Here is a 111,141-nt window from a genome sequence, read left to right as displayed (position 1 = left end):
TACGTGCCCGCTACATCGCCCACTGCTGCGCCAGCGTCTTCTGTGAAGTCGTTCGCTGTCACGGTGATTTCCGGCGCGTCATTCACGTCCGTCACCACAACATCAACAGTAATAGTATCCGTCCCACCCTGCCCGTCGCTAACAATCACAGTAAAGCTATCGCTGCCGTTGTAGTTTTCATCTGGCGTGTATGTCCAGTTACCATTTTCATCGACGACTACAGAGCCATTAGATGGTTCTGTACCTTTACTGAACGTTAACTGATCATTATCTGTGTCTGTTGCATTGAGGGAACCGCTCACAGGAGTGTCTTCGTCGGTGGTTACTGAAACGTCACTGCCGATGGGAACATCATTTACTGGGGTTACGTCAACGTTAACCGTAATTGTGTCAGATCCACCTTGGCCGTCTGATACAACAACTGTAAAGCTGTCATTACCGTTGTAGTTTTCGTTGGGGGTATAAGTCCAATCACCATTTTCATCGATAACGACAGTACCATTTGAAGGTTCTGTCGATATACTGAATGACAGAGAATCACCATCTTCATCTGAAGCCGACAAAGTGCCACTTACTGGCGTATCTTCATCTGTCGTAAATGATACTGTGTCACCAATAGCGTCATTATTTGAATCAACAAACAGCGGGTTAGTGTTTGTTTGAGCTACGGTAGGTTCAATGAGCGAACGGTAAGCATCAAGTAAGCTTAAACTTTGGGTTTGAGATAAGCCTAATGATTCAAAACCTGTAGTAACGAACTCTGTAGCAGGAATGGTTTCTTCACCATCACGTTCAATAGTCCCGCTAGCAGCCAAACTTGAACCGTTTTGACCAGCTGCCGTTGCAAACTCCTCACCTAGCTCAGTCGGATCTTGACCTTCTTCCAATGCAGCAAAGATATTCGCAATATCTTGATCGAGTTCAATTTCGCCTTCCTCGGATGAGAAGCGTTTTGTAGATACCTGAGGTTCATTGGTTCCATTCTGGGATTCAAGAATAACATCCCCTGCTTGTAGTGGTTGTCCTTCTTCTAAGACTTTAATCGTACCATCTACCGAGATAACAATGCGCTGGCCAAGTGCTAATGCACCACCCAAATTCAATGTTGTCATGTCCATATAAACCCCTAAAAAAGCTTTTTTGTCATTAACGTCAAAATAGTGACATTATATTTATAATATTAGTTAAAATATAACACCTAAAGTCATATAATTCCTAGTTATGAATCGAGTATTTAACAACTAGAGTGACAAGCTAATGACAGTGATCACATCACACAACAATCTTAGTGCTCACAATGGCAATATAAGTTATTGTGTTTACGGAAAATAATCAGCAATAAAACTTGAGATTAACGTGTACAAGAACACCATAAAACGCACGCCAATCGGTTAACATTTTTACAACCATTTACGAACGCCAGCTTAGCGATCGTGGTTTTTTTGGCGCTTCATCTAAATTTTGTATATAACGGCATGAATTCAAGACTTAGGTGTACGCCAATTTTAGGGAGATTTACATTGAACAGGCTTCAAATAACAACATTAGGGTTAGCAATAAGTATTAGCTTACCGGCGACAGCACAAACCCTAGAGCAAGCCGTTGCGTTTACTTTAGAAAGTAACCCTGAAATCAAAAGTGCTTATAATGAATATGTCAGTAAGCGATATATTAATGATGCTTCTGGTGGTGCTTACCGTCCGAGTATAGACCTGGATGGAGGGATCGGTTATGAACACACCGACCTAGCGACTAACTCAAGCACAACAGATCTAACTCGAAAAGAAGCGACTATTACCCTTACTCAACTTATCTGGGATGGTTCCAATACCTCAAATGATATCGATCGTACCGCAGCTGATGCAGAATCTGTACGTTATCAACTGCTATCAAATGCACAGGACATCGCTTTAGAAGTCACTAAGGTCTATCTTGATGCAGTGAAAGCCTATGAAGTACTGTCACTCTCTGAAAACAACCTCGCGACACACAAAAAAATATACAGTGATATCCGCAAACGTGTTGAATCAGGCATTGGATCAACGGCAGATATGTCACAGGTAGAGGCACGTATCGCTAAAGCACACGGTAATTTGCTTGCAGCGCAAAACAACCTTTTTGACACTCACACTCAGTTCAAAAGGCTTGTCGGTCAATCTCCGCTAGGGCTAACCTTCCCTCGAGCAGATGCAGGGGCTATCCCTTATACCGTTGATGGCGCATTGGCAAAAGCCTTTAACCAACACCCAGTAATCAAGATTGCACAAGCCGATGTAGACTCAGCCAAGTTTCAATACAAGCAATCCAAGAGTACTAACTACCCGACGGTTTCTTTTGAAGCAGCACAAACCTGGCGTGATGATGCCGGCGGTACCGAAGGAAGTAGTGATGAGTTTTCTGCCATGGTTCGTTTAAGGTATAACCTTTACAACGGCGGAGCGGATCAAGATCGTGCTGAAAGTGCCGCTTATCAACTCAATAAAGCAAAAGACCTACGTGAGAGCACCTATCGTAATGTAGAGGAAAGTCTGCGTCTTTCGTGGAGCGCTCTCGATCTGACCGTCCAACAAAAAGAATTCTTATCAGACCATGTAGATTCAGCATCAGACACCGTGATCTCGTATGAGAAACAGTACCGTATCGGCAAACGTACCCTTCTCGATTTACTTAATACCGAGAATGAACTATTTGAAGCCCGTAAAGGGTATTTGGATGCCAAGTACGACGAACAATACGCAAAATACAGAGTGATGAACGCAACAGGAAACCTGTTGACCGGACTACGCGTTGAAACCCCTCAAGAATGGAATGAAAAGGTAGAATACTAATGAAGCTGATAAAGACTGTATTTCCGCTTTGTATCATGGTTGTCTCTGCCAATGTTTTAGCTGAAACAAGCGATGAAGAATTTGAATATCGAGCTCTTCCTGAGATCACACAAATTTATGATCTCGAAGATGATGATAATGATGGAGTAATCAATGCTAGAGATCTGTGTCCTGATACGCAAATTGGTGCTGAGATAGATAACGACGGTTGTGGTTCATATTTCGAATCTTCAGAAAAGAAAGAGCTCCACATACTCTTTGCTAACAACTCTACGGAGATTAACCCTGTTTTCCTTAGCCAAATACGCCAGATGGCTGCGTTTTTGAAGCGCTACGAGAGTACAAGCATTGAATTGCAAGGTTATGCCAGCAAAGTAGGCAATTCCGAACACAATTTAAAGCTCTCAAAAGAGCGCGCGTTACATGTAAGGCGTGCACTGATAAGCAATGGTATTCAGCCATCTAGAGTTAATATAGTAGGTCATGGCGACTCTGAATTCAGCAGTGATGACACAGAAATCAATCACGCACTACATCGAAAAGTTGTCGCTTCGGTTGTTGGGTTTAAGGGCAATATCAAAGAAGAGTGGCATATCTTCACCAAAATAAAGAAGTAGGATCTACCCTTCTTCCACCATACTGAAACCTTATCTTAAGTTAGCGTTTCAGTATGGTGATAATTCCTTGAATAGCATATACCTAAACCGTCTATAATGTTAATCTTGCCCCGTTATCAACATAGAGAATTAATCCATGAGCAAACTAACAGCTGATACTCAAGCAAATCTAGAACTTTTCGTTTCTGAAACACAGGAAACTAAACTGGTATGGGGCCTTCGCAACGAAGAAGGTTGGCTAGCATGTGACTCAAGTGAATTCGAAAATAGCGAAGTGATGCCTTTCTGGTCTTCAAAAGAAGATGCTCAGACTCACAATGTTGAAGAGTGGGCTGACTTCGAAGTATTAGAAATTCCACTAGATATCTTTGTAGAAGATTGGTTACTGACTCTTGCTGAAGACGGCGTTCTTGTTGGTACTAACTGGAATGCAACATTAGAAGGCAAAGAACTTGAGCCTTCTGACCTAGCGAAATTATACATCTAATTTCCGATATCGGTCGCGCGAATCGTGCGACCGATATACCTCTGATTAGTATCAATAAATTAGAGACCTACCTCGCATAACCTCGTAGCCGCACCATTCAAAATTTGAAGCAACATCAAACTAATAATAGAATATCGTTCTTTATCTGATTGATCGTCTCTTGTGAATCACTTCGTTTTTGTTACCTTTCTACTATTCATTAGCTTTTGTTCTTATAGCCAAGTATCAACATCAGATCGTGACCACCATTCACCAGTCTATACCTCCAATTTAAGCCCTACTCCAAATGCTGATTGGAACGCACTTTATCTCTCTACTTTAAATCACTCTCCTGAACGCGCATTAAACATGCTGCAAACACGCTACATCGGGTCAACGGTTTACGGAGATAAGCTTTACCTTGCGTCTCTTCTGTATCAATACATGAGCCACCGAGATCAGCCGTTCTACGGAATCGCTTCAAACGACAGCTACTACCAAACGATAGAAACAGCATTTATTTCTGCTCTAATTAAAGATGGCCAAGGCCAATATGAGGAAGCACAACAAGGCTTTCTTACACTATTGGCAAAAATGCAATCACACAGTGATTTAACTGGAAAAGCTCTATTAAAATACCAGATGTGCCGTTCGCTTAATGAGCAAGCTAAATACCATCAAGCGAACTATTATTGCTCTGCACTTAAGTCGGACTTACACAACATCGCTGACCCTGTATTACCAAAGTTTGCGACTTATCGAGTCATCGCGAACAATCACCATTTCCGCAGTGACTATCAATCTGCTCTAGATACCTACCTATCGCTGATAAACGTATTCCCACAAGGACACGATATTTCGGGGATCTATAACGATGTAGGAAACTTGCTCAAGGAATTAAAGCAATATGAGAAGTCGACAGAGTACCTAAAAGAAGCACTCATACTCAGAGCTGATGCTTCTGATTTAATGAAAGCACAAGTACATCACAGCCTTGCGGATCTCTACCTCAACCAAAAGCAAAGTGACCTAGCAATTAACCACTTTCAGCAAGCAAAAACACTGTTAACTACATCATCTCATAGCTACGGTATCGCACTAACAAGTCTTGGCTTAGGAAAAGCCTACACTCAAATTAAAGACTATGATTTGGCGAGAGGTTACTTAGTCAACGCTCTGTCGGCTTCGAATGAATTAAGTAACAACGTCATTCGTATTAACGCTTACTTGGCGATCAGCGATATGTTCGAAGATCAAAAGCTGACAACAGAGGCGCTCAATTATGCTCAGCAAGCTTTAGAAGTATCCGAGCAAGTCACAAGACACAAGTACATCGCTCAATCACTTCTGCAGCTTTCGGATATACATCAAGCGCTCAATGATTACCAACAAGCGTTCTATTTCTACCAGCGATACTCATCAATACAGATGGAATCACGAGACGTTGACAACAGATTAGCCTTTGAAGCTCTTGACCTGACTCACGCCAAATATGAACAAGAACTAGAAAGCTCTTTCCTGACACATCAGGCGAAACTCGACCGCGTTCAAATTGAAAAAATGGAACATCAAAGATGGATGTACAACATCGTTGTTATTCTATTGCTTTGCGCTGCAAGCTTTACGGTATTGGTCAACAAAACGGTTCGCACAAAAGCAGCAATTGATGGCTTGACGAAAGCATACGGTCGAACCGAGATAATTCGAAGAATCAAAAGAGTAAAACGCTGTAAAGAGACGGACAAACAGCATGTGCTCGTGCTGCTCGATCTAGATAAGTTTAAGAAGATTAATGATGAGCATGGGCACCCTACTGGTGATCGAGCCCTGATCCATATTAGTGAGAAAATTAGAAAACACTTAGTGAATGGTGAATTGTTTGGTCGCTTAGGGGGCGAAGAGTTCGTCATCATGCTAACCGATACCAAACCTGCAGAGGTGCGAGAACGCGTTGAAGAGTTGCACTACGCTATATCCAGCACCGTCTTCTTATCAGAAAGCAAAAAGCCACTTAATGTAACCGCAAGCTTTGCTTATCTAGCAACCTCAAACGCATTAAGTGACTTTGATGACTTGTATTCTGTGCTTGACCAAGCGCTCTATCAAGCCAAAAGCAACGGTCGAAACTGTATTATTGATGCATATAACGAACCGATTGATTTGCCTGAGATTATTTATTCTCCGTCTGTTTGCGAACCAATTCAGCCATAATGCTTTCGCGATCACCTAGATAATCGTTAAGGCCAACTTTACGCAGTTCACATGCCGGGCAATCGCCACAGCCATCACCAACAATGCCGTTGTAACAAGTCAGTGTTTTGTTTCTAACAAGCTCAAGTGCTGAGTACTGGTCTGCTAGCGCCCATGTCTCAGCCTTGTTTAGCCACATTAGCGGTGTTTTGATATCAAGCTGCTTATCCATACCTTGCACAAGCGCAGAGTTCATCGCCTTCACAAAATCATTGCGGCAGTCAGGGTAACCAGAAAAGTCTGTTTCACACACACCTGTAATCACTGTTTCAGCACCGATTTGGTAAGCGTAAATACCCGCCAAAGTTAAAAACAGAATATTACGACCAGGAACAAAAGAGTTTGGTAGTCCATTCTCTTGCAGCTCATGAGACACAGGAATATCGTCGCGAGTCAGAGAGCTAATAGCCAGTTCATTCAATAAAGTCACATCCATTACTTTGTGTGCTTTCACACCAAGCTCTTTCGACAATGACTCAGCGACTTCAATCTCGAGTCTATGACGCTGACCATAATCAAATGTAATCGCATGAACTTCATCATACTCTTTTAATGCTTGAACAAGACACGTTGTTGAGTCTTGACCCCCACTGAATACTACCACTGCTTTTTTCATCTTAAATCCTTACGAGAACCTTCTACTAGCGACTTATCTTACCCAGTAAAAATACAACCTATGCGATGCTCAAATATTTGTGAGTTTGTATTGATAAGCGCCAATTGCGCTCAATGCAGATATCAATACAAAGCTGAGTTGCGCGGTCTTTTTGGCTGATTGGCTGCAGAGCGATAACAGTGTCGCTAGGAACCGCAGCTCGCTCCAATAAACCGTCAAGTTGTTCGATGTCTTTGTTTGTACCTACTGGATGCTTAATTTCATTAGCACGTTGTAAGGCGCTATCTAAGATTTCCAGTTTCGCTTTCATTGCCACTTTAGGTGACACCGTAACCCAAGTGTCATGTGTGGCTTTTACTTCTGATGTTCCGCTAGTCTCAATCTGACAGCGACAACCGTGCTGCTCAAATGCTTCAGTAAGAGGAACAAGATCATAAATGCACGGCTCACCACCTGTAATCACAATGTGCTTCGCAGTGTAACCTTGCTTGATATATTCATTCACGATTCCTTGAGCATCGATTGCTGACCAAGTTGGTGAATCCTCTGTCTTAACCATGATATCGCCAAGGCTAGTCTCGTCTTCTGGTAAAGCGTCCCAGGTCTGTTTGGTATCACACCAAGAACAGCCTACTGGACAAACTTGTAGACGAACAAAAACAGCGGGAACGCCAGTAAACACGCCCTCACCCTGAATGGTTTCAAACATTTCATTAATCTTGTACAACTTTCCCTCAGCTCAATCATTGGATGAAATTAATCAACCGCAGACCTTAAAGCACTTCCCCCTTTTGGTCAAACAAATGAGTACTGATAAATGAGTTGATCAAAGCCCTAGCCTGAAGTTTCAAGTTCCCTTATCCTTTCGCCCATTAGATTTCGTTAGCTTTTAATTTTTTAGTAAGGAACAACATGTACAAACTGATTGCTCTTGATATGGATGGCACATTACTCAATAGTGAAAAAGTGATTTCTCAAGAGAACAAAGACGCGATCGCCAAAGCACGAGCTGCGGGTGTGAAAGTGGTTCTAGCTTCTGGTCGCCCTTTAGAAGGCATGCAAAGCAAATTAGATGAGCTATCAATTAACGGCGAAGATGACTTCGTACTCTTCTACAACGGCTCGATGGTTCAGAACGTTTCTACAAAAGAGATCATTCACAGTGAGATCAGCAATGGTAAAGCCGCAAAAGATATCGCTACCCTCGCTGCACAGCTTGGTGGTTATGTTCATGCTTTCAGTAAGGTTTACGGCTTAATCACACCTGAGAACAATGAATACACTGGTATTGAAGCGCGTATTAACGGCTTAGATATAACTGAGTTCGATTTTTCACAGCTAGAAGATAACCACGAAATCATCAAAACTATGATTGTCGCTGAACCAAGCAAGCTGACTGAAATCATCGGCAAGTTGCCACAAGAGCTTAAGTCTCAGTTTACTATCGTGCAAAGTGCACCATTTTTCTTAGAGTTCCTAAATCCAAATTCAAATAAGGGTGTCGGTATTGAAGCAATAGCGAAACACTTAGGCATTAAAGCGGAAGAAGTAATCTGCATGGGTGACGCTGAAAACGATCACCATATGCTTGAATACGCAGGCCTTGGCATTGCAATGGACAACGCAATGGAAGAAACCAAGAAATTGTCGGATCACATCACTGCGAGCAACGACGACCATGGTGTAGCGGTCGCGATTGAGAAGTTTATCTTCAACTCATAAACGCTCACCAGGCTCTAGTGAGAATGACTTCTTGCTTGTTGCAAAAATAACAAAGGCTGCGCACTGCACAGCCTTCTTTTATTTAACAAGTATCGTTCGACTATTTTCTTGCCCAAGGCAGACGAAATGCCACCACACCAAACAGAATCAAGATTGGGAAACGTAACGTTTCAATAATAAATGAAGCAATACCACTGAAAGAGACAAAGCTTCCTGCCCAGCTAATCAGCAGATTTCCCGCTAACAGCATCGCCATCACTCCAACCACGATCTTGAATGAAAACTGACCGACCAAAGGTTTCGAGTCTGTTAACGTCACTAGACATGCAATCGTCATCAAAATGGCCACCCAGAATGAAAATGTAGGCAGTGGCCATATCACCGTGAGAACAATCGACAGTAAGCATAATGCCCACCAGACACCTTTAGAGCTCAATAAGGCACTAATATCCACATCAGGTTTTGCATCTAATCTGACTATGTGCCACGTCGTTAATGCACCTAATACGCCCCCCATTAAGACATCACTAATGAACGCACTGCCTGAATAAGACTTAAACAGCATGATCCAAAGTAAGCCAGCAAGCACAATCAATATAGATTTTTGTTCCAAGAGACACTTTAGTTTCCAAAAAACTAACAAGGTTAAGCTCACCCATAAGGCAGCCAACAGACTCGGAAAACTATAGCCACTACTCATTACCAGCTTCAGTGTTGGCAGGTAAGCATGCGGGCGTGGAAAACCAAAACCTTGATGCGCAATCAAAGTTAGCAGTGTCACCGAAATCAAAGTGAAACCAAACTTCAACGCGAAATTACGGCCAAAGTACCAAGCAATTAGTGGCAATATAACGATAAAAACCCATGGCTTCGCTAACAAGTCAGTCAAAAGAACAGTATTCCCAAACACGCTTGGCATCTTATTGAACGCGTTTTGAAGCGACACAATCCAACTTAATTCAACTTGATGAACTTTCGGTGCCGCGCCCACCAGCTCAGTCACATACGTTACCGGTTGATCTGTTGCGGAGAAAAACAGCTCGTTAATCTCTGGCCACTGTTCTGGATAGCGGTATTGGTGATCTTGCAATTCAGTAGGAGGAAGTAACATCGCTCTGCTGACTTCCACGCCGTAATGAGGCGCAAACCAAATCGGCAGCTCAAAGCCACCTAACTCATTTCGAGCCTTGTAGCTGATCACTTCAGAGTCAGAGATACAATCAAACACAACGGCGCTGTCGGTATACCCCAGCACATCACCGACTGTTACCGACAAGCCCGCCTCTTCCCACGTTTCACGCTGCGCCGCGACTGCTGGCGGCTCACCCGAAACAACAGTTCCTCCCGGTAGAGACAATTGACCTGTGATCAACTCATCAACCAACACGATTTGGTTATCAGCACGTACTACACACAAAGCGCCCGCGATATGATCGGGCAAAGTGTTGTTAGCCCAAGCGGAAGTAGTACTCAAAAGAGACAGTATGAAAACTAATAAATATCGAATAACCAACGAGTTTACCTAAAAAATAATAGAAGAAATTTAAGACTGCTCTAGTGTAATCAAACACGTACAAAATCGCTGTCTACGTTTTGTGCAAAGCCTTCCTCATCCATTGAATGTGAGGTGTGAACCCCATTTTTTGATAGAAGTCCTTGGCAGGTGAATTAAAGTCCCAAACCTCTACAAAGACTTGTTCAACCCCATAATCATCAAAAGTACTTTCAACTTTGTTAAACAGCTTTTCAGCAATTGATTCTTTTCGATAATCAGGCAAGACAAACAGCTCATCAACACTCCCCATCGGCACTGGTTTACTCACCGTTGAGATAAGCTCACAAAAATGCCCAGAGATAAAGCCAACAATGAGCTCACCCTTTAATGCCACATAAACCAAACATTCAGGATCATCCAAGTATCGTGCAATGCTTTTTTCCTGCTCAATCTCTTCTGCCGTTTTAAAGTGTTCTGGGCTAGCAAGGTGGTGGTGATGATGGAGATCGAACATTAACTCGTTAAGTTGTTCCAAATCCGCGTGCTTTGCGGCCCTTAAGGTGACATTCATGACTATTGCGCTTCTCAAACCAAATTAATATCTAAACTGAGTCTAGTTTACTTGGCGTGAGTATCTATACAAGTTATTGAATTAATTCATTGTTTAATGTGTGTGTTTTAGATACAAAAACGGCCACATTACGTGGCCATTCTGTTTGAATAATTTTGAATTAAACGAATATCGAAGCTGTAGCTTTAACTTTATGCACCGTTATCTTCTTTCTCTTCTTTGAGATCTGCAAGCTGTTGTTCTAGTTCAATAAGCTTAATTTCCGCCTCTACTTCAGCAACTCGTTTTTCTGCATCGGTGCGATTGTCTTGCGCTAGACCATCAGCCGTAACTTGGGTTCGTTGTGCGTTTCTTGCATCGTCCGTATCTTTCATTGAACCCGCAACGCCACCGGTCACACCACCTAATGCAGCGCCCTTCACCGCTAAACTCGCATCTCCAGTTAAAGCTCCTGCTGTTGCTCCTAATAAAGCACCACCTACAGCACCACGATTACGTGCAGCATTCTCATTTTCGTTATCCATTGCTGGTGATGCGCAACCAGAAAGAGTCACAATCAGTGTCGTTAAAAGAAAAGGTTTAGTGAATTTCATAGGAATCTCGCTTAGTTCTTCATTTGGAGTAAAGCTATCTTAAGCAGAACCGTTAATGGGATAAATAAAGCCACGTTTAGACGATACATCATGTTCAACTATGTATTATTCAGCTACTGCTTAATGATATATATCTTTAAGATCACTTTATCCCCACCAACAGAAAAGGCGACCAATAAGGTCGCCTCAATCGCTCTTTTCTCTATAATTCTTGCCTTTCAGATATCGATCTTAGTCCTTGGACCAAAAGTTCTGCATATCCGCCGCACTAGGTGGCGGTCTTACACCGCAGTCTCGGTAGTGGTGTTTATCACCGATCCCCAGTATCTTGCCAGTTTCGTTATCAATCATAGCAGCCACTTTAATCCCATCTCCCACATGGCGAGTCAACACCACAATTTCACCGGCCCTTTCAGACCTTACCGCACCTAAGATTTGATATTCGTAGCGGCCTTTCCTTGAATTGACGATCATCTTCGAGTTAATAGGGTCGGCTTCATATCCCACACCGATATCAAAAACCGCTTGATAGAGAGCTACGCCAGTCTTGGATACACATTTAAATACCTTAGGATGACTCAAAGGCTCTAACAACGCTCTACTCGCTTGATCCTTTGAAGTACTAGCACTAGCAGCGCCACTAACCAGTAAAGCAATCAACAAAAAGTAAGCTCGCATAAAAAGACCTCAATATGTGGGAATCATAATGAGGTCATAGTAAACGCAATGGATAAGCGGATGAATAAAGTAGAGTTTAGGTAAACCATCACGCTGGCTTATGTATTAATATACGAGCCGACGATCAAATTACCAAAACAACTAAGCCTATTTACCGAGCTTTTCAGCAATTTCTGTTAAACTGGTAGGGTCATCAATCGTCGAAGGCACCACATATTGTTCACCTTCTGCGATCTGTCGGATGGTTCTACGTAAAATCTTACCTGAGCGTGTCTTAGGCAACCTCTCGACCACCAAGGCTTGCTTAAAACAGGCTACCGCACCAATCTCATTTCGAACCTTACCCACTAGCTCAGCTTGCAGTTCAGTGCCATCGACTTTCACGCCATCTTTTAGCACGACTAAACCGAGTGGGAGCTGCCCCTTCAAGTCATCGTGAATACCGACAACCGCACATTCAGCAATGGCTGGATGACCACCCACGATCTCTTCCATTTCACCGGTAGAAAGACGATGGCCCGCTACGTTTATCACATCATCAATACGACCCATGATAAATAGATACCCATCTTCATCGAGATAACCGCCATCACCCGAAACGTAATAACCCGGGAATTGGCTCAGATAGCCAGATTCAAATCGATCATGATTACGCCAAACCGTTGGCAGACAACCGGGTGGCAACGGGCGTTTAAGAGCCACAAATCCTTGTTGATTAGGCTGAGCAACTTCACCAAGTTCATTGAGAATCTCCACTTGGTAACCCGGAACAGGTTTAGTGGAAGAACCCGCTTTCACTGGCAAAGATTCCAGCCCTGTCGGATTGGCAGAAATAGCCCAACCCGTTTCGGTTTGCCACCAGTGGTCGATAACTGGTTTATTGGTATGAGACTCGACCCAATCCAATGTTGGCGGGTCTAAACGCTCGCCAGCCATGAAAATCGACTTGAGTGATGATAGGTCATACTTGGTCAGTAACTCGCCTTCGGGATCTTCTTTCTTAATGGCTCTAAATGCCGTTGGAGCAGAAAATAACACATCGACGTTGTACTCTTCACATACACGCCAGAATGCGCCGGGATCTGGCGTTCGTACTGGCTTACCTTCAAACAAAATGGTCGTACAACCATGAATCAATGGTGCATAAACAATATAGGAATGCCCGACCACCCAACCGACATCAGAAGCTGCCCAAAACACGCCATCTTGTGGCATATCGTAGATAGTACTCATCGAGTATTTCATGGCGACCGCATGACCACCATTGTCACGCACCACACCTTTTGGCTTACCCGTAGTGCCTGACGTGTAAAGAATATACAAAGGATCGGTTGCCAAAACAGGAACGCAGCTGTGTGGCAATGCATCGTTAACCGCTTGCTGCCAAAGTACGTCGCGTTCATTGCTCAATTCAGCTAAAGACTGCTCTCTTTGGAATACCACCACTTTTTCAGGCTTCCAACGACTGTCCATGATCGCTCTATCGACCATGGGCTTATATGGCAAGACTTTATTTATCTCGACACCGCAGGAGGCAGTAATCAACACCTTCGGCTCGGCATCTTCGATACGTACGGCAAGCTCATGAGGAGCAAAACCTCCAAACACCACCGAATGCACCGCACCTAGTCGTGCACAGGCCAGCATTGCCATCGCCGCTTCAGGAATCATTGGCATGTAGATAACAACACGATCGCCTTTAGTAACGCCTTGCATAGCTAACATACCAGCGACTTTTGCCACTTGGTCACGCAATTGATGATAAGTGTACGAGGATTGATTTCCTGTAACTGGAGAATCGTAAATCAGTGCGGTATTGTCACCTCGCCCATTTTCACAATGATAATCAAGCGCCAACCAACAAGTGTTCATCACCCCATCAGGAAACCAACGTTCAATACCGTTTTCGTCAGTTTGTAATATCGTTCTGGGTGACTCAAACCAATCAATGGCTTGTGATTGTGTTTCCCAGAACGAATTGGGGTCTTCCCTCGCCCATTGATACTCGGTGATATAGTCTGTTTTTCTATTCATTCGATTTGTAGCAGACATAGTGCCTCCTCCATGATTTATCCATTGTTCCAAGCGCTTAGCTTTTTGGCAGTGTCACTTGGGTGCACTCTTTTCTCAGCGTTGTGTTCATGAAAATTTGACCGTTCACGACAATCGCTTCACTTGGGAAAAGGCACACGAATGGCACCTTCCATGATCACTCGGGCACTACGACTCATTATCGCCCTCTCAATGTTCCACCCACTTTCTGTTTGTACCGCTTTAGCCCCCACCTTTAACGTTCCTGACGGATGACCAAAAGTCACAAAATCTCGAGAACCCTCACCGGCTGCCAAGTTCACTAACGTACCCGGAACACTCGCCGCTGAAGCAATGGCGACTGCAGCTGTTCCCATCATGGCATGGTGCAATTGCCCCATAGACAAAGCACGCACCAGAAGGTCGGTGTCTTTGGCTGCGACCGATTTACCACTGGAGGCTTGATACGCTTGAGGCTTAGCAACAAAGGCAACCTTAGGTGTGTGTTGGCGTGATTCAGCTTGTTCTAAAGAATCAATAAGCCCCATCGCTACTGCACCATGTGCTCGGATGGATTCAAACAGAGCCAAGGCTTTGGCATCGCTATTGATGTCCGATTGAAGCTCTGTGCCTTGATAACCAACCGATTCAGCATCAACAAAAATGGTGGGTATCCCTGCATTGATGTATGTCGCTTTGATGCAGCCCAATTCGGGAACATCTAAGAAATCGACAACATTCCCTGTAGAAAACATTGAACCACTCGCATCAGCTGGGTCTAGGAAATCAACTTGAATCTCAGCAGCGGGGAAAGTGACACCATCGAGTTCAAAGTCACCTAACTCTTGAACTTCACCATCAGCGATAGGCACATAAACAATGATGGTTTTCTCTATGTTCACTTGCCATACTCGCACCTCGACCACACCGTTTTCTGGAATACGATTCGAATCGACCAATCTACTATGAATAGCGAATGGGCCTACTGCAGCGGACAGATTGCCGCAGTTACCGCTCCAATCAACGAACGGCTTGTCTATTGCCACTTGACCAAAGAGGTAATCAACATCGTGATCGGCTTTACTGCTTTTCGATACAATAACGGTTTTGCTGGTGCTTGATGTCGCACCCCCCATACCATCAGTTTGTTTGCCGTAAGGATCCGGGCTGCCAATCACTCGCAGAAGTAATGCGTCTCGTGCTTCTCCGGCAACTTGCGCAGCTTCAGGTAAGTCCTCGAGATTGAAGAAAACCCCTTTACTGGTGCCTCCACGCATATAGGTAGCCGGTACTTTGATCTGTTTAGAGTTCATAACCAGCTCCTACTGTGCGAGAAAGTCTTTGGCGAAACGTTGCAATACGCCACCAGCACTGTACACATTCACTTCGTCTGCCGTGTCTAGTCGACAGGTTACTGGCACATCCAGCTTTTCACCGTTTTTACGAGTAATGACTAGAGCCAAATCAGAACCTGCTTCAATGTCGCCGTACACGTCGTAAAGCTCGGTGCCATCCAATTCTAAGGTGTTGCGATCCGTCCCAACTTTGAATTGCAGAGGCAGCACACCCATGCCAACCAAGTTGGTTCTGTGAATTCTTTCAAATCCTTCAGCCACAATCACTTCAACACCCGCTAAGCGCACCCCTTTGGCTGCCCAGTCACGTGATGAACCTTGTCCATAATCGGCACCGGCAACAACAATCAAGGGTTGTTTACGGTTCATGTAGGTTTCAATCGCTTCCCACATTCGCGTAACTTGCCCCTCGGGTTCAACTCTTGCCAATGAGCCTTGCACGACTTCTCCAGCGTCTTTCACCATTTCATTAAACAGCTTCGGGTTAGCGAACGTCGCTCGTTGCGCGGTTAAGTGATCACCTCGATGAGTCGCATAAGAGTTAAAGTCCTCTTCTGGAACTTCCATTTTCGCCAAGTACTCACCTGCCGCACTCGAAGCGAGAATCGCGTTTGAAGGCGATAGATGATCCGTGGTGATATTGTCACCTAAGATCGCCAAAGGTCTCATATCAGAAAGGCTTCGCTCACCAGCCAGTGCCCCTTCCCAATATGGAGGTCTGCGAATATAGGTACTTTGAGGCCGCCAATCATAAAGCGGCTCAGTAGTTACCTGATCCTCGTCTGGCTGGAACATTTTCACGTAGATTTGTTGGAACTGTTGTGGTTTAACATGCTCACCGACAACTGAATCGATCTCAGCATCACTTGGCCACAAATCACTTAAATAGATTGGCTTACCGCTATTGTCTGTACCTAGGCTGTCTTTTTCGATATCAAAGCGAATCGTACCCGCCAAGGCATAAGCAACCACCAATGGCGGTGAGGCTAAAAACGCTTGTTTAGCATAGGGATGGATTCGACCATCAAAGTTTCGATTCCCCGACAACACAGCGGTTGAGTACAGGTCACGCTCGATGATCTCTTGTTGGATTCTAGGATCCAACGCCCCACTCATCCCGTTACAGGTAGTACACGCATAGCCGACGATACCGAAGCCCAATTGTTCAAGTTCAGGAAGCAAACCTGCCGACTCGAGATAGAGTTTGGCAACTTTAGAACCCGGCGCAAATGATGTTTTCACCCACGGCTTACGAACTAATCCAAGCTGATTGGCTTTCTTAGCAACCAATGCCGCGGCGACCACGTTTCTTGGGTTACTGGTGTTAGTACAAGAAGTAATTGCCGCAATAATTACGGCACCATCGGGCATCTGATCATCGCTGTACTGCTTAGCATGCTGCTCTTTCCAAGATGCTTGACTGATGCCTTGTTCAGCCAGCTCTCTGGTTGGCAAACGGCGATGAGGATTTGAAGGCCCCGCAAGGTTACGCTCAACTTTAGACAAATCAAACTCAAGCACACGTTCGTATTGAGCGGAATCTAAGTCATCAGCCCAAAGTCCGGTTTGCTTGGCGTAACGCTCTACCAATTCAACCTGTTCAGGCTCTCGCCCTGTAAGATTGAGGTATTGAATTGTCTGTTCATCGATATAGAACATACCCGCAGTCGCGCCATATTCTGGAGTCATGTTTGAGATGGTTGCACGGTCACCAATGGTCAGTGCGCGAGCCCCTTCACCGAAGAATTCCAAGTAGCTTGAGACCACTCTCTCATTGCGAAGGAACTCAGTAATCGCAAGCACAATATCCGTTGCGGTTATCCCTTCTTGTCTCTGACCAGTCAGTTTGACGCCGACAATATCAGGCAAACGCATCATTGACGGGCGACCGAGCATCACTGTCTCAGCTTCCAATCCACCGACACCAATGGCGATGACGCCCAGAGCATCAACATGAGGAGTATGACTGTCGGTACCGACACAGGTATCTGGGAACGCGATGCCCTCTTTGGATTGAATCACCGGAGACATTTTCTCCAAGTTAATCTGGTGCATGATCCCGTTACCAGCAGGAATCACACTCACGTTCTTAAACGCGGTTTTACACCATTCAATAAAATGAAAACGGTCTTCGTTTCTGCGCTCTTCAATGGCGCGGTTTTTATCAAAGGCTTCGCTATCAAAGCCTGCGTGTTCCACTGCCAGAGAGTGATCAACAATCAGTTGGGTTTCAACAACGGGGTTCACCTTGGCAGGGTCTCCGCCTTGGTCGGCAATCGCGTCTCTTAATCCAGCCAAATCAACCAAGGCTGTTTGACCAAGAATGTCATGACACACCACGCGCGCAGGATACCAAGGAAAATCTAAGTCGCTCTTACGTTCAATGATCTGTTTTAAGCTGTCTTCAAGGGTTTCAGGATCACAACGCCTTACCAATTGTTCCGCCAACACTCGCGACGTATAAGGCAAAGTTTTGTAAGCTCCCGGGGATATCGATTCTATCGCTTCACAAGCGTCGAAATACTCTAAATGAGTACCGGGTAAAGGCTTACGGTACTGATTTCGTTCAAGGTTCTGGGTCCGTTCAAGTTTCACATCAGACATACATCCACCATTATCTGTTAAATTCTGTTCGTTGATTCTCGAGGCCTTATCATATGAAGATAAAAGTCACCTCGAGATATAAGTCGGCTCGATATAGAGGACTAACGTAAATGGATTGGCAGCCAGTCTTGATGCTCTGGCCCGGTGTAGTCAGCACTTGGACGAATGATGCGATTATTTTCTCTTTGCTCAAATACGTGTGCAGTCCAACCTGTAAGACGGCTCATTACGAAGATCGGAGTAAATAGTTTGGTTGGGATGTCCATGAAGTGATAGGCAGAGGCGTGGAAAAAGTCCGCATTACAAAACAGTCCTTTCTCGCGCTTCATTACCGCTTCAACACGCTCAGAAACGGCGTAAAGCTGTTCATCTCCCACCTCTTGAGCTAGCTCTTTTGACCAGCGCTTGATTAGAGCATTTCGTGGGTCGCTTTCGCGATAAATCGCATGACCGAAGCCCATAATTTTGTCTTTGTTAGCAAGCATCTGCATGATGTTAGTTTCTGCTTCATCAGCGGTTTTCCAATCTTGGATCATTTCCATTGCCGCTTCATTCGCGCCACCATGCAGCGGGCCTCTTAGTGTGCCAATTGCTGCTGTAACGCACGAATGAATATCCGACAGCGTTGATGCACAGACGCGGGCAGCAAAAGTAGAGGCGTTGAACTCATGCTCTGCGTAAAGCGTTAGCGAACAGTGCATTACCTTTTTATGCAGTTCACTCGGTGCTTTGTCCGTTAGCATCTTCAAGAAGTAACCACCCAGACATGCTTCGCTTTGATCTTCAGTATTAATGCGCACGCCATCATGGCTAAAGCGGTACCAATAACAAATAATCGCAGGGAAAAGCGCTAGCATTCGTTCGGTCGCAGGCAATTGCTCTGAAAAATCAGACTCTTGCTCTAGATTACCTAGCATCGAACAACCCGTTCTCATCACATCCATTGGATGAGCGTCTGCAGGGATAAGCTCCAACGCTGCTTTCAAAGGTTGAGGCAAGCCGCGCAAACCAACCAACAATGTTTTATAATCGTCTAGCTCTTTTTCATTGGGTAAATGGCCTCTTAGTAGCAGATGCGCAACTTCTTCAAACTGAGCGTGGTTAGCAAGGTCGGTAATGTCATAGCCACGGTAAGTTAAACCCGTTCCTGATTTTCCTACCGTACACAGCGCAGTAGACCCAGCGCTTTGCCCTCGTAGACCTGCACCACCGATTGCCGGTGCGCTGGCTGGTTTGTTTGCTGTTTTTTCACTTTGTTGTTCTACTTTTGAAGCATTTTCGACAGCTGCTTTATCACTCAAAGATACAGACATGGTGAACTCCTTTTCTGTGTTAGCCGCCTGCACTCTTTGGTGCTGCCTATTTATATGTCCGATGATCTTTATCATCGGTACTGGATTTGGCGACTAACCATTTCACGTTATTGGATTAAGTTGATTTTTGACTAATTGAAACTGGTTTTACCCTTCGCTTGAAAACAACTGATCAAGCTTGTTCTCGTAGTCGTGGTAATTCAGGTGTTCGTAAAGCTCTTTACGGGTTTGCATTGAATCCAACAGAGCTTCTTGATTGCCTTCAACTAACAAGTGTTTGTAAACATTCTCCGCGGCTTTGTTCATCGCACGGAACGCACTCAATGGGTAAAGCACCATGTCGACACTTGATTGGGCTAACTCGCTACAGTTGTAGAGTGGTGTTTGGCCAAACTCAGTGATGTTGGCCAAGATAGGCACGTGCTTACCTGTTGCTGATTTAAGCGCCGCCGAGAACTTCACATATTGATCGAGTTGATTCATCGCTTCAGGGAAAATCATGTCTGCGCCCGCTTCAACACAAGCTATCGCTCGCTCAATCGCGCTATCAATGCCTTCAACCGCCAATGCATCGGTACGCGCCATAATTACGAAACTGTCATCGCTTCTCGCATCGGTTGCCGCTTTGACTCTATCGACCATCTCTTGTTGGCTCACAATCGCTTTATTTGGTCGATGACCACAGCGTTTCTGAGCCACTTGGTCTTCCATGTGAATTGCAGCTGCGCCTGCCTTCTCCATGGCGCGAATCGTGCGTGCAATATTGAATGCGCCACCAAATCCTGTATCAATATCCACCAGCAAAGGCAGATCACACGCGTTGGTAATACGTTCAACATCCACTAGCACATCGTTCAATGTGGTGATACCTAAATCAGGCAAACCATAAGACGCATTGGCGATGCCTCCACCCGACAAATAGATCGCCTGATGCCCCAAGTTCTTTGCCATCATCGCGCAATACGGATTCACCGTACCAACGATCTGCAATGGGTCGTTGTCTTGCACAGCTTGTCGGAACTTTGCTCCTGCTGATAACTTCATAATGACGCTCCCTGTTAATTGCTTATTTCTAGCTAATCTTTAAGACTTACGGCTTTTGGTTATCGCCAGCACTGATCTGCTGACAGGTTCCAATGGTCGCTTAATCAAGATCTTTGGATTGAATTTGTTGTTCTATAAGCAATCGACTACCCGAGATGTGTCGTCGCATTAGCATTTCTGCTAGCTCTTCATCACGGTTGCGAATTGCTTGTAGGATGTATTTGTGTTCATCGAGCGCCTCTTTTGGTCGAGACTGAGCCCTAGGAGATTGATAACGATACATGCGTAATAAGTGGTAAAGCTCGTCACACAACAACGAAATGAGTTTGCTGTTACGACTGGCTTTAATAATGCGGTAATGGAAATCGAAATCCCCATGTTGATGAAAATAAGAAGAACCTTCGACTTCATCGATGTGCTTTGAGTGTGTCGACAGTAATCCTTCAAGCCCGACAAGCTCTTCTTGTGTGATATGTCGCGCTGCTAAGCGAGCAGCCATGCCTTCCAATGCCTCTCGCACCGCGTACAGCTCGAGTAGTTTGTCTGCCGAAAAGGTAATCACTCGCGCGCCAACATGAGGAATGCGTTCGATCAGGCCAAGCCCTTCAACTCGCATTATCGCTTCACGTAATGGCCCTCGACTTACCTCAAAGCGTTTAGCTAGTTCAGGCTCGGAGATCTTACTGCCCGGTGGTAATTCACCGTTAACAATAGCCTCAACGAGATACTCAGTGAGGTTTTCTGATTTAGTGTTCTCTTTATCGCTCACACGCGTTTTCGTGTTTGCACTTAAGCTGAGCTCTTTTATTGCAGTATTCATATTCACGCTGCTCACTTCTGATTGCTGAACCTTAATTGTCAACAATTTCATAACATGAACATAAAATACACGATCGAATTGTCGACAATCAAGTGAATTGTCGACAATTTAGACTAAGGTAGTATTTTTAATAGACGATGAAACTTACTCAAAAGAACACTATAAATAATTTAACTTTCTGTTATTTATCGATTTAACTATATCTAGGCCCACTAACCCCTTACCTACTCTAAAATTATTTAAAATCTATGTGTCGACAACTTATAGCCGAACTTGTCAAACGTAGCTCCCTCTGTGTCTATCCACCAGCTCACCGATAAACAGATATAAAAAAGGCGCACTGATGTGCGCCTTTCATTCATCGAACTCGTTCTAACAAGCCAACCTTGGTCAAGCAATCTGACGAGTAACTTCGAGGTATTTGTTTATATCAACAAAATCAATCTGTTCCGGTTTGAGATACTCTTCAGCATAACGAACATGCGTACCACTGGTTAAGAACAATCTAAACAGTTCGATATCGAGATGCTCGTCCAATGCCATTTTATACATGATGTCGACAGCAACACTGATTGGCTTCGCCTTCTTATAAGGCCTATCCGCAGCGGTTAACGCCTCAAAAATATCAGAGATCACCAGAATACGTTCTGGGATTGAAAGGTCATCACCAGTCAGCTTCCTTGGATATCCCGTACCTTTGAGTGTTTCATGGTGCGTCGAAGCATAGCGAGGAACACGGCTTAGCTCTTTCGGAAATGGCAGATTCTCAAGCATCTTAATTGTTCCAAGCATGTGCTCGTTTATCTTGAATCGGTCTTCAGCAGTTAACGTACCACGTGCAATGCTCAGATTGTAGACTTCGCCTAAGTTGTATAGGTGCTCCGGCACATCCATTTTGATTTGATATTTCGGATCGAAGTCTAACGGCCTATCTCTTTTCACTATATGTTCAGGCTTATCACTTAACAGCGGCTCTGTCGCTGGCAAGCTTGAACTCGATTCTCGATTCAAGGCTTCTATCGGCGATAGACCAAGTTGATCATCAAAGTTACGTATCCAAGTCGTCCCAGCTATCGAACGAATACGAGCAACTTTGTCGTCACTCATGAACTCACCACCAACGTTCGATGTCGCGATAAAGGCAAAGTCATCTTGTAGCTGCTGTTTGGTTGACGCAAGTTCATCAGCTACCAGCTCAGCCGGTAGAGATCCTTCGAGTTTTTTTGTCAAAGCTGTAATTTCCGCATCACGCCAAAGTACTTCAAATCGTGTTCTCACCTCGTGAATTCGGTTGTAGTTAGCTTCTAGCTTCGTACCTTTATCGACGATGTGTTCAGGTGTAGTGATCTTGCCACAATCATGAAGCCAAGCCGCAATTCTAAATTCACGACGTTCATCGTCGTTCTCAAATTTAAAGTCTTTGAAATGCTCAGACTGCGATTTTTCAGCCGCATCAGCCAACATCAAGCCCAGTTCTGGTACACGGTTACAGTGCCCAGCCGTATAAGCGGACTTATCATCGATAGCTTGAGCGATAAGTTTAATGAACGACTCAACAAAGGCTTCTTGGGTTAGCTCATGTTGCTTGAGTTCCATCGCCATGTCTTTTACCGCCACAGATAGCTCCCATACTTCTTTAATTCGAGTCTCAACAAGCTCGACACTGTCATAATCACGCATCTTGATCTTATGAGTCTCCTCCTCTAATTGACGAATAGGACGCACTATCGGTGCACCAAAAACCCAAGCAATAGGCAACGTCAAACTCATCAGTAACATCGTTACGCCAACAGAGGTTGCTAGACGTTTATTGACTGTACTAAAGATCTCAGTTTCGGGAATCAATACCGCAAAATACTCAGAGTAGTGTTCGCCCGTGTCGATTTTCTTTAAATAGAGATGTTTGATCTCGCCATTCATCTCTACCCTTACCATACTGCCTTCAACCGTTGCTTCCTTAGTCAAATCATAAAGTTCAGTATAAGGGACCGTCGTATTTGTATTAAAGCCGGTATCATGGAGCCACTTTTTCGCTAAGGCATCAAGCTGTTCACCACTTAACTTGCTGATAGCTTGATCAATGATTGGAAGCAATTGTTGATGCTTGCTCTGCAGCACCAAGTGGAATTGGTTTGAGTAGTTCTGGTCTAGATCTTCTAGAGTCCCATTGACACTAAGGCCAGGCTGAAAAAACCTATCTAATGCAAACGAGAGTACGGGTTCAGCGTCTAAAAAAGCAAAGTTCTCTCCGCTTTCAATTGAATTAAATGCAGACTCTAGGTTTTCAAACTCAACTAAATCAATATTCGGAAAGTCTTCCCTTAACTTAGGAATAATTGACCACCCAGATAAAATGGCCACTTTTTTATCCTCAAGCTCGGCATAATTAGTAATAATCTTCGCGTCTTCTCTGGTCACGATAGCAAACGGTAAATCATAGATTGGAGTGGTGTAGAGGCCGTTTATGCCATTATTTTTATAATTTTGCACCGATTGCAGGCCATCAATACTTCCTTCTTGAAACTTATTGACAAGCTCCCCCCAAGAAAAACCATTCACAAATTCAAACCTGATCCCAGTCATATCACCAATCATTTTGAGAAGGTCTATCGCATAGCCGTTTGGTTTTCCCGCCACTGAAAAGTCCATCGGCCCCCAATCATTTTGATTAGACACTAACAGCGGAGGAGTATCATTAACCAAGGCTTTATGCTCAGATGATAGCATCAGTTTTGATACATCAAACTCCGATTCCTGATTATTAACTTTGAGGTTAGATGCAATAATGTTACCCGATTTCGAATATAAGAAAGACTCAACCTTACTATCTTCTGCTAATCCAAGCGCCGTACCCGATAATTTGTTAGCCAAAGAAGACAGCACAATATCAATACCAATCACATGTTGAATGTCAGATTCGATTTTCGACTCAAACGCTAAAGAATAAGTTTGCCCGGTAATTTGTAAATGCTGAAAAAGATATGGCTGAGTTTTTTCGACCGACTGAATATTGGCAGAAACATACCAAGGCCTGGTTGTTGGAAAGTAGTTGCTCTGCTCCGTAGTTGAGCTTCTGAGGGAAAACTCTTGGTCAAAGTATTTCGTTGTCCGGACTCGCTCCTGCCCTATATTTTGAATCTCAACCACAACCCAACGATCCGTTTGTTGTGCACCTATTTTTTCTCTAACGACAGGAGCAGATTCTAGGTTAATAATTTGGAAGAAATTTTCATCGGATGAGCCAATGTAAATACTATAAAAGAGAGGGTTATCTTTAATGGCTTCAGAAAGAATACTACGCGACTCTTCTTTCGATATTTTGTTATTGATAGATCGTTTCACTGAAGCAAGTAAACGCGCGGTGTTGGCTGCATCAGAGTCAATCGCGCCAATATAATCACTCAGGTCATGGGATACCATCGTCAACTTTGATAGGGTATTCTCAGTCGCCATTTTTTTACTGAAGTAATATTGCAGTGAAACCGCAACAACAGCGGTAAGAAATGTCGCGAGTAAAAACATTCCTCCAACAGTAAATCGTAACGAAATTTTTTTGTCTGTCATTATTCGATCCTTGAATAACCACTAGCTCAGAAATGTAACGTGCCAGCTATAATCATATTATTACAGTAGCACTGCACAGCTAGCAACATATTATTCTATATATTAAAGAACGCCTCTCCATATCACTCTTTGTGTCGCAATAAGTACCCTCTTTAATGATACACAGCAGTATAAAGCGACCAGCAGTCAAAAAAATTGTTCACATAAACTCAAGAAAAACCTAGTTATTATTGCTGGAAGAGTCCTATAGCCACGCCTCCGTGAACTTTATGAACAATATTAATCCAATGTTCTTTATTCTCAATATCGCCGCATTACAGACATTTCATTAACACACCGTTAACTTTAGCTTCATCTGCTAAGCAATATCCTACTCATCTGTTTAGTAGCTGGAAATAAAACATAAGTTTCTCTCCATTGAAGAGATCCCCTACATAAGGAACGTGAACCATGTTCAAGGCACTGAAACCTACTCTTGCGGCTTCTATTATCGCAGCAACCTTTTCTTTCAACACTTTTGCTGCTGACGTAGAAAAAATCCACTTCCTAATCCCTGGCGGCGCTGGTGGCGGTTGGGATATGACAGCTCGTGGTACGGGTGATGTATTAGTGAAATCAGACATCGTAGAAAATGTCTCTTTCCAAAACCTCTCTGGTGGCGGTGGTGGTAAAGCAATTGCTCACCTAATCGAAACGGCTCAACGCCAAGAAGACACGCTAATGGTGAACTCAACGCCTATCGTTGTTCGTTCACTAACAGGTATCTTCCCACAATCTTTCCGTGACCTAACTCCGGTAGCAGCAACCATTGCCGATTACGGTGCAATCGTCGCGTCTGCGGATTCTAAGTACAACACTTGGGAAGATGTAGTTAAAGAATTCGAAACCAACCCACGTAAAGTGAAAATTGCTGGCGGTTCAGCTCGTGGCAGCATGGACCACCTTGTGGTTGCTGCAGCATTCAAAGGCGAAGGTTTTGATGCAAAGAAAGTTCGTTACATTGCCTACGATGCTGGTGGTAAAGCAATGGCGGCATTGCTTTCTGGCGAAACACAGCTGCTTTCAACGGGCCTTGGTGAAGTACTAGAGATGTCTAAATCTGGCCAAGTAAAAGTGCTTGCTGTGACGGCTCCAAAGCGTCTTGACGCTGCGCCTAACATCCCAACACTGACTGAATACGGCAACGAGACAGTATTTGCTAACTGGCGTGGTTTCTTCGCGGCACCGGGTACAAGTCAAGCGAAAATCGACGAGTGGAACGAAGCGCTTGGCAAAATGTACAAAACCGATGAGTGGCAAGTGGTTCGTGACCGTAACGGTTGGATCGACAACTACAAAGCTGACAAAGATTTTTACGCCTTCCTAGAAGACCAAGAAAAACAGATGGGCGACCTAATGCGTGAGCTTGGTTTCTTGAAATAACCAACAATCATAGAGGGTCTTTGTGCCCTCTTACTCTTTCCTGTTTCGCCGTACATGGGTTAACTAAAACTCCTTTGTTTATTCGTAGCGTATTGCTAAGGCTTGCTGATTCGTTGTAGATGCAAGTGGCTTACTTTATCCAAGCCATGTCATTCGCTCACCTTTAGTTAGTGATCCCAGACATTCTTCATTAACTCGCTCATGTACGGCTTTTTTACTTTTTACACCACCCCAAATGGAGTTGGACATGTCGGACTTACCAACCAAATTTCTGAGTAAGGAATCTTTGCTTTCGAAGGATCGCATCGGAGCCATGATCTTTATGCTGGCGTGCTTGTGCTATGGCTACCAAACCACGCTGATCCCTTTGTTTCCCGGCGACGAGTACGAACCCTTCACAGCAAGAACCTTACCTACCCTGTTGACGTTTATCGGCATTGGCCTTTCGTTGATCCTGCTGATAACAGGACAACCGGATAAGAAAGTCATATGCGACACAACGCCGCTGAACTGGAAACTGCTGATTGGCTTCTTGGTGTTAATGGCGCTGTACGGTATTGGGCTGACTTATCTTGGCTTTGTTCTAGCAACCAGCTTCTTCTTACTTGCAGGCTTTTACCTACTGGGTGAGCGTCGTAAAGCTGTTTTATTTGGCGCGTCGTTTCCTTTCGTTATCGCGTTCTTTCTTCTTTTAACTCAAGGCTTAGATATCTACCTAGAGCCTGGTTTAATCTTCACTCTTTGGTAGGGACAACATTATGTTAGACGGAATTTTACAAGGACTTTCGACCGCCGTGATGCCAATGAACATCATGATGGTCATCGTGGGCTGTTTCGTTGGTACCTTCATCGGTATGCTTCCAGGATTAGGTCCAATTTCAGCCATTGCTCTGATGATCCCTATCACTTATGGCCTAGACCCTTCTTCAGGCTTAATCTTGATGGCTGGTGTGTACTACGGCGCTGTATTTGGTGGCTCAACGTCATCAATCTTAATCAATGCTCCGGGTTGTTCTTCAACGGTAGTAACCGCGTTTGACGGCTACCCGATGGCTCAAAAAGGTCAAGCAGGTAAAGCACTTGCACTCGCGGCTTACTCTTCTTTTACTGGCGGCACACTTTCAGCAATTATGCTTTTGATTGCAGCGCCGGCTCTAGCGAGCGTATCACTGAGCTTCCAGTCTTCTGACTACTTTGCACTGATGCTACTAGGTTTATCCGCTGTAGCGGCGTTTGCAGGCCCAGGACAGGTTATCAAGGCGTGGATGATGACTATCTTAGGCTTAATGCTTTCAACCGTAGGTATCGACAAAGGCGTTGGTGTTGAACGTTTCACATTCGGCCTAACAGATCTAATGGATGGCTTCAGCTTCCTATTGCTGGCTATGGCGACGTTCGCACTGGGTGAAACCTTAATGGGCATTCTTAAGCCTGAGCAAGACAACAGCGCTGAAGAAAGCCAAAAGATGTCTGATATCGGCAGCATGAAGGTCACCAAAGAAGAGTTCAAAGAAGTCGCGCCGGTGTCGATTCGCTCCTCTATTCTCGGTTTTTTTACTGGTGTTCTACCGGGCGCAGGTGCCACTATTGCGGCATTCCTAAGTTACGGTATGGAGCGTAGCCTAGCGCCAAAAGACAAACAGAAAGAGTTCGGCAAAGGCAGCATTCGTGGTCTTGTTGCTCCAGAATCGGCAAACAACGCAGCATCAAGTGGTTCATTCGTTCCGTTACTAACGCTGGGTATTCCGGGCTCTGGTACAACGGCTATCATGCTGGGTGCATTAATCGCTTACGGTATTCAACCGGGCCCGCGCCTGTTCGTTGAACACCCAGATGTATTCTGGTCGGTGATTATCTCTATGTACTTTGGCAACATCGTACTGGTTATCTTGAACCTGCCTTTGATCCCATACATTTCTAAGCTGTTAGCGGTACCAAGAACGGTTCTACTGCCAATGATCATCTTCTTCTCAATCACAGGTGTGTACTTGGTGTCTTTCAACACGATGGACATATTTGTGATGCTGCTGGTTGCGATGGCAGCAATAGCACTAAGGCTAGCCAGCTTCCCATTGGCACCACTGCTGTTAGGCTTCATATTGGGCGGTTTGATGGAAGAGAACTTGAGACGCGCATTAATGATCAGCGATGGTGAAGTCAGCTTCCTATGGGAACGCCCAATTACCATGACCTTCACAATTCTGGCGGTATTAGTTCTGTCTAGCCCGATTCTAGTTAAGCTATTCAAGAGCTTTAGAGCAAAGCCAGTAGAAGTGTAATACTCTGCTAAATCAACTAAACCTCAACAAAAGGAGCTATTGGCTCCTTTTTTCATTTAGAGCCTCTATTCGAACCAACGATTAAAGATGGTAGCAAACTCACAAACCTATCTTTACAACACACATGGCGCTGATATTCATAACAAATTCAAGTAAGGTAACCAATTAGTTAACGTATTGGATTCTAAAACTATGGATTGGTTGATTCTATTCTTATCAGGCGTGATTGGCGGTGTGCTTAACTCCATTGCGGGTGGCGGCAGCTTTATCACCTTCCCTGCTCTATTGTTTGCTGGCGTTCCACCAATAGCAGCCAACGCGACCAATACCTTTGCTTCGTGTGCTGGATACATTAGCGGAGCCTACGCTCTGCGCCACGAAATTCAATCTGGTACTAAGCAACTAAAGTTGACCATTGCTCTATGTGTAATTGGCGGTGGTATCGGGGCCGTCTTGCTACTTCACACACCAGAAGCTCTGTTCACTCAATCCGTTCCTTGGCTACTGCTGTTTGCGGCTCTGCTATTCACGTTTGGCGGCATGCTTAATAAATGGCTTAAGCAAGCTACAGCCAAGCATAAGCACGCCACCAGCGCAGGCGCATTCTTTTCCGCTTTATTGCTTTTGATTGTCTGTATCTACGGTGGGTATTTTAATGCAGGTTTGGGCATTGTGACATTGAGCTATTTGGCGCTTGCTGGTTACACCAACATCAACGTGATGAATGGCATCAAACTGCTCGTGTCCGCATGTGCTTCCCTCGCTGCGATCGTGTTTTTTATCGTCAATGGTTCGATTGATTGGCCGTCTGGCATGGCTGTATTATTGGGTACATTGGTTGGTGGTTATTATTCAGCAAAAATCTCTCGCCGGATCCCTCAACAGTATGTTCGTAACACAGTGATCATCGCGAGCTTTTTGATCACCGCTTACTTTTTCTATACCAACTAGGTTTCATTCTGAGTAGGTTCTATACCAGCTAGGTTTATGCTAACTCGGTTTTAAACTAACTAGACATTCGGTTCAATAAGGCTTTCAACATGAAAGATAGACCGAAAAGACTACCCCCTTCTCATACCTATTTTGTTATTTTATTGCTTATAAAATAGCCAACCCAAAATATGTGAGACGAGTCCTTCAATTAGCAAATTTGATAACAATTTAGACTGTTTTTTAGCCTTTATTTTGCCAAAGGTGGGATAATTCTCCTGTCGAAAGTGAGACTTCATTAGGAGGCGTTATGAACACTAAACTCGGTCATGTCATGTCATCAAGTCGACTCATTTGCTTTGTCGCTTTTCTCGCTGCCACATTCGCGTGGATTCTCAAAATGCCCGCTCTGTTTTCTGTGTCAGCGCTCTTCTTGCTTATCAGTGCCATCGTTTATGTCACCGATCTTTGGAAGAATCAAAGAAAGAACCGCGAAGCTTAAGACTCAAGTACAACAAGCTTTACACGCTTGAACAAAGTACAAACGTTAAAAAAGGAGCACTTAGGCTCCTTTTGTATTTTATGCTTATCGCTTTAGCTAATTAGACGGCGCTCTTAAAGACCTCTCTTGCTTAGCGAAGTCCTATCTGACGACGGCTCTTTCTAACGACGCCTTCTTATTAACGACGAAAGTTACGACCGTTACCGCCACGGCGCTCTTTAAATGCAGACGCAGCTTTAGCTTGTGAAGCGTGGATAGACTCTACCGTCAATTCCATTGGTTCGCGAGGCTCTAGCCCATGGCGGAATGTACGTGAACGCGGAGGCATTTGGTATTCAATGTCCGACGCTTTAGGCATACGCTTGAAACGGTAAAGATAGAAGTTCTCAACCTTCTCACGAGCCCATTCCGTTTTCTTCAGGTATTTAACAGCACTTGCCACAGTCGGCTTAGTGTTAAAGCAGTTCATACGCATTGCCGCATCTAAAATTTCCCAACCATAATGATCCACTAATTCAGTGATCATGGTTTCAAGCTTTAAGCCATGTAGCGGGTTATTTTGTTGCAGTTCGATTCTTTCTTCTTCAGTCATAACATTACCTTTTTCAAGGCAACTAAAGGCCTTGAATTTACTCTAGAACACCGTCATCACTGACCATTTCTAGCTCAATCACTTGGGCATTACATCCATTGCCCATCTTTATGCCTTTATGATGGCATAAAGCATCCTGGTTATCCTATTTATCTTTGAAATTAATTTCGAATTGGTCACTTAACACCCTACCTTAGCTCGCTATACAGACTAAGCATATTCTACAAACAAACCTTCACCCCAACGGTTATGAAACTGGTTCAACTTAACAAAACCTACGGTAACCATATGTAAAAACCATATATTTAGTGATGACATTAAAGTTTTTCAGTACGCAGTATTACATTTTAATAACACAGTGCTATGGTTTTATTGAATATCGAAACGGTAAAAACCCCAGATTAAACAATAACATAATTATAAATAAAGGTTGGCTTGCCACATGTTTGACTACTCCCATTTCAGTAGAGCAGCGGCCCAAGACAAGGACATCGTCGCCATAGTCGATGATCTCTTCCGGCTAGCTCGTGAACACTACCCCATATTATCTCGGCTATCCGTGGTGCTATGCAGTGAAAATAAAGCATCGAATTATTTTGTATCCGATTCACTGTGCCAAAACGCCAAGCATCACTACATCGAACAGGAGATCAAACCCAACTCCGCTTTGAGTCACTTGGCTGAATCATTAGAAACAAGAATTGTTGATGACCTCTCTTTGATGAATCCGACCAAGCAAATCTCCCACCTACTCAAACTTGGTCATCAAAGTAGCTATACCACGCCTATCCACTATCAAGAGAGTAACCTCGGGTTCGTTTTCATCAACGCATCATGCACTGAGTTTTTTGCTAAGCAGACAATACAAAGTGACATCGCGTACCTCACTCAAGCGATTTCGAACCTGTTTGTGCAACTCTTCGAACGTCAGAGACATTTTCAGTCCTCATTAGCAATCGCCCTAAACATGGGGCACGCACGTGATCCTGAAACCAAGGAGCATCTGATTCGCATGGGAAAATACAGCGAGCAGCTCGCACGTACGCTTTCGCACAGTAACAATGAGATTACCCACCAATTCGTTCACCGCATTCGCTTATATGCCCCATTTCACGACATAGGTAAGTACCGAATCCCAGACAAAGTGCTCTTCAGTACTGAGCGTTTTTCGGAAGAAGAAAGAAACATCATGAACAATCACACGATATATGGCGAAGAGATGATTGATGACGTGGTTGCCCTTTCCCACCACAGCTCAATGTGTAACGAAGAAGTTCAGTTCATCAAGAATATTGTACGTCACCATCATGAACGGTTTGATGGCTCTGGGTTGCCAGATGCGCTCATTGGAGAAGCTATTCCACTAGAGGCAAGAATTGTCACGCTAGCGGATGTGTTCGATGCTTTACTGAGTAAACGAGCTTACAAACACGCATGGTCAGCATCTAAGGTAATGGACTACATTGAAGCGCATACAGGGCTGATGTTTGATCCAGAGTGTGTGTCTGCACTGAAGCACAACCTAGATGACTTCATGTCGATACGAGAGCAATACAATGATGTGCAAAGTCCACAAGCTGCGCTCGCTTAACAGGTTGTATTAAATTTACTGTACGTGACTCTCTTTCAGAACCTACAAAAAAGGATGCCAATCGGCATCCTTTTGTTTTCTAGTTTACAGCTGATAAGAACAACAAGGTTCTTAACTGATTCTAACTAACGATTATACGTCGTAAGTTGTAGAAGCAGTGTCGCCGCCTGTACCAGTCCAGTTTGTGTGGAAGAATTCACCACGTGGACGGTCAGTGCGCTCGTAAGTGTGAGCACCGAAGTAGTCACGTTGAGCTTGAAGCAGGTTCGCTGGTAGACGTGCAGTTGTGTAACCGTCTAGGAAAGATAGCGCAGAAATCGTACATGGCATTGGGATACCAGACTCTAGAGATTTCGCTGCTACTTTACGCCATGCTACTAGGCTGCCTTGTAGGATGTTTTTGAAGTACTCGTCAGAACCCAGGAACGCGATGTCTGGGTTTGCTTCGTACGCATCACGAATGTTGCCTAGGAATGCAGAACGGATGATACAACCACCACGCCACATTAGCGCTACGTTACCGTAGTTTAGGTCCCAGCCGTTTTCGTTCGATGCTTCACGCATTAGCATGAAGCCTTGAGCGTAAGAGATGATCTTAGAAGCCAGTAGAGCTTGACGTAGTGCATCAACCCACTCTTGCTTGTCGCCTTCAACTGGAGTGATTGTCTTCTCAAACAAAGCTTCAGCTTCAACACGTTGGTCTTTAAGAGCAGACAGGCAACGAGAGAATACAGACTCAGAGATTAGAGTCAGTGGGATACCTAGGTCTAGTGCGTTGATACCCGTCCACTTACCCGTACCTTTTTGGCCTGCAGTATCTAGGATCTTCTCAACTAACGCTTCACCGTCTTCATCTTTGTAGCCAAGGATGTCAGCAGTGATTTCAACTAGGTAGCTGTCTAGCTCAGTCTTGTTCCAGTCAGCGAATACCGCTTGCATCTCGTCAGCAGACATACCTAGGCCATCTTTCATGAACTGGTATGCTTCAGTGATAAGCTGCATGTCACCGTATTCGATGCCGTTGTGTACCATCTTAACGAAGTGACCAGCACCGTCGTTACCAACCCAGTCACAACAAGGCTCACCAGCGTCAGTTTTTGCAGAGATACCTTGGAAGATTGGCTTAACCGCTTCCCAAGCTTCAGCTGCGCCGCCTGGCATGATTGAAGGACCGAAACGAGCACCTTCTTCACCACCAGATACACCAGTACCGATGAAGTGGATGCCTTTCTCACGGCAATGCGCTACACGACGGTTAGTGTCTGGGTAGTTAGTGTTACCACCATCAATGATGATGTCGCCTTCGTCTAGAAGTGGGATTAGGTTTTCGATGAACGTGTCTACAACGTCACCAGCACGAACCATAAGCATCACTTTACGTGGTGTTTCTAGTTTCTCAACTAGCTCTTCTAAAGAGTAAGCACCAACAATGTTAGTACCTTTAGCTGGACCTTCTAGGAACTCGTCTACTTTAGCAGCAGTACGGTTATGAGCCACCACTTTGAAGCCGTGGTCGTTCATGTTTAGGATAAGGTTCTGACCCATTACTGCTAGGCCAATTACACCGATATCACCTTTCATTATTTTATCTCCTTGCGGCTATTCGCACTTATGCGATAGCACTTGCTGCATTTGAATCTAGGAACCACTCTGTTTCGCCAGTTTTAGACTGGATTTTCGCTGCCGGGTAAGGCAGTTCTGAAGCAGGAGTTGTATGAATTTCTTTAACGATCTCAACTTTACCTGCACCCAGTACTAGGTAGCTGATTCGTTTTGCTGCTTCTAAAACTTTTGCTGTTTTAGAAACACGGATTTGACCAGACTCAGGGTGAGAAGCCAGTACAGATAGGTTCTCATCTTGGTAGTCAGTTACACCCGGGAATAGTGAAGCTGTGTGGCCGTCTGCGCCAACACCTAGCAGGATCCAATCGAAAACAGGTGTGCCGTTTTCTGTTGGAATCACGTCTGCCATCTCTTTTGCAAAACGCGCTGCTTCTGCTTTTGGCTCATCTTCACCACGGATGCGGTGGATGTTTTCAGCAGGAAGGTTTACTTGTGTAAACAACAATGCGTTTGCTTCACCGTAGTTACTTTCGGCGTCGTCTGGTGCCACGCAACGTTCGTCGCCCCACCAGAAGTGAAGGTTATTCCATTGAATACCTTCCGCGTAAGGCGCCTCAGCTAAAAGCTTGAAAAGCATTTTTGGCGTGCTGCCACCAGACAGTGAAATGTGAACAGGTTTGCCCTGCTCGCTGTATGCTTTCATTTCATTTGCTAGGTTTTCAACAACCAGTTCAGGCGTTGCAAAGATCTTGTGATTGATCATAGTTCGCAGTAATCCGTGTCTGTTAAGTTTTTGCATGGGAAACGCCATGCGCGGCCATCACGTTGCAGAAGTTCATCCGCTTCCTGTGGGCCCCAAGTACCACAAGCATAGCCAAACAGTGCTTGAGGATCTTGCTTGAAGTCTAAGATTGGTTGAACGTACTTCCAACATGCTTCTACTGCATCGGTACGTGCAAACAGAGTTGCATCACCGTTAAGTGCATCAAGAAGAAGACGTTCGTAAGCCGTTAGCATTTGAGTTTCAGGCAAGTCAGAGTAAGAGAAGTTCATTTTCACTTCTTTTGCTTTGAAGCCTGCGCCCGGCTCTTTCAAGCCAAAGCTCATCTGAATACCTTCGTCCGGTTGGATGCGGATAATCAGTTTGTTCTCTGGTGCATCTTGACCAAATACTGGGTGTGGCGTGTTCTTAAAGTGAATCACGATTTCCGTTACGCGCGTTGGTAAGCGTTTACCTGTACGAACGTAGAAAGGAACACCATTCCAGCGCCAGTTGTTGATGTGAGCTTTCAAACCGATGTACGTTTCAGTACGAGAATCGTCTGCTACACCCGGCTCTTCACGGTAACCAAGCAAGTGCTGGCCGCGTACATCTGAAGCTGTGTATTGACCAAGAACGAGATCTTTACGTAGGTCATCTTCCTCAAGAGGTTTCAGACACTGAAGCACTTTAACCACTTCGTCACGAATAGAATCAGCATTGATTTGAGCAGGTGGTTCCATACCAACCATCGCTAGCACTTGCAGCAGGTGGTTTTGGAACATGTCACGAACTGCACCAGAACCGTCGTAGTATCCGCCACGCTCTTCAACGCCAAGGAACTCAGCACCTGTGATTTCAACGTATTCAATAAAGTTACGGTTCCACAGTGGTTCAAACATCGCGTTTGAGAAACGAAGCACTAGAAGGTTTTGTACCGTTTCTTTACCAAGGTAGTGGTCGATACGGTAAATCTGGTGTTCTTGGAAGTGATGATGGATCTCTTCATCTAACGCTTGAGCAGAAGCTAGGTCGTAACCAAATGGCTTCTCGATGATCAGACGACGCCAGCCGTTCGTTTCATCGTTCAGGCCATGCGCAGCAAGGTTTGCTGGGATCACACCGTATAGGCTTGGCGGCGTTGCCAAGTAGAACAGTGTGTTATGGTTTTCGAATTGGTAGTCTTGCTCAAGCTTGTCTAGACGTTGTGCTAAACGAGCGTAATCTTCGACATCTGAAGTGTTGATCGCTTGGTAATGCAAATGCTCAATAAATGCATTCAGCGTCTCAGGTTCAGTTTGTTCCATTTCCTGAAGAGACTTCTTCAGCTTCTCACGGTAAGACTCATCGCTGTACTCAGTACGGCTCACTCCAAGAATCGCAAAGGATTCTGGTAGTTGATTGCTAGCATACAGGTGGTACAAAGCAGGAATTAACTTGCGATAAGTTAGATCTCCCGACGCACCAAAAATAACGATGCTGCTGTTTTCAGGTATTACCATCATCTTTCCTATAAAAACAAGGTTTTTAGTATTCGCCAACGGTATCAGCGACATACGAAAATAGATAATAGGTCTTAACTATTACATCAATAGTAAGCGCCTATTAAATTTGAGAATGCGTTTGGTAAACGAGGGTGAAAGCTATCACCTCTATTCGGGACGGTATTGTCTATGACTATTTGATTTACATCAACCACTGTGAAAGCAATCGATTAAATATTGACTCATTTCGAACAAATTCTAATCGATAGCTCCGTTCATTTGGCCCGAGGGAGAAGCAAATCAGCATTCTCAAACATTGTAGTCAAGAAAGAACGGTATCTGGTCGGTGGAGTGAGCAATAGGAAAGGAAGAGAAAGATAAAACCAGCTTATTCAACTGGCTTTATATTTATTTTGATGATGTCGTGTTTATCTTTGCGCTTTGTTATAGCAGCGCTCTGGGCGCCCTACGGTACCGTAATTTAAGTCCGCGACTAACTCGCCAGTCGTAATCAAAAACTCTAAATAGCGTCTGGCGGTGGTTCGGCTAGCACCAATTCGTTCTCCGGCTTCATCGGCGGTAATATTAACAGCATCAGCTTGTTGAAAAATGGCTCTGATCTTATCCAACGTTACGCCATCAATTCCTTTGGGTAAGGTTGATACTTTACCTGAGTCCGCTTTTGCATTGGCTTGCAGCATCTTGTCGACCAAGCCTTGGTTAAGGTCAGACACACTTTCAAACTCTTGCTGTTGAGATTGATACTTTTTCAGTGCCGCTTCCAACCGAGGAAACATCACTGGTTTCAGTAGATAGTCCACTACTCCACCGCGCATTGCCTGCTGTAACGTATCCACATCTCGGGCTGCCGTAATCAAGATCACATCACACCCTTGGTTGCTCCCTCTTACATGATTAAGAATATCGAGCCCACAACCATCAGGCAGATACACATCCAATAGCACCAAATCAGGCTTTAAAATGTCTAATTGCATTAGAGCCTCAGAATGTGTTGTCGCAATCCCGACCACATCAAAGCCACCCATCTGTTCTAAATAACGATGGTGCAGCTCTGCAATCGCAATATCATCTTCAATAACCATGACTCTCGTGATTGCATTCATTTATGTTCTTCCTTTAACCATGCTTTTCCCGTCACGATGATCTTAGTAAGATCGCTCGTGCTTAATTGTTATTGTTCTTCTTTTGGTAGATAAACCGTCATTCGCGTACCAAAATCGTGGTTGTCGACCATTTCAAGCTGTCCCTGGTACCTGTCTGCCAGTTGTTTAATCAGATACAAACCAACACCGCGATTTTGCTTCGCTTTGCTCGATACACCTTTTTCAGTGAGTGCTTTCGTCGCCAAATCTTTCGGTAAACCACACCCTTTATCTTCTACTTCTACAATAATTTCATTACCAAAATCACTGATTGATACTTCAATAACCCGACGTGCTGGGGCAATTTGTCCCTCTTGCTTAATGGCCGTCATGGTGGCATCAAAGGCGTTATCAATCAGATTACCAAGAATGGTGACAACGTCATCCGCGTTCAACCAGCTAGGTAGCGCTTCAAGCCTTGAGCCTTCTTCAACTTTAAGCTCTAAACCAATTTCTCTCGCTCGCTCCGTTTTCCCAAGGAGCATGCCTGCGATGAGCGGATCTTTAACAGTTTCACGCAAGAACTCGATAAGGCTTTGATAGTGTGCTGTTTCTTGGCCAATCAGTTGTTGTACCGAGTCCAACTCACCCATCTGGATCAAGCCACTGATGGTGTTGAGCTTGTTTTGATGCTCGTGGGTTTGTGAACGCAGTAGATCAGCATATTCTTTGGTTTGTGAGAGCTGGTCTGTCAAATCGTTGATTTCATCTCGTAATCGGAAACTGGATACCGCCCCGACCACCTCACCAGCCACTATAATCGGGCTGCGGTTGGCAATGATTCGTTTGTTATTCAGGTAAAGCTCAACATCGTGGTCTGTGTCGCCGGTTGATAGCAGTTGTTCTAAATCACTGCCTGGCAATACATCAGAAAGGCGCTGTTGGTTGAGTGCTTTATCCCTGTCTATCGATAAAATATCGCAGGCACTCTTATTAATAGAACGCAAAATGCCGTGCTTATCAATGCTCAGAATGCCCTCTTTCACGGTACTCATGGTTACGTCTAACTCGACATACAGTCGGCCTATCTCTTCAGGTTCAAAGCCTAAAATAGCGCGCTGAAAACGGCGAGATACATAGCTAGAAATCAAAGCATTGACGGCAACCACCAGTAACGCCATCACAATTAAAAAAGCTAAATACGGTTCGATTCGATCTTGTAAAGAATCCAATAAGTAACCAACTGACACGACACCAATGACCTGCCCTTGCGTGTCTTTAACCGCGGATTTACCACGAACTGAAAAACCAAGCGATCCTTTGGCCGTCGATACATAAGACTCACCCAATACCAGCGCTTTTTGATTATCACCACCACGCATTGGTTTGCCGAGCCTGTCATCATAAGGGTGAATCAGGCGAATTCCCTGTTCATCTCCCACAACAATAAACGCTGCCCCAATGAGCTGGGTAAGGTTACGAAATTTAACTTGGGTTTCTTCAGACAAAACGTAGGGAACGCCATTAGCGTCCACACTTTCATTTTCTTGAATAATGGTGGTGACAAGTGGTGATTCAGATAGAAATTCAGCAACACCTAACGCTTTCAACCCCATCTCTTGCTCTTGAGATTGTTTGATGTAGTAAAAGCCAGCCGCTGAAAGTATCAAAAGTTCAACGAGGCCAGTGACCGTCATGATAATCAGTAACCTTTTACGGAAACTGATACTGCTCCATTTCATATACCACCGTCCCTAGTGTTAGACGATCAATGTTAACACCAAGTTAACTAGATGACATTTCTACTTAAGCGAATTTGTGACTGTTACTCAACTAAATAATTGAGCGGATTATTAATTGATATTCCTTTACGTTGTGCAACTCGGACAATCGTGCACTTTTAGAACGGATTAGATAAAAAAGACAAATAACTGAATATATATTGAGCTAGATCACTAAACTTTTAGCTGTTTTTTAGGTTGTTCAAAATAAATACAATTATAATAGTTGCATATGAAGGAGTTTATTGTTGCCGGGCTATACGTTGCAATTTTAAGACAGCGCTTTAAACCGAAGTTTCGGTTAACAAAACGACAACAACTCTTCACTAACTGGACGTATCGATAAGTAAAAGTTGCGCGCTCGCAGTTACGAATGATGATCAAACGGATTAAGTTTCTCCCCTATTCATCCATCGCCATTTTCAAACTCGGCTAGCCAAACAACGAAGAGGTGACTGATAAAAGCAGCACCCAATAATGAAGCATTGATGAGCAGGAAGTATCGATCAGTGGCAACGTCCAATAGAAACAGGATAAAAAACATAACGTATAAACATTGTTGAAAAGGAAACCAGGCAATGAAACGCGATAACTTTGGAATTTGTCTTACTAAGACTATGCTGTTCAAACACTTACAATCGACTTTTACTCACGTAAGAGCCTATGAGAAAGACGGTACCTCCCCTCTCGATCTCAAGGTATTGTTAGCGTTCCCGCAAATGTCAGGTAGAGATTTATTACAAACAATGCAAGGATCAAGACAATTAGTGTGGCGCGCCGATCACCATTGTCCTAGCTTTAAATAAGCCACTTCATTTTGTAAAAACACTTCTATACTGAACTTAAAGAGCACGTCTGTCGTGCTCTTTTCGTGTCAGTGATCTTTGTCTCCTGCATCACGTATTTTATTACATATACTTAACGAGTTATGCGCGTTTCTGAACATATGAGACAATCAACTCAAGACAAATGACTATCACCCTGTTAACATTAGAGTTAATACTCTAATTTGGTATTTAATGCAGATGACCAAACCAAAATTCCGATACCTTGCGATCGCCAGTATTCTTCTCGGCACCATGACTTCGCCAGGCTATGCAGCTCCGCTCACTTTTTCTGAAGCGTGGCAAATATTACAAGAAAACAACAACTCACTTGCGGCTCAACAAGCTAACGTTGAGCGTTATCAACACCTGCAGAACTCAACAAGTAGCCTTAATCTACCTTCTATCACTTTGGGGGCTAACTACACGCACCTTGATAGTGACGTGACCATCAATGGTGAACAGTTTGCAGATAGTTTAAGTGGAGTACCTTCAATTGGTCTTCCTGTGCCGCCTCAAATTATCAGCGCGCTTGGTGGGATTACTTCCACGATTACCGAACAAGATATCTTTAGCTCTTCTATTCGTGCGGTGTGGCCTATCTTTACTGGCGGACGAATTACCGCTGCGCAAAATGCTGCGGAAGGTAAAAGCGAAGAAGCACAAAGCCAGCTATTGATGGAGAGACAAGCTCGCTACGAAGACTTAAGTAAATATTACTTCTCAGTGATCTTAGCGGAAGACGTAGTAAAGACGCGCCAAGCCGTTGAAGCGGGCTTAACTCAGCACCGTGACTTCGCCATCAAGCTTGAGCAGCAAGGGCAAATCGCACGAGTAGAACGCCTACAAGCCGATGCTTCTTTAGATAAAGCGATTGTAGAGCGTACTAAAGCTCAGAACGATCTCAAAATTGCTCAATTAGCACTGACTCAGATCCTTGGTCAAAGTGAAAGTGTAGAACCGTCAGAGCAACTGTTTATCAATAAGAACCTGCCTCATATGGGCGTGTTCATTGACCAAACATTGATGACCTACCCTGGCCTTAAAATTCTTGATGCAAAAGAGAAACAAGCAAGCAGCTTAATTAAAGCAGAGAAAGGTAAATACTACCCAGAAGTTTACCTTTACGGTGACTACAGCCTGTATGAAGATGACTCTCTAGCCAGTGAAATGAAACCCGATTGGTTGGTTGGCATTGGTGTGAATGTGCCACTGCTTGACACTTCTGGCCGTTCCGACAAAGTCGCCGCCGCTCACAGCGCCGTATCGCAGGTTCAATATCTAAAGTCACAAGCAAAGCAAGACTTAACCGTATTGGTACAAAAGACTTATCTTGAAGCAAACCAAGCAATTGAAGAGGTTCAAGGCCTAAACTCAAGCTTGTCATTGGCTCAAGAAAACCTCTTACTTCGTAAAAAAGCCTTCACTCAAGGGCTTTCTAACTCGCTAGAAGTGGTTGATGCCGAGCTCTATCTTGCGAGCATTAAAACCCAGCAATCTGCTGCGCGATTCAAATACCTAATCTCTCTCAACAAGCTATTAGCGCTAACCAGCGAAATGAACGCTTACTCGAGTTACTTAACCTCCTCTGTTCCGTCTGATTTCGACTCAAAAACAGACACCGATAGCCAGTCAAAAGGATAATTCATGAAACCTATTAAGCCCCTTCTTCTATCTTTAGTTGGTATCGGCGTTATTGGCTGGGTCGGATACAGTTTCTACCAAGCTTATCAACCTCAGCCGGTTAAGCTTCAAGGCCAAATCGATGCGCAGCAATACAGCATCTCATCGAAAGTACCCGGCAGAATTGATGAAATATTCGTGCGCAAAGGCGATTCAGTTGAAAAAGGCGAGTTGATATTTTCTCTTCTTAGCCCTGAGATTGATGCGAAGCTAGAACAAGCAAAAGCGGGACAAAAAGCCGCTGGCGCACTAGCACAAGAAGCAGAAAATGGCGCACGTACTCAACAGATCCAAGCCGCTAAAGACCAATGGTTAAAAGCCAAAGCGGCGGCTGATCTGATGGACAAAACTTACCAACGCGTAAACAACCTTTACAACGATGGTGTGGTTGCCGAACAGAAACGTGATGAAGCGAAAACACAGTGGCAAGCAGCGAAGTACACCGAAAGCGCTGCATTCCAAATGTATCAATTGGCGCAAGAAGGTGCTCGTGACGAAACCAAAGTGGCAGCCGCTCAAAAAGCATTAATGGCAGCAGGTGCAGTAGCGGAAGTTGAAGCTTACGCAAAAGACACACAGATCCACAGCTGGTTTAATGGCGAAGTCTCTCAGGTTCTATTGAGCAGAGGAGAACTCGCGCCACAAGGCTTCCCTGTTGTGACTGTTATCGACACCAAGGATGCTTGGGCCGTACTCAATGTGCGTGAAGACATGCTTAAGCATTTCAATAAAGGCAGCCAGTTTGAGGCATATCTACCGGCTCTGGATAAATCATTAACTTTCCAAGTAACTCACATCGCAGTAATGGGTGATTTCGCGACTTGGCGTTCCACTGACGCAGCACAAGGCTTCGACTTACGTACTTTTGAAGTAGAAGCTCACCCTGTCGACACGGACGAAACACTGCGCATGGGTATGAGCCTAGTGGTTGAGTTTTAGGTGACGTATGTCTGCTAACTTTCGATCTACAGGAACGCGATCTACAGGCTCACAATCTAGAAGCTCGCAATCATCAGAGCATCATAGAGTGAAGAGTACCTTGCTTAGGCAGTGGGCGATTGTACGTAAAGACAAATGGTTGTTGTCTTGCCTAACTTGGCTCCCTTTGATGCTTGCTGCCAGTATCTGGCTGATTTTTTCACAAGGAATCGCTCGTGACTTACCGGTTGCAGTTGTCGACCTTGAGCACAGCCAGATTTCGCAGCAGTTCACACGTCTTGTTGATGCATCACCAACGCTGCAAGTCACTCACAAATACAGCTCGGCGAGTGAAGCGGCGAAAGCGATGATTGAACGCGATATCTATGGTTATGTTGTGATACCAAGGCACTTCGACCGAGATCTTCTGCTCGGTTTGAATCCACAAGTGTCTGTGTTCTACAACAGCCAATTTATCTTGATCGGTAAGCTGGTGAACTCAGCGTTGCTGCAGGCTCAAGGGACTTTTAACGCGCAACTTGAAGTCGTGAGACAACTGTCACACGGCGATACCACGGTGCAATCAGCATTAGGCCAAGCAGTAACAGTGCAAAGCCAGATCACGCCACTGTTCAACAAGAACACCAGTTATGCTCAGTTCTTGGTGTCTGCGGTTATTCCTGCGCTGTGGCAGATTATGATTGTGGTAGGCACGATACTGATCCTAACAGCGAACGTTAGAGCTCGTGGCCTTCAAGCTTGGTTATCCAACGCCCCTATGAAGTCACTCGCATCAACATTAACGCCCTATCTTGTCTTGTTTTTGATGTTTGGTATCGCGTTTAGTTTTTGGTTCTATATCCTCTTAGAGTGGCCATTTAACGGCAGCTTTGTGGCATTGACCATTGCCCAACTGCTTACCGTGATTAGTTGTATCATCATGGGATGTTTGTTTTTCTTCTTAACACTTGATCCAGCAAGGGCAATGAGCTTCGCTGGCGCCTTCACGGCACCAAGCTTTGCGTTTATGGGAATCACTTTTCCAGTGACTGACATGAACACGGCAGCTCAAATCTGGAGAAGCTTATTGCCAGTGAGTCACTACATCGAAGTACAAACAGCACAATCAAGTTATGGCGTGAGCGCGGCACAATCGCTGATCAGCCTCTCTACTATGTTGTGGTACGCGGTTCCTGCTTTCGTGGTGATGTTGTTGATTAAGAAACACTTGGCGCAGTCAGCTCTGTCTGCACAAGCGGCTCTATCTGCAAAAGCAACACAAGCAACACAAGCAACACAAGCAACACAGCAAGAGAAACCAGAAATATCAGCACAACAAGGAGTAAAACGATGAGCTTTACTCAACTGCTCAAGCAAGAACTCTTAGCGGTACTGCGTAACCCTGTCGTGCTTCTTACGGTATTCGGTGGTGTGGTCTTCTATTCATTCTTGTATCCATTGCCTTACGCGAACCAAGTTCCTCAACAGCTCAAAGCTTCCGTTGTAAACTTGGACAAGAGTCAAAGCAGCTATCAATTAGAGCGAATGGTGGATGCCACCTCTCAAATCGAGTTGGTACGTCGAGACTCCAGCATCGCTGATGCAAAACAAGCCGTACTTAACCAAGAGATTGGCGGATTCCTCGTCATCCCAGAAGACTTCTATAAAGACTTACTGCTCGGTAAGAGCCCGACGCTTTCTTACGCGGGCGATGCTTCCTACTTCTTGGTATACGGAACCATTGTTGAAGGGCTTGCCAAGGCCGGAGGCACGCTAGCTGCGCAAGTTAAGGTCAGTCACTTATTAGTCGAAGGTGTACCTTTGGAATCCGCAGCCAAAGGCTACAGCGCATTCAGCTTGAACCTAAAACCCACCTTCAATAGCCGCATGGGATACATCGATTACGTAGTTCCAGCCGTCTTTGTGTTGATCCTGCAACAAACCTTAGCAATGGCTTCTGGTTTAGTTGGTGCAACCCAAAACGCTCAATCAACGTTTGGCTACTGGAGTAAAACCTCTCCGGCGAAACTGATTCTTGCTCGTTGTTGTACCTTAGTTGGCATTTATTACCTATTGTCGATGTACTACTTCGGCGCCAGCTTCTCAATGTACGGGATTAACTTGCTCGCCTCTATGACTAAAATTCTAACTCTACTGCTGCCTTTCTTATTGGCCAGTTGTTTAATCGGAATTTTTATCGGTGAGCTAGTACCAAGAAGAGAGCTAGTCACGGTTGTGGTGTTAATCAGTTCAATGCCACTGATCTTCTCTTCAGGTTTTATCTGGCCCGTTGAAATGATGCCTGAGTGGTTAGTGCTGTTATCCCAGTTATTCCCAAGCACACCAGCAATTCAAGGTTTCTTAGCGCTTAATCAGATGGGTGCATCTTGGCAGGAAGTAGCGTTTCAATGGACATTGCTGTGGGGACAAGTTGCGTTATGGGCTTCGTTATTAGCACTTAAGCTCTACCACAAATCGAGCAAAAGTAACGTTAACAATAGTACTGGCAGCAGCCATCGAGCGGCTTAGTCCTAAGTCTACAAACTAAGCATTAAGACTTCCCTCTCATCGAAAACCATTAAAAAGCTCTGATATGAACAGGGCTTTTTTAATGTCCTCAGATTTACGTCCTCAGCCATCGAATGTCTAAGACTTTCAAAAGTACATCAACATTCACCAGTCGTTATAACTGCCACTGCATATGCCTTTTGCTACCTAAAAAAAGCCCACTTATACCCAAACAATGACGAAACTCGTACAATTGTAAATTTATTGTAAAAATTTCTTTGATGGCATTATTTTTATGTATAGGCTTGTCAGTAAGGCTTGGTAGGCCGAATACCATAGTCTTATTGGTGCACATACCAAAAGGATATACATATAAAGCAAGATCAGTACTTATATTTATTTCGTTTTTCGACCCAGCTACAACCGTTTATGTTGCCGTCGAATGAAGTGGATAAGTTACTGAAATATACAAAGCAAATAGAAAACAAACACAACAGCAACAAACATAATTTAATAAAAAGACAGGGAAAACCATGAAAAACTTACGTGAATTATTTTTTGGGTTTATATTATTATTTAGTTCCAGTGCATTTGCAGAAGAAGGATCATTTAATCAAGCTATCAGTAACTTAAGTCAAAGTGTTGATGGATTTTTCAACGAATACACAGGTTGGTTCGTTGGACTGATATTTAAAAGCGTCCCTGTAGGTGAAGCAAGCTTTCCAATAATTGTTGGCTGGCTATTGCTCGCTGCAATTATCTTTACTGTTTACTTTGGCTTTGTTCAATTTAAACGTGTCGGGATGGCAATAGACATTATTAAAGGTAAGTACACAGACCCTAGTTCCAAACACGAAGGGGAAGTTTCTCACTTTCAAGCGTTAACAACCGCGCTTTCTGGAACTGTTGGGCTTGGTAATATTGCCGGTGTGGGTGCTGCACTTGCGATTGGTGGTCCTGGCGCGACATTCTGGATGATCTTGTGTGGCCTTCTGGGTATGGCTTCTAAGTTCTGTGAGTGTACCTTAGGTGTGAAATACCGAACTATCCTACCTTCAGGTGTTGTTTCGGGTGGTCCAATGTACTATCTAAGCCAAGGCCTTGGTGAAAGAGGTTTAGGTGGACTAGGCAAAGTGCTCGCTATTGGCTTCGCTCTGATGTGTATTTTAGGTGCATTGGGTGGCGGTAACATGTTCCAAGCTAACCAAGCACACGCGATGCTAACTTACGCATTTGATGTACCAAGTGAATACGGTGTGATCACTGGCCTTGTACTCGCCTCTTTAGTTTTCTCTGTGATTGTTGGTGGTATGCCTTCTATCGCATCGGTAACGGAAAAAGTTGTTCCTTGGATGGCTGCTCTGTATATCGGTATGGCTCTGATTGTAATCGGTTCTAACCTTGATCAAGTTGGTCCTGCGTTCAGCGCAATCTTTACAGGTGCATTTACTGGTGAAGGTGTCGTTGGTGGCTTCATTGGTGCGTTAATCCAAGGCTTGAAGCGTGCAACATTCTCGAACGAAGCAGGTGTAGGTTCAGCAGCTATCGCTCACTCAGCGGTTAAAACAAAAGAGCCAATCACCGAAGGTCTAGTATCACTATTAGAACCGTTCGTTGATACGGTAATCATTTGTACAATGACAGCATTGGTTATCACTATCGCTGGCTTAAATGTAGGTCCATTCGATGGTTCTGGTTTAACGGGTGTAACACTTACTGCAGCATCGTTTACTGAAACTGCAGAAGTATTTAAATACACACTCGCTCTTGCGGTAATCATGTTTGCGTTTTCGACAATGATCTCTTGGTCGTACTACGGTCTTAAGGCGTGGACTTACCTATTTGGTGAAGGCAAAACAACGGAACTGATTTTTAAAGTGATGTTTTGTGTGTTTGTTGTTATTGGTGCCACGATTCAGTTTGGCGCGGTAATCGACTTCTCTGACGCGGCTATCTTTGCAATGTCTATCTTCAACATTCTTGGTCTGTACTTCTTGATGCCAGTTGTGAAGAAGGAACTGCAATCATTTGTTGCTCGCGTGAAATCTGGCGAAATCAAAACTTACGAGAAATAACTTCTCTTCAGTGCTTATCGTCAAATAACACTGTTCTAAAAATTTTTGTAATACCCTTTGCTTGAGAAAGCGAGAACAGTACTGCAATTAACCTAAAATCCCTACCAGCTTTGCTTGTGGGGATTTTTTATGTTTGAATTGTTAGGCTAGCAGCTATCCTCAATGCCTTGCTTACTCTTTTCACTATCGTGCTCAACGTCGATACGACGAACCAACTCTTCTACTTCGATCATCTCTTTTTGTGCTAGTGACAAACGACAATCATCGAAACAATAAGACATGGTGCAGTTCTCACAAAGATACTCTTGCATCACTCCATCCCTATATGTAGTCAAAGCAGTCCAAATGCAATCGAGCAATCGACGGCGTGTTCGTCCTGAACACCACTATTATGCAGCGACACTGATCTGAAAAGATGCATGCAAAGTCATTTAATAGGCAACAAGTAACACATCATGTTGTTATACGTAACTATTCACAAATATCGAAGTAAACAATGAAAACACTTAAATCATCAATAGTGAGAAAGAATCGGCTCTACGCTCTCGAGAAAACGCAAGACGCCCACATCACGTGTGTGATGTGGGCGTTTCAATATTTACTGCAAAACTAACGCTAGGTTGGTAAAGCCTTCGACTTATAAACCCATCTCTTCAGTAAGTGTTTTGATTTGCTTGAGATCCATGGTGTGAACTTCAATCATCTGTCTGATATCACTCAGTCTAGAGTTGGCATTATCTTGTTTCTCACACGCGTCAGATTTCGCATCCCATGATGTGCCATCTAAGAACACATCACACGCTTTCTTAAGTGAACCAAGGTTCTGTTCAAGCTCGTCTCTTTCTTTCTCAAGCTTTTCAAGTTCTTGAGATATTTGTAATTCTTTACGGAACAGTTCACGAGAACGTTCAAACAAGGTCGACTGCATATCCGCCTGACGGTTTAGCTTTTGATTATCTTGCTCAGTTTTATCTAGCGTTTGCTTTTGTTCGTTTAACTGCTGCTCTAACGAGTAGTTCGCCTTTTCTAAAACCGCAGATTGTTTCGCTAACTCTTGAAGCTCTTTTTGATGCTCTTCCACTTGCTTTGCTAGCGCAACTTCGACTTTGGCGTCGATCTCGGTATCAACTTTTGCCACTTTAGCTTCAACCGACGTCATCAATTCTGTTTTACTGTCGCGCAATTCTTGATAACGGGTTTCGAGTACCTGATAAGTGGACTCCCACTTCGAAGCCGTCACTGTCGAACCGATTAAGCCACCCAGCGCTAAACCTATAACCGCAGCAATGCCGATATAGAGCTGACTGCGCTTATCGCGTTCTTCAATAACAACCACTTCATCTTGTTCGCTTTGTCCAGATTGCTGGTTCACTAGCGGGTACTCCCAAAAATTTGTTTAACGTTACGCGGTCACTGGCACTGATGCCAATACTGATAGTGTAGGCTCAGTTAAACCTATCGCTCAAGCCAGAAGCACTTAAGCTTTGCTAACACATTCATCCCAACTGTTTACAGAGAGGTTTAACGAGTTAACTCCGAAATCATCAAGCTGGCAGTATACAAAAGGAAGCTGCTAACGATAACTATCACAACCCCTTTTTGCAGTTTTTCGTTTGTCCGGTAACGAAATAGTACAAATGCCAAAGCCAATAAAAAAACAATCGCTATTAGTCGAGTCATAACTCCTCCTTGTTTCTCTATTTTATACCATTTAAATAAGCAAGTTACGTCAGAGACTCGTTGTTTGATCATTTAGTTGAACAACATTTGTGCAAACAGATATTTTGTAGCTGACATCACATTTTATATGATCTAGGATACGCCTACAGATTACCTAATTATTTAGGTAATTGTTCCGATGAAGACTGCAGGAGAGTGGTTTTTAACTAAATATTAACATTTAGTTAGATTGACCCGCCGAAGAAGTAAATCTTTCAGGTGCTTTATGCTGGAGAAATCCAGAAAAGTGAGGACTGTCGTTGGAGGAACCTCTGGAGAGAACCGTTAGATCGGTCGCCGAAGGAGCAAGCTTAGTGCCCGTTACTTATCTATAAGTGATTCGCTAAGTGAAACTCTCAGGCAAAAGGACAGAGGAGTGGAAAGCAACAGCCTTAATTAACAAAAGAATTCTATCTAGAAATCCGTATGTATTAAGTAGTGCTCCCGATCCCTGTGATCTGCACTGCCTTCCCTCTTCTCCTTAAATTTTTAATTTATTAAGGGGAATCTATGAACCACCTACAAGCTACACTACAAACCATCAACCAATTCGTTTGGGGACCACCACTGCTTATTCTGCTAGTGGGTACAGGTATCTACTTTACTTTTCGCTTAGGCTTACTCCAGTTTAGACACCTCCCAACCGCGCTAAAAATGGTATTCAGCAAAGACAAATCCGGTACGGGTGACGTATCAAGTTTTGCCGCTTTGTGTACCGCGCTTTCCGCAACCATTGGTACAGGTAACATCGTTGGTGTAGCGACCGCAATCAAGATTGGTGGCCCTGGTGCCCTATTCTGGATGTGGCTTGCCGCTGTATTTGGCATGGCGACCAAGTACGCAGAATGTCTACTTGCCGTTAAATACCGCAGAACCGATAGCAATGGCGAAATGGTTGGCGGCCCAATGTACTACCTGCAATACGGTGTCGGCTCACGAATCTTGGCGGTAATGTTCGCTGTCTTCGCGCTCGGTGTTGCCTGCTTCGGTATTGGTACCTTCCCACAAGTAAACGCTATCTTAGACGCAACTCAAATTTCATTTGGTGCTTCTCGTGAGATGTCTGCTGTCGTTCTAACGATACTAGTGGCAGTGGTAACCCTTGGTGGTATTCAATCTATCGCTAAGGTGGCAGGGAAAGTTGTTCCTACGATGGCGGTTATGTACGTTGTCGCATGTTTAAGCGTTCTGATTTCAAATGCAGACCAACTGTTGAATGCTATTACCCTTGTTGTTACCTCTGCGTTTACCAACACAGCAGCAACCGGTGGTTTCTTTGGTGCAAGCATCATGCTTGCTATCCAATCAGGCATCGCTCGTGGTGTGTTCTCGAACGAATCTGGTCTAGGTAGCGCACCAATGGCGGCGGCGGCTGCAAAAACAGATTCATGCGTGAAGCAAGGCCTTGTCTCTATGACAGGTACCTTCTTCGATACCATCATCATCTGTACCATGACAGGTTTGGCGCTTATCTTAACGGGCGCTTGGCAAACGGACCTGTCTGGTGCTGCGATGACCACTCATGCATTCGCCGTTGGTTTGAATGCAGACACCCTTGGCCCTATGTTGGTTTCTGTTGGCCTGATCTTCTTTGCGTTTACAACAATTTTAGGTTGGAACTACTACGGTGAGCGCTGCGTTGTGTTCTTGCTAGGTACCAAAGCAGTATTGCCTTACAAGATAATATTCATCGCATTAGTGGCTTCTGGAGCATTCCTAAAGCTCGACATGATCTGGATAATGGCCGATATCGTGAACGGCCTGATGGCAATTCCAAACCTGATCGGCCTTATTTTGCTACGCCACGTGGTTATCGAAGAAACTAAGCTGTTCTTCAAACCTTTAACGTCTTCAAACGATTGTGAAGCTGTAAAAGCATAATCAGAATTGATTGAACCAAAGCCCGCATTCAAGTGCGGGCTTTTTTCTATCCATTCAATACTTAAACTGACTAAGTTATTACTACCGTATACCCACAAATAAAATAAGATTTTAATTAGAGCATTGTTCTAATTAAATTAGAGACAAAGATTAAGCCAATACTCTCTAATTAAAAGCTCCCTAATAAAATCAAAACTTAATTAGATATTACTTATATTTAACAGATTGTGACTAGATAGCAGAGTTTCTTTCATAAAAAATGAAAAATGCTTTTGTTTGAACCACGCAAAAACACACCAGAATAAAACATGTGACTTTAATTCATATAATAGTCAGTTTATAGTCATCTAAATTGTTGAGAGAATTATAATAAAAATAAACGTTGGCTATATGATCAGATTTGACCCGATTAAAAACCGTATTTATAACGACGAACGTTCTATTAAAATAGGATATCGTGAAACTCGCGTTTTAGAGTTATTACTTAAAAACTCACCCGAGATTGTGAACAAACAAGATATTATTAGTTTCGCATGGGGAAGCGAGTTCATTGGGGATACGTCACTTGCGAAATGTATCAGTTTGCTTCGCCAAGGATTTGTTAAACTTGGCATCAGAGAAACACCCATCGTCACAGTGCCAAAGGTCGGTTACCGACTTATTGATGAATGCGTCTTTATTGACTCGCAACCACAAAGCGAAGTGACGATTCCCCTCACGCCTGTCAGCGAGCAAGTCCCGCTCGGTCAAAGTAATATTGCGGCCTCTATTGCGAGCAACGATACACCTGAATCCAAATCGACTTCACTTACTTACTCTCAGGTCAGCTTATACAAAAACAGGCTGTGTTATTTCATAACGGGTTGTTTATTGTTGTCCTCGGCATTATTGGCTTTTGCTAAGGTTCACGATAAAAGCCTTGGGGATATCACGCCCTTTAACCGGCTTAATGAACAATGGGTTGGGCAGGTCCAAGTTTTTCAGGAAACAAAAGTGTCCTTAAGCCCAGAACTAGAGGCTATTCTCTACAAATACCAATGTGATTGCGTGGCATACATCAGCGATGAGCCCGGCTATTCAGAACTCTCCATACTCAACAAGACGACACGTCAGTCCATCAATATCTTTTACACGGCCACGCAATTAGACCGAGCGAGTGAAGAGATAGAATTATTCCTAAAGAGAGGCCAATTATGATGCCATTTGTAGCTCTGTTTTCCTCGTTAGCGTTATTGATTGGTATATGGAGTATTCCTTCTTCTCCACCCCAAGAAGAGCACCGTTATCAACATAGCGTGGTAGATCTTGTGTTAGATGGAAATGTATTACGAACCGATGGACTCACCAAAATAAGCGATAACGAGGTTCTACACCTAATGTCCGTCCAAGATGACAGCATGCCCGACCCGATTGTTCTACGGTTTAGAGGTGAGGCCGGCCCTTCTCAATCCCTATTCTTTTCAATAGCTGGCACTATCGACTTACTCTCCGTGCAAAAAATAAATAAAGCGATGAATGACAGCTTGTTGTCGCCCTACCTGCTTATCAACAATGACCCTTTAACACTTAAGGTTGATATATTAAGTTCAAATGATCTGTTTGCCATCATTCGGACATGTAATAATGGAAGAACACAACTTTTGGCTAAACGATAATTTGTCGCCGTTTGGCCACCAGTTAAATTCACTTTGTTTTAATTAACATCGTTCTGAATATTACACATAAAAAATGGATGGTTAAATTTATTACTGCATCAATAAACATCTCTTGTATTTTGAGCATTCAATTAATCGAGTGTTTAAAACACTGGATTAAATTTAAACATCCAAATCTGATTTATCGCTTTCCTGTTGATATTTACATCAAATAAAAACGATGTGAATAATATGTCTCCTCTCGTACTTAACCATTCATTTCACTCGCGATAGACCACGTCAAAAACTATTTGACGTTAATGTATCAATCATAACTCCTCATTTTTCTAAAAACGGTTTGAGCCTCATCAAACATTTTCTTTTTAGTTACACTCTCTTTCACCAAAAAACAAATCAAACAATACAAACCGTTGAATTTAAAAGGTAAATTAATTCAACCCTTTTCAGTATCTATCTATTTATCAACATGAAAAAGTGAACTTGTCTTGTTAACTGCATGGCACAAAAAACATTATCAAAATAGAAAAATTACAAATGAGGGAATTGTTAATGATCCGAATAAACAGAAGTCTCTTAGCAACCGCAGTGTTGTCTGTTCTATCTACTGGCGTAAACGCAAAAATTTACCCAGACCAAATAGTCCATGACCAACTTGGTGACGATGTATGTCGCTCTGGCTATCGCCCGTTAGACCGCTTTGAAGCCGAAGAGCAAAAGAGTGCTTTGCTGGCTAGAATGGGCACTTGGCAGATCACAGGCTTAAAAGGAAACTGGGTGATCATGGGCCCGGGATATAATGGCCTTATTAAACAAGATACAACCAACGGCAAAACGTTCTGTTATCCGAACAATGACCAGTCTGAGATTCCAAACTACTCTGCTAAATCAGTTCCAGAAGGTAGCGAGTTAGATGTTCAATATGAGTTGGTCAATAACCGTAACGATTTTGTTCGCCCACTAAGCTATCTAGCTCACAACCTTGGATACGCATGGGTTGGCGGCAATAACAGTCAGTACGTTGGCGAAGACATGACAATAAATCGCTCTGGCGACAGCTGGGTGATACAAGGAAACAATGGTGGTTCTTGTAGCGGTTATCGCTGTGGGGAAAAAACTAAAATCACCGTCGACAACTTTGCCTACACCGTTAACGACGATAACTTTTGGCATGGTGATGTTGTCGAATCAGATCGTGAACTGGTTAAGACCGTTTACGCAACAGCAAGAAACAACAGTAATATCGCGCAACAAGTGGTTGTCGACCTGAAAGTGGATGAGTCAACAAACTGGTCAAAAACGAACAGCTATGGGTTCTCACAAAGTGTTCAAACAGAGAATACGTTTAAGTGGCCTCTTGTTGGCGAAACTAAGCTCACCATTAAGTTCGAAGCCAACCAAAGCTTCTCTAAATCAAATGGGGGCTCCACTAGCGAGCAAGTGACACTTCAAGCGCGCCCGATGGTCCCAGCCAACTCAGAGCTTCCGATTCGAGTTGAGTTGTATCGTTCAAGTATCTCCTACCCGTACCGATTCAACGCCGACATTAGCTACGATGTTGAGTTTAACGGCTTCCTCCGTTGGGGTGGCAACGCATGGCATACACACCCAGACAACCGCCCTTACAGAGCTCACACCTTCACTATGGGTCGCGGCAGTGATAAATCTGCAGACATTCGCTACCAATGGGATCACCGATACATTCCAGGTGAAACAAAATGGTGGGATTGGGGCTGGGCTATTAAAGAAGCTGGCTTATCAAGCATGCAATACGCGACTGGCGGAAGCTTACGTCCATTCCACTCTTATGTATCGGGTGACTTCTACGCAGACTCTCAATTTGCAGGTACTATTGAGATTGGCCAAGCGACACCGATTACCAACAATCTACGTAGCAAAAGAAGTACAGATTCCGTTAACGAAACTACCGAACGTATTGGCGATATTGAAGTCACCACCAACTTCAATGCTGATGAGTTGAGTGACTTAGGTTTCGAAGGTGCTGAGATGAACATCAGCGTTGTTGAATAACACAATGACTCACCTTTAACACTTAATTTGCCAAAACACTCGATTCACCCTAAAGACAAAAGCCCACGACACGTCGTGGGCTTTCATATATTCATGTTCAGTAAAAAACAGTGAACTACACAGGCTCTTCCATTAGAAGCTTAACGCCTAGCCCCACTAGTACCATGCCAGTCACGCCTTCCATCCACTTCATAAAACTCGCATTCTTGAGCAAGTTTTTAGCCGAGTTCAATGCACCAGCTAAACCACATTGCCACACCATCGCAATCATAAAGTGGACTGAAGCCATCAACATAGATTGCAATAAAGGCGAGCCTTCAGGGTTTACAAATTGAGGCAGAAAAGCCAAATAGAAAACCGCCGTTTTTGGGTTAAGCACATTAGATAAGAAACCTTCACGCAAAGAACGTTTTGCACTGTAAGCTTGATGAGCTTGCTCGCCAACCTTCAACCCGCCACCATTTTTCATCAAAGCGCGTAAACTGCTTAAACCAAGCCAAATTAGGTAAACCGCACCCACCATTTTTACGGCTTGAAAGAGTTCAGCTGATTGAGCAAGAATCGCAGAGATACCCACCGCAGAGAAAAAAGCGTGCACATAAAGACCGCTACAGATACCAAAGCTGGTCATTACACCGTCAGATAAGCCAGAACGGCTCGTATTACGAATTACCAATGCCGTATCTAAACCCGGCGTTAGCGTTAAAATAGTGATGGCAATTAGAAATGCCTCAAAGTTCAAAATATCCATATCATTGTCATTCTTGTTCAGCGATTTATCATCAATACCGTGTATCTGAACAATTCGCAAGCAACAATTGCCACCAGCTATACAAGTCACTGATTTTGTGCACAATGGTACAGTTTAATTTGTTAACAAATAGTAAATTACTGGCATATCACTGCCCTACCTTGTTTAAGCTATATCTTCTACTGAGAAGAACAGCCTCAGAAACAAAGTGAAGTGACCAACTTCAAAGTACTAAACATCGAGATGCCCCTTAAACTGATGCAGCCTTATGGGTCATTTAAAGAAACCAAATTAAGAGTAGTCAAATGAGCGCATTCAAAAAACTAGTCGAACACTCTCAAAAATGTTCACGCTTTCAGCACCTAGCCTCTATTTGTGGTTGGGACCAAGCTTCCATGATGCCGGCTGGCGGCAATCAAGCACGTAGTGAAGCGATGGCCGAGCTTTCTGTTCATATTCACGGTCTAATGACTCAGCCACAACTCGGCGCTTGGATTGCAGACGCTGAAAACGAAACACTGAATAACGAGCAACAATCGTCCCTACGTGAAATCAAACGCCAATGGCAACAAGCTAACCTACTTCCAGAAAAACTGGTTGAAGCGAAATCTCTAGCGGGTTCAAAATGTGAACATGCGTGGCGTAGCCAACGTGGGGAAAACGACTGGGTTGGTTTTGAAAAGAACTGGCGTGAAGTGGTTGAGCTATCGCGCGAAGAAGCACAAATCCGCGCAGACGCCGCTAACTTGACCCCTTATGATGCGATGCTGGATATCTACGAACCGGGCACCAGCTCTGCTTCGCTTGATATCTTGTTTGCAGACGTTAAAACCTGGCTACCAAACCTGATTGACGAAGTCATCGAAAAACAGTCGAGCGAGCAATTTAACGCGCCATCTGGTATCTACTCGACAGAGAAACAAAAAGCACTTGGTCTAGAAGTGATGAAGCTTCTACAATTCGATTTTGAACACGGCCGACTAGATGAAAGTGTTCACCCGTTCTGTGGCGGCGTGCCTTCAGACGTGCGTATCACAACTCGCTACGATGAAGCTGAATTCGTTCAAAGCTTAATGGGCATCGTCCATGAAACGGGCCATGCACGTTACGAACAAGGTTTACCTAAACACCTAGCGGGCCAACCAGCAGGTGAGGCTCGCTCTATGGGTATCCATGAATCTCAGTCTCTGTTCTTCGAAATGCAAGTTGGTCGCAGCGATCCATTCATCGGACACTTAGCCAACCTAGCAGGACAACAGTTCTCAGGCTCAGAATTTGAGAAAGATAACTTCCAGAAGATCTACACTCGCGTGAAGAAAGACTTCATCCGTGTTGATGCCGATGAGCTGACCTACCCAGCGCACGTTATCTTGCGTTACGAAATTGAACGTGACTTGATCAACGGCAAAATCAAACACACTGATGTCCCAGAACTTTGGAACACTAAGATGCAGTCTTACCTTGGTTTAAGCACTCAAGGCAACTTCACAAATGGCTGTATGCAAGACATTCACTGGACAGACGGCGCATTCGGTTACTTCCCATCTTACACACTAGGTGCGATGTACGCGGCTCAGTTCATGGCTTCAATGAAGAAAACGGTGGATGTGAACGCTGTGATTGAAAGTGGTGACCTATCGCCTATCTTCACTTGGTTAGAGTCGAACATTTGGAGTAAAGGTAGCCTGCTTAACACCGATGATTTGGTGAAAGGAGCAACGGGTGAAACCTTGAATGCACAGTACTTCAAAGATCACCTCAGAAGTCGTTACCTTTAATTAGCTAATAAGCAAAGGTTGTTTAGAACAACGATCAAAAAAGGCTGAGCAGATCATCTGACTCAGCCTTTTACTCTCAAGACCCCTTACCATTAATTGCCTTTCAACATATCTAGAAAGATCTGTCTAGACTCGGGGGTGTTGTCCCTGTGTGTTTCGTACTTTATATGTGTCTCTGCATCAGCAGACCGAGATAATTTGATGCTCCAAAGTGCTTTCATTTGGTTCGGTACAATTGAATATCGAACATCGATAACACGCAGATCATCTATTGGATCTTGTGCAATATAACCATTTGAAAACCAACGAAAACGTTCAATGTCTTTTGCTTGCTGTGAATTAGGGTCAAGCCACGGGAAATCCTGACTCACATTCAGTTTAACAATAGAGTCTCCAGAATAGGTTTTAACGGAGGTGCCAACTCGAATAGCATCTACGTAGTATCGGGATTCTGTTTCGTACACCACTTTCCACACTAAGATATTTGCAAAGCTCGGTTTTGCCTCTAATCGAATCGGCTCATGTTGTCTTTCTTGCGCTAATTGCCATCCAATCGCCTCTGCCCTATCTCGCTGAATCATTCCTAGCGTCGGATAAATCAAAGCCCACAGAAACGCAATACGAGCCAACCAAGGTGTTCGTTTCCAATTTGCAAACACAAGCAATATTAAGATGGGAAGTGTATAAACAGGGTCGATGATTGAAATGGTATTCCAAGCAAAACGCGCGCTGGTGAAAGGCCAAAGCAACTGTGTACCATAAGTAGTACAAGCATCTAACAGTGCGTGAGTGCCGTAACCCAGTGCACAAAACAGCCAGCTTTGCTTAAAAGAAAGTCCGCGCCTTTTTGCAATCAGATGATGCAGAGCCAAAGCACAGATCAAACTGCCAATTGGGATAAAGAAGAGTGAATGTGTAAATTGCCGATGGAACTCCAAAGTCAACAAAGGATCACTCTGAGACTTAATCAGTGCATCTAAATCTGGCGCCAATCCAGAGAGTAGCCCTAATACCCCAGCGACCACCAAATGTTGTTTTTTACTCGCCGATTGTGCCAAAGAAGCGCCTAGCACACCCTGTGTTAACGGATCCATAAACCACTCACTTTAGCATTCCCTTAATCTGAACAAGTACATTTAGCTATAGCAGTGAATCCGGTTAAACAACAAGATTTTATCAACAGACTCATAGACATAATCGTATAAATGTAGGCAGACAAAAAAAGCAGCCTGATGACTGCTCTTATTCGGCTCTCATTAACCCGTATCTAATCAGTGTGATTGTGTCGCCTTACTCAACAACAGATCCCAATCAGATAGCTCAACTTGCCCTTTGCGAATATTCACCTTGTGGTAACCTTTTTCGGTCAAGGATTTCACTTCAATAAAAGAATGACCAAACAAAGACTTTTTAACCGTTAGATTCGCCTTAATACCATGCAAATACACGATTCCATTATCTAAAGACAAATGGCTTTTCGTGAGCCTTGAGGCAAACATGTAAAACGCAGTCATGAGAGTAATTGAGATGATGAAAGGAAAAAGCTGCAATTCAGTTTGATAAAAGAAACTGATCATCAGAGATACGATCGTGTAGGTTATCGTCATTGATAGAACAACACTCCATTGTGGCCCATTACTTTTAAATGAGATTTCCCGTGCCATCATAAATTCCTTTGCGTAATTGTTTGACCACATTTGAAATATTTATAAAACGGAATAATTTTATTATGAATAATGATGCATTTTAAGGAGTAAATCACGCTATTGAATGACACAGCTCGCAATTAGACATTTACGTGCTGTTCACACCTAAATGTCTAATTAACTCATCAACCGGATAGGTTATGAACTTTCTGAAATTAACGAGCCACCATGCTTGCAGCAATAACAACCAACAATACTGAGAAGATCTTCTTGATGGTTGGGACCGGTAAATGGTTTGTCGCTTTTGCGCCTAACGGGGCCGTAAACCAAGACGTACACACGATACCCAATAACGCTGGTAGATAAACAAAACCCGCGAATCCATCAGTTAAAGCAAAATGGCTACTACCCGAACTGATGTAACCAATCGAGCCAAATAGCGCGATCACAATGCCACAAGCCGACGCACAGCCAATCGCCTTTTTCATATCGACAGAGAAGAAGGTTAATAACGGAACCAACAATGCACCGCCACCAATCCCTATCATGGCAGACAAGCCACCCGTAATGGTTGTCAGAACAGTTAGCACACCTTTGTTTGGCAGTTTTCGTTCTTTAGGTGCATCATTTTTGCAGCTCAAGAACATCTTGATCGCAATGAGAACCACACTCACAGCAAACACAATACGAACGACTTTTTCTGGCAACAGAGCCGCCATAAAGCCGCTAATCAGTGCACCCAGAGCAACACCCAACATGATCCAAGGCGCTAGATCCCAAGGCACGTTTCCATTCTTATGGTGAGCAAGTGCAGAAGACGTTGAGGTGAATAGTATCGATGCCAACGAGGTTGCAATCGCCGCGACAACCACTTGGTCAGACGGTAAAACGTCTAAATAAAGTAAAATGCTGCTTAGGACGGGAACAATGATCAGCCCTCCGCCAATACCTAACAAACCGGCGAGAAACCCAACACCACTGCCTAGTAAAGCACAGTAGAAAATCAACAACAGCAATTCACTCATTTCATCCATCTCTTATTCAATTAATTGTCTTAAATAACACACTATTAATGTGGTTATATTTCCATCAAGATAATTAATATAACTGACACCTACTTAAATATTCAAACATAATAGATCATGAATATTCCTCATGTTGAATGTGAAGTAATACCATTGTTAATGATGAACCTATCCACGTATAAAAACCTTAAGCGAATAAATTTATACGACATTAATTCTACTAAGCATTAATGTCAGACAGCATAGCCTTCGATTCTTAATCTGGTCAAAAGCAAAAAATAAAGCAGTTTTAATACTAAAGACCGAGAGAATCAGACAACGAATTGGGATACTAGATCAACATGAATAATGAATTTAACTTTACGATTAAGAGCATTAGCCTCGACGAAAACTACCAGCCTGCAGACAGCACGCGTATCACAACTAACTTTGCTAATTTGGCTCGCGGCGACAGCCGTCAAGCGAACTTACGTAACGCACTACAGATGATTGACAACAGTTTCAATGCTTTAGCACATTGGGACAACCCAAAGGGCGACCGCTACTCTGTAGAGCTTGAAATCATTTCTGTTGATATGGACATTGAAAGCAACGGCGAGGCCTTCCCTTCGATTGAAGTACTGAAAACCAACATTCTGGACCACAAAACGAACGAGCGCATTGAAGGTATAATCGGGAATAACTTCTCGTCTTATGTTCGTGATTATGATTTCAGTGTATTACTATTAGATCATAATAAAGGCCAAGATAAATTCAGTATTCCAGCCGATTTTGGTGATTTACATGGCAAGCTGTTTAAATATTTCGTTAACTCTCAAGCGTACAAAGAAAACTTTAAAAAACCACCGGTTATTTGTTTGAGTGTTTCAGATAATAAAACTTATTACCGTACAGAAAATCAACACCCTGTATTAGGTTTTGAATATCAACCGAATGAGTCTTCTTTAACTGAACAATATTTCAAGAAGATGGGCTTACAGATTCGTTATTTCATGCCGCCAAATAGTGTTGCTCCTCTGGCTTTCTATTTCTTTGGTGATCTGCTGAATGATTACTCTAACCTAGAGCTTATCAGCACCATTAGCACCATGGGTACCTTCCAGAAGATCTACCGACCTGAGATTTACAACGCGAACGCTGTTGCAGGCAACTGCTACCAACCAAACTTGAAAAACTTGGATCACTCACTGACTCAAATCGTGTATGACCGAGAAGAACGAAGCAAGCTAGCTGTTGAACAAGGTAAGTTCGCAGAAGAAAACTTCATTAAGCCATATCAGTCGGTACTAGAGAACTGGTCTGCCAACTACGCGCTGTAATCGTTCTATTTTACGCGCATTAGGAAACATACGATCCACTTTGGGAATCTAAGGACAGGCAGAATTATTATGAAAACACTATTACCGACTTCAACTGCGGGCAGTTTGCCGAAACCGTCTTGGCTAGCACAACCAGAAACACTTTGGTCTCCATGGAAACTGGAAGGCAACGAATTAACGGATGGCAAGCAGGACGCACTGCGCGTGTCGCTTCATGAGCAACAGCAAGCCGGAATTGATATCGTGAGTGATGGCGAACAAACCCGCCAGCACTTTGTGACGACCTTCATTGAACACCTGAATGGTGTCGATTTCGAGAAGCGTGAAACCGTTAAAATCCGCGACCGCTACGATGCGAGTGTACCTACAGTAGTTGGCCCAGTTTCTCGTCAGAAATCGGTGTTTGTTGAAGATGCCAAATTCTTGCGCCAGCAAACCGACCAACCGATCAAATGGGCTCTGCCGGGTCCTATGACCATGATAGATACACTTTACGATGCGCATTACCAAAGCCGTGAAAAACTGGCGTGGGAATTTGCAAAGATCCTCAACGAAGAAGCGAAAGAACTTGAAGCTGCAGGCGTTGATATTATTCAGTTCGATGAGCCCGCATTTAACGTGTTCTTTGATGAAGTGAACGATTGGGGTATCGCTTGTTTGGAAAGAGCCATTGAAGGCCTTAAATGCGAAACCGCAGTCCATATTTGCTATGGCTACGGCATCAAAGCAAACACAGATTGGAAGAAGACACTAGGCACTGAGTGGCGCCAATATGAAGAAGTCTTCCCTAAGCTGCAGCAATCAAATATCGATATCATCTCATTAGAGTGTCACAACTCTCATGTACCACTTGAACTGCTTGAGCTTGTTCGCGGCAAGAAAGTGATGGTTGGCGCTATTGATGTTGCTACAGATTCTATTGAAACACCGGAAGAAGTGGCTAGCACTCTAAGAGAAACACTTAAGTATGTTGATGCCGACAAGCTCTACCCTTGCACTAACTGTGGTATGGCTCCCCTACCTCGCGAAATTGCCTCAGCTAAGCTGAATGCACTCAGCGCTGGCGCAGAGATCGTTCGTAAAGAGCTTTCAGCGTAACGCTTCACGAGCGACACAAATATACCTGGAGCCTAAGTATCACATTGATGCTTAGGCTTCTGTATTCTTCTCAACTGCCACTCTCTATTTATCTAATCTCTTATCTATCTAACCTCTTATCTATCTAAGAAGGTAGCCATCTTCTTCAGAGTGATTAGCGCCTTATCAAGCTCATCTCTTTCAATGCCTTCAGCGCCACTTTCTGCCCATACTTCCTGTTTTTTATCTAATAGCGCATACGCTTCTTTACCTTTTTCAGTCATGTTAACCAACTTTGCTTTTTTGTGATTCGGGTTATCAAGCCAAGTTAGCAGGCCATCTTTCACCATGATGTCGGTAACACGCTGTGTCGCTTGTCTGCTTTGCCCCATAATACGAGCAATTTGAGAAACCGTGACCAGATCACCGGACTTTTCAATCGCCCCCATCACCTTCCATCTGGCACTGCTTAGCCCTAACTCTTCAGTTAATTTGTCACCCTCAGCATTCAATAAACCACTGACCTTAAAGATCTCTAGTGCGATCTTTGTGAAAACTTCTCCATTCGTATCCATAACACCCACTTTGACAACATGCTGTCATTAAATTAGACTCAAACTAAATTGACAACATGTTACCAAATTAATGGAGAGAATGATATGAAACCAATAATCCACAGAACAGCGGCATTAACAGCAACACTGTGTGTCGCTACATTCTTTACTAGCACATTGCTTGTAGAACTGTTTGGCACTTTGAAATCAGTCGAGTTAGTCAAATCGCTGATCGTTTTTCCGGGTTTATTTATACTTGTCCCAGCCATTGCTATTACTGGTGCGACCGGTGCATCTATGGCAAAACAACGTAAAGGGAAAATAGTTGAACGTAAAAGTAAACGCATGCCAATTATTGCGTTCAACGGGATCGTTATTTTGATCCCAGCCGCGTACTTTTTGAATCAGTGGGCAAGTTTAGGAGAGTTCGACTCTGTGTTTTATGGCGTTCAGATTTTAGAACTGATAGCAGGCGCAACCAACCTAACACTGATGTCTTTGAATATTATGGACGGCAGAAAATTTCGTCCTAAGAAGGTAAAGCAAGGCTAAGCTCATCGTTTTTAAGCTAACAGATGAGCTTCATAGTCGGCTGTTTACCACGTTTTATCTAAATCTTGAGCGTATAAGGAGATCGCTCGTTGGTACTCTTTTATCGCATCGCTATTGGTCGTAGAAACCAACAACTCAAGCAACAGAGACGTTGCCTCTTTATGGCGACCCAAATTATACAAACACATCGCATAGAAAGGCTGAACTTCAAGGGAATCAGGATACTCAGCCATCGTCTGCTCAAAATAGCTTAAAGCCTCGGTATAAAGGCCAAGGCTTCGATATGTACTCGCCAAACCGAAAAGCGCATCAAAGCGTTCTGTAGAAGTAAGTTCACCCGACAGAGACAGCAAATAATGCTCGATAGCCTCCTGTTCTTTACCTTGGTTGTCGTAAGACCAAGCTATCTGCAAGTGTGCTTTCGCAGCATATTTTCCCTTATCGAGTAGTGTCGCCAGCAAGTCTCGTGACTCTTGGTACTTGGCTTCTTTTCGCAACTCGATGGCTTGTTTGATAATGGTGTCCATAACTCTCCCTGACGCTTAAGCGCTGTGCTAGGCGTTCATTTCCTCGAACATCTGTTTATAAGATTGAGTTTGCAGTGCTGATTGAGTCAGCCCAAACTTACTGGCTAATAACTCCAACTCATCTTTATAAGCCGACAACTTAGACTCATCATCCGTCATGATAGCGAACTCTGCAAAATCACCGATACCCGTTAGTGAGTCGACAGTTATATGAAATTCACCCACGAAGTAGATACTGCGTGTCTTCTGCGCTTTTAGAATCACTTCATAACCCAAATTTTCAAGCATACTCTTAGCATTCGACGCATCGGTGATGTTTGTCGCTTCGCATCGGTCAGACTCTGGGCCTTTTACAATCCATAGCTTAATACCCGATGGTTCCATTGTGCGAATGCACAAGCTTTTGTTTTGAGCTTGTAAGCTTCTGTCTGGGCTATCGAAATACCAATCGCACTCAAGATTATCTTGGAGCATCACTTCATGGGGAATAAGACTCAATGTCTTCAAGAATTCTGATTTAGAATCGAGGCGATACTTAAGCTCTACTTCGTATTTACCCTGGAAATGGTTGTTAGTCATATACTAGCTCGGTGCAAAAACGGGATACTAGCACACCAACAGAACCTAAAATACAAACTGGCGCACAACACAAACTAAAGAAGTTGAACTATGCACGGCAAGCCAATATACGCTGCCATTCATCTTGGTTCATTGCCCCTTTCGGAAGGTAAATATTGCGTTTTTGCATCTCGCCTTTCGTGTATGAAAGCTTAATAACAGAACCGATGCCAAAAGGAAGAATACTGCCCTGTAATTTGATATCGCAAGCGTGACCATCGAAACAAACATGGTTGTTCGATATTTCAAAAGAGCGATTGCGGAACTGCCACCATAACGTGACGACTTTTAACACCGCAACAACACTGAACATCAACCCAATAGTAGACAGTGATTGAGGGTTACCATCAAATAACCAATAAATAGACACTAATAAGAACGCAGCGAGTGCGAACTCAACCAATGTATATTTAACAAAATTTAATCGGATACGGCTAACCATGGTGCCTTCCTTGTACTGAATCCAAACGTAACTCCATTTCAACCAAGCCTTTAATCTCGGAAAGTTTGGTGAAGCCTTTTGATTGATAAAGCTTAATAGCGGGGTTCTCACTGAACACACGTAGCACTAACTGAGTCGATGCTTGATTGTTCGCATGTTCGATCACTAAATCTAAACACTTAGCACCAAAGCCTCGGCCTTGATGTTCAGCTAATATCTGAAAGTCTCTGAGAAACGTGGTGTCACTGGTATAGCTGAATCGAATAACTCCAATACGGTTGCCACCAACATAAACTTCATAGTTATCCAACTCATCCCAACTTCGTAAAAACTGACTATGACCCCAAGCGATGTCACGAGCCTGATAGTAACTCGCCATATTCGTTTTGGTGATTAGCTCAGCGAATTGAGGATCTGAACCTTTGACCAGCTTTACTTTCATATTTTGCCCTTTGTTTTCAAACCACACCTGAATACTGTGTAGGCAAATGCCACATATCTTGAATCATTGTTGATGGTTAGCTATTTACATTCCTGCCAGCTGTACTCCATTTGACGCGCAACTTTCTTGGCAAACTGTAGGCCGTTATGTACTGATACTAAATGTAAGCTCATATCTATACCTGCCGAGATACCGCCAGATGTAGTGAATTTACCTGACGCCACCCACCGTTTATCACTGATCACATTTAAACTTGGGAATTGCTGCGCTAAGTCGGAGATGTCTTCCCAATGAGTGGTTACTGTTAACCTCTCAAGTAAACCTGCTTTAGCTAAAAGAAATGCACCAGTACAAACAGACACGACTTGTGAGGCCGATTCTGAAACAGAAGATATCCAATCGAGCACATTTGGCTTGTTCATTTCGTCAGTATGTACACCACCAACGACCATCAACAAATCTATTTTGGGGTGATTATTTAACGAGTAGTCAGGCAATACCTTAAAACCGCCCCGAGCTATAACCGGTTCTGCAGTTTCGGAGATTAAGAATACATTTAGATCTTCAGCACCTAAGCGCTTTGCTGTACTGAAGACTTCAAACGGGCCAGAGAAGTCGAGAACTTCTGCTTGATTATAAATATAGATTCCGATGTTCATTGCACCTCCATGCACAACTTCATTAATAACTAGAATTTACCATATGTATCTTGTTCGGCTAATCCATCAGCGTAGACCAATTTCAATTGAGAACCGAAAAAGGCAGAGTTCCCTAACGTAATAACCTTCTACAAATGCGTATCGAAAGTGCCAAATATTGGATGTCATGAAAATTATCCTTTATTCGTCAACGCCAAGATTATCACCCAGCTTTTCTATAAACCAAGTCCCTTGGCACGGGCCATTAGTTAAGTGCCAACGACCATCAAATCTCTCGCCGCTGCCAGTTGCTGAGAATCGATAATCCCATTGGCGATGTTTAGCATATAAACGTAAGTCGCCGCTTTCTGTCACCCAACCTTCTAATGGTGTTCCGTTGTAGGTAAGCCTTAGCGTGGCTTTACCTTCACGAATGTTTCCAGTGATGGTTGTTCGCTCACACATATTATTGCCAGTAGTGTTAATTCGACGGCCTAGCCACTCACCGTCAAAGTCAGTAGATGGCACAAATTGGGGACTATCAGGAAGTTTAGGGAACGACTCGGAATTACTGGACCCGAACCATTGAAGTTCGCGGCCAGCGAGGAAGAAGACAACAAAGCCAATTGATACAGCGATGACAAATCCCTTTTTCATAATCTAGTCGCCTTCTTATAAAAACTAGAAGAACCCTAACATAATGAAAATTAATGAGTTAGCCAAAATAATATCAACTTTGATGTATAACACAGATTGCAGTTTAATCTATGTTCAACCGACTAACGGATTCTGCACCTTAGGTTGAGCGCCCTTCTGGAAAAACACTTAACTCGGCCTGTAATTCACACCAGTTCGCTTTGTATTTTGTATAAATCTGAGCATCAATTGTGACAGGAATATCGACATCGAACGTTGATATCGCCAACTCGATATTTTCAAGAGGTTCACCTTGAACTCTGAAGCCAAGGCTTGATCCACAGTTGGAGCAGAATGTTCGTGTTGTGCCGTTTGATGCGACAAACTCTTTGAGTCGATCTTTGCCAGAAAGCCAGTTTAAGCCTCTTACGCCAACTGACGTCCCGAAAGCGGCGCCATGAAATTTTCGGCACATTGAACAGTGGCAGTTTGCGGCTTTTTCGCTAAACCCTTCAACAGAAAAACGAACACTGCCACACAAACACGAACCTTTAAAATCTGCACTCATCCTGAGTCTCCTTCCTATTCATACCGAGTGTTAACCCACTGGCTATTGCGGGCTTCTAACCATTTAACGCATTACGCCAATATTGCACCGTTTTATCAGATACAGAACCAGTTTCATTGGCCACTGCGATCAAGAAGTCACATAAGTTGATCGCAACCTCTTCATTGCCTAGCAAGTATAAACTGCGAATGGCTCGTGTTAGTCGAAGCTGGTTATGATCATGACTCTTCAACCATACATGGTTGGCTGGGCTAAGTGGCAACGATGAGGATATTTCACTTCCGTCTCGCTGCATGCCCCAGAAATCAAGCATCAGGTCGAGTACTTGTAGATGAGCTGTACGAAGGTCTTCTGAGTTAACAAAAAGCGCCCTATCTTCTTGAGTCACCAACGGTGCATGTTGATTAAACTTAGTCCCTTCATCGATTGGGAAAAACACTTGAATATACTTATGGTCATGCTCCAACCAAAAGTGATTATAAGCTAACAACTGTTCAATATTACGACCAAATTTGTCTGGCACTTCACCAGAGATAAAGCGAGCAATCTCACTCATTTTAAAATCCTACCGATTATATTTTGCTGCGGGTTTCCGCTAAATGCAGGGAGTTGCGGTTAAAACCTCAGAAGAGCCCACTGATGCTATTAGAGATTTATTCTGATCGATAACCAAACCGAGCCAAGTAATGCCAGACCTTCTTTACGTCTTGTTGGTCATAACCTTGCTCTGTCACGGCTAGCCCCAGTATTTTCGCATTGATCTTGCCGTTTACCGCTAACTTTTTTGCGAGTTCTATAAACGACTGGCCGCGATAATCTGGGTAGCGGTTCATCTCTTCTAGGCTTAACTCGTAGCCATTGTGCCACTTTATCGGAACGCCCAATTTCACCGCGCGTTCTTCAATAATCGTCAAGCGGTAAATAGGGTCTAATACAAGGCAGTCAATATCGTCTTTCAGAGAGATAACCCCATGAACATGTGCCTCGATATAATCATCAAGTAAATCGACATCCGATGAAGATGCCTTATCAATTAACGCTTTTACTCGGCTAGACACGGCGAAGTCTTCTGGCTCAAAGAAGCTGTCTGGATAACAGAACGTGGTTCGTGCCAAGGTGTCGGCTTTCAACTGGAAGTAAGCAGAACCAAAACGGGATGAAGCGCCAGTCTCATAGTTACGGTAGTTCAGTGCGCCATATTTCGGCCTAAGCGTGTTCGGAGCATTGTCATACGCGCCGTCGAACACTCGCTTTTCCCATAACCAACGATCACCACCGGGGTAAGCCGTAATACCACCATTGCTGGTGCCCGTTTCAAATTGAGACTTCAAACATCCATCGTCAGCCATCGCTTCGAGCAAAGGTTTATTGTCAGACGTATAACGATCGGGGTGGAAGTTGATCGTCACCGCGCAACTCGTTAAACAATCCGTGCCTTGTGATTTCAATCGGATATTTTCGATTGCTTGCTCTACTGCATTGCCAACCATGAAGTCTCCTATTTTCGAAAAAGAATACTGCGCCGCTTCAACAAGTAGTACAACGCAGACAATAAACTTAACCCATTAAGATATGAACACAAAGCCTAGTTTAAAGATTGCCTGCCAAGTGTTAGATATCAGACTATTTGAACAACTCTGGTGAGGTTTCCGAGTTTACTTTTCTAACAAACGACACTGGGACTCTGCGACACATTTTAGTTCTGCTGCATGTCCAGGGATTCGTTCGTGAAGAAAACACAATGCATCCACTGGCGTAACCTAGAGGCAGGCACGGCACTCATGTGGTGTATAAAGACTATGCATTAACTTAGTTCTCGTTGGCATTGGCGTTGGGCGTTGGCGTATGAGTGTTAGACTTAAGCCAACAACCAGTGTGTTAATAACTGAGTACTAAAGCCTGAACGACTAAAAGAGATGGGTAATATATGCACCGAAAGGTTACATCTTTCAAAGACAATATCCTTCAGAAAGCGTCCTTCGGTGCATACAATTTCAAGCGACTTACATTAGTGACTAATGTAACGCTAACATAAGAGACTAGCGTAAGCGTCTCAACACAACCTGCTGGTCGAGCTCATTCTGATAGTCCGTGTAATCAAGCCCTTGATCAAATATGTACTCAGTGACAAGAGTACGAATGCACTCAACTAATGTGCTTGCTTGCCAAGGCTTTTCAAAGTAACGGTCGATGCCTGCTGCATTAATCGCATTGATGGTATCAGTATGAGTGGCCTGTCCCGTAAGAAGAATTTTCTTTGTATTCGCAAAGCGGCTGTCATGGGACACTTCAGTGAGTAACTCCACACCCGTTTTCCCTGGCATCACATGATCAGACACGATGACGGTAATGTGTTCGCCTTCTGCGTCAAGTTCATCAATGAGATCAAGCACTTCTTGCGCTGATTCACAATCTTCAATATTCAGCCAACTCGCCAGCGGCTCTAAATCTTGTATCACTGCGCTCAGTACTTCTCTCTGGTCATCGACACAGATTAAATTAAGCTTCTCCATGTTCACCCTCTATTGGTAACTTGATTCTAAATACAGTTTTAGAAGCATCACTTTTCACAATGACACTTCCGCCATAACCCGCCACAATCCGCTTAACTATTGATAAACCCAAGCCCAATCCAAACGATAAACCACCTTTTTTAGTGGTGAAGTTGGGCTGAAACACCTTTCTACGAGTCACCTCGTCTATCTCAGGGCCGTTATTCGCGATCGTAACTAATATTCTTTTCTTACTTAATCTGGTTTGAATTTCTATTGCAGCATCGTCTGAATTCGACATTGCATCACAAGCATTCTTTACAATGTTGACCCAAATCTGAACAAGCTCTGTTTTCGAGCCTTTAAAAGTCGGCAAATCTGCTGGGCTCAATCGCACAGACACTCTACGTAACTCACTTTGTAACAACGATAAGGCATGGTTAATGGAGTCATTAATATCAACCGCTTCTTCGGTGTCAATATCAACTCTGCCAAGTTGTTTAACCGATTTTACGATGCCGACGGTGTGTCTAGATGCCAAACGTAAATCATGTAAATCACAGCCCATCTGCCAAAAACGAATCGCTTCTTCTGGGTTTTTCAGCCAATGCTTTGAAATAACGTCTGTTGCAGATAAAGCGTCAATTGGAATCGCCTTTGCAAGAGAGCGAGCAATGTTTTTGTCTAAACCATATTTTCTTTCAAATTGTCGCCCACGTGTTCGCGCTTCTGACGACGACGTTTTCTGACCATGCATTAACCCAAAATCGAAAAATTGACTGGCTTCTGGATGCACTTCTTCAAGCAGATCCATGATGACCGTTTCAAGTCGACCAGCTTTACTATTTACTACACCAATAGCGTTGTTAAGTTCATGGGCAATCCCTGCAGCCAATTGACCCAAGGTCGTCATTTGCTCAGCAGTATGTAACTTTTCTAGCGCTTTTTGTTTCGCTATCGCTTCTTGTGTTGCGCGGCGTTGACGGCGAGACAACTCATTGACAATCACAGGTGTGAACTGTGCGGTAAGAGGGCCAAATTTACCTTCATCTTCTGCCGGCGTGTCTTTATCGATCCACGCTAACTCAACATCGGTTTTGGCAACAACCGTTGAAGATGCTGTCCAATTACCTGAAAAGAAGCTATGAACGCCTATAAAAGCCCCACTACCCGCGCTAAATACTCGCACTTGCGGTGTATTCTCTTCGGTATAAAACCCTTCCAGTTCTCCACTCAACACATAATATAAACGAGTGTTTAACGCTGATTGCTCAATAATGGTGTTACCGGCACAGCACGTCACCCGACGTTCTGCGTGGTTAAAATAGCGATCGATAAGTGCTTCTAACTTTTGTTGATACACGTATCGTTATCCTATGTGACCAATTGAATGTAGCAGCCACACCATAACAAAACTCAGTAGCACACCAACCACACCCAAAATAATACCGATTCTGGCCATTTGATTACTTTGCACATGACCAGTGGCATGAGCCAACGCATTTGGTGGCGTACTGATTGGTAGCGACATACCTAATGAAGCGGCAAAAGTCACAACCAGAATTAACGTTAATTCACCGCCTAGTGGTGTGAGTGACGCCATAGACGAACCTAATGCCGCCATAATTGGCATTAACAAGTTAGCCGTTGCGGTATGAGACATAAAGTTTGCCATTACCAAGCACAAGAACGCCGCTCCGAACAACACCACATAGGGTGAGTAGGTATCAAACGGAATACTGTGTACCACGAGCTTTGCTAAGCCCGTTTTATCGAGAGCCAAACCAAGCGCAATACCACCTGATACAAGCCACAGTACATCCCAAGAAATTTTCTTCAGGTCTTCTTTATTGATGATCCCGGAGAGAGAGAACACAGCAACAGGAATCAGAGCGACGGTATAAGAGTTCATGCCATGGCTTGAACCCATTAACCAAAGAATGATGGTGAGCGCAAAAGTGACGTACACCGCAATGGCTTTGGGTGTTTTAAGGAATTTACCTTTAATACTTAGTTCGATTTTCTTTTGGTCAGCTTTGTACATAAAGCCGATTAAAAACCACGCTAACGCCATCATAATAACGACAAACGGCACACCAAATGCCATCCATTCGCCGAACGTAATGAGGTTATCGCCAACTAAATATTTAAGTGCGATAGCGTTCGGAGGGGTTCCTATCGGGGTGCCAATGCCACCGATGTTAGCAGCAACAGGGATACAAAGCGCAAACGCTACACGACCGGGGTCTTTCGGACCAAACACAGCCAGTACCGGCGTTAAAATAGATAGCATCATTGCCGTTGTTGCTGTGTTAGACATAAACATCGAAAAGATACCGGTGATCAACATTAAACCGAGCATCACAAACTTTGGGTCTTGTCCAAATGGCTTCAATAATACACGGGCTAAGTTTACGTCTAATCGATATTTAGTGGCGGCCATTGCTAAGAAAAAACCGCCCAAAAACAGCATGATGATTGGGCTGGCGAATGTTGCCATGATATCGCTGTATTTTAACAGCTCACCAAAATGTTCTTCCCCATGATCAAACCTTAAAAAGATCAGCCCTTTATCCGACAACATCAATAATTGCAGAACGATAATAACAACAGACGTCGCGTAGATCGGGATAGGCTCGAACACCCAGCACAATGCCGCTAATAAAAAGATCGCGATAACGCGTTGTTGAATAATCGTGAGGCCTTCAAATGGAAACGCTGATAGCGGCATTACGAGGATAATGAAAGGAATTAAAATAGGGATAATGTATTTAATATAGGGGCGCATAGCACAAAAACTCTTCCTGAGATAACAACTACTTAGAAATTAGATTTAAAGTTCTAATTTGGATCCGACAACGAATTATCGATCTCTTATCACTATCTCACTATCGGCTAGATCAATGATTACGTAATCGCGATATCCCCATTTTCGTTTCTGTGCGCTACATCTACGTTTGTGTGTCATTTACTGTTGCAATTAAATTCCGAGAAACAAAAAGCAAACGTTCGCCCTTGCGTGGGAGAACCGTAAACTTCGGCGCTTGCACCGTTGCAGAGTAATCACCTAAAACTTCAATCTCAGTTTGGTCTATCAGCTCACTCGTTTTAAGCCACACATTGTATGATTTAGTGAAATAACCATTCAGATAGTTCGCAGCCAAATAAGCTTTTAATGAATGAGGTTGATGGATGCTGGCACTGCTATAAAGTGCCTTTTCCAATAGTTGGTTGCTTGTCATGTTTCCTCCTTGAAACGTGACCCTTAACTCTATGCTGAGAGATGGCTTAATGTGGGATGAAAATACAGCCAAAAACTAATCATTGACGCCATAGTCGTTTGTTATGTGTAATTTTTTCCCTTGAGTACCAACCTTACAAGCTCACCGATAGAAGTGATGTACAGGCTTGCACCTCCACTCGTTTCATATTTATCACAGTCATCGTAGCAATCACTATCTTTAACTACCATAGGTTCAAAATATACATCGACTAATCCAGTGTTAATAAATGTATTTTCAGAATTAAAATCAATCGATTCTGACGGCTCATTAGCAAACTCTAAAAAATCACCAATAAACATACTATCGATAATTCGACTAATTTTTAAAAATTGATTGTATGTGATTTCTCCGACAAGAAACTCAGAGAAGAATATGGCAATAATTTTACTCGTATAGTGGTCTTCTGTTTTCTCTATGATATAGATAAGCTTCTCACCAACTTTTACTTTGTAGTCATCCGAGTTGTCAATTGAATCGATCATAGTTCGGCGCTGTTCTACCGGAATATCCGACAACTCAGAAAGAAATGAAATAAGCTTTTTCGTAAACAGAGCATCACGCACGCTACCAATCGCATTGATACCACCTACAATACTAGATAGCACTGGGATGTCTCTTAATACACCATTATCTAAAATTGCATCTATACCAACTTCGCCAAGATTTACCGCTAAATTGGTCAGATCATCTTTTTTAAGAGATTCTTCTAACGACTTTGAAAGCTTCATTTTATCTGTTTCCAATGATTACACATAAACGCCCGCTTAAGCGCTTGTTATGAGTAAATTTCTCTTATTGCGTCAATTAACCCGTATACAATTAATGGGTTATCTACTCGTGCTTCTGGGTGGCAATATGCAATGACATACTTCTTTGGTGCTCTTTCATACCACCAAACTCCACGATTAGTCCTCTTCCATTCATATTTATTAAGCCCCGCAGTATCCTTAAATAAGTCACCTGTCCCGCCACATATGGTTATATCAGGATTATATAGAGAAAACTGTTGCTCAATAAAGTTTCGATCTTCATTAGCTACTTTATTAAGAGAAGCTTTATCTGTTGTGTGAGTACCTGGCGATTTTTTTAAGTTCATTGCGCATATTGATTTTAAAGAAGACTGTCTGTCTGCTTCATTAATCTCATCAAACTCTTGCCACGGTATATCACGATTTATATTTCTGATTCCGTTTATCCAGCGGACAACATTATTCCATGTTTGAGATCTCGCACCTTCAGCTAGAAACTCTCTTAAATCCCAACCACCTCCGTCGGAATCATTAACTTCTTTTAATACAATGCATATTTTTGTGTCGGAATTTAAGTAATCCTGTTCAGAAACTAAACCATCTGAAACAAAACCTTTTCTATTTCCTTTCCATTCATCAAAAAGGCTATTTTCTGCATTAGTTATCGACATGCTAATCCTTTACTCATAACAGCTATCAGCCAGAACAAGTCCGTATCTAAATACCAATTTTCTGGCTGGATTCTTATGTAACCTATTTTAAACGACCGACTCCCTTTATAACAATGACTTATCGCTCATGATTTGTGATTGAACAACAAAATGTAGAGTTTTTCTGTCTAACGAGATTAAGTGTTAGAAAAGTGAAAATCTGTGCTTAGTGCTATTGTTAAAACAAGTTTACTATTGACAATAAAGACAATATTTCCACTTCAAAAAACCGTTTATTTACTAATTTGTAGTTAAGGTAAAAACAGATAAATACCGAAATTAACTTCGAGAAATTCATTCTATAAATTAAAACAAAGCGGTTTTTAATAATTCCCTACCCTTCATACGTTTACGATAAATAATAAAATTGGATTTTATACAAAAAATTTGATCAATAAGTATTTTTGTAAACTTTGAATTACATACTCTAAAATTTAATCTCCCTAAAAAAACTTGTCATAAGCCGAAATACTCTTCCAATCTTGATTCGCAACACATGGCATTAGCGTGTTGCATATAGACTTCCTATAAAGCCGTTGGGAAGAAGGAGTTTATATTAAAATCAGGAACGAAAAATGAACCAACAACGTCAACTAAGCTGGAAAATCGCAGCCATTCTAGGTACGTCTTTCGGCTTTACTGCACACGCTGCAGAAATGGTCAGAATCGATAATGATACACTGCTACAACAAAGCCTCGTCGCGCAGTCGAAGAGTGTTGCCCCACTAGAATTAGGTTTTTCTGAAGTGAAACGGGTGGTATTGCCCAATGGGAAAACGAAAGTCCGTTACCAACAAACTCACTTAGGTTTACCCGTCTTTGATACCTCCGTTGTCGCCACCCTTTCTAAGAACCAGCCCACTCAGGTGTTCGGCTCCATGGCACAAGGCATCAGTGGTGACCTATCCAGCATCGCGCCAAAACTGAATCAGGAACAAGCGATTGAAGCCGCATTGTCTGCTCATCGCACATTTACCGTCGGCAAAAAGTCCATTGAAAACAAAAACGCGAAACTGATGGTGAGATTGGATGAGAACCAAGTTGCCCAAGTGGTGTATCTGGTCGATTTCTTTATCGCATCCTCTATGCCAGAGCGCCCTTTCTACTTTATTGATGCTACGACTGGCGATGTTCTCCAAAAATGGAATGGATTAAACCACGCTAAATCGTCTGGTACTGGCCCGGGTGGTAACCTCAAAACCACTCGATATGAATACGGAAGTGACTTCCCTAGCTTTCCCATCGACAAAACAGGCACGACGTGTAAGTTAGAGAACGATTCGGTTAAGACGGTCAACTTGAATCATGGAACCTCTGGCAGCGCTGCCTACAGCTACAACTGTGCCGACGGAACCAACTACACCGATCATAAATACATTAACGGGGCATACTCGCCTCTTAACGATGCGCACTACTTCGGTAATGTTGTCTTCGATATGTACAAAGAGTGGATGAACACCTCGCCGTTAACCTTCCAGCTGACGATGCGAGTTCATTACAGCACGGATTATGAAAATGCCTTCTGGAATGGTACATCGATGACTTTTGGCGATGGCAAAAATACCTTTTACCCACTGGTCGATATCAACGTGAGTGCTCACGAAGTCAGCCACGGGTTCACAGAGCAAAACTCGGGGCTTGTGTACCGAAATATGTCGGGCGGTATGAATGAAGCCTTCTCAGACATTGCGGGCGAAGCGGCTGAATATTACTTGCGTGGCAATGTAGATTGGATTGTTGGTAGCGACATATTCAAATCGGAAGGTGGCTTGCGTTACTTTGATCAACCTTCAAAAGATGGCCGCTCGATTGATCATGCCTCTCAATACTACGACGGTTTGAACGTTCACTTGTCTAGCGGTGTTTATAACCGCGCCTTTTACCTTTTAGCGAACAAATCGGGTTGGAATGTACGTAAGGACTTTGAAATATTCACAGTCGCAAACCAACTGTATTGGACGGCAAACAGTACCTTTGATGCTGGTGCTTGTGGCGTAGCGAAAGCCGCAGCCGACATGGGCTATGTGGTTGCCGATGTTGAAGATGCTTTTAACACCGTAGGCGTGAATGCAAGCTGTGGTGTCACACCGCCAACTGGCAATGTACTAACGAAAGACACTCCGATTGCGAACCTAAGCGGGAATCAATCCTCAGAGAGCTTCTACACCTTCACTGTGGATTCTGCATCAAACGTGACGGTTTCAATGTCTGGCGGCTCAGGCGATGCCGACCTTTACGTGAAATCGGGTAACAAGCCAACCACATCCAGTTACGACTGTCGCCCTTATCGCGCTGGCAATAATGAGCAGTGCAGTGTGAGCGCGCAACAGGGCGTGACTTATCATGTGTTACTGCGCGGATACTCGAACTATTCAGGCCTCACGTTGCGTTTAGATTGAGTTAGAACAAAAAGCGAACCGCGTTAAATGGAGATCAACAAGGCAAAACTGTTTTGCTTATTAGGTCTTGAAATAAAAAACCTCCGGTTACGTAGGCGTGACCGGAGGTTTATTGGATAGATTGTCATTGATACTACAAGTAAGATAAAGCGAGTAAGATACAACTAATAATCGAGCAGTGATTAGAACTCTTCAGTATCAATCTCGCGTTGAGTTGCCGCGTTATAACGTCCACCAGCTATCTTGTTTTGAGGAATAATATCGTCTATCACGCGCAACAATTCATCAGAAACCGATAACTGCTGTGCATTCCAGTTGTCCTCTAAGTGTTGGAGGCTTGTAGTACCCGGTAATGCGATAGAGTTCGGTGCTTTTTTCAAAGTCCAAGCCAATGCCAGTTGTGCCAGAGTCGGAGTTGAACCGCGATTGTCATTAATCGAAAAGCCGTTCTCTTCGGCAAACATCGGCAACACAGACTCAAACTGTCGTACTAAAGACAAATTAGACTCGAAGTGTTCATCAGAGAAACGTGGCATGGCTAAGCGAATATCACCAGCGACAAACTGATTATCTTTCACTTCACCTGTCAACATACCGCGGCCAACAGGACTGAATGACACAAAAGTTGCATCTATCTTTTGGCACTGTTCGATAACCGCGATTTCTGGATTACGCGACCAGAGTGAATATTCAGATTGTACTGCTGCGATCTTATGAACCGCATTAGCTTTGGCGATGGTGTCGGCAGAAACTTCTGACAAACCTATGTGTTTGATCTTACCCTCTTCGACCAAACGAGAAAGTTCACCAATGCTCTCTTCAATCGGAACGCTTTTGTCCCATCGATGCAGGTAGTACAAATCAATGACGTCAGTATTCAAACGTTGTAGTGAATCTTCACACGTTTTACGAATCGTTTCTGGCCGCCCATCAATCGCTCGCTTGCCATCAGGCCCTTTGAACATTCCACATTTACTAGCGAGGAAAAACTCATGACGACGATGACCAACCGCCTCAGCTAACAGTGATTCATTCGCACCAAAGCCATACAACGCAGCCGTGTCGAGCATGTTATAGCCCAGATCCAACGCTTGATTGAGTAACTTAATGCTATCCGATTTCTGCGGTGGAGTGCCATAAGCATGCGACAAGTTCATACAACCTAAAGCCACTGGCGCTAATGTCTGCCCACCAATACTAGCCATCATCGTTTATCCTTTTACTGCTAAAAATACCAACTGTTCACTAACACGACTTTAAAGAACGGTTCTTCTTTAAGTCACTACTGAGCGTTAACTTACTACTCAGTTTTAATTACTCAGCTTCAAGTAACTGTTCAAGCTTGTCTAATGTTTCCATGGCAGGAAGGCAGCTCGCCACACTTGAATTTGGCTCACGACCCGTTTTGATTGCATCGAAGAATTCACGGTCGATAAGTTCAATACCATTATTAGAAACCTCAACACCTTCTAGCGAGATAGGGTTTTCTTTGCCGTCATACAGGTCATCATAGCGCGCTAGGTAAGTGCCCTCTTCACAGATGTAACGGAAGAACGTACCAAACGGGCCATCATTGTTGAATGACAGTGAAAGCGTACAAATTGCACCTGATGGCACTTTCATACCAATGCTCATGTCCATCGCGATACCCAAGTCTGGGTGAATTGGACCTTGAAGTGCTTGAAGTTTTGTTGCCTGTTCACCGGTTTGGTATTGGAAAAGATCAACCGTATGACAAGCATGGTGCCAAAGCAGGTGATCGGTCCAACAACGAGCTTCACCTTTAGCGTTGGTGTTTGTGCGGCGGAAGAAATATGTTTGTACGTCCATCTGCTGAATATGAAGTTCACCTGCAGCAATCTTATTTTGAATCCATTGGTGGCTTGGATTGAAACGACGAGTGTGACCAGCCATTGCAACCTTACCTGATTTCTTCTGCGCTTCTACCACGCGGTAACTGTCTTCGATGTTGTCCGCCATTGGGATTTCAACCAAAACATGTTTGCCTGCTTCCATACATTCAATCGCTTGTGCTGCGTGCATTTGTGTTGGCGTAGCAAGAATTACTGCTTCCACCTCATCAAGTGCAAGTGCGTCAGATAGGTTGGTAAAGCCCTTTGAATCATGACCATACTCTGTGATCAGTTGATCAAGCTTATCTTGCTCTGGAGAAACCATCGCAGTTACGCGAACGCCTTCAATTTCACGGATAGCATCCAAGTGTTTACGTCCAAAGGCACCTGTCGCGCCCACAACACATACGTTCATATTCATTCCTTTAATTTGATACCCGCCCTGTTTGGCCGGTGTTGCTTAATGCTTTTTACTTAATGTTTGATTACTTAATGAATTACTTAGTTGCTTAATTGCTTAATTGCTTAATTGCTTAATAATCGATGGCTTCTACGTTTAACCTTGCTCCGCATTCAACTAATCACAACATTCGCTTGCTTAGATTTTCGATTTTTTGGCTATGCCGTTATTCATTCAATGCGCGAGTTCCAGTATTGGCCAATTGCCCTAATACCAAATCACTCAATGTAGATAGGTCTTGCCCTTGATACTCGACTGGCATCTTACCGAGTGCGCTATGCCACTCCATCGCACCGTTCACCATCGAGCCATTCAAATTTAGTTCGCTTAAGGTATTAGACACCTCTTTAAGCTCGTTAGAACGTCGCTCCCCATGAGATAACATACGTTCCAAGTGATATTGGCCGAGATCGTTCAATGGCAGAGCTGGATACGTTGTACTGAGTGATTCGAGCACATGATTTTCAACCCCCGCTTTACGCGCTGCCAACAAACATTCCGTAGTGAGAGCTTCAAGTCCTTTTACCATCACAGAACGGATCATTTTGATGCTTGATGCCTCACCCACTTGGTCAGACACCACTTCAACTTTGAAGCCAAGTGAGATCAGTATCGGTTCAATTTCTAATGCTTTTTTTCCTGAGATCAACAATGGGATTGCAGATGTTCTTCCCAACACCGGGGCCATAATTGCAACATCAAGGTAGCTTGCACCACATGCTTCAATAAGCTCAGCATTCCTTTGTTTTACTTGGGGTGAACATGAATTACAGTCCAAGAATATCTGTTTGGACGTGAATGTTTTCGCTACGTTTTTCGCCACAGCTTCAGCTTGATCGGCCGTCACCAATGAAAAGACTAACTCAGCACCATTTATCGCCTCGTGAGCTTCAAATGCACCTTGAACGCCATGCTTAATGTATTCAAGAAGAATGCTTTCGCGGTGCTGTGCATGGTTACTTTTGATATCGAATCCACTAATCACTTCTGGTGCTTTATCACCCCAGCTCACCAAAAATGCTTGTGCAGCTTCACCAAAACCAATGAACGCAGCTCTTGTTATCGTCGCCATAATTCTCTTTTTACCTGCCAACTTATCTGCGTTTTTCATGACAGTTACCTTAGCATTGGCACCTACAGAGCGATAATCAAATAAATATAAGGGGTATTCAATTTTGGAAAAATGCCTTCACTTTTAGACCGCACTTGAGTGTCATGATTTAAGTTGAAAATAGAAAGCCAAACAGAAAACACAACAAGCCGAACTGAACTCAACTGAGAATAACTAAAGCTGTACACCTTTCTCACGTAACAACGTCAGAAAATGGTTTTGAACCGAGGTAGCAAACCAGTTTTTCCGCATGGTTAAACCGATTGGGCGTGACTGCTTTTTGCAATCAAATGGCAGAATGGTGAAGTGCCCCTCTTCAAGTTCGCGAGTGATCTGGTGCTGAGAGAGAATCGTTAATCGATCGCTGCCTAAAAGCAGTTCTCTTACCAACATCTGCGAGCTCGCCTCAACAATTCGAGTGGGTACATCACGTTCCTGAGATGTGAAAATGTCTTCAAACATTCTACGTCCAGGTGTGTTTACATTAGATACAACCCAACTCGAATCTTGTAAATCATCAAGTGTTATTTGCTCTTTCAAGCTCAATGGATGATCGTTTCTAGAGAGGATTTTGTTATGTGATTGAAACAGAGTTTCTTGGCGAATATCAGTGCTCGGTGATGGGAAACGCAGCGCACCAATGAGGATATCTAGGTCACCGTGGCGTAAGTGATTGAGCAAGTCTTGATACGGGCCGTCGATCACATGAATTTGGCAATCAGGGAACTTACGAGAAAACTCATTGATGGTGTTTGGTAGTAAACATGTACGAGCAAGAGGCAAACAGCCAACCGTAATCACACTGTTATGGCGGTTACTCAATAAGCCAACCTCTTCGATGCCTTGCTTGATTTCTACGAAGGCTAATTTACTCGACATCACCAGAGCGCTACCAGCTTTACTAATCGTAATACCCGTGCTGTTTTTTTCGAATAAAGTGATACCAAGGATCTCTTCAAGATCTTTAGATGCACGATAAACTGACGACTGCGACACTTCCAAAATTCGACTGGCTTCAGTAAAGCTTTGACCGTTAGAAACCGCGATCAATGCTTTCAATTGAGTGGTCGTTATATTGAACAAATAGCGCTGAACACTGCTTTTTCGCTGGCCTTTCGCGACTTTTAGTGAATCAGCAATGCCTTTACTGATGTACTCTAACGCACGTTCAATTCGAAATGAAAACGCTTCTCCTTGTTCGGTCGGTTTCATGCCATCGGTGGTGCGTTCGAACAGCTCACTATGAATGTTTTTTTCCAGTTTCGCTATCGCTTGTGTGATGGCTGGCTGAGACAAAAACACCACTTCCGAAGCCTTGCTAATGCTTCCAGTATTCACCACTTCTGATATCGCTCTTAGGTGTCTCAAGTTTGGAATATTTAACATGTTATCGCCTCAAAAGTGCTGTCAAACTGCCATTTACATTCAAATTACAAATACAAATGACACCTTCAAAAACGTTGCCAAATGACTCATTTAAACCCCGTCAACTATCGAACACATTCAGCACATTTTTTGAATACTCTTCCAGCAGAAAAGCTGAAATCTGTGAGTTGATGTAGATAAAATGTAACTCCACCAAGGTAAAGATGTGACTTCATTCTCCAAAAAAGAAATACACAAAAATTCATTTTCAATCCCCTTTTTCAATACATAACTCACAGCTATATATCAGTAACCTACTGTTTTATAGTGCAATGCAAATAGAATATCAAACTGTAACCCCAGCACGAATAGTTAATGTTATCTCAAAATTGAATAACACTTTCACTATATGAATTATCGGTTGTTAATTTTAGGTGATAACTTTATCGACGTAGAAACAGGAGGTTCACAAATGAAAACAATAACTAAACTTACACTCGCTCTATCGCTTGCATATGCAGGTTCTGCTGCTGCTCTGGACATCACTATTGGGCATGTAGATTCACAAGATTGGACGATCTCTAAGAAAGGCGCTGCAACACAGGTTTTCAAGAACCTTGTAGAGGCTGAATCTGGTGGTCGAATTAATGTAAATATCTACCCTTCAGGTCAACTTGGTGGCGAGACAGAGCTACTTCAGTCGACTCAAGAAGGCATGCTAACCATGACTATGGTTTCTGGTGCTTACTCTAAGCTTTGTAAGGAAGCGAACGTACTAGAAATCCCTTACCTGTTCCCTTCAGCTCCTATTGCTTGGGAAGTGCTAGATGGTGAGTTTGGTCAAAAATTGAATGACCAATGTTTGAAAACAACGGGTCTACGTAACCTCGCTTATGGCGAAACAGGTTTCCGCCATTTCACAAACTCAAAGCGTGAAATTACTATGCCGCAAGACTTAAACGGTCTTAAAATCCGCGTAATGACAACACCACTTTACGTTGAAATGATGAAGTCATTGGATGCAGAGCCTACACCTATTGCATTCCCTGAAGTTCCTGCCGCTCTGACCACTGGCGTTATCGACGGACAGGAAAACCCTGTCAGCGTAATCAACGCGAACAAATTCTATGAACTTCAGAAATACATCACTCTAGACGGTCACGTTTATGGTACTGATTTCTTATTAATGAATGACAATTTCTACACATCTTTGAATGCCGAAGACCGAGCCATCATTGATCGTGCTGCAAAAGTTGCAGGCACAGTAGGTCGAGCTATTCAGCAAGTGAATTCAGCAGAAGGCTTAGAAGTACTTGCTCAAAAAGGCATGAAGATTACTTCGCTAACGCCAGAGCAACAGAAACAATTCCGCGATAAGACACAGCCCGCTGTGATCAAATGGTTATCAGGCACTATCGATTCAAAATGGATTGATGATGCACTAGACGCAGTAGAAACCGCGACTAACTAATTCATAACCGAATAATCAATACAAAAACCCTACAGCAGTACTTATAAGAAATGAGTCGTTATACCTCTGATGTATAACGACTCTTCCCAAGGAGACAGGGAACATGATTGAGCAATATAAAAAGCTACTTGCGATTCTCGCCGGGGCTTCACTCTTCAATTTGTTTGCAGTGATGTTGATCACCACAATCAGCCGTTACTTTTTTAATACCTCTATCCTATGGGGCGAGGAGCTAAGCAAATACTCAATGATTTATGGCGTTATGTTCGCTACATCATTGTGTTATTTAGAAGGCTTACACATCAAATTTTCTGTTCTTGATTCAGTGAAATCAAAAGCATTTCAAAAAACGCTGGAAGTCATTGTCGACCTATCTGTTTTGTTATGTTCGGTGATCTGGACTTACTCAGCGTACCTATTTGTGATCAAACGCGGAGGCATTGAGTCAGCTGGTATTGGAGTCTCTATGTACTACTTCCAATCAGCATTGATTGTTGGCGGCGCTTGCCTATTTATAGCCGCTACACTGCGTTTAATTCAGCACGTGAAATCAGCGCGTGTATCCACAAGAACTCAAGCTATCCAAAGCGACGTATAAGGAATCGTTATGCCTTCAATTGCCTTAATGGGATCCATGCTAATTTTTGGTATTCCTCTCGTATTCAGCATCATCTTGGCGATGTCGTTCTACGTCTCTAGTACTCCCATCTCTATCAGCCTAATAGCCCAACGTATTTTTAGTGGTTTGGATTCTTACTCTATCCTTGCGGTTCCTCTGTTTGTTCTTGCGGGTGAACTAATGAACAAGAGTGGTATCACTAGCCGTATCATTGATTTCGCTAACGCATTAGTGGGTCACTTTCGTGGTGGCTTAGCTCAAGTGAATATCTGGTCTTCAGTGATGTTTGCTGGTATCTCTGGCTCTGCAGTTGCTGATACCTCCGCACTTGGCCGCGTGTTCATTCCTCAAATGGAAAAAGAAGGCTACAGCAAAGAGTTTTCTTCAGCGTTAACGGCAGCGTCTTCGGTTATTGGGCCGATGATTCCACCTAGTATTCCAGTGATCATTTATGCGCTTATTGCGAGTGGCGTATCTGTCCCTGCCCTATTCTTAGCGGGTATTGTTCCTGGCGTATTGTCTGCGGTTGCTCTGTCTATTTTCGTGTTTATTTACGCGACTCGTCACAACATAAAAAGCAACGTGGTTCGTCAAAGCCGCCGTAAAGCGTTGGTAAAAGCGTTTGTTCCGCTAACAATGCCAATCTTCATCCTTGGTTCAATCTTGATGGGTATTGTGACGCCAACTGAAGCAGCGGCGTTCGCAGCTTTCTATGCGCTACTAGTTGGTATGTTCGTGTATAAATCTCTAAGTTTCAGTGACCTACCAGAAGTGTTCATGCGTTCAATGCGCGACTCTTCAATTGTCTTGATCCTGATTGCTGTTGTATCTGTAGCGAACTGGATTCTTACTTTCTCCCGCGTTCCTCAGTTCATCAGCCAACAGATTTTAGGCAGCATCAGCGACCCAATCATGTTCCTGATTATGGTAAACGTTATCTTGTTGGTTGTTGGGTTATTCCTTGAAGGCATTGCTGCAATGCTGATTCTTATCCCAATCTTTCATCCGATTGCGATGAGCTTTGGTATCGACCCTGTTCACTTCGGTATCGTAGTTATCTTCAACCTAATGATTGGCTTGATTACACCACCAATGGGGATTTGTCTGTTTGTGTCCAACACCATTTCCAAGGTCGGAATCGCTGCAATTTCTAAGCAAGTGATTCCACTGTTCCTACTTGAAGTATTGGTGTTGTTCTTCATCACTTTTGTTCCGCAAAGCGTGCTGTTCTTGCCACAGCTATTCGGATACTAGAGCACACACAAAACCATGTCTGTATATGAAATATTGCTGCCGCTGATACTGATTGTCGCGGCAGGCTTTCTCACGACTAAAAATGGCTTTTTCACTCGCCATTTCATCGGTGACGTAAGCAAATTCGTTCTTTATATCTCACTTCCTGCGGTCATTTTTGGCAGTGTCACTCAGTTAAATTTGAGCGAAGCCATCAACAAGAACTACATGTTGATCTATGCCGTAGGCGGCTTGCTGTGTATGACCATCGCAGTGTTGTATAGCCGATTAATCATGAAGTTGAAGTGGCAAGATTGCTTCATCAACGCTTTAGGTAGCGGGATGCCAAACAGCGCATTCATAGGCTTCCCTATCGTGTTGTCGATTTTTAATGGTCAATACGCAGAAGCGTTTCTAATGAGCGTATTGATTGAAAATCTCGTGTTTATTCCTGTGTGTTTGGTGTTACTGGAGTTCTCGAATGAAACCGACTCTTCGCTCAAAGATCAACTTATCGAGATTGGAAACAGGCTAAGAAAGAACCCAATCATCATTTCGATCACTTTAGCGTTGAGCATCAACCTATTAGGTATTCAGCTGCCATTCGTGATTGAAGAAAGTGTTGGTGTTCTCGCCAAAACTTCAGTCGCTTTAGCACTGTTTGCGATTGGTGGAATTTTGGGGCAATCACTGGTGCTAAACCAAAAATCACGCATTGCGCTGGTTACTAGCATCAAATTAGTTTGCTTCCCAATTATTGCGCTCGGTTTACTTTTGGTCTGGCCGGTAGAAGGAGATTTGAAATATGTGCTGCTTATCTTTTGTGCATCACCAATGCTCTCTATCTACCCCATTCTTGGCGGGATCTATAAGCAACAAAACTTCTGCGCAAACACATTGATTATAACGACGCTGGCCTCTGGATTTACTTTGTCTATCGTTGTTTCGCTCATAACTCATAACTCATAACTCATAACTCATAACTCAAATAACAATAACTCATAACTCATAACTCAAATAACAATAACTAAAATGTTCACTCATAAGGTCTTAAACATGGAAAAAGTTAAAATTGCTGTTGCTGGAGCAGGCTTAATCGGGAAAACACACATCAAACTCATTGTTGAAAATGAACAATGCGAACTGGCTGCTATCGTTGATCCGTTCCCAGCGGCGAAAGAGATTGCCGATGATTACGGTGTGCCCGTTTATGCGAGCTTAGAAGCGCTGTTTTCCGATGCAAAGCCAGACGGCGTGATCCTCGCGACCCCAAATAAGTTACACGCTCTGCAAACACACGAATGTATTGTCGCTGGTGTGGCTGCTATCGTCGAAAAGCCAGTGACAGATTCTATCGAAGATGCGGTTGAGTTATTGAAACATGCAAAACATGAGAACAGTAAAATACTGGTGGGCCATCACCGCGCTTATAGCCCTCTTTTGGAAACCGCTAAAAAGATCATCGACAGCGGTGAGCTTGGCAAACTGGTTTCTATTATGGGCAGCGCGGCATTTTACAAGCCAGATTATTACTTTGATGAGGGCGACTGGCGCAAGGTAAAAGGCGGCGGTCCTATCCTTATCAACATGATTCATGAGATAGGCAACCTGCGTCACCTTGTTGGCGATATTGTCGGTGTTCAGGCGATGAGCTCAAGCAGTGCACGAGATTTTGAAGTGGAAGATACAACAGTCATCTCTCTGCGCTTTGAAAACGGTACGCTAGGATCTTTCCTTCTGTCAGATGCGTCAGCAAGCCCACGCAGTTGGGAACAAACCTCACAAGAGAACAAATCTTACGCGACGTACGAAACCGAAGATTGCTACCACGTGGCGGGCACCAATGGCTCCCTTTCTATACCAACCATGCAGGTTAAATCATTCGCGAAAGATGTTACGCCCTCTTGGTGGAACGAGATGCTTGAGCGCAAAGAAGAAATTCATCGTGAAGACCCTTTAAAACGCCAGCTTGAACACTTCTGCGCATTGATTCGCGGCGAAGAACAAACACCAAAAGTCAGCATTTGGGATGGCCTACAAAATCTATTGGTTATCGACGCGATCATCAAAGCCTGTGAAACCGAACAATACGTCCCCGTTCAAGATGTAACACCGCAGCTTAAGTAAGGAGCCACCATGAAATATTCAATCGCGACTGTGTGCTTGTCTGGCACGCTAGAACAAAAAATGCATGCTGCCGCTAAAGCGGGCTTTCAAGCTATTGAGATCTTTGAAAATGACCTCACTCAATACCGTGGTTCAGCTTCTGACGTTAAACGTATCGCAGACAGTCTTGGCTTAGAAATTCTTGTACTACAACCGTTTCGCGACATGGAGGGCATGCCTGCTCACCTTCGCCAGAAAAAGTACAACATGCTTGAACGTAAAATGGACCTAGCCCACCAGCTAGGCACCAGCCGCTTGATGATGTGCAGTAACGTGCATCCTCAGTCATCTCCAAACGTTGAACAGTGCGCTGAAGACTTATACGCGCTAGCTGAACTGGCAAAGCGTGAAAATATGCAATTGGGCTATGAAGCTCTAGCATGGGGTCGCCACATTGCCGATTATGATGACGCTTGGAACCTAGTGAAAACGGTCGACCACCCTAACCTTGGTGTGGTTCTCGACACCTTTCACATGTTTGCACGCGGAAACACATTGGATACGTTGAAGAACGATATTCCAGTCGACAAGATCGCTCTGGTTCAAGTGGCCGACGCACCAAAAATGCAGATGGATATTCTTCAATACAGCCGCCACTATCGTTGTTTTCCCGGCCAAGGTGACTTCCCAGTTATTGATTTCGTAAAAGCGCTTAAAGGCAAAGGCTACAACGACTATTTATCCCATGAAGTCTTCAACGATGAATTCCGTTCATCATCGCCAATCGAGAAAGCGATCGATGGTGTGCGTTCTTTGAAATGGCTAGAAGATCAAACTAACGATGCGTTCAATGCACCTAAGATCCACGACCTTAGCTTTATTGAATTCGCAGTTAAAGAGCGCGAGAACAACCCTTTCTCAGATGTGATTGAGTCTCTTGGTTTCCGAAAGACCCATTGCCATAAGAGTAAGAATGTTGATTTGTACCAACGCGGTGACATCAACTTCATCTTCAACTACGAGAAAAACTCGAACGCACAAACTTACCGTGAAGGCCATGGTGAGTCGGTCTGCGCGCTCGGTGTTATCACTGAAGATTCAAGCCGTCTTGTTGAGCTGGCAAGCCGCTACAATAGCCCAACCATTCATCAGACGCGCCAAGAGAATGAGTTAGACATCCCTACTCTCAAAAGCTCTGGCAACTTGCTGATTCACCTTCTTGAAGAGAACGAAGCGTCTAAGTTTTACGAAGTGGATTTTGAATCCGTAGCAGATCAAGCTCCGATGAACGACAACTTCACCCGCATCGACCACATGGGTCAAGTTGTAGCGCCTGACGCACTGCTGTCTAACCTGTTCTTCTATAAGTCCATCTTCGGCTTTGTACCAGAAGAGAGCTTTGACCTGCCAGATGTGAACGGCCTAATCACTAGCCGTACCATCAAGAGCGCCAACAGTAAGATCAAGATCGCATTGAACAGCACCAGCGCTAAGCAAACCTCAGCACAGCGCTTCTTGAACGACTCTAATGGTGCGAGCATCAACCAAATTGCCATGGAGTGTAAAGACATCTTCTTAGCGGTTCAGGATCTATCTCCTATCTATCAGTTGAAGATCCCGAACAACTACTACTTGGATATTCAAGCGCAATTTGATTTACCAGATGAGTTGATTCAACGCCTTAGCGACAACAACATTCTATACACGGAAGACGAAACAGGCAGCTTCTTCCACTTCTACACCAAAGAGATAAATGGCTTGTTCTTCGAAGTGGTTCAGCGTGTAGGAGATTACAGTAAATACGGCGAGACTAATGCGTTCATTCGTCTAGCGTCACAAGCAAATCAGTTCTAACAGGCATTGTTGCCTAACTCTTTTCACCCAATATATCCGTCGCCATACAACCTCACTTACATGGCGGCAGATATATTAACTTGCTATTTTTCTTCTTGAGCTTTGCTGCACTTTACTCATCTTCGGTAAGTGCAGCTTTTTTGTATAGTTGGGGGAAGCAGTTAGAGACGGTTGTCATTACTGAGGGGGTCTAACAAGCTTTTGGACAGTAAAAACGCGTTAGATCAAAAAATCTAATTAACTTAACTGATATTAGAAAAAATATCTTGAAACCTTAAAGCTGAGAGGTTGATACAGCGATGTTGAACAATGAGTCTTAGATCTCTAATCAGTCACGTTAGTATGAGTGAAGCCGGAAGTGATAGACTTAGAAAGCGTATAAATAATAATCAACAAAAGTCTGGTGAGTGTGTTACCTTGGTCTCTATCCCTACCGCTTAGTAAGGACTTCTTTTCTTTTCCGAACTCACATCTCGGCACTCCTTAGTTGCCCTCCTAAGCCTCACAGCAGGCTTTAATTATGTCAATTTCAACCCAAAAGTTAAGAAACATATTCAAACTCACTAGAATTGAAAATGTAGAAACCAACAATCACGTACCCCATATAGCGCCTTGGTTACCACTTGCTCAAAAAGTAAAACCTGTCATCCCTTCTGCGATTATATATTGCGAAGGTAATTTTGGTAAAGTTGATGGTAAAACCGCTAATGGATTAGTGAGGCATTCGTTAAGCTATCGTATTCTATCGGTTATTGATAGTGAGTCTGCTGGCTTAGATGCTGGTGAAGTTCTTGATAACAAAGCCAATGGAATACCTATCCTTGCTAATGCTGAAGAAGCTATCATTCACGCAGAAAGCATTCCCGATTACTTCATTTTTGGCATTGCGCCATCAAGTGGTTTTTTATCTGACTTAGATAAAAGCATCATTTTAAATGCCATGTCACTAGGAATGAACATCGTAAATGGCTTACATGAATTCCTAACCGATGATCCTCGATTTTTAGAAGCTAGCTTAAAGAATAACGTTCGAATATTCGATACTCGAAAACCTAAAAATAAAGGCGACCTGAAAACGTTTAGCGGGAAAATACACAGCGTTAAATGTCCGAGAATTGCTGTAATGGGAACGGATTGCGCGCTAGGAAAACGAACAACAGCAACAATATTGACGAATGAACTGACTAAAAAAGGCCTTAATGTCGTTCTGATTGCCACCGGTCAAACCGGCATTATGCAAGGCGCACAATACTGCGTTGCACTCGATGCTGTTCCTTCACAATTTTGTGCCGGTGAGTTGGAATCTGTCATTGTACAGGCCTATGAAAAAGAAAATCCGGACCTGATTATTATTGAAGGGCAAGGAGCCTTGAGTCACCCTGCGTTTTCAACCAGCGCTTTTATCTTACGTGGCAGTTGTCCAACGGGTGTGATATTGCAACATGCTCCTAAACGTTTATATCGTAGTGATTTTCCTGATTGCCCAATGCCTTCGATTGCCTCAGAAATCAATCTTATCGAAACGTTTTCTAATACCGATGTTATTGGACTAACACTGAATCATGAAGATATGTCTTTAGATGAAACCTGTCGTGCGATAGACAGTTACACTACCGAATTTGGTCTACCGGTTACTGATGTCTTGTCACAGCCTGTTGAGCATCTACTGCACATCGTATCGTCAGCCTTCCCTATAATAGCAAGTAAACTGGCCGAAAAAGGGTGAACTACCCTAGGTTAGACATCGATTGTGGGAAAGTTCACCATAACGCTCAGTACCTGATTAGTCAGCTCTCACTGAAAAACATATCTGTCACGCCTGTAACAAAAGCCTTCCTCGGCCACCCTATCATCGCACAAGTTCTTATTGATGCTGGCGCAACAATGTTAGCCGATTCAAGAATCGAAAATCTTCAAAAGATGACTGAATCTGGCATTGCTATCCCTAAAATGCTGATACGTACACCCATGCTAAGTGAAGTGGCGAGCGTAATAAAATACAGTGATATGAGTTTAAACTCTGAAGTTGAAGTGATTCAGAGGCTTTCACATGCAGCGGAACAACAAAATTGCCGTCACGATATTATTATTATGGTTGAGCTTGGCGATCTCAGAGAAGGTGTGATGACTAATCATGTGATTGATTTTATCCGAGAAGTTATTTCTTTACCGAACATCACGATAAAAGGAATTGGTACGAATTTAGCCTGTCGGTATGGTGTCGCTCCAGATGATCAAAATATGAGTATTCTTTCTGATCTTGCCGATGGAATTGAAGCTACATTTGGGATCAGTCTAGAAATTATTTCAGGGGGTAATTCTGCTTCAGTTAACTGGGCTCTTCAGAGAACAGGCTTAACTCGAGTAAATAACCTTCGTATAGGAGAAGCCATTTTTTTAGGCTGTGAGCCTTTAGAGCACGAAAATATCAAAGGCTTACATACGGATGCAGTTTCTTTGACCGCTGAAGTGATTGAATCCAAGATTAAACCGACTTTGCCTTGGGGAAGTCGAGGGTTAAATGCTTTTGGTGAAAAAGAAAGCCTTCAAGATAGAGGGGAGGTCTCACAAGCCATTGTAGCATTAGGCCGCCAAGATGTTTGTGTCAGTGGGCTTAAGGCTCCGAATGGGATTAAGATAATGTCTTCAACCAGTGATCATCTTGTCCTTGAATCCTCACAAAAACCACTATTTGTAGGGGAAACAGTCACATTCTGTCTCGATTACAGTGCGCTCTTATCTTCTATGTCTTCACGTTATATCCATAAATATTTTAAGGCACCTAAAGGGAGAAGAAAGGAAGAAGGAGCGCATAATGCTACGAACAACAGTAATTATCTTCGTCAGTGTCATGCTTAGTGGTTGTCAGATAAGCCCAATGGAATCAAATGGGCTTGCCGATTATAGAGCGACGGTTATCTCAAGCCAACTGCCACAAAATTTAGGACCACTCACGCTTGTGGGTGCTAAATCAAAAGCCAATATTGTTACTATTGTTTTCGTAAAAAAGAAAACTGTAGATATGGAAAGATTAGTTGCTCGAGTAACGGTCAGTTTTTGTGAAAATATTGAAATAAGACCTTTATTGGAATATGGGATTTCCCATCGAATTTTTACCTTAGGCAAAAATGATAAAGTAGAAAGCCTTAACGTCATTTCTCTAGCTAACTGCTCTAATTGAATGCTTAGCAGTCGAATGGATAAAAGCCAATACGAGTTGTTCAATGTACTCAATGACATTATTTTATTGAAGTTTGACCGTCTTACGCCTTGGGAAAAAAACTTTATCACGGACCTACACCACAAAGCTTTAACTAAGCAGGTCATTTCAACTAAACAAGAACAACTTGTGTTGAAAATTTCAATGAAAGCTCACAAGTCAAAGAAAAAACACACACATTCCAAGATTTAATTTAAGACTGTGTATACCTAATCTGTTCAAGGTACTCTAAACCTTGGACAGATTAGTAGTATTTGTACTTAACGTATTGAAAATAATCAAGTGTAGAGGTGAATGGGTAACAACTTTCAGCGTAATGGCAATTGAAACACCTAAGTATTTAGGTTCCTTTTCAATTAACACTCAGTACCTTCTGAAAGCAACAATGCATCTTCTAATTCAACCCCAAGATAGCGGATTGTATTATCTACCTTGGTATGACCAAGTAGTAGCTGCACCGCTCGGATATTTTTCGTTTTTGCGTAGACTAACGTCGCTTTTGTTCGCCTCATCGAGTGAGTGCCATACAAGTTAGGATCCAACCCCAGATTAGAAGCCATCTCCTCACTAAGTATCGATAGTACGAATAGCTAATCGGTTGTTGCTTTCGCCTTTGGCTTGGGAAAATAAAATTGCTGTCATGTAGCGAAGCCATCAAAATCCATTTCATTAGACTCTGCTGAGTTCTTGTCGTTATCTCAAATTGAACTTCAATATCTGTTTTGCGCTGGATATGCTTAACGCGGTTAAATATCTTATCTTGCGAAGATACATCGCAAACTCTGAGAACGAGTAAATCACTTGCTCTAAGTTTGCTATCAATAGCTAAGTTGAGCAACGCAAGCTGCATCAAATTATTTTCAATTTCTAATCTGGTTCTGAACCGCCAAATTTCCTCAAGCCGAAAAGGCTTTTTGACGCCACTTCGTTTTGTTGAAAACTACCATGATGACCTCCTTTTTAATTTGGTCATCACGATTGTTGTCATTACTGAGGGGTTCTAACAAACTTTTGGACATTTCTGAGCTAGCGACTTTGTTAATTTAGATAAGTGCGGATAGCTTTGAGTACTGCTAAACACCGTGCAGCACCTCATAATTAGGTGCCATAGGTGAACGGAGTAGGACAAACCGTTCTCCTTGGAGATATGTAGAAGAGATTTTACTTTCCTCTAACTCAATTTGTATTACTGAAAAGTGGTGCAAATGATTGAGTATCCGCGACTTTCAATAAGTCTTTTTCTAGTTTTTTATAGATCCTACTATAAGCATAATTCCCCATGCTTATACGTTTCACCCCTAACTCAGAAAGAGTCTTGAAGTCAGGCAAACGTTGGGTACACATTACGTTTAGAGGTAGCTCTGTGAATTCTGCAAGAACCTTAATGTCCTCTTTTTTCTCTAAAAAGGGTACAAAAATGCCATCTACACCTGCCTTTTGATACAGGGATATACGAAGCTTTGTTTCCTCAAGTGGAGTATCACTTTTGACTAAATAAGCATCTGTTCTTGAGTTCAAGAATATGGAAATACCTGATGCACGTAAAAGTGCTACCAAACCAGAGATGGTATTTTCCATTACATATGGATCTTTTAGAACTCTCTTTCCATCTATGACTACGCTATCTTCGATGTTAATCCCAACGACCCCAATTTCAGCTAACGCCTTAATATTGTCATAGATTTCAGATATTGTTTCCCCATAACCAGCCTCAATATCAACAGTCAACGGAATGGTTGTTCGGCCCTTAATCTTAATTACAAGATCGTGCAACTCAGAAAAGGAAATTTCTTCCCCATCTGAATACCCAAGCATACGAGAAATGGCTGCACTGGAAGTACCGATACATTGGTAACCAGCCTGCTCTGCTATAACTGCACTAAACACATCCCATACGTTACATATCAGAACTGGCTCTGGTTGAAAGTGTAAGCTCCTGAAATCCATATTAATAATCCTTATAACCATCTTCAGATAAAAGCTAACACGACCATGGTATTATTGAATAGTCATGCGGATGGATTTTTTGTCTACACACCCCTATTTTGATAGAAAATGGGAGTTTTCTGTCACGGCCTCTCATCTGTAAACCATGAGCAAAAGTAAGGTGATTTCAGTGGCACGATCTACCACTAAGTAATTATGTTAACGCGCAACGGGGCATTTTCAAACTAGAAAATGCCACGGGTAAAATGTGAGCACCAAGCGATATATTATTTCAAAACTCAGAACCAGCCTTATTCTATGGTGTCACATATTTAACTGTATTCAGGCAAACTCCCTCTCTTCCATGCCGCGATAAAATCATCTTCTTTTAAGGGCTTAGATAGTAAGAACCCCTGTACTTCCTGGCATCCTTTGTTTCGAACGTAATCTAATTGACTCACTGTCTCTACGCCTTCTGCAATGATATTGAGGTCATAAATTTTGGCCATTTCTATGATCACTTCAATAAGCTGTTTGTCTGTTGATTCAGAGTCAATTGCGTTGACAAACATACGGTCGATCTTAAGCGTATCGATAGGATAATTTATCAGTTGACTAAAGGCTGTATAGCCGGTACCAAAATCGTCAAGAGAAACCTTCACTCCGAGTTCTTTCAACGCCTTAAGTCTCTCAATATTTTGTTCATCACCGGGTATAAAGCAGGTTTCGGTGATTTCCATTTCAACCATGTGGGCTGGAATCTTATAGCGCGTCAGTAACCCAGAAAGTACATTGACAAAGTCGGAATTGGAGAGTTGCCAGGATGAGAAATTAATCGCTAATGTACCATCAAAATTCAGCTCTTCTATCCAGACGGACAGCTTCTGCAAAGCATTTTCAAAAACCCAATAATCAATATGTTTAATTAAGCCTGACGATTCTGCTACAGGTATAAAGTCCGCTGGCCCGTAGGAGAGAAGAGCCTCGTGGCTTGTACGGATTAGAACTTCTGCACCTTTTATCTTACCTTTTTCGATATCATAAACTGGCATATAGGTTAGATAGAACTCGTTAGATTTAATCGCATCTTTCAAGTCTTCATTAATTTGAGTATGACGCTTTATTTCTCTATCCATCTCTTTTGAGTAGAATTGATAATGGTTTCTTCCCGCGACATTTTTGCAGGCATACATCGCTGAATCAGCATTGTTAACCAGTTCGGTGACAGAGTTAGCATCATCAGGGTAAACGGAAATACCGACACTGACCCCAATATCAAATTGAGTACCATCCACCTCGAAGCCGTCTTCAAAGAGAGAGAGAATTCGATGGGCAAATTCGGTAAGTATATCTAAGTCGTCCAATCCACCAACTATGATGGCAAACTCATCCCCAGATAGCCTGGCGAACTCAAGCTCAGAGATAGTTAGATTTCCCCACTCAAAATCAACAAAGCTCTCGACAAGGCGTTCTGCAAACACTACGAATAAGTGGTCACCAACATGATGTCCGTACTTGTCATTTACGTGTTTAAAGTTATCAATATCAAAGTAGATAACGGCGCACTTTGTATCTGTTTCGGTGCAGTTACTCATTATACGCGTGATATCTAGATTGAATTTTTTCCTATTTGGTAAGCCCGTCAGAGAGTCTCTTTTTGCCAGATCATCGAGATCAGTAATCAAATTAATGTACTTATTGGTAAGGATGGAGACTTCGTCGTTACTTTTGGAACGCTCTATGTAGACTAAGCCATCATGATTTACGGACTCCACTTTCTTAGTCAGTCTCTCCACTGGCTTAATGATTTGTTTTACGATTAGCCACTTTAGTAGTAAGAAAGTGACAGCCGTTACTAACAAAACAATAACAGCGTAAAGAAGTTGAAAGGGTTTATACAACTTATTGAGGTGTATTTGAGATAGGCAAATTTTGATCGACCATAAGTCATGTATTAACTGAAAACCCAATTCATAGTCTGGCAGGGTAATATCTTTTATCTGTTCTTCGTTCCCCAGCGAGTGCGAGGTAGTATTAGGTCTAAGTATCAGTTGAGCGCCAGGATCAAGCTTACTTCTCACAGACTCTTGAAATTCATTGTAGTGCCTAATTTTGGAGCGAACTACTGCAGTAAGTAATGTCTGCCCATAAGAAAAAGTTGGGACAGTAAAACTCTGCTCGGGTGTAAATGTTTTTACAACTAAAAATTCAGGGCCTTCAACACCATCGTTCAATTTGTAGGTAGAGGCATTAACGCGAGCTACACCTTTCAAGTCTAATGCTTGTTGAATCGCAGCAAGGTGATCCGTCACAACCGTATCAGCAGAGTATTTTGCAAATGGGTCCGACGTATTAAAGTAGATAAGTTCTTCGCCATTAATATCCACTAGAGCAAAGCTCTCGATCATACCGTGATTGAGCTTTAATTGATTTATATACCCCGCCAGCTCTTTCTCCGTGTAGTACTGAGCGGTGTCATCATATATTTCAATAAGATACTTTTGAATATAGTAGTTCTCTAGACTCATTCTAATCGCAAAATCGAGCTCTCTAAGTGCTTCATTAAGGTCATGAGAGATATGAGTCAGTTCACTTTGTAATTGTTCCGATAGCGATGAGTTCAGTTGCATTTTTTGACTGGTGTACGAAAAAACTCCAGCGATGGAGAAAATTACCACCATAACAGGAAGTAGAATATAATTGATTTTTAGAGACAATTTCATTTGTTTGTTTTATCTCTTTGGCTATGAATAACAAAGAGTATTTGGCTTCTCAGGTCTGAAGCTTCTTTGCTTAGTGTCTTATAGGTAAACGATGAACCGCTGTTTAATCGCTTTGGGAACAACTCTTCATCTAACAGATAGTCATCAGTTGCTAAGTCCAAGACGTGTTTGTTTGAACTTGCGAACCACATCTCTTCAGCGTTTAATACTGATTTTTCAGGTGTGTTAATAAAGTTAAGGAACTCTATTGACGCTTTGCTAATAGGCCTGTCTTTATGGACACTAAAGCATTCATGCCACATCAAAGTGCCTTCTTGAGGAATGGTGTAGATCCAATCATCTTGCTCTGTATACGACGCTATTTGCTCTTTTTCTCCTGAATAGATAACGGCAACTTCCATTTTAGAGCCAGATTTTGTGTCTAGAGCATAGCTAACCCCCGCTCTTATTACTAATAGCTGTTCACGGACCTTCATCAACAGTTTGTACGCTTGTGCTAATTCGACTTCATTTTCGGTCATAGGATCAAACCCTAACGCCAATAATGCGATTGCAATGGTATCTACATCGTCATCAGGAATCACAACAGTTTGAGGGTGCTCTAATGCGTAGTCGAAAACGTCCATCCAAGAGGTTATACCTTCGGTAGCTCTTGAAGAGCGAAATGCGACCCCCATGGTACCATTAGCGTACGGAATGCCATGCACCCCACAAACTCTGCGAGACACCTCTGTAAAGTTTGAATTACCTTCCTTCAAAGTATTAGACAAATCCCCTAAAGTGCCTGCTTTGCCCAGTTCGCCAATAGTTAGCCCATCAATGATAAACAAATCATAGGCTAGGGCTTTACCTGAATACACAACAGCATCACGCAACATTTCATTTTCAAAATAAACTTGAGAAACAGTATGACCGTACTGCTCTTCAAACTCTTCTATCAGAGTGTCAGAGATATAGTCTTCCCAAGTGAAAATTTTTAGCTCTTCAGAAAAACTCTGTGTTGACAAAAAAATAGAAAAAGTTAAAGAAAAACAAGTTATGAAATGCATCAGATACCTACTACAATTGTTTTCGATGGCGTTTAACCATGACGTTAATTTTGGTCTTATTACATAAAACAATAGGCGTGATTGTGCCTCATTATTCAATATATTAGTGAGGTGTATATTAGATTTCGTGCAAATAGTTGATTTGTGGGACTAGAGTCGGCATAGAGAATTGATGTCGTTTGTACCATAAGGCATTTTGCATAGAGAGTGAGTTCAAATGGAATGTAATCGCGTACAGTTGGTGTTTTACCCTACTCCAGAACTTAAGCCGTAAAAAAGCCCCTAACGATGCTAGAGGCTTGATGTTGAGGTTTGTATTCGACTAGAGGTATTAGTCGTCTAACAGGAACTGAATCGCTAAGCCGTAACCTTTAGTTCCCATACCAATCACTGTGCCTGCGGCTACAGGCGATATGTAAGAGTGATGACGGAATGCTTCGCGCGCGTGAACATTTGAGATATGCACTTCAACAACGGGAACATCGACGCCTTTGATAGCATCATGCAAGGCAATTGACGTGTGAGTATAAGCACCTGGGTTGAATACCACGCCTACACATTCACCGGCAGTAAATTCACGACCTGCTTTGTGTACGGCATCGATCAACTGACCTTCAGTGTTACTTTGAAAGCACTCGACTTCGCAATCATATTTAGCGGCTAACTTGCGGCAGTTTTCTTCTACGTCTGCCAGTGTTTCATGACCATATTGTTGAGGCTCACGAGTTCCTAGTAGGTTTAGGTTTGGTCCGTTCAACACTAATAATTTTTTCATTGTTCCTTTCCTTACTTCTATCCTTAGACGGGATTTGAAAATTGATTTTGACGAAATTGAGATAACTCTTGAGGTGTTAATTCACGGTCGGTGAACAGTTGAAACGCATCAACCGCTTGATGAAAAAACAGTTCAAAGCCCGTTAAAACCGCGAGGTTCGCCCCCATCGCAGCTTTGATAAATTCAGTTTCAATTGGCGTGTACACAGCGTCAAATACCCACTGTTGGTTCTCTATCCAATCACTTGAGATAGGTATGCCCGGTGTCTTGTAATGCCCTATTGGAGTGCAATTAAGAAGGCCATCCGCCTCTCTAACGTGCTGCTCTAATGTTGTCTCTGCAAGACAAGTTACCTTAACATTTCTTTTTTCTAGCAGCTGAGCTAAACCATGCATTTTTTCGGTATCACGGTCATAAAGCGCGATATGTTCGGCTTCTAATTCTGTTAAAGCCGCAGCCACCGCTTTACCCACACCGCCACAGCCTATAAGCACTGTTTTACCGGGCTTACAATGCCGAAAAACATGGTAGGCATTAATGAAACCAGAAAAATCAGTGTTGTAAGCAAACGTACCTTCTGGGCGAAAGACTAATGTATTGGATGCTTCAACTATTTTCGCTGAAGTATCCAAAAAGTCGGCCACTTGAACCGCCATCTCTTTATAGGGATAAGTCACATTAGTAGCGTGAATATTACTTTCTTCCATTTGAGATGAATGCGCTCGAAAATCGGATATATCTCCACTCTCTAATGGGCTTAATTGATAATCGAGATCTATATTAAGTTGTTCTGCTAATAGGTTATGGAACTCGGGTGACTTGGATTTATCTATATTGGCACCAATAAGTCGACAGTTGATCATTTCGCTCCACCTTATTCTGGACTTTATTCAACGCTACCAGAATCGCGTTATTTAACGCCAATCACTTTTATTCAACACCCATTCATTTTTTATTTTCTATGGCTCCAACCCATGTGGAGTATCGCTTTTTCGCTGTCGTTATTGCAACTCTCTATCTCAAAATCTTATACCTTCGAAATAAATTGAAATAGTCGAGAATAAGCCTTGGTCGTTATAGTTGTTAGCAACAAAAACAACAAAGGACTGCCGAGATGATTATCGACTGCCATGGACACTACACAACCACACCGCCTCAGGTGGGCGACTACCGCGAAAGCCAAAAAGCTGCGCTAGCTGAAAACCCAAACCACATTGGTAGCAAAGGTTCAATTCACATTTCAGACGATGAGATTCGCGAAAGTATCGTAAACAATCAACTTCGTTTACAGAAAGAACGTGGCACGGATCTAACGATTTTCTCTCCTCGTGCAAGTTGGATGGGGCATCATATTGGCAACGAACACACAAGTCGCTTTTGGACAGAGCATCAAAACGACTTAATCCGCCGTGTGTGTGACCTATTCCCTCAAAACTTTGCCCCTGTTGCTCAGCTGCCGCAATCACCAGGCATTAACCCTTCAAAATCGGTTTCTGAATTGGTTCGTTGTGTTGAAGAAATGGACTTCATCGGCTGTAACCTGAACCCAGATACAACGGGTGGTTTTTGGAAAGATGCCTCTTTGGGCGACCGTGCTTTCTACCCACTGTATGAAAAACTGGTAGAGCTAGATGTACCCGCGATGATCCATGTTAGCGGCTCTTGTAACTCGTGCCTGCACACCACAACTTCGTATTACTTGGGCGCGGACACGACGGCTTTCCAACAATTAATGACGTCTGACGTATTCAAAGACTTCCCTGAACTGAAAATCATCATCCCACACGGTGGCGGCGCAGTACCTTATCACTGGGGTCGTTTCCGCGGTATCGCACAAGATATGGGACTGCCACCGCTTGAAGAAACCGTATTGAACAATATCTACTTTGATACTTGCGTTTATCACCAGAAAGGCATCGACCTACTGCTTGATATATTACCAGCGAAGAACATCTTGTTCGCTTCAGAAATGATTGGCGCAGTGCGCGGTGTTGACCCAGAGACGGGCCACTACTATGACGATACTAAACGCTACATCGATGCCAGCGATAAAGTAACAGCAGAAGAGAAATCAATGATTTTTGAGGGCAACGCTCGTCGGGTATTCAGCCGACTAAAAACGTCTTAATGCCACTCTGCCCATTTTAAGAATGGGCACTTCAAACAAACTTTCTCTAAAGAAAAAGAAGCATAAGCAAAGAGCAAAAGGAATTCATCATGAGTCAGAACATCGTTGTTCAACACATTAAACGTGCAGACAAAGAGATCATTGAAGGCTTACGCAAATGTGGCGTAGCAACCATTCATGAATCACAAGGCCGCCGCGGTTTATTGGCCGATTACATGCGCCCTATTTTTCAAGGTGACGCCGTTGCAGGTTCAGCGCTGACAATCTCAGGAGCTGCTGGCGACAACTGGATGATGCACGTTGCCATCGAGCAAGCGAAAGCGGGTGACTTTTTGGTGTTCGCCCCTACTTCACCTTCAAACCACGGCTTCTTCGGTGATTTACTAGCAACGTCAGCTCAGGCACGTGGTGTTGTGGGGTTAATAATCGAAGGCGGCGTTCGCGATACCCGTGACCTGCGTGAAATGAATTTCCCTGTGTGGTCAAAAGCGGTGTTTAGCCAGGGCACCATCAAAGAAACGCTAGGTTCCGTAAATGTTCCGATGACGTGTGCACAAGAAATCGTTAATCCTGGTGACATCATGATCGCCGACGAAGACGGTGTGGTTGTGGTTCGCCGTGAAGAGGCTGAACAAGTACTGCATGCTTCTCTAGAGCGTATGGAACGCGAAGAAGCTAAACGCGTTCGCCTTGCGAATGGTGAGCTTGGTCTAGACATCTATGACATGCGTGGTCGATTAGAAGAAAAAGGCCTCAAGTATGTCTAATCAAGCGCCATGCATGTGGATGAGAGCAGGCACTTCAAAGGGTGCCTACTTTCTGAAAGATGATCTGCCAGCTGATGCCAATGAACGTGACGCTTTTTTACTGTCGGTAATGGGCTCGCCAGATGAACGCCAAATCGATGGTATAGGCGGGGCTGATCCTCTGACATCTAAGGTCGCGATCGTTGAACCATCGAGTCGAGAAAATGTAGACATTGACTACCTATTTCTACAGGTGTTTGTCGACCAAGCATTGGTTAGCGGCAAACAAAACTGTGGAAACATCCTTGCAGGTGTCGCTCCTTTTGCTATCGAGCGTGGGTTAGTTGAAGCCGAAGAAGGAACAACATCAGTTCGTATCTTCATGGAAAATACACAACAGATCGCTACGGTAGAAGTTCAAACCCCAAACAAACAAGTGACCTATCAAGGTGATTGTCATATCGATGGCGTGCCCTCTTCATCGGCTCCTATTGCAATCACATTTGAAGACACGGCAGGTTCAACGTGTGGAGCTCTGCTTCCATCTGGTTCTGTTATTAACACAATAGACGGTATCGACGTCACTTTAATTGATAATGGAATGCCTGTTGTTGTGATGCGTGCGAAAGATCTCGGCATTACAGGTGACGAATCACGTGAACAACTCGACAATAACCAAGCATTAAAACAACAGTTGGAGTCAATAAGACTTCAAGCTGGTCCATTAATGAACCTTGGCGATGTTTCTGAGCTCTCTGTACCCAAGATGTCTTTGGTCAGTGAGCCTCAATATGGCGGTGCTATCTCGACTCGCACATTCATCCCTCACCGCTGCCACGCGTCTATTGGGGTGCTTGGCGCTGTGAGCGTCGCGAGTGCGTGCATGCTCGACGGATCACCGGCCAAACAACTTGCTCAAATCACCTCATCAAACCCAGATGGGCACATCCAATCAAGCCGTAAAATTGCGGTTGATGTTGAACACCCAATAGGAAAAATGAGCGTGGTTTTAGATATCGAAAATAACCAAGTTCAATCAGCTGCCATTCTTCGCACTGCGCGAAAACTGTTTGATGGTACAGCGTTTGGACACCAGTAACGACAAGGAAGAATGATGGACGCTGATTACCTACCGTTTCACCCAAACCCAAGCAAACCTAAGTTTGTTGCCCCTGCTGGCGCTGTCGACGCGCACTGCCATGTATTTGGCCCTGCGGCTAAGTTTCCGTATTCGCCAAAGCGCAAATACACGCCCTGTGACGCATCAAAAGAACAATTATTTGCACTGCGTGATTACCTTGGCTTTAGCCGTAATGTGATTGTACAAGCTTCTTGTCACAGCACCGACAACTCAGCATTACTCGACGCTCTAGACAGCGCTGGTGAGCTGGCTCGTGGCGTCGCGTTTGTTGATGAAACCGTTACCGATGAAGAACTGCAAATCATGGACGCAGCTGGCGTTCGCGGTATTCGTTTTAATTTTGTAAAACGCTTGGTCGATACCACACCAAAAGATGTGTTGAAACAGATCGCCGATCGCGTTCGTCCAATGGGGTGGCACATTGTGGTGTATTTTGAATCACAAGATATCGATGACATCGCCCCTTTCCTCGACGAACTTGATATGACGGTTGTTGTAGACCACATGGGTCGACCAGACATCGCACAAGGTATCAATAGTGAAGCCTTTGCTAAGTTCATCCGCCTTATGGAAAACAACCCAAATATTTGGACAAAGGTCAGCTGCCCAGAGCGTTTAACACTGACTCCACCAAACTACAGCGATGTTGTACCGTTTGCTAAAACCTTGGTCGAAAAATTCCCAACACGCGTACTTTGGGGCACAGACTGGCCGCACCCGAACATGAAATCGCACACACCAGATGATGGTCATTTAGTTGATGTGATTCCACAAATTGCAGAAACCGCAGTCCTTCAACAAGCACTGCTCGTCACCAACCCTATGAATCTTTATTGGCCGGAGAGTAAGTAACAACGATGACTTATTTAAAGAATAAAGGAAATATCCCAGGCACCGTTATGTTTGATGGTGAGATGGCAACCAAAGGCTATAGCTTAAACAAGATGTGTTACACGCTAAATGGTCAGGCTGGTCGTGATGAGTTCAAAGCTGACGAACAGGCATACTGCGACAAGTTCGGCCTAACTGACGCACAAAAAAAAGCGATTGCTGAACGTGATGTACTAGCGCTACTTAACGAAGGCGGTAGCATTTACTACCTAGCAAAGTTTGTAGGAATGCTAGGGCTAAACATGCAAGACATCGGCGCAATACAAACCGGTATGAGCGTAGAAGAATTTAAACAAATGTTGGTTGAGGCAGGGAAATAATCATGGCTAAAGTTATTGGCGGTATCAGCACTTCACACATTCCCTCTATCGGCAAAGCGATTGAAAATAATCTTCAAGAAACGGAATACTGGCAGCCGTTTTTCAAGAACTTCCCAGGTATTCACGCTTGGTTAGAACAGGAACAACCCGACGTTGCGGTCGTTTTTTACAACGATCACGGACTCGAATTTTTCCTAGACAAGAAGCCAACATTCGCCATTGGTGCTGCAGCTAGCTACATCAACGCTGACGAAGGTTGGGGAATCCCTACCATTCCAGCAATTCCTGGTGACCCAGAGTTTTCATGGCACATTTGTAACCACTTAGTAGAGAGTGAATTCGACATCACTATCTGCCAAGAGATGAAAGTCGATCACGGTCTAACCGTGCCGATGCAGTTGATGTGGCCAAACAACAACTATTCACACATGAAAGTGATTCCAGTGTGCTTGAACGTAGAACAACACCCAATGCCATCACCAAAACGTTGTTATAACCTAGGTAAAGCCATTGGTGAGGCCATTGATTCTTACGACAAAGATCTTAAAGTTGTGGTACTGGGTACTGGCGGACTATCCCACCAGCTAGATGGCGAGCGTGCAGGCTACATCAACAAAGAGTTTGACCTTTACTGCATGGAGAAGTTAATCAGTGATCCAGACGAGCTAACTAAACTGACAATTCACGATCTTGTCGCTAATGCCGGCGCTCAAGGGCCTGAGTTCATCATGTGGATGGGCATGCGTGGCGCGCTGAATGGTGAACTAAACGTCCTGCAAAGTGACTACCATGCTCCAATATCAAACACAGGTGCGGGCACGATGTTGATTGAAAATAAGTAGTTGATCGACAACTCTAGATTTGATCACTATCGAGCTTTTTCTGCCTACTCTTTCATGAGTAGGCTTTTTTGTATCACGACGCCAACTTCAGCACTCCACTGGTAAACAGTTCGCGCAGCCACAAGTTCACGATATCGTCATTACGGTTGCTGTGCCAATACACGCTCAATGATGGTGTAAGGTATTCAAATGGCACTTCTAACAGCTTTATCTTGTCTTTATCAAAATACGCGTCCGCGACCCCTTTTGGGAAAGTTGCAATCCAATCACTGTTATAAATGGTGTCCGAAAAGTCAGCGATGGAATTGAGCTTTCTCGCCACCTTTCTTTCGGAAAAGATCGGGCTGTGAAGCTCGGTTAACTGGTTCACTCGATAGTTATCATGTGTCAACATCACGTGCTTTTCAGCTAAGTAGCGCTCTAAAGTTATCTGTTCTTCTATTTGCGAGTGGTTTTGGCTGCATACTACGCACAGTTCATCACCCCAAATCTCTTGGCTCTGCAGTGTTGGGTGAGCATTAGTAAGATCGACGACAAGGTCGATCTTCTTCTCTCGAATATCTGTCACCATATCTTCTTTGATGTTCACCACTTCGATAACACAGTTGGGTGCTTCTTTTTGAATTTTATCCAAGATACGAGGCAGGATGACACTACTTGATATGCTCATCGCAGCAATTCTGAAGGTATAATTGCACTCTTTCGGGTCGAAATCGTGAGTTTCAGGGAGTGAGTGTGAAACCAGCTTGTGAGCTTGCTTGAAGATTGGGTACAGGTCGTTCGCGACTGGCGTAGGCTCGAGTGTGTATGATTTTCTAACGAAGAGCAGATCTCGATATTCGTCTCTAAGCTGCTTTAGGTGAGCACTGAGACTAGGTTGAGATATATTGAGCCTTTCTGCTGCGTACGTCAGGTTTCCTTCTTCATATATCGCGATAAAGTAATATATGAGGTTGAGGTTAAATCGTTTCATTCGAGCTCTTCAGGCAGTCATGTATTTAAATAAACGATAAAAATAATATCGTCTAAATGACTGTGAATTATCGCTTTCCATTCCCATATTTTAGTTATGGTTATGACAGAACATTGTTAAAACGCCAAACCAAAATAACGCGAACTAGTACGGTAGTATTCAAGGGGCGAGATCCAAATATAGATAACAGTCTGGTTTTTATAAAGATATAGGTTTTCCTGATATCTAGTATAGGCGTGACGTTATATTAGAAGACGCTTGAGTTTGACATAATTCCCGGCTCCTAAATATACACATATAGAAATAGAGAATGATGAACCGATTTGTAAAACCGATAATAATCTCAGCAAGCCTAGTGACTTTATTTGGCTGCGTAGGTAGCAACGCAGTAACAGGTAAACTAATGGAGTTTAACGTGAAAGCCGTTGATAACCGTTACGCTCGTGGTGGCCTAAACATGTTACTTGCCCCTGCTTACGGTATTACCGTTGCTGCCGATTACATCGTGTTTAACTCACTGGAATTTTGGACGGGTAAGAACCCAATCAACAAGAAGCCACACATCTTCGATTCTAAGGTTGATACTTACATTGATGTTAATGACCAACTGAATGACAGCTTAACGGAAGCGCCTATCGACCCATTGGCAAAGCATGTAATTGACCACAGTGAAATGAAAGTACTTAACCAAGACGAAATTGCAATTGAGCTAACCTACAACGACGGTACTCGCGCGACTCTAACAGGTCAACGTTTCGGCGATGAAGTTCATTACTCTATTGATAGCCAAGTGATTGCAAAAACAAGCTTGGAAGAGATGCAGATGTACGTCGCATCAGCTGAGCAGTCTTAAGCAAGTAAGCAACATAGCATTAACTAATACCCCCCAATCAATTCAGTTAGTCAGTACCAATAAAAAGAGAGGTTAGCTTAGTCACTAACCTCTCTTTTTCGTTTGTAGTTTTTGTTTTGGCCAATGGCGAATAACCGCCATTAGTAAGCGAAATAAGGGGAGAAACGTTTAATGTTGAGCTGACGAGTCATATTACTTAACTGTTCTTCTCGGGTGTCTTGAAATTCATCCAATCTCTGGTAAATAGTGAAGTATCGATTGATGTTGGCGACGTATTTTACAGGCTCTTGGCTAATATTTTTTCTTGCGACCACTTCAACATGATTAAACCATTTATTTGGGTTGTAGCCTTGCTTGGCGGCAAGAACGCGCATTCGTCTGATCTTAGCTGGCCCAGCATTATAAGCGGCTAAGCTAAAATGAATCTTGTCGATATCCGAGATTTCCGGCAAATCGAAATATCGGTCATAGATAAAACGCAGATACTTGCTGCCCGCATGAATATTGCTTTCTAAGTCGTACACATTATCAATATCGACATACCAATCTTTGGCGGTTTTAGGCATCACTTGCATGATACCAACCGCACCACGATGCGATATTTTTGAGTGATCCAAGCCTGATTCTTGAAAAGCCATGGCTAACAAAATGAACCAATCGATCTCGAACTTTTCCCCATAAACCATGAACAGCTTTTCTAGCTTATCCCGCTCTTTGTTTTGTATCGGGTTAGACGCTCTATTCATCCATGATGTGCTTTCGAGATAACGATTGTCGATGACATTACCCAGCAATGTACCCTGCTTTGAATCTTGCAAATATTGGTCGATTTTGGCTTTCAATTGCGGGCTATTTTTGCGAATCGCCCAAGCAATATCAGCATTGTGTCTAAAGGCAAGATTACGATGGATTCTGATGTCTTGCTCTAAGTTTCCCCATAGTTCAAGCTTGTGGCTATCCACAATGGTTGCGGTAATTTGTCCACGTTGAATCAAATCTAGCAATTCGAGATCTTGGAGGTTGTCACTTAACAAATGGATATAGATGGGTGCTAAACCTTTCTTCTTTAACTGTTTATTCACGGCATGAACACTGCTGACGTAACTGGAATTCTGCTTTAACCAGACCTCTTTACCCTGTAACTGGGTGATGTCATTAATCAAAGGGGTAGAACGGCTTGTCACTAACAATTCATCAATGTCGCTACGAATGGGAATGCTGAAATCGACTAAGTGCTCACGCTGTTTGGTCACTGTTAAATTTGCGACTGCAATATCACCTTTCCCCTGATTCAAAGCATTGAGTAACTCGCTCCGCTCAACCGGAATCACCTTAACGCGCAGTAAAGGATCACGCAGCTTTAGCTCTTGATCAAAGTAATAAATCTGCTCAGCAAGAATCCCTTTCGGCTTACCATTTTCAATATGATAGAACCCCATATCACCAGAAACTAAAACACGCACAACGCCTTTTTCACGCAACGCAGAGAAATCACCCACATAGGATTCGAGTGCGTTGTCGGGTATTTCAAAACCAAGAGTTGATTTGGAAATAAGAGAAAGAAAAACCAACATCTTCGATAAACGTGAAGCGCGCTTAAAATTCGTCATATTCAGTATTCCTAATGCGTTTAAGCCAAAACCCTCAATAGTTCTAGGTATTGCGTGGGAGCTATCGGGCTAGAAGCGATTCAACGTAAAGGAACATTTCTTAACGTTGTACGATTGCAATGTACGTTGATGAACAAAATGCGTTGATGCGAAAAGTGTGTTTGATGTCCAGAGCAATTTGGTGAGCGTTATGGAACGTTTAGGCGTTGCTTTGATTCGTTACTTTTTATCAAGGGAGGCGAATTATACCGAAAACCATCAAGTTCGAAATAACGCAGTGGCTATAGTAGATATAGGGTGTTCCTATAGATCTCATTCCCCTCTAAAAGCTCCATCAGAAGTCACTCTTTACGATCCCGAATCCCTCCCCTAAATAGGCCATACACCACTAGGCTAGTTAATGATTTAATCAGTAAGCTATTGATTGGTTTATAAATTCGCATATATCAAGCCAACATCAGCTTGATATTTTATAAATTATTTAAATTGAGATCCTGTGCTGCACAACGAAATAAAAATAAGCTGTCTAACTTTTAAACACATTCACCTTACTGATAGGTTAATCCTTATAGGGCAAATGCTCTATTAATGATAAAAATTAAAATAAGGATTATTTATGAGACCATCTTTCTCTATCAGTATGGTGCTTGCAACAACAGTGGTTGGCTTCCAGTCCTATGCAAACAATATCGACACAACAAGCTCACTCTCTCTTTCGGAGAACGCCTCAGCACAAAAGCAGTCTTTGGCGTTGCAAATCAGTGCCCGCTACTCCGATCTTGAGCTTTCTTTAAAAGACCAAATAACAGAAAAGCAACTGTCTACACCGATAGACAAGCTTAACTCAGCTAAGCCCTACTCCGCATTTTCAAGCAAGATGCAAAAAGCCGATCTTAGCTACCGCAAGATGAAAGGGGTCAACGACTTCAGTGACTCTTTGCTAGAGATTCGCATGGCTGATGAAGCGATGATTGAAGCTTGGAAGAATGGTGAGAGCCCGCTGTTTGCTTTCGAACCATCAGGTGATGATTCAAACTGGCAATACATCGAAGCCTATGATGTGTATGGGCAAGTTCACGAACTAGACGTGTACCAAACACCAGACGTTCCCGTGTTTGTTATTGATAGTAACGGCGCAGAAGAACTCAAAGCAGGCCTAATGGCAATGCAGGCCGAGATGAACAAGCTGGGTACTGCAAGTCAAATCAATGCTAACAGTGATAAAAGCAGCGTCCACAAATCTCAAAAACAGCCTTTGATGAACAAAGTTCGTCGCTCTATTTCAGAATCTGAACCTGAAGAACTGAACACCACCCAATTGTCTAAGATTCGTTTGGCCATTGATAGAGAACCGTGGATCTCTGGCAAAGCTGAAATCTATGCCATTGTCACTGGGGTTAATGCAAACCGTATAGAACCACAGATCGACTTGGTTGAGATGCCTTATCTGGACTACGACAAACAGACATACTACCCAAATCAAACGGTAATCTTCTGGCCTCGCTACCGTTGGGGCGCAGCAGATATGATTTTGATGGAGCACGATGACGGCACCGATTATAAAGCGTTAGCCAAACTGCTCGTTGAAGCCGCAGAAGAGATATTGAAGATGATTCCAGATCCTGAAGTTCAGGGTTATGCGATCATTCCTCAAATCACAAGTAAGATCATTGATGTGATTCCTGAAGGCGTATTAGTGAATGATGATGACTTCGTAGACGTGTATTACACCTTAATGCAAAACACTCCTTATGTTGATCGCCCGGGTGCTGGCGGTAATGCGGTTGCTTCGTTCACCCCTGTTACGATTTCACCGACAGAGTAAATCGCTCCTTGTTTAGTTAGGGCTTAGTCACATAAGCCCTAACTCTTCATCATCAAAGGTGAGTAAATCATAAGAGACATACTGAGAAGCTGGTTACAGGGAGTAATCAAACACAATGATGTCGTCTAAAAGCGGACGAAACACATCTTTCAGCGCATCATGCTCTGGGTGTGGAAGGTAGTTCTGACGGCCTTTTTCATCAGCGAACGTCATTAGCACCGAATGGGTATAACCTTGGTTCTTGTTTTCAGGGCTGTCATTTCGCCCCCACTCGACTGAAGTCACGCCTTCAACCTTACTTGGCATCGCTTCAAACAGTCCTTTCAGCTTCTCAATTTCAGAAGCATCTGCATCTTCTTTAAACTTAATCAGTAAAATATGACGAATCATTCCCGTTTCTTTTCGATTCATTCCTAGTCCTTTTCGAGTCTTCGTTTGCTTGTGTGTCATTCTGAGCACACACCTAATCGCGAGTTAAAGTTAATAGAAAGACAAAATGCCACACGTTACACACCCTGCCAAGGCTAGATGACTAGAGTTTATAAAATACTCCAAATCCCAAAACGAAAAACGCTGCACCCGAGGGCACAGCATTTTTCATGACAATGGTAAGCACTGATTAAACGTTAGTCGCGACGACCTGTTAACTGAATAGCTTGGTCTTGTGGCGTATTCGTTTCGAACTTCAGACCGCCAGTCGACGCTTCGTTTCTTCCTTCAAGCGTCAGATCAGACTCAACACGCTCAACATTCACTTGATTTTGGTGACTCGTCGTCATGTCGATAGTACCCGTGTAAGAACCGTCTGCAGCAAAAGCTGTATTCATTGAAATAGCCATTAAGCCTAATGCGATTAGTTTTTTCATACATCACCTCTTATCATTTTAATACTTTGAGTACTGAGGAATTGCTTCAGTACTGTTATTCGTTCATTGCGTTTCGCTTTGTTGAGGTAACTTTAACAACCGAACACAAGGCATTCGAGGAAAAGCAAGATTTACAAAATGGAAAATCAAGGGATTAGCGAATTTCTGACGCGGTGCTGTCTTATAAGGTTTTCATTGGCACTATGATATTAGAGTCACATAATTTCTGTGCGCCTGCAGCACAGAGATTACTGCCCATAAAAGGATTCATTTGGAGAACCTGTGGACATCAATCTAGACATTCAAAATATCCTCGTCATCAAACGTATGTATGAACTTCGCAATGTTGGATTGGTTGCGGAGTCGCTCGGGAAGACATCAGGGGCGATCAGTAAGAACCTGTCGAAGTTAAAGTTACAACTCGACGACCCACTGTTCATTCAAACCAAACACGGCTTTGAGCCAACGACTTTTGTTGAAAACAATATCGACAATTTTGAACAGATACTGAGCAGTGTCGAAGCCATCAAACACCAAGTTTTCTTACCTGAATCTTATCAGGGCGATATCAAGATTTACGCCAATACCCTGTTTTGGGAACGCTACGGATCTAAGCTCTACCTTGCTCTCAGTAAAGAAGCGCCACATGCCCATTTCTCGTTAGTGAGATGGGGTACCAATGTTAAAAACAGAATCATCGATGGTGAAGAAGCGATAGCCGTTCACTATTTTGACGAAAGCCTGCCACAATCCATCTCACAGAAAGAACTTGGCAAAGGAAAAGTCGTGTTCTTCGTTCGAGAAGAGCATGAAGCGCAAACCTTTGAGTCTTTGGTCAACTATCCCATCATTCTTTTTAAAACCCCTGGGTGGAATGACAATAGATACCCAATTATCGATCGCCTCAAAAACGTCGGTTTCGATGTTACTCCGAAAGTCGAAGTCGACCACCCTGCAATGATCCACGATATTGTGTTGAAGTCAGACTATTTTGGTATCACCTTAGATGGCAGTGTGCCTGAAGGCTGTCGCAGTATTGATTTACCAGAAAAACTCATCATCGATGTTCGCTATGTAATGAGTTGTCGCCGTTCGCAAAAAGACGCACC

Annotated in this window: 99 protein-coding genes, 2 pseudogenes and 1 riboswitch; of the genes and pseudogenes, 45 read left to right on the top strand and 56 right to left on the bottom strand. The window is 43.4% G+C overall.

The annotated features are described in order from the left end of the window. The coding region (locus QQ041_RS15995) for a tandem-95 repeat protein (RefSeq protein WP_285954453.1) at positions 1–1,118 on the bottom strand (1,118 nt) is incomplete at its 3' end. Between the two features lie 444 nt (positions 1,119–1,562). On the opposite strand from QQ041_RS15995, the gene QQ041_RS15990 reads away from it, so the two are divergent. The 4 genes from QQ041_RS15990 (at position 1,563) to QQ041_RS15975 (ending at position 6,122) form a co-directional block, all read left to right on the top strand. Further along, positions 1,563–2,828 carry a TolC family outer membrane protein gene (locus QQ041_RS15990; protein WP_146490002.1) on the top strand — a complete coding sequence of 422 codons (1,266 nt, stop codon included), beginning with the start codon at positions 1,563–1,565 and terminating at the stop codon, positions 2,826–2,828. Continuing rightward, positions 2,828–3,445: an OmpA family protein gene (locus tag QQ041_RS15985; RefSeq protein WP_019824717.1), complete on the top strand. Its 618-nt coding sequence runs from the start codon at positions 2,828–2,830 to the stop codon at positions 3,443–3,445. The genes QQ041_RS15990 and QQ041_RS15985 overlap by 1 nt, the downstream gene beginning before the upstream one ends. A gap of 136 nt (positions 3,446–3,581) precedes the next feature. Then, positions 3,582–3,932, top strand: a complete 351-nt coding sequence (locus tag QQ041_RS15980) for a DUF2750 domain-containing protein (protein ID WP_017062305.1) — start codon at positions 3,582–3,584, stop codon at positions 3,930–3,932. Between the two features lie 162 nt (positions 3,933–4,094). Further along, positions 4,095–6,122: a diguanylate cyclase gene (locus QQ041_RS15975; RefSeq protein WP_285954452.1), complete on the top strand. Its 2,028-nt coding sequence runs from the start codon at positions 4,095–4,097 to the stop codon at positions 6,120–6,122. Here QQ041_RS15975 and queC read toward each other — a convergent pair. Together queC and queE are read right to left on the bottom strand one after the other, a co-directional pair. Continuing rightward, a complete protein-coding gene (queC, locus tag QQ041_RS15970) occupies positions 6,082–6,777 on the bottom strand; it encodes a 7-cyano-7-deazaguanine synthase QueC (RefSeq protein ID WP_146489990.1) in 696 nt (231 codons plus the stop codon). The genes QQ041_RS15975 and queC overlap by 41 nt on opposite strands. A gap of 58 nt (positions 6,778–6,835) precedes the next feature. Next, a complete protein-coding gene (queE, locus tag QQ041_RS15965) occupies positions 6,836–7,504 on the bottom strand; it encodes a 7-carboxy-7-deazaguanine synthase QueE (RefSeq protein ID WP_353057840.1) in 669 nt (222 codons plus the stop codon). Positions 7,505–7,689: 185 nt separating this feature from the next. Between queE and QQ041_RS15960 the strand changes: the two genes are divergently transcribed. After that, positions 7,690–8,499: a Cof-type HAD-IIB family hydrolase gene (locus tag QQ041_RS15960; protein ID WP_285954450.1), complete on the top strand. Its 810-nt coding sequence runs from the start codon at positions 7,690–7,692 to the stop codon at positions 8,497–8,499. 100 nt (positions 8,500–8,599) lie between these two features. Here QQ041_RS15960 and QQ041_RS15955 read toward each other — a convergent pair whose 3' ends face one another. From QQ041_RS15955 to QQ041_RS15905, 11 genes are all read right to left on the bottom strand, one after another. Then, positions 8,600–10,012: a phosphatase PAP2 family protein gene (locus QQ041_RS15955; RefSeq protein WP_285954449.1), complete on the bottom strand. Its 1,413-nt coding sequence runs from the start codon at positions 10,010–10,012 to the stop codon at positions 8,600–8,602. Positions 10,013–10,085: 73 nt separating this feature from the next. Then, positions 10,086–10,565: a GNAT family N-acetyltransferase gene (locus tag QQ041_RS15950; RefSeq protein WP_009846623.1), complete on the bottom strand. Its 480-nt coding sequence runs from the start codon at positions 10,563–10,565 to the stop codon at positions 10,086–10,088. Positions 10,566–10,756: 191 nt separating this feature from the next. Continuing rightward, complete coding sequence (locus tag QQ041_RS15945) at positions 10,757–11,158, bottom strand: glycine zipper domain-containing protein (protein ID WP_136974306.1); 402 nt, start codon at positions 11,156–11,158, stop codon at positions 10,757–10,759. A 231-nt stretch (positions 11,159–11,389) separates the two neighbouring features. Next, positions 11,390–11,836: a hypothetical protein gene (locus tag QQ041_RS15940; RefSeq protein WP_285954448.1), complete on the bottom strand. Its 447-nt coding sequence runs from the start codon at positions 11,834–11,836 to the stop codon at positions 11,390–11,392. A 147-nt stretch (positions 11,837–11,983) separates the two neighbouring features. After that, complete coding sequence (locus QQ041_RS15935; protein WP_285954447.1) at positions 11,984–13,888, bottom strand: propionyl-CoA synthetase; 1,905 nt, start codon at positions 13,886–13,888, stop codon at positions 11,984–11,986. A 119-nt stretch (positions 13,889–14,007) separates the two neighbouring features. Then, a complete protein-coding gene (prpF, locus tag QQ041_RS15930) occupies positions 14,008–15,180 on the bottom strand; it encodes a 2-methylaconitate cis-trans isomerase PrpF (protein WP_285954446.1) in 1,173 nt (390 codons plus the stop codon). Positions 15,181–15,189: 9 nt separating this feature from the next. Beyond that, complete coding sequence (gene acnD, locus QQ041_RS15925; protein ID WP_285954445.1) at positions 15,190–17,826, bottom strand: Fe/S-dependent 2-methylisocitrate dehydratase AcnD; 2,637 nt, start codon at positions 17,824–17,826, stop codon at positions 15,190–15,192. 101 nt (positions 17,827–17,927) lie between these two features. Continuing rightward, positions 17,928–19,139 (bottom strand): 2-methylcitrate synthase, encoded by a 1,212-nt coding sequence (prpC, locus tag QQ041_RS15920; RefSeq protein WP_019820716.1) that lies wholly within the window; start codon positions 19,137–19,139, stop codon positions 17,928–17,930. Between the two features lie 147 nt (positions 19,140–19,286). Beyond that, positions 19,287–20,183, bottom strand: a complete 897-nt coding sequence (gene prpB, locus QQ041_RS15915; protein ID WP_019820715.1) for a methylisocitrate lyase — start codon at positions 20,181–20,183, stop codon at positions 19,287–19,289. Between the two features lie 100 nt (positions 20,184–20,283). Continuing rightward, positions 20,284–21,003 (bottom strand): GntR family transcriptional regulator, encoded by a 720-nt coding sequence (locus QQ041_RS15910; protein ID WP_146490001.1) that lies wholly within the window; start codon positions 21,001–21,003, stop codon positions 20,284–20,286. 390 nt (positions 21,004–21,393) lie between these two features. Then, complete coding sequence (locus QQ041_RS15905; RefSeq protein ID WP_285954444.1) at positions 21,394–24,567, bottom strand: HD domain-containing phosphohydrolase; 3,174 nt, start codon at positions 24,565–24,567, stop codon at positions 21,394–21,396. A 450-nt stretch (positions 24,568–25,017) separates the two neighbouring features. Between QQ041_RS15905 and QQ041_RS15900 the strand changes: the two genes are divergently transcribed. The 5 genes from QQ041_RS15900 to QQ041_RS15880 all read left to right on the top strand — a co-directional run bounded on the left by QQ041_RS15900 (position 25,018) and on the right by QQ041_RS15880 (position 29,700). After that, positions 25,018–25,989, top strand: a complete 972-nt coding sequence (locus tag QQ041_RS15900; protein ID WP_017055247.1) for a tripartite tricarboxylate transporter substrate binding protein — start codon at positions 25,018–25,020, stop codon at positions 25,987–25,989. 247 nt (positions 25,990–26,236) lie between these two features. Next, positions 26,237–26,737, top strand: a complete 501-nt coding sequence (locus QQ041_RS15895; protein WP_029405318.1) for a tripartite tricarboxylate transporter TctB family protein — start codon at positions 26,237–26,239, stop codon at positions 26,735–26,737. Positions 26,738–26,747: 10 nt separating this feature from the next. Beyond that, complete coding sequence (locus tag QQ041_RS15890; RefSeq protein ID WP_285954443.1) at positions 26,748–28,268, top strand: tripartite tricarboxylate transporter permease; 1,521 nt, start codon at positions 26,748–26,750, stop codon at positions 28,266–28,268. A gap of 192 nt (positions 28,269–28,460) precedes the next feature. Further along, on the top strand, positions 28,461–29,219 hold the full coding sequence (locus QQ041_RS15885) for a sulfite exporter TauE/SafE family protein (protein ID WP_285954442.1): 759 nt from the start codon (positions 28,461–28,463) through the stop codon (positions 29,217–29,219). 289 nt (positions 29,220–29,508) lie between these two features. Beyond that, positions 29,509–29,700 carry a hypothetical protein gene (locus tag QQ041_RS15880; RefSeq protein ID WP_123283324.1) on the top strand — a complete coding sequence of 64 codons (192 nt, stop codon included), beginning with the start codon at positions 29,509–29,511 and terminating at the stop codon, positions 29,698–29,700. A 178-nt stretch (positions 29,701–29,878) separates the two neighbouring features. On the opposite strand, the gene QQ041_RS15875 is transcribed toward QQ041_RS15880, so the two are convergent. After that, positions 29,879–30,292, bottom strand: coding sequence for a VF530 family DNA-binding protein (locus tag QQ041_RS15875; RefSeq protein ID WP_010438513.1), 414 nt, complete (start codon positions 30,290–30,292; stop codon positions 29,879–29,881). Between the two features lie 442 nt (positions 30,293–30,734). Between QQ041_RS15875 and QQ041_RS15870 the strand changes: the two genes are divergently transcribed. After that, entirely contained in the window at positions 30,735–31,883 is a 1,149-nt protein-coding gene (locus QQ041_RS15870; RefSeq protein WP_353057839.1) for an HD domain-containing phosphohydrolase, read from the top strand. A gap of 132 nt (positions 31,884–32,015) precedes the next feature. On the opposite strand, the gene gnd is transcribed toward QQ041_RS15870, so the two are convergent. The 5 genes from gnd to QQ041_RS15845 form a co-directional block, all read right to left on the bottom strand. Then, positions 32,016–33,464 carry a decarboxylating NADP(+)-dependent phosphogluconate dehydrogenase gene (gene gnd / locus QQ041_RS15865; RefSeq protein ID WP_048659456.1) on the bottom strand — a complete coding sequence of 483 codons (1,449 nt, stop codon included), beginning with the start codon at positions 33,462–33,464 and terminating at the stop codon, positions 32,016–32,018. Positions 33,465–33,492: 28 nt separating this feature from the next. After that, complete coding sequence (gene pgl / locus QQ041_RS15860; protein ID WP_285954455.1) at positions 33,493–34,209, bottom strand: 6-phosphogluconolactonase; 717 nt, start codon at positions 34,207–34,209, stop codon at positions 33,493–33,495. Continuing rightward, positions 34,206–35,708 carry a glucose-6-phosphate dehydrogenase gene (gene zwf, locus QQ041_RS15855; RefSeq protein ID WP_008220790.1) on the bottom strand — a complete coding sequence of 501 codons (1,503 nt, stop codon included), beginning with the start codon at positions 35,706–35,708 and terminating at the stop codon, positions 34,206–34,208. Before zwf ends, pgl begins: the two co-directional genes overlap by 4 nt. Positions 35,709–36,118: 410 nt before the next feature. Continuing rightward, positions 36,119–36,814 (bottom strand): response regulator, encoded by a 696-nt coding sequence (locus tag QQ041_RS15850; protein WP_146489957.1) that lies wholly within the window; start codon positions 36,812–36,814, stop codon positions 36,119–36,121. 68 nt (positions 36,815–36,882) lie between these two features. Continuing rightward, on the bottom strand, positions 36,883–38,535 hold the full coding sequence (locus QQ041_RS15845) for a sensor histidine kinase (protein ID WP_285954440.1): 1,653 nt from the start codon (positions 38,533–38,535) through the stop codon (positions 36,883–36,885). A 617-nt stretch (positions 38,536–39,152) separates the two neighbouring features. Between QQ041_RS15845 and QQ041_RS15840 the strand changes: the two genes are divergently transcribed. The 6 genes from QQ041_RS15840 to QQ041_RS15815 all read left to right on the top strand — a co-directional run bounded on the left by QQ041_RS15840 (position 39,153) and on the right by QQ041_RS15815 (position 46,582). Beyond that, positions 39,153–39,380 carry a hypothetical protein gene (locus tag QQ041_RS15840; protein ID WP_009846577.1) on the top strand — a complete coding sequence of 76 codons (228 nt, stop codon included), beginning with the start codon at positions 39,153–39,155 and terminating at the stop codon, positions 39,378–39,380. Between the two features lie 213 nt (positions 39,381–39,593). Beyond that, positions 39,594–41,042, top strand: a complete 1,449-nt coding sequence (locus QQ041_RS15835) for a TolC family protein (RefSeq protein WP_285954439.1) — start codon at positions 39,594–39,596, stop codon at positions 41,040–41,042. A 3-nt stretch (positions 41,043–41,045) separates the two neighbouring features. Beyond that, positions 41,046–42,020, top strand: a complete 975-nt coding sequence (locus tag QQ041_RS15830; RefSeq protein WP_285954438.1) for an HlyD family secretion protein — start codon at positions 41,046–41,048, stop codon at positions 42,018–42,020. A gap of 7 nt (positions 42,021–42,027) precedes the next feature. Then, positions 42,028–43,353 (top strand): ABC transporter permease, encoded by a 1,326-nt coding sequence (locus QQ041_RS15825; protein ID WP_285954437.1) that lies wholly within the window; start codon positions 42,028–42,030, stop codon positions 43,351–43,353. Next, positions 43,350–44,528 (top strand): ABC transporter permease, encoded by a 1,179-nt coding sequence (locus QQ041_RS15820; RefSeq protein WP_146489952.1) that lies wholly within the window; start codon positions 43,350–43,352, stop codon positions 44,526–44,528. Before QQ041_RS15825 ends, QQ041_RS15820 begins: the two co-directional genes overlap by 4 nt. A 512-nt stretch (positions 44,529–45,040) precedes the next feature. Continuing rightward, complete coding sequence (locus QQ041_RS15815; protein WP_146489951.1) at positions 45,041–46,582, top strand: sodium:alanine symporter family protein; 1,542 nt, start codon at positions 45,041–45,043, stop codon at positions 46,580–46,582. A gap of 146 nt (positions 46,583–46,728) precedes the next feature. Here QQ041_RS15815 and QQ041_RS15810 read toward each other — a convergent pair whose 3' ends face one another. Then, positions 46,729–46,893, bottom strand: a complete 165-nt coding sequence (locus QQ041_RS15810) for a hypothetical protein (protein ID WP_285954436.1) — start codon at positions 46,891–46,893, stop codon at positions 46,729–46,731. A 326-nt stretch (positions 46,894–47,219) separates the two neighbouring features. Next, a complete protein-coding gene (locus QQ041_RS15805; protein WP_146489950.1) occupies positions 47,220–47,954 on the bottom strand; it encodes a chromosome partitioning protein ParA in 735 nt (244 codons plus the stop codon). Between the two features lie 609 nt (positions 47,955–48,563). After that, positions 48,564–48,683, top strand: a riboswitch (glycine riboswitch). 128 nt (positions 48,684–48,811) lie between these two features. On the opposite strand from QQ041_RS15805, the gene QQ041_RS15800 reads away from it, so the two are divergent. The 4 genes from QQ041_RS15800 (at position 48,812) to QQ041_RS15785 (ending at position 53,865) form a co-directional block, all read left to right on the top strand. Next, positions 48,812–50,182: a sodium:alanine symporter family protein gene (locus QQ041_RS15800; protein ID WP_017059726.1), complete on the top strand. Its 1,371-nt coding sequence runs from the start codon at positions 48,812–48,814 to the stop codon at positions 50,180–50,182. A 390-nt stretch (positions 50,183–50,572) separates the two neighbouring features. Next, entirely contained in the window at positions 50,573–51,379 is an 807-nt protein-coding gene (locus tag QQ041_RS15795; protein ID WP_146489949.1) for a winged helix-turn-helix domain-containing protein, read from the top strand. Next, the gene (locus tag QQ041_RS15790) at positions 51,376–51,837 is read left to right on the top strand and encodes a hypothetical protein (protein ID WP_146489948.1); all 462 of its coding nucleotides are present in this window, start codon (positions 51,376–51,378) and stop codon (positions 51,835–51,837) included. Before QQ041_RS15795 ends, QQ041_RS15790 begins: the two co-directional genes overlap by 4 nt. A gap of 549 nt (positions 51,838–52,386) precedes the next feature. Then, on the top strand, positions 52,387–53,865 hold the full coding sequence (locus QQ041_RS15785; RefSeq protein WP_285954435.1) for an aerolysin family beta-barrel pore-forming toxin: 1,479 nt from the start codon (positions 52,387–52,389) through the stop codon (positions 53,863–53,865). A 115-nt stretch (positions 53,866–53,980) separates the two neighbouring features. Here QQ041_RS15785 and QQ041_RS15780 read toward each other — a convergent pair whose 3' ends face one another. After that, positions 53,981–54,616: a LysE family translocator gene (locus tag QQ041_RS15780; RefSeq protein WP_048659471.1), complete on the bottom strand. Its 636-nt coding sequence runs from the start codon at positions 54,614–54,616 to the stop codon at positions 53,981–53,983. Between the two features lie 305 nt (positions 54,617–54,921). Here QQ041_RS15780 and QQ041_RS15775 point away from each other — a divergent pair, with 305 nt between their 5' ends. Further along, entirely contained in the window at positions 54,922–56,394 is a 1,473-nt protein-coding gene (locus QQ041_RS15775) for a carboxypeptidase M32 (protein ID WP_285954434.1), read from the top strand. 92 nt (positions 56,395–56,486) lie between these two features. Here QQ041_RS15775 and QQ041_RS15770 read toward each other — a convergent pair whose 3' ends face one another. From QQ041_RS15770 to QQ041_RS15760, 3 genes are all read right to left on the bottom strand, one after another. Then, on the bottom strand, positions 56,487–57,488 hold the full coding sequence (locus QQ041_RS15770; RefSeq protein WP_285954433.1) for a metal-dependent hydrolase: 1,002 nt from the start codon (positions 57,486–57,488) through the stop codon (positions 56,487–56,489). 177 nt (positions 57,489–57,665) lie between these two features. After that, positions 57,666–58,058, bottom strand: coding sequence for a hypothetical protein (locus QQ041_RS15765; protein WP_285954432.1), 393 nt, complete (start codon positions 58,056–58,058; stop codon positions 57,666–57,668). A gap of 197 nt (positions 58,059–58,255) precedes the next feature. Next, entirely contained in the window at positions 58,256–59,065 is an 810-nt protein-coding gene (locus QQ041_RS15760) for a sulfite exporter TauE/SafE family protein (RefSeq protein WP_285954431.1), read from the bottom strand. 341 nt (positions 59,066–59,406) lie between these two features. Here QQ041_RS15760 and QQ041_RS15755 point away from each other — a divergent pair, with 341 nt between their 5' ends. Together QQ041_RS15755 and QQ041_RS15750 are read left to right on the top strand one after the other, a co-directional pair. After that, a complete protein-coding gene (locus QQ041_RS15755) occupies positions 59,407–60,384 on the top strand; it encodes a DUF1852 domain-containing protein (RefSeq protein ID WP_285954430.1) in 978 nt (325 codons plus the stop codon). Positions 60,385–60,453: 69 nt separating this feature from the next. Further along, positions 60,454–61,482, top strand: a complete 1,029-nt coding sequence (locus QQ041_RS15750) for a methionine synthase (protein ID WP_285954429.1) — start codon at positions 60,454–60,456, stop codon at positions 61,480–61,482. Positions 61,483–61,598: 116 nt separating this feature from the next. Here QQ041_RS15750 and QQ041_RS15745 read toward each other — a convergent pair whose 3' ends face one another. Then, positions 61,599–62,036, bottom strand: coding sequence for a MarR family transcriptional regulator (locus QQ041_RS15745; protein ID WP_285954428.1), 438 nt, complete (start codon positions 62,034–62,036; stop codon positions 61,599–61,601). Between the two features lie 84 nt (positions 62,037–62,120). Between QQ041_RS15745 and QQ041_RS15740 the strand changes: the two genes are divergently transcribed. After that, on the top strand, positions 62,121–62,567 hold the full coding sequence (locus QQ041_RS15740) for a hypothetical protein (RefSeq protein WP_285954427.1): 447 nt from the start codon (positions 62,121–62,123) through the stop codon (positions 62,565–62,567). A gap of 44 nt (positions 62,568–62,611) precedes the next feature. Here the strand turns inward: QQ041_RS15740 and QQ041_RS15735 are convergent, their stop codons facing one another. The 15 genes and pseudogenes from QQ041_RS15735 to QQ041_RS15665 all read right to left on the bottom strand — a co-directional run bounded on the left by QQ041_RS15735 (position 62,612) and on the right by QQ041_RS15665 (position 73,634). Next, positions 62,612–63,094, bottom strand: a complete 483-nt coding sequence (locus QQ041_RS15735; RefSeq protein ID WP_285954426.1) for a tetratricopeptide repeat protein — start codon at positions 63,092–63,094, stop codon at positions 62,612–62,614. A gap of 27 nt (positions 63,095–63,121) precedes the next feature. Then, positions 63,122–63,673 carry a class IV adenylate cyclase gene (gene cyaB / locus QQ041_RS15730; protein WP_285954425.1) on the bottom strand — a complete coding sequence of 184 codons (552 nt, stop codon included), beginning with the start codon at positions 63,671–63,673 and terminating at the stop codon, positions 63,122–63,124. An 88-nt stretch (positions 63,674–63,761) separates the two neighbouring features. Next, on the bottom strand, positions 63,762–64,154 hold the full coding sequence (locus QQ041_RS15725; protein WP_285954424.1) for a hypothetical protein: 393 nt from the start codon (positions 64,152–64,154) through the stop codon (positions 63,762–63,764). After that, complete coding sequence (locus QQ041_RS15720; RefSeq protein ID WP_285954423.1) at positions 64,147–64,596, bottom strand: N-acetyltransferase; 450 nt, start codon at positions 64,594–64,596, stop codon at positions 64,147–64,149. Before QQ041_RS15720 ends, QQ041_RS15725 begins: the two co-directional genes overlap by 8 nt. An 80-nt stretch (positions 64,597–64,676) precedes the next feature. Next, positions 64,677–65,255: a DJ-1/PfpI family protein gene (locus QQ041_RS15715; protein WP_285954422.1), complete on the bottom strand. Its 579-nt coding sequence runs from the start codon at positions 65,253–65,255 to the stop codon at positions 64,677–64,679. A gap of 180 nt (positions 65,256–65,435) precedes the next feature. After that, positions 65,436–65,891 carry a hypothetical protein gene (locus QQ041_RS15710; protein WP_285954421.1) on the bottom strand — a complete coding sequence of 152 codons (456 nt, stop codon included), beginning with the start codon at positions 65,889–65,891 and terminating at the stop codon, positions 65,436–65,438. Between the two features lie 139 nt (positions 65,892–66,030). Then, entirely contained in the window at positions 66,031–66,438 is a 408-nt protein-coding gene (locus QQ041_RS15705) for a GFA family protein (protein ID WP_285954420.1), read from the bottom strand. A 55-nt stretch (positions 66,439–66,493) separates the two neighbouring features. Then, positions 66,494–66,994: an opioid growth factor receptor-related protein gene (locus QQ041_RS15700; protein ID WP_285954419.1), complete on the bottom strand. Its 501-nt coding sequence runs from the start codon at positions 66,992–66,994 to the stop codon at positions 66,494–66,496. Positions 66,995–67,091: 97 nt separating this feature from the next. Next, on the bottom strand, positions 67,092–67,928 hold the full coding sequence (locus QQ041_RS15695; RefSeq protein WP_285954418.1) for a DUF3626 domain-containing protein: 837 nt from the start codon (positions 67,926–67,928) through the stop codon (positions 67,092–67,094). A 549-nt stretch (positions 67,929–68,477) separates the two neighbouring features. Next, positions 68,478–68,951 carry a response regulator gene (locus tag QQ041_RS15690; RefSeq protein ID WP_132941394.1) on the bottom strand — a complete coding sequence of 158 codons (474 nt, stop codon included), beginning with the start codon at positions 68,949–68,951 and terminating at the stop codon, positions 68,478–68,480. Then, on the bottom strand, positions 68,938–70,293 hold the full coding sequence (locus tag QQ041_RS15685; protein WP_285954417.1) for an ATP-binding protein: 1,356 nt from the start codon (positions 70,291–70,293) through the stop codon (positions 68,938–68,940). The genes QQ041_RS15690 and QQ041_RS15685 overlap by 14 nt, the downstream gene beginning before the upstream one ends. A gap of 6 nt (positions 70,294–70,299) precedes the next feature. Beyond that, positions 70,300–71,718, bottom strand: a complete 1,419-nt coding sequence (locus tag QQ041_RS15680) for an SLC13 family permease (protein ID WP_285954416.1) — start codon at positions 71,716–71,718, stop codon at positions 70,300–70,302. A gap of 211 nt (positions 71,719–71,929) precedes the next feature. Next, positions 71,930–72,172 (bottom strand): annotated as a pseudogene (locus QQ041_RS15675) (hypothetical protein); the annotation flags it as partial. A gap of 101 nt (positions 72,173–72,273) precedes the next feature. Then, positions 72,274–72,957, bottom strand: coding sequence for a hypothetical protein (locus QQ041_RS15670; protein ID WP_285954414.1), 684 nt, complete (start codon positions 72,955–72,957; stop codon positions 72,274–72,276). A gap of 32 nt (positions 72,958–72,989) precedes the next feature. After that, positions 72,990–73,634: a hypothetical protein gene (locus tag QQ041_RS15665; RefSeq protein ID WP_285954413.1), complete on the bottom strand. Its 645-nt coding sequence runs from the start codon at positions 73,632–73,634 to the stop codon at positions 72,990–72,992. Positions 73,635–74,248: 614 nt separating this feature from the next. Between QQ041_RS15665 and QQ041_RS15660 the strand changes: the two genes are divergently transcribed. Beyond that, the gene (locus QQ041_RS15660) at positions 74,249–76,072 is read left to right on the top strand and encodes a M4 family metallopeptidase (protein ID WP_285954412.1); all 1,824 of its coding nucleotides are present in this window, start codon (positions 74,249–74,251) and stop codon (positions 76,070–76,072) included. 182 nt (positions 76,073–76,254) lie between these two features. On the opposite strand, the gene QQ041_RS15655 is transcribed toward QQ041_RS15660, so the two are convergent. The 4 genes from QQ041_RS15655 to QQ041_RS15640 all read right to left on the bottom strand — a co-directional run bounded on the left by QQ041_RS15655 (position 76,255) and on the right by QQ041_RS15640 (position 80,882). After that, complete coding sequence (locus QQ041_RS15655; RefSeq protein ID WP_285954411.1) at positions 76,255–77,280, bottom strand: aldo/keto reductase; 1,026 nt, start codon at positions 77,278–77,280, stop codon at positions 76,255–76,257. A gap of 106 nt (positions 77,281–77,386) precedes the next feature. Beyond that, positions 77,387–78,340: a Gfo/Idh/MocA family oxidoreductase gene (locus tag QQ041_RS15650; RefSeq protein ID WP_285954410.1), complete on the bottom strand. Its 954-nt coding sequence runs from the start codon at positions 78,338–78,340 to the stop codon at positions 77,387–77,389. Positions 78,341–78,551: 211 nt separating this feature from the next. Then, positions 78,552–79,496 (bottom strand): DUF1932 domain-containing protein, encoded by a 945-nt coding sequence (locus QQ041_RS15645; RefSeq protein ID WP_285954409.1) that lies wholly within the window; start codon positions 79,494–79,496, stop codon positions 78,552–78,554. Between the two features lie 174 nt (positions 79,497–79,670). Next, complete coding sequence (locus tag QQ041_RS15640) at positions 79,671–80,882, bottom strand: LysR family transcriptional regulator (protein WP_285954408.1); 1,212 nt, start codon at positions 80,880–80,882, stop codon at positions 79,671–79,673. 451 nt (positions 80,883–81,333) lie between these two features. Here QQ041_RS15640 and QQ041_RS15635 point away from each other — a divergent pair, with 451 nt between their 5' ends. From QQ041_RS15635 to QQ041_RS15590, 10 genes are all read left to right on the top strand, one after another. Beyond that, the gene (locus QQ041_RS15635; RefSeq protein ID WP_285954407.1) at positions 81,334–82,332 is read left to right on the top strand and encodes a DctP family TRAP transporter solute-binding subunit; all 999 of its coding nucleotides are present in this window, start codon (positions 81,334–81,336) and stop codon (positions 82,330–82,332) included. 103 nt (positions 82,333–82,435) lie between these two features. Continuing rightward, on the top strand, positions 82,436–82,930 hold the full coding sequence (locus tag QQ041_RS15630; protein WP_050653371.1) for a TRAP transporter small permease: 495 nt from the start codon (positions 82,436–82,438) through the stop codon (positions 82,928–82,930). Positions 82,931–82,939: 9 nt separating this feature from the next. Next, complete coding sequence (locus QQ041_RS15625) at positions 82,940–84,205, top strand: TRAP transporter large permease (RefSeq protein ID WP_082241965.1); 1,266 nt, start codon at positions 82,940–82,942, stop codon at positions 84,203–84,205. Between the two features lie 15 nt (positions 84,206–84,220). Then, positions 84,221–85,153: an AEC family transporter gene (locus tag QQ041_RS15620; protein ID WP_285954406.1), complete on the top strand. Its 933-nt coding sequence runs from the start codon at positions 84,221–84,223 to the stop codon at positions 85,151–85,153. Between the two features lie 87 nt (positions 85,154–85,240). Continuing rightward, positions 85,241–86,311, top strand: coding sequence for a Gfo/Idh/MocA family protein (locus QQ041_RS15615; RefSeq protein WP_285954405.1), 1,071 nt, complete (start codon positions 85,241–85,243; stop codon positions 86,309–86,311). A gap of 9 nt (positions 86,312–86,320) precedes the next feature. Continuing rightward, a complete protein-coding gene (locus QQ041_RS15610) occupies positions 86,321–88,144 on the top strand; it encodes a bifunctional sugar phosphate isomerase/epimerase/4-hydroxyphenylpyruvate dioxygenase family protein (protein WP_285954404.1) in 1,824 nt (607 codons plus the stop codon). A 520-nt stretch (positions 88,145–88,664) separates the two neighbouring features. Further along, positions 88,665–89,870, top strand: coding sequence for a DUF1611 domain-containing protein (locus tag QQ041_RS15605; protein ID WP_285954403.1), 1,206 nt, complete (start codon positions 88,665–88,667; stop codon positions 89,868–89,870). Continuing rightward, on the top strand, positions 89,867–91,003 hold the full coding sequence (locus tag QQ041_RS15600) for an alanine/ornithine racemase family PLP-dependent enzyme (RefSeq protein ID WP_285954402.1): 1,137 nt from the start codon (positions 89,867–89,869) through the stop codon (positions 91,001–91,003). The genes QQ041_RS15605 and QQ041_RS15600 overlap by 4 nt, the downstream gene beginning before the upstream one ends. Beyond that, positions 90,960–91,325, top strand: coding sequence for a type II secretion system pilot lipoprotein GspS-beta (gene gspS2, locus QQ041_RS15595; protein WP_285954401.1), 366 nt, complete (start codon positions 90,960–90,962; stop codon positions 91,323–91,325). Before QQ041_RS15600 ends, gspS2 begins: the two co-directional genes overlap by 44 nt. Continuing rightward, positions 91,326–91,556 carry a hypothetical protein gene (locus QQ041_RS15590; protein ID WP_285954400.1) on the top strand — a complete coding sequence of 77 codons (231 nt, stop codon included), beginning with the start codon at positions 91,326–91,328 and terminating at the stop codon, positions 91,554–91,556. 164 nt (positions 91,557–91,720) lie between these two features. Here the strand turns inward: QQ041_RS15590 and QQ041_RS15585 are convergent. The 6 genes and pseudogenes from QQ041_RS15585 to QQ041_RS15560 all read right to left on the bottom strand — a co-directional run bounded on the left by QQ041_RS15585 (position 91,721) and on the right by QQ041_RS15560 (position 98,700). Then, positions 91,721–92,256, bottom strand: a pseudogene (locus tag QQ041_RS15585) (tyrosine-type recombinase/integrase). 284 nt (positions 92,257–92,540) lie between these two features. Continuing rightward, positions 92,541–93,311 (bottom strand): isocitrate lyase/phosphoenolpyruvate mutase family protein, encoded by a 771-nt coding sequence (locus tag QQ041_RS15580; protein ID WP_285954399.1) that lies wholly within the window; start codon positions 93,309–93,311, stop codon positions 92,541–92,543. Between the two features lie 311 nt (positions 93,312–93,622). Then, positions 93,623–96,013, bottom strand: coding sequence for a bifunctional diguanylate cyclase/phosphodiesterase (locus tag QQ041_RS15575; protein WP_285954398.1), 2,391 nt, complete (start codon positions 96,011–96,013; stop codon positions 93,623–93,625). Then, on the bottom strand, positions 96,010–97,062 hold the full coding sequence (locus tag QQ041_RS15570; protein WP_353057838.1) for a spermidine/putrescine ABC transporter substrate-binding protein: 1,053 nt from the start codon (positions 97,060–97,062) through the stop codon (positions 96,010–96,012). The genes QQ041_RS15575 and QQ041_RS15570 overlap by 4 nt, the downstream gene beginning before the upstream one ends. Positions 97,063–97,393: 331 nt before the next feature. Next, positions 97,394–97,837, bottom strand: coding sequence for a type II 3-dehydroquinate dehydratase (gene aroQ, locus QQ041_RS15565; RefSeq protein ID WP_050621174.1), 444 nt, complete (start codon positions 97,835–97,837; stop codon positions 97,394–97,396). Between the two features lie 23 nt (positions 97,838–97,860). After that, the gene (locus QQ041_RS15560; RefSeq protein ID WP_285954396.1) at positions 97,861–98,700 is read right to left on the bottom strand and encodes a shikimate dehydrogenase; all 840 of its coding nucleotides are present in this window, start codon (positions 98,698–98,700) and stop codon (positions 97,861–97,863) included. Positions 98,701–98,951: 251 nt separating this feature from the next. Between QQ041_RS15560 and QQ041_RS15555 the strand changes: the two genes are divergently transcribed. From QQ041_RS15555 to QQ041_RS15530, 6 genes are all read left to right on the top strand, one after another. Then, positions 98,952–99,965, top strand: a complete 1,014-nt coding sequence (locus QQ041_RS15555; RefSeq protein ID WP_146489923.1) for an amidohydrolase family protein — start codon at positions 98,952–98,954, stop codon at positions 99,963–99,965. An 89-nt stretch (positions 99,966–100,054) separates the two neighbouring features. Further along, positions 100,055–100,732, top strand: a complete 678-nt coding sequence (locus tag QQ041_RS15550; RefSeq protein ID WP_285954395.1) for a 4-carboxy-4-hydroxy-2-oxoadipate aldolase/oxaloacetate decarboxylase — start codon at positions 100,055–100,057, stop codon at positions 100,730–100,732. Next, positions 100,725–101,810 (top strand): 4-oxalomesaconate tautomerase, encoded by a 1,086-nt coding sequence (locus tag QQ041_RS15545; RefSeq protein WP_285954394.1) that lies wholly within the window; start codon positions 100,725–100,727, stop codon positions 101,808–101,810. Before QQ041_RS15550 ends, QQ041_RS15545 begins: the two co-directional genes overlap by 8 nt. Before the next feature lie 12 nt (positions 101,811–101,822). After that, positions 101,823–102,704, top strand: coding sequence for an amidohydrolase family protein (locus QQ041_RS15540; protein WP_285954393.1), 882 nt, complete (start codon positions 101,823–101,825; stop codon positions 102,702–102,704). Positions 102,705–102,709: 5 nt separating this feature from the next. Then, a complete protein-coding gene (locus QQ041_RS15535; RefSeq protein ID WP_285954392.1) occupies positions 102,710–103,063 on the top strand; it encodes a protocatechuate 4,5-dioxygenase subunit alpha in 354 nt (117 codons plus the stop codon). 2 nt (positions 103,064–103,065) lie between these two features. Beyond that, entirely contained in the window at positions 103,066–103,905 is an 840-nt protein-coding gene (locus QQ041_RS15530) for a class III extradiol dioxygenase family protein (RefSeq protein ID WP_146489918.1), read from the top strand. Positions 103,906–103,978: 73 nt separating this feature from the next. Here QQ041_RS15530 and QQ041_RS15525 read toward each other — a convergent pair whose 3' ends face one another. After that, positions 103,979–104,878: a LysR family transcriptional regulator gene (locus tag QQ041_RS15525; RefSeq protein WP_285954391.1), complete on the bottom strand. Its 900-nt coding sequence runs from the start codon at positions 104,876–104,878 to the stop codon at positions 103,979–103,981. A 310-nt stretch (positions 104,879–105,188) separates the two neighbouring features. Between QQ041_RS15525 and QQ041_RS15520 the strand changes: the two genes are divergently transcribed. Beyond that, positions 105,189–105,731, top strand: coding sequence for a DUF3332 family protein (locus QQ041_RS15520; RefSeq protein ID WP_285954390.1), 543 nt, complete (start codon positions 105,189–105,191; stop codon positions 105,729–105,731). Between the two features lie 140 nt (positions 105,732–105,871). Here QQ041_RS15520 and QQ041_RS15515 read toward each other — a convergent pair whose 3' ends face one another. Beyond that, the gene (locus QQ041_RS15515; RefSeq protein ID WP_285954389.1) at positions 105,872–107,341 is read right to left on the bottom strand and encodes a transporter substrate-binding domain-containing protein; all 1,470 of its coding nucleotides are present in this window, start codon (positions 107,339–107,341) and stop codon (positions 105,872–105,874) included. A 616-nt stretch (positions 107,342–107,957) separates the two neighbouring features. Here QQ041_RS15515 and QQ041_RS15510 point away from each other — a divergent pair. Next, complete coding sequence (locus QQ041_RS15510) at positions 107,958–109,166, top strand: DUF3103 domain-containing protein (protein WP_285954388.1); 1,209 nt, start codon at positions 107,958–107,960, stop codon at positions 109,164–109,166. A gap of 93 nt (positions 109,167–109,259) precedes the next feature. Here QQ041_RS15510 and QQ041_RS15505 read toward each other — a convergent pair whose 3' ends face one another. Together QQ041_RS15505 and QQ041_RS15500 are read right to left on the bottom strand one after the other, a co-directional pair. Next, positions 109,260–109,577, bottom strand: coding sequence for a Dabb family protein (locus tag QQ041_RS15505; RefSeq protein ID WP_285954387.1), 318 nt, complete (start codon positions 109,575–109,577; stop codon positions 109,260–109,262). A 215-nt stretch (positions 109,578–109,792) separates the two neighbouring features. Continuing rightward, complete coding sequence (locus QQ041_RS15500) at positions 109,793–110,032, bottom strand: hypothetical protein (RefSeq protein ID WP_285954386.1); 240 nt, start codon at positions 110,030–110,032, stop codon at positions 109,793–109,795. A 282-nt stretch (positions 110,033–110,314) separates the two neighbouring features. Between QQ041_RS15500 and QQ041_RS15495 the strand changes: the two genes are divergently transcribed. Further along, a partial coding sequence (locus QQ041_RS15495; RefSeq protein ID WP_285954385.1) for a LysR family transcriptional regulator occupies positions 110,315–111,141 on the top strand: 827 nt, incomplete at its 3' end.

Origin of the sequence: Vibrio sp. TMPB1044 (assembly GCF_030442075.1) — a bacterium.
GTDB classification, from domain to species: domain Bacteria; phylum Pseudomonadota; class Gammaproteobacteria; order Enterobacterales; family Vibrionaceae; genus Vibrio; species Vibrio satsumensis.
This window is presented reverse-complemented; position numbering and strand designations above follow the sequence as displayed.

Coding starts and splice junctions, on each gene's coding strand:
- QQ041_RS15760 (WP_285954431.1), bottom strand. CDS start 59,065: ATGAGTGAATTGCTGTTGTTGATTTTCTACTGTGCTTTACTAGGCAGT.
- QQ041_RS15725 (WP_285954424.1), bottom strand. CDS start 64,154: ATGGTTAGCCGTATCCGATTAAATTTTGTTAAATATACATTGGTTGAG.
- QQ041_RS15820 (WP_146489952.1), top strand. CDS start 43,350: ATGAGCTTTACTCAACTGCTCAAGCAAGAACTCTTAGCGGTACTGCGT.
- QQ041_RS15655 (WP_285954411.1), bottom strand. CDS start 77,280: ATGATGGCTAGTATTGGTGGGCAGACATTAGCGCCAGTGGCTTTAGGT.
- QQ041_RS15770 (WP_285954433.1), bottom strand. CDS start 57,488: ATGGATCCGTTAACACAGGGTGTGCTAGGCGCTTCTTTGGCACAATCG.
- QQ041_RS15500 (WP_285954386.1), bottom strand. CDS start 110,032: ATGAAAAAACTAATCGCATTAGGCTTAATGGCTATTTCAATGAATACA.
- QQ041_RS15640 (WP_285954408.1), bottom strand. CDS start 80,882: ATGTTAAATATTCCAAACTTGAGACACCTAAGAGCGATATCAGAAGTG.
- QQ041_RS15560 (WP_285954396.1), bottom strand. CDS start 98,700: ATGATCAACTGTCGACTTATTGGTGCCAATATAGATAAATCCAAGTCA.
- QQ041_RS15630 (WP_050653371.1), top strand. CDS start 82,436: ATGATTGAGCAATATAAAAAGCTACTTGCGATTCTCGCCGGGGCTTCA.
- QQ041_RS15790 (WP_146489948.1), top strand. CDS start 51,376: ATGATGCCATTTGTAGCTCTGTTTTCCTCGTTAGCGTTATTGATTGGT.
- QQ041_RS15735 (WP_285954426.1), bottom strand. CDS start 63,094: ATGGACACCATTATCAAACAAGCCATCGAGTTGCGAAAAGAAGCCAAG.
- QQ041_RS15570 (WP_353057838.1), bottom strand. CDS start 97,062: ATGCATTTCATAACTTGTTTTTCTTTAACTTTTTCTATTTTTTTGTCA.
- QQ041_RS15720 (WP_285954423.1), bottom strand. CDS start 64,596: ATGAAAGTAAAGCTGGTCAAAGGTTCAGATCCTCAATTCGCTGAGCTA.
- QQ041_RS15765 (WP_285954432.1), bottom strand. CDS start 58,058: ATGGCACGGGAAATCTCATTTAAAAGTAATGGGCCACAATGGAGTGTT.
- QQ041_RS15680 (WP_285954416.1), bottom strand. CDS start 71,718: ATGCGCCCCTATATTAAATACATTATCCCTATTTTAATTCCTTTCATT.
- QQ041_RS15745 (WP_285954428.1), bottom strand. CDS start 62,036: ATGGATACGAATGGAGAAGTTTTCACAAAGATCGCACTAGAGATCTTT.
- QQ041_RS15795 (WP_146489949.1), top strand. CDS start 50,573: ATGATCAGATTTGACCCGATTAAAAACCGTATTTATAACGACGAACGT.
- QQ041_RS15850 (WP_146489957.1), bottom strand. CDS start 36,814: ATGAATGCAATCACGAGAGTCATGGTTATTGAAGATGATATTGCGATT.
- QQ041_RS15885 (WP_285954442.1), top strand. CDS start 28,461: ATGGATTGGTTGATTCTATTCTTATCAGGCGTGATTGGCGGTGTGCTT.
- QQ041_RS15815 (WP_146489951.1), top strand. CDS start 45,041: ATGAAAAACTTACGTGAATTATTTTTTGGGTTTATATTATTATTTAGT.
- QQ041_RS15575 (WP_285954398.1), bottom strand. CDS start 96,013: ATGAAATTGTCTCTAAAAATCAATTATATTCTACTTCCTGTTATGGTG.
- QQ041_RS15625 (WP_082241965.1), top strand. CDS start 82,940: ATGCCTTCAATTGCCTTAATGGGATCCATGCTAATTTTTGGTATTCCT.
- QQ041_RS15690 (WP_132941394.1), bottom strand. CDS start 68,951: ATGGAGAAGCTTAATTTAATCTGTGTCGATGACCAGAGAGAAGTACTG.
- pgl (WP_285954455.1), bottom strand. CDS start 34,209: ATGATCAATCACAAGATCTTTGCAACGCCTGAACTGGTTGTTGAAAAC.
- QQ041_RS15785 (WP_285954435.1), top strand. CDS start 52,387: ATGATCCGAATAAACAGAAGTCTCTTAGCAACCGCAGTGTTGTCTGTT.
- QQ041_RS15520 (WP_285954390.1), top strand. CDS start 105,189: ATGATGAACCGATTTGTAAAACCGATAATAATCTCAGCAAGCCTAGTG.
- QQ041_RS15835 (WP_285954439.1), top strand. CDS start 39,594: ATGCAGATGACCAAACCAAAATTCCGATACCTTGCGATCGCCAGTATT.
- QQ041_RS15705 (WP_285954420.1), bottom strand. CDS start 66,438: ATGAGTGCAGATTTTAAAGGTTCGTGTTTGTGTGGCAGTGTTCGTTTT.
- QQ041_RS15525 (WP_285954391.1), bottom strand. CDS start 104,878: ATGAAACGATTTAACCTCAACCTCATATATTACTTTATCGCGATATAT.
- QQ041_RS15900 (WP_017055247.1), top strand. CDS start 25,018: ATGTTCAAGGCACTGAAACCTACTCTTGCGGCTTCTATTATCGCAGCA.
- QQ041_RS15695 (WP_285954418.1), bottom strand. CDS start 67,928: ATGGTTGGCAATGCAGTAGAGCAAGCAATCGAAAATATCCGATTGAAA.
- QQ041_RS15840 (WP_009846577.1), top strand. CDS start 39,153: ATGAAACGCGATAACTTTGGAATTTGTCTTACTAAGACTATGCTGTTC.
- QQ041_RS15880 (WP_123283324.1), top strand. CDS start 29,509: ATGAACACTAAACTCGGTCATGTCATGTCATCAAGTCGACTCATTTGC.
- QQ041_RS15700 (WP_285954419.1), bottom strand. CDS start 66,994: ATGAGTGAGATTGCTCGCTTTATCTCTGGTGAAGTGCCAGACAAATTT.
- cyaB (WP_285954425.1), bottom strand. CDS start 63,673: ATGACTAACAACCATTTCCAGGGTAAATACGAAGTAGAGCTTAAGTAT.
- QQ041_RS15780 (WP_048659471.1), bottom strand. CDS start 54,616: ATGGATATTTTGAACTTTGAGGCATTTCTAATTGCCATCACTATTTTA.
- QQ041_RS15750 (WP_285954429.1), top strand. CDS start 60,454: ATGAAAACACTATTACCGACTTCAACTGCGGGCAGTTTGCCGAAACCG.
- QQ041_RS15530 (WP_146489918.1), top strand. CDS start 103,066: ATGGCTAAAGTTATTGGCGGTATCAGCACTTCACACATTCCCTCTATC.
- QQ041_RS15935 (WP_285954447.1), bottom strand. CDS start 13,888: ATGTCTGCTACAAATCGAATGAATAGAAAAACAGACTATATCACCGAG.
- QQ041_RS15875 (WP_010438513.1), bottom strand. CDS start 30,292: ATGACTGAAGAAGAAAGAATCGAACTGCAACAAAATAACCCGCTACAT.
- QQ041_RS15950 (WP_009846623.1), bottom strand. CDS start 10,565: ATGAATGTCACCTTAAGGGCCGCAAAGCACGCGGATTTGGAACAACTT.
- QQ041_RS15740 (WP_285954427.1), top strand. CDS start 62,121: ATGAAACCAATAATCCACAGAACAGCGGCATTAACAGCAACACTGTGT.
- queC (WP_146489990.1), bottom strand. CDS start 6,777: ATGAAAAAAGCAGTGGTAGTATTCAGTGGGGGTCAAGACTCAACAACG.
- QQ041_RS15590 (WP_285954400.1), top strand. CDS start 91,326: ATGCTTAGCAGTCGAATGGATAAAAGCCAATACGAGTTGTTCAATGTA.
- QQ041_RS15610 (WP_285954404.1), top strand. CDS start 86,321: ATGAAATATTCAATCGCGACTGTGTGCTTGTCTGGCACGCTAGAACAA.
- QQ041_RS15580 (WP_285954399.1), bottom strand. CDS start 93,311: ATGGATTTCAGGAGCTTACACTTTCAACCAGAGCCAGTTCTGATATGT.
- QQ041_RS15620 (WP_285954406.1), top strand. CDS start 84,221: ATGTCTGTATATGAAATATTGCTGCCGCTGATACTGATTGTCGCGGCA.
- QQ041_RS15510 (WP_285954388.1), top strand. CDS start 107,958: ATGAGACCATCTTTCTCTATCAGTATGGTGCTTGCAACAACAGTGGTT.
- QQ041_RS15710 (WP_285954421.1), bottom strand. CDS start 65,891: ATGAAAAAGGGATTTGTCATCGCTGTATCAATTGGCTTTGTTGTCTTC.
- prpC (WP_019820716.1), bottom strand. CDS start 19,139: ATGTCTGTATCTTTGAGTGATAAAGCAGCTGTCGAAAATGCTTCAAAA.
- QQ041_RS15800 (WP_017059726.1), top strand. CDS start 48,812: ATGAACCACCTACAAGCTACACTACAAACCATCAACCAATTCGTTTGG.
- gnd (WP_048659456.1), bottom strand. CDS start 33,464: ATGAAAGGTGATATCGGTGTAATTGGCCTAGCAGTAATGGGTCAGAAC.
- QQ041_RS15755 (WP_285954430.1), top strand. CDS start 59,407: ATGAATAATGAATTTAACTTTACGATTAAGAGCATTAGCCTCGACGAA.
- QQ041_RS15825 (WP_285954437.1), top strand. CDS start 42,028: ATGTCTGCTAACTTTCGATCTACAGGAACGCGATCTACAGGCTCACAA.
- QQ041_RS15535 (WP_285954392.1), top strand. CDS start 102,710: ATGACTTATTTAAAGAATAAAGGAAATATCCCAGGCACCGTTATGTTT.
- QQ041_RS15940 (WP_285954448.1), bottom strand. CDS start 11,836: ATGCGAGCTTACTTTTTGTTGATTGCTTTACTGGTTAGTGGCGCTGCT.
- QQ041_RS15545 (WP_285954394.1), top strand. CDS start 100,725: ATGTCTAATCAAGCGCCATGCATGTGGATGAGAGCAGGCACTTCAAAG.
- QQ041_RS15540 (WP_285954393.1), top strand. CDS start 101,823: ATGATGGACGCTGATTACCTACCGTTTCACCCAAACCCAAGCAAACCT.
- QQ041_RS15985 (WP_019824717.1), top strand. CDS start 2,828: ATGAAGCTGATAAAGACTGTATTTCCGCTTTGTATCATGGTTGTCTCT.
- QQ041_RS15550 (WP_285954395.1), top strand. CDS start 100,055: ATGAGTCAGAACATCGTTGTTCAACACATTAAACGTGCAGACAAAGAG.
- QQ041_RS15605 (WP_285954403.1), top strand. CDS start 88,665: ATGTCAATTTCAACCCAAAAGTTAAGAAACATATTCAAACTCACTAGA.
- QQ041_RS15615 (WP_285954405.1), top strand. CDS start 85,241: ATGGAAAAAGTTAAAATTGCTGTTGCTGGAGCAGGCTTAATCGGGAAA.
- QQ041_RS15830 (WP_285954438.1), top strand. CDS start 41,046: ATGAAACCTATTAAGCCCCTTCTTCTATCTTTAGTTGGTATCGGCGTT.
- QQ041_RS15910 (WP_146490001.1), bottom strand. CDS start 21,003: ATGAATACTGCAATAAAAGAGCTCAGCTTAAGTGCAAACACGAAAACG.
- gspS2 (WP_285954401.1), top strand. CDS start 90,960: ATGCTACGAACAACAGTAATTATCTTCGTCAGTGTCATGCTTAGTGGT.
- QQ041_RS15890 (WP_285954443.1), top strand. CDS start 26,748: ATGTTAGACGGAATTTTACAAGGACTTTCGACCGCCGTGATGCCAATG.
- QQ041_RS15660 (WP_285954412.1), top strand. CDS start 74,249: ATGAACCAACAACGTCAACTAAGCTGGAAAATCGCAGCCATTCTAGGT.
- QQ041_RS15645 (WP_285954409.1), bottom strand. CDS start 79,496: ATGAAAAACGCAGATAAGTTGGCAGGTAAAAAGAGAATTATGGCGACG.
- acnD (WP_285954445.1), bottom strand. CDS start 17,826: ATGTCTGATGTGAAACTTGAACGGACCCAGAACCTTGAACGAAATCAG.
- QQ041_RS15960 (WP_285954450.1), top strand. CDS start 7,690: ATGTACAAACTGATTGCTCTTGATATGGATGGCACATTACTCAATAGT.
- QQ041_RS15870 (WP_353057839.1), top strand. CDS start 30,735: ATGTTTGACTACTCCCATTTCAGTAGAGCAGCGGCCCAAGACAAGGAC.
- QQ041_RS15665 (WP_285954413.1), bottom strand. CDS start 73,634: ATGTCGATAACTAATGCAGAAAATAGCCTTTTTGATGAATGGAAAGGA.
- QQ041_RS15775 (WP_285954434.1), top strand. CDS start 54,922: ATGAGCGCATTCAAAAAACTAGTCGAACACTCTCAAAAATGTTCACGC.
- prpF (WP_285954446.1), bottom strand. CDS start 15,180: ATGAACTCTAAACAGATCAAAGTACCGGCTACCTATATGCGTGGAGGC.
- prpB (WP_019820715.1), bottom strand. CDS start 20,183: ATGAAGTTATCAGCAGGAGCAAAGTTCCGACAAGCTGTGCAAGACAAC.
- QQ041_RS15715 (WP_285954422.1), bottom strand. CDS start 65,255: ATGAACATCGGAATCTATATTTATAATCAAGCAGAAGTTCTCGACTTC.
- QQ041_RS15905 (WP_285954444.1), bottom strand. CDS start 24,567: ATGACAGACAAAAAAATTTCGTTACGATTTACTGTTGGAGGAATGTTT.
- QQ041_RS15505 (WP_285954387.1), bottom strand. CDS start 109,577: ATGAATCGAAAAGAAACGGGAATGATTCGTCATATTTTACTGATTAAG.
- QQ041_RS15945 (WP_136974306.1), bottom strand. CDS start 11,158: ATGAAATTCACTAAACCTTTTCTTTTAACGACACTGATTGTGACTCTT.
- zwf (WP_008220790.1), bottom strand. CDS start 35,708: ATGGTAATACCTGAAAACAGCAGCATCGTTATTTTTGGTGCGTCGGGA.
- QQ041_RS15650 (WP_285954410.1), bottom strand. CDS start 78,340: ATGAACGTATGTGTTGTGGGCGCGACAGGTGCCTTTGGACGTAAACAC.
- QQ041_RS15810 (WP_285954436.1), bottom strand. CDS start 46,893: ATGCAAGAGTATCTTTGTGAGAACTGCACCATGTCTTATTGTTTCGAT.
- QQ041_RS15635 (WP_285954407.1), top strand. CDS start 81,334: ATGAAAACAATAACTAAACTTACACTCGCTCTATCGCTTGCATATGCA.
- QQ041_RS15845 (WP_285954440.1), bottom strand. CDS start 38,535: ATGAAATGGAGCAGTATCAGTTTCCGTAAAAGGTTACTGATTATCATG.
- QQ041_RS15515 (WP_285954389.1), bottom strand. CDS start 107,341: ATGACGAATTTTAAGCGCGCTTCACGTTTATCGAAGATGTTGGTTTTT.
- QQ041_RS15895 (WP_029405318.1), top strand. CDS start 26,237: ATGTCGGACTTACCAACCAAATTTCTGAGTAAGGAATCTTTGCTTTCG.
- aroQ (WP_050621174.1), bottom strand. CDS start 97,837: ATGAAAAAATTATTAGTGTTGAACGGACCAAACCTAAACCTACTAGGA.
- QQ041_RS15980 (WP_017062305.1), top strand. CDS start 3,582: ATGAGCAAACTAACAGCTGATACTCAAGCAAATCTAGAACTTTTCGTT.
- QQ041_RS15555 (WP_146489923.1), top strand. CDS start 98,952: ATGATTATCGACTGCCATGGACACTACACAACCACACCGCCTCAGGTG.